Annotated in this window: 112 protein-coding genes and 2 tRNA genes (2 of these 114 cut by a window edge); 62 read left to right on the top strand and 52 right to left on the bottom strand. The window is 58.9% G+C overall.

Annotation, left to right across the window (positions count from 1 at the left end):
* The 3 genes in view from metG to ORD17_RS01425 are tightly spaced (at most 49 nt apart) and all read right to left on the bottom strand, a layout consistent with a single transcriptional unit that may run on beyond the window.
* Positions 1-1,441, bottom strand: the 5' portion of a protein-coding gene (metG, locus tag ORD17_RS01435) for a methionine--tRNA ligase (RefSeq protein WP_308389147.1). 578 nt of this gene lie to the left of the window's left edge; the window shows 1,441 of its 2,019 coding nt (coding positions 1-1,441); the start codon lies at positions 1,439-1,441; the stop codon falls past the left edge of the window.
* A gap of 49 nt (positions 1,442-1,490) precedes the next feature.
* Positions 1,491-2,270, bottom strand: a complete 780-nt coding sequence (locus tag ORD17_RS01430; protein WP_308389146.1) for an HAD family hydrolase — start codon at positions 2,268-2,270, stop codon at positions 1,491-1,493.
* Between the two features lie 3 nt (positions 2,271-2,273).
* Complete coding sequence (locus ORD17_RS01425; RefSeq protein ID WP_308389145.1) at positions 2,274-3,266, bottom strand: aminoglycoside phosphotransferase family protein; 993 nt, start codon at positions 3,264-3,266, stop codon at positions 2,274-2,276.
* A gap of 115 nt (positions 3,267-3,381) precedes the next feature.
* On the opposite strand from ORD17_RS01425, the gene ORD17_RS01420 reads away from it, so the two are divergent.
* Complete coding sequence (locus ORD17_RS01420; RefSeq protein ID WP_308389144.1) at positions 3,382-4,719, top strand: aminopeptidase P N-terminal domain-containing protein; 1,338 nt, start codon at positions 3,382-3,384, stop codon at positions 4,717-4,719.
* Positions 4,720-4,736: 17 nt separating this feature from the next.
* Here the strand turns inward: ORD17_RS01420 and ORD17_RS01415 are convergent, their stop codons facing one another.
* From ORD17_RS01415 to yhbY, 8 genes are all read right to left on the bottom strand, one after another.
* A complete protein-coding gene (locus ORD17_RS01415; protein WP_308389143.1) occupies positions 4,737-5,291 on the bottom strand; it encodes a hypothetical protein in 555 nt (184 codons plus the stop codon).
* A gap of 149 nt (positions 5,292-5,440) precedes the next feature.
* Positions 5,441-6,196, bottom strand: a complete 756-nt coding sequence (locus ORD17_RS01410) for a type III pantothenate kinase (RefSeq protein ID WP_308389142.1) — start codon at positions 6,194-6,196, stop codon at positions 5,441-5,443.
* The gene (locus ORD17_RS01405; RefSeq protein WP_308389141.1) at positions 6,193-7,116 is read right to left on the bottom strand and encodes a biotin--[acetyl-CoA-carboxylase] ligase; all 924 of its coding nucleotides are present in this window, start codon (positions 7,114-7,116) and stop codon (positions 6,193-6,195) included. Before ORD17_RS01405 ends, ORD17_RS01410 begins: the two co-directional genes overlap by 4 nt.
* On the bottom strand, positions 7,085-8,347 hold the full coding sequence (locus tag ORD17_RS01400) for a glutamate-5-semialdehyde dehydrogenase (protein ID WP_308389140.1): 1,263 nt from the start codon (positions 8,345-8,347) through the stop codon (positions 7,085-7,087). Before ORD17_RS01400 ends, ORD17_RS01405 begins: the two co-directional genes overlap by 32 nt.
* An 80-nt stretch (positions 8,348-8,427) precedes the next feature.
* Positions 8,428-9,435 carry a DNA polymerase III subunit delta gene (holA, locus tag ORD17_RS01395; protein ID WP_308389139.1) on the bottom strand — a complete coding sequence of 336 codons (1,008 nt, stop codon included), beginning with the start codon at positions 9,433-9,435 and terminating at the stop codon, positions 8,428-8,430.
* The gene (gene lptE / locus ORD17_RS01390) at positions 9,435-9,926 is read right to left on the bottom strand and encodes an LPS assembly lipoprotein LptE (RefSeq protein WP_308389138.1); all 492 of its coding nucleotides are present in this window, start codon (positions 9,924-9,926) and stop codon (positions 9,435-9,437) included. The genes holA and lptE overlap by 1 nt, the downstream gene beginning before the upstream one ends.
* A complete protein-coding gene (leuS, locus tag ORD17_RS01385; protein WP_308389137.1) occupies positions 9,926-12,391 on the bottom strand; it encodes a leucine--tRNA ligase in 2,466 nt (821 codons plus the stop codon). Before leuS ends, lptE begins: the two co-directional genes overlap by 1 nt.
* The gene (yhbY, locus tag ORD17_RS01380; RefSeq protein ID WP_308389136.1) at positions 12,388-12,690 is read right to left on the bottom strand and encodes a ribosome assembly RNA-binding protein YhbY; all 303 of its coding nucleotides are present in this window, start codon (positions 12,688-12,690) and stop codon (positions 12,388-12,390) included. The genes leuS and yhbY overlap by 4 nt, the downstream gene beginning before the upstream one ends.
* A gap of 72 nt (positions 12,691-12,762) precedes the next feature.
* Here yhbY and ORD17_RS01375 point away from each other — a divergent pair, with 72 nt between their 5' ends.
* The 5 genes from ORD17_RS01375 to ORD17_RS01355 all read left to right on the top strand — a co-directional run bounded on the left by ORD17_RS01375 (position 12,763) and on the right by ORD17_RS01355 (position 16,115).
* Complete coding sequence (locus ORD17_RS01375; RefSeq protein WP_308389135.1) at positions 12,763-13,389, top strand: RlmE family RNA methyltransferase; 627 nt, start codon at positions 12,763-12,765, stop codon at positions 13,387-13,389.
* Between the two features lie 13 nt (positions 13,390-13,402).
* Positions 13,403-13,479, top strand: a tRNA-Arg gene (locus ORD17_RS01370).
* 358 nt (positions 13,480-13,837) lie between these two features.
* Entirely contained in the window at positions 13,838-14,137 is a 300-nt protein-coding gene (locus ORD17_RS01365; RefSeq protein ID WP_308387602.1) for a hypothetical protein, read from the top strand.
* Between the two features lies 1 nt (position 14,138).
* Complete coding sequence (gene tnpB, locus ORD17_RS01360; protein ID WP_308387601.1) at positions 14,139-14,504, top strand: IS66 family insertion sequence element accessory protein TnpB; 366 nt, start codon at positions 14,139-14,141, stop codon at positions 14,502-14,504.
* 15 nt (positions 14,505-14,519) lie between these two features.
* The gene (locus ORD17_RS01355) at positions 14,520-16,115 is read left to right on the top strand and encodes an IS66 family transposase (RefSeq protein ID WP_308387974.1); all 1,596 of its coding nucleotides are present in this window, start codon (positions 14,520-14,522) and stop codon (positions 16,113-16,115) included.
* 124 nt (positions 16,116-16,239) lie between these two features.
* On the opposite strand, the gene ORD17_RS01350 is transcribed toward ORD17_RS01355, so the two are convergent.
* The 5 genes from ORD17_RS01350 to ORD17_RS01330 all read right to left on the bottom strand — a co-directional run bounded on the left by ORD17_RS01350 (position 16,240) and on the right by ORD17_RS01330 (position 21,228).
* Positions 16,240-16,887 carry a phosphoribosyltransferase family protein gene (locus ORD17_RS01350; protein WP_308389134.1) on the bottom strand — a complete coding sequence of 216 codons (648 nt, stop codon included), beginning with the start codon at positions 16,885-16,887 and terminating at the stop codon, positions 16,240-16,242.
* 14 nt (positions 16,888-16,901) lie between these two features.
* Positions 16,902-17,996, bottom strand: a complete 1,095-nt coding sequence (gene amrS, locus ORD17_RS01345; protein WP_308389133.1) for an AmmeMemoRadiSam system radical SAM enzyme — start codon at positions 17,994-17,996, stop codon at positions 16,902-16,904.
* A complete protein-coding gene (gene amrA, locus ORD17_RS01340) occupies positions 17,993-18,607 on the bottom strand; it encodes an AmmeMemoRadiSam system protein A (RefSeq protein ID WP_308389132.1) in 615 nt (204 codons plus the stop codon). The genes amrS and amrA overlap by 4 nt, the downstream gene beginning before the upstream one ends.
* The gene (gene amrB / locus ORD17_RS01335) at positions 18,604-19,422 is read right to left on the bottom strand and encodes an AmmeMemoRadiSam system protein B (RefSeq protein WP_308389131.1); all 819 of its coding nucleotides are present in this window, start codon (positions 19,420-19,422) and stop codon (positions 18,604-18,606) included. Before amrB ends, amrA begins: the two co-directional genes overlap by 4 nt.
* Positions 19,423-19,860: 438 nt before the next feature.
* Positions 19,861-21,228: a PQQ-binding-like beta-propeller repeat protein gene (locus ORD17_RS01330; protein WP_308389130.1), complete on the bottom strand. Its 1,368-nt coding sequence runs from the start codon at positions 21,226-21,228 to the stop codon at positions 19,861-19,863.
* A gap of 425 nt (positions 21,229-21,653) precedes the next feature.
* On the opposite strand from ORD17_RS01330, the gene ORD17_RS01325 reads away from it, so the two are divergent.
* Positions 21,654-22,400: a 2OG-Fe(II) oxygenase gene (locus ORD17_RS01325; protein ID WP_308389129.1), complete on the top strand. Its 747-nt coding sequence runs from the start codon at positions 21,654-21,656 to the stop codon at positions 22,398-22,400.
* A 169-nt stretch (positions 22,401-22,569) separates the two neighbouring features.
* Entirely contained in the window at positions 22,570-22,995 is a 426-nt protein-coding gene (locus tag ORD17_RS01320) for an acyloxyacyl hydrolase (RefSeq protein ID WP_308389128.1), read from the top strand.
* Between the two features lie 63 nt (positions 22,996-23,058).
* Here ORD17_RS01320 and ORD17_RS01315 read toward each other — a convergent pair whose 3' ends face one another.
* The 14 genes from ORD17_RS01315 to ORD17_RS01250 all read right to left on the bottom strand — a co-directional run bounded on the left by ORD17_RS01315 (position 23,059) and on the right by ORD17_RS01250 (position 34,741).
* The gene (locus tag ORD17_RS01315; RefSeq protein WP_308389127.1) at positions 23,059-23,709 is read right to left on the bottom strand and encodes an ABC transporter substrate-binding protein; all 651 of its coding nucleotides are present in this window, start codon (positions 23,707-23,709) and stop codon (positions 23,059-23,061) included.
* A gap of 143 nt (positions 23,710-23,852) precedes the next feature.
* Positions 23,853-24,191: a hypothetical protein gene (locus tag ORD17_RS01310; RefSeq protein ID WP_308389126.1), complete on the bottom strand. Its 339-nt coding sequence runs from the start codon at positions 24,189-24,191 to the stop codon at positions 23,853-23,855.
* Between the two features lie 14 nt (positions 24,192-24,205).
* Entirely contained in the window at positions 24,206-25,312 is a 1,107-nt protein-coding gene (locus ORD17_RS01305; RefSeq protein ID WP_308389125.1) for an ABC transporter permease, read from the bottom strand.
* Positions 25,312-26,427 (bottom strand): ABC transporter permease, encoded by a 1,116-nt coding sequence (locus ORD17_RS01300; RefSeq protein ID WP_308389124.1) that lies wholly within the window; start codon positions 26,425-26,427, stop codon positions 25,312-25,314. The genes ORD17_RS01305 and ORD17_RS01300 overlap by 1 nt, the downstream gene beginning before the upstream one ends.
* Positions 26,424-28,160, bottom strand: a complete 1,737-nt coding sequence (locus tag ORD17_RS01295; RefSeq protein ID WP_308389123.1) for an ATP-binding cassette domain-containing protein — start codon at positions 28,158-28,160, stop codon at positions 26,424-26,426. Before ORD17_RS01295 ends, ORD17_RS01300 begins: the two co-directional genes overlap by 4 nt.
* The gene (locus ORD17_RS01290) at positions 28,147-29,196 is read right to left on the bottom strand and encodes an efflux RND transporter periplasmic adaptor subunit (RefSeq protein ID WP_308389122.1); all 1,050 of its coding nucleotides are present in this window, start codon (positions 29,194-29,196) and stop codon (positions 28,147-28,149) included. The genes ORD17_RS01295 and ORD17_RS01290 overlap by 14 nt, the downstream gene beginning before the upstream one ends.
* Before the next feature lie 45 nt (positions 29,197-29,241).
* Positions 29,242-30,576: a TolC family outer membrane protein gene (locus tag ORD17_RS01285; protein WP_308389121.1), complete on the bottom strand. Its 1,335-nt coding sequence runs from the start codon at positions 30,574-30,576 to the stop codon at positions 29,242-29,244.
* Positions 30,577-30,646: 70 nt separating this feature from the next.
* Positions 30,647-31,225 carry a hypothetical protein gene (locus tag ORD17_RS01280; RefSeq protein ID WP_308389120.1) on the bottom strand — a complete coding sequence of 193 codons (579 nt, stop codon included), beginning with the start codon at positions 31,223-31,225 and terminating at the stop codon, positions 30,647-30,649.
* 44 nt (positions 31,226-31,269) lie between these two features.
* A complete protein-coding gene (locus ORD17_RS01275) occupies positions 31,270-31,650 on the bottom strand; it encodes a carboxymuconolactone decarboxylase (RefSeq protein WP_308389119.1) in 381 nt (126 codons plus the stop codon).
* Between the two features lie 30 nt (positions 31,651-31,680).
* A complete protein-coding gene (locus ORD17_RS01270; RefSeq protein ID WP_308389118.1) occupies positions 31,681-32,649 on the bottom strand; it encodes an antibiotic biosynthesis monooxygenase in 969 nt (322 codons plus the stop codon).
* 110 nt (positions 32,650-32,759) lie between these two features.
* Complete coding sequence (locus tag ORD17_RS01265) at positions 32,760-33,347, bottom strand: sigma-70 family RNA polymerase sigma factor (RefSeq protein WP_308389117.1); 588 nt, start codon at positions 33,345-33,347, stop codon at positions 32,760-32,762.
* 51 nt (positions 33,348-33,398) lie between these two features.
* Complete coding sequence (locus ORD17_RS01260) at positions 33,399-33,866, bottom strand: VOC family protein (protein ID WP_308389116.1); 468 nt, start codon at positions 33,864-33,866, stop codon at positions 33,399-33,401.
* Positions 33,867-33,884: 18 nt separating this feature from the next.
* The gene (locus tag ORD17_RS01255) at positions 33,885-34,376 is read right to left on the bottom strand and encodes an arsenate reductase ArsC (protein ID WP_308389115.1); all 492 of its coding nucleotides are present in this window, start codon (positions 34,374-34,376) and stop codon (positions 33,885-33,887) included.
* Positions 34,373-34,741, bottom strand: a complete 369-nt coding sequence (locus ORD17_RS01250) for a metalloregulator ArsR/SmtB family transcription factor (protein ID WP_308389114.1) — start codon at positions 34,739-34,741, stop codon at positions 34,373-34,375. Before ORD17_RS01250 ends, ORD17_RS01255 begins: the two co-directional genes overlap by 4 nt.
* Positions 34,742-34,835: 94 nt before the next feature.
* Between ORD17_RS01250 and ORD17_RS01245 the strand changes: the two genes are divergently transcribed.
* From ORD17_RS01245 to alkB, 3 genes are all read left to right on the top strand, one after another.
* Complete coding sequence (locus tag ORD17_RS01245) at positions 34,836-36,143, top strand: arsenic transporter (RefSeq protein WP_308389113.1); 1,308 nt, start codon at positions 34,836-34,838, stop codon at positions 36,141-36,143.
* Between the two features lie 130 nt (positions 36,144-36,273).
* Positions 36,274-36,876, top strand: coding sequence for a class I SAM-dependent methyltransferase (locus tag ORD17_RS01240; protein ID WP_308389112.1), 603 nt, complete (start codon positions 36,274-36,276; stop codon positions 36,874-36,876).
* Between the two features lie 89 nt (positions 36,877-36,965).
* Positions 36,966-37,628, top strand: a complete 663-nt coding sequence (gene alkB / locus ORD17_RS01235) for a DNA oxidative demethylase AlkB (protein ID WP_308389111.1) — start codon at positions 36,966-36,968, stop codon at positions 37,626-37,628.
* A 19-nt stretch (positions 37,629-37,647) separates the two neighbouring features.
* On the opposite strand, the gene ORD17_RS01230 is transcribed toward alkB, so the two are convergent.
* The 6 genes from ORD17_RS01230 to ORD17_RS01205 form a co-directional block, all read right to left on the bottom strand.
* Positions 37,648-38,331 (bottom strand): hypothetical protein, encoded by a 684-nt coding sequence (locus tag ORD17_RS01230; RefSeq protein WP_308389110.1) that lies wholly within the window; start codon positions 38,329-38,331, stop codon positions 37,648-37,650.
* Positions 38,332-38,928: 597 nt separating this feature from the next.
* The gene (locus tag ORD17_RS01225; RefSeq protein WP_308389109.1) at positions 38,929-39,537 is read right to left on the bottom strand and encodes a hypothetical protein; all 609 of its coding nucleotides are present in this window, start codon (positions 39,535-39,537) and stop codon (positions 38,929-38,931) included.
* A gap of 2 nt (positions 39,538-39,539) precedes the next feature.
* Positions 39,540-40,145: a hypothetical protein gene (locus tag ORD17_RS01220; RefSeq protein ID WP_308389108.1), complete on the bottom strand. Its 606-nt coding sequence runs from the start codon at positions 40,143-40,145 to the stop codon at positions 39,540-39,542.
* A 433-nt stretch (positions 40,146-40,578) separates the two neighbouring features.
* The gene (locus tag ORD17_RS01215) at positions 40,579-41,313 is read right to left on the bottom strand and encodes a hypothetical protein (protein WP_308389107.1); all 735 of its coding nucleotides are present in this window, start codon (positions 41,311-41,313) and stop codon (positions 40,579-40,581) included.
* A 496-nt stretch (positions 41,314-41,809) separates the two neighbouring features.
* A complete protein-coding gene (locus ORD17_RS01210) occupies positions 41,810-42,901 on the bottom strand; it encodes a cytochrome d ubiquinol oxidase subunit II (protein ID WP_308389106.1) in 1,092 nt (363 codons plus the stop codon).
* Positions 42,902-42,961: 60 nt separating this feature from the next.
* Positions 42,962-44,401: a cytochrome ubiquinol oxidase subunit I gene (locus ORD17_RS01205; protein ID WP_308389105.1), complete on the bottom strand. Its 1,440-nt coding sequence runs from the start codon at positions 44,399-44,401 to the stop codon at positions 42,962-42,964.
* 375 nt (positions 44,402-44,776) lie between these two features.
* On the opposite strand from ORD17_RS01205, the gene ORD17_RS01200 reads away from it, so the two are divergent.
* From ORD17_RS01200 to ORD17_RS01155, 10 genes are read left to right on the top strand one after another with little or no spacing between them, the layout of a single operon-like run.
* Positions 44,777-45,709, top strand: coding sequence for a methyl-accepting chemotaxis protein (locus ORD17_RS01200; protein ID WP_308389104.1), 933 nt, complete (start codon positions 44,777-44,779; stop codon positions 45,707-45,709).
* 18 nt (positions 45,710-45,727) lie between these two features.
* On the top strand, positions 45,728-46,099 hold the full coding sequence (locus tag ORD17_RS01195; protein WP_308389103.1) for a response regulator: 372 nt from the start codon (positions 45,728-45,730) through the stop codon (positions 46,097-46,099).
* A gap of 2 nt (positions 46,100-46,101) precedes the next feature.
* Positions 46,102-46,428 (top strand): STAS domain-containing protein, encoded by a 327-nt coding sequence (locus tag ORD17_RS01190; protein ID WP_308390115.1) that lies wholly within the window; start codon positions 46,102-46,104, stop codon positions 46,426-46,428.
* Complete coding sequence (locus ORD17_RS01185; RefSeq protein WP_308389102.1) at positions 46,425-48,623, top strand: chemotaxis protein CheA; 2,199 nt, start codon at positions 46,425-46,427, stop codon at positions 48,621-48,623. The genes ORD17_RS01190 and ORD17_RS01185 overlap by 4 nt, the downstream gene beginning before the upstream one ends.
* 11 nt (positions 48,624-48,634) lie before the next feature.
* Positions 48,635-50,272: a methyl-accepting chemotaxis protein gene (locus tag ORD17_RS01180; protein ID WP_308389101.1), complete on the top strand. Its 1,638-nt coding sequence runs from the start codon at positions 48,635-48,637 to the stop codon at positions 50,270-50,272.
* 10 nt (positions 50,273-50,282) lie between these two features.
* Positions 50,283-50,822, top strand: a complete 540-nt coding sequence (locus tag ORD17_RS01175) for a chemotaxis protein CheW (RefSeq protein ID WP_308389100.1) — start codon at positions 50,283-50,285, stop codon at positions 50,820-50,822.
* Entirely contained in the window at positions 50,806-51,624 is an 819-nt protein-coding gene (locus ORD17_RS01170; protein ID WP_308389099.1) for a protein-glutamate O-methyltransferase CheR, read from the top strand. The genes ORD17_RS01175 and ORD17_RS01170 overlap by 17 nt, the downstream gene beginning before the upstream one ends.
* Positions 51,621-52,142 carry a chemotaxis protein CheD gene (locus tag ORD17_RS01165; RefSeq protein WP_308389098.1) on the top strand — a complete coding sequence of 174 codons (522 nt, stop codon included), beginning with the start codon at positions 51,621-51,623 and terminating at the stop codon, positions 52,140-52,142. Before ORD17_RS01170 ends, ORD17_RS01165 begins: the two co-directional genes overlap by 4 nt.
* Positions 52,139-53,209, top strand: coding sequence for a chemotaxis response regulator protein-glutamate methylesterase (locus tag ORD17_RS01160; protein WP_308389097.1), 1,071 nt, complete (start codon positions 52,139-52,141; stop codon positions 53,207-53,209). Before ORD17_RS01165 ends, ORD17_RS01160 begins: the two co-directional genes overlap by 4 nt.
* Positions 53,199-55,922 carry a bifunctional diguanylate cyclase/phosphodiesterase gene (locus ORD17_RS01155; protein WP_308389096.1) on the top strand — a complete coding sequence of 908 codons (2,724 nt, stop codon included), beginning with the start codon at positions 53,199-53,201 and terminating at the stop codon, positions 55,920-55,922. Before ORD17_RS01160 ends, ORD17_RS01155 begins: the two co-directional genes overlap by 11 nt.
* Positions 55,923-56,024: 102 nt before the next feature.
* On the opposite strand, the gene htpG is transcribed toward ORD17_RS01155, so the two are convergent.
* Positions 56,025-57,914, bottom strand: coding sequence for a molecular chaperone HtpG (htpG, locus tag ORD17_RS01150; protein ID WP_308389095.1), 1,890 nt, complete (start codon positions 57,912-57,914; stop codon positions 56,025-56,027).
* A gap of 272 nt (positions 57,915-58,186) precedes the next feature.
* Between htpG and ORD17_RS01145 the strand changes: the two genes are divergently transcribed.
* The 6 genes from ORD17_RS01145 (at position 58,187) to ORD17_RS01120 (ending at position 67,693) form a co-directional block, all read left to right on the top strand.
* The gene (locus ORD17_RS01145) at positions 58,187-59,470 is read left to right on the top strand and encodes an ammonium transporter (RefSeq protein ID WP_308389094.1); all 1,284 of its coding nucleotides are present in this window, start codon (positions 58,187-58,189) and stop codon (positions 59,468-59,470) included.
* Between the two features lie 197 nt (positions 59,471-59,667).
* Positions 59,668-60,840: an outer membrane beta-barrel protein gene (locus ORD17_RS01140; protein WP_308389093.1), complete on the top strand. Its 1,173-nt coding sequence runs from the start codon at positions 59,668-59,670 to the stop codon at positions 60,838-60,840.
* A 126-nt stretch (positions 60,841-60,966) separates the two neighbouring features.
* Positions 60,967-61,707, top strand: coding sequence for a peptidase (locus tag ORD17_RS01135; protein ID WP_308389092.1), 741 nt, complete (start codon positions 60,967-60,969; stop codon positions 61,705-61,707).
* Positions 61,708-61,878: 171 nt separating this feature from the next.
* Positions 61,879-63,327, top strand: a complete 1,449-nt coding sequence (locus tag ORD17_RS01130) for a circularly permuted type 2 ATP-grasp protein (RefSeq protein WP_308389091.1) — start codon at positions 61,879-61,881, stop codon at positions 63,325-63,327.
* Positions 63,327-64,319: an alpha-E domain-containing protein gene (locus ORD17_RS01125; protein ID WP_308389090.1), complete on the top strand. Its 993-nt coding sequence runs from the start codon at positions 63,327-63,329 to the stop codon at positions 64,317-64,319. The genes ORD17_RS01130 and ORD17_RS01125 overlap by 1 nt, the downstream gene beginning before the upstream one ends.
* A gap of 11 nt (positions 64,320-64,330) precedes the next feature.
* Entirely contained in the window at positions 64,331-67,693 is a 3,363-nt protein-coding gene (locus ORD17_RS01120) for a transglutaminase family protein (RefSeq protein WP_308389089.1), read from the top strand.
* A 26-nt stretch (positions 67,694-67,719) separates the two neighbouring features.
* Here the strand turns inward: ORD17_RS01120 and ORD17_RS01115 are convergent, their stop codons facing one another.
* A complete protein-coding gene (locus ORD17_RS01115; protein WP_308389088.1) occupies positions 67,720-68,688 on the bottom strand; it encodes a PDC sensor domain-containing protein in 969 nt (322 codons plus the stop codon).
* Positions 68,689-68,974: 286 nt separating this feature from the next.
* On the opposite strand from ORD17_RS01115, the gene glnL reads away from it, so the two are divergent.
* On the top strand, positions 68,975-70,066 hold the full coding sequence (gene glnL / locus ORD17_RS01110; RefSeq protein ID WP_308389087.1) for a nitrogen regulation protein NR(II): 1,092 nt from the start codon (positions 68,975-68,977) through the stop codon (positions 70,064-70,066).
* A complete protein-coding gene (ntrC, locus tag ORD17_RS01105) occupies positions 70,057-71,511 on the top strand; it encodes a nitrogen regulation protein NR(I) (RefSeq protein WP_374693418.1) in 1,455 nt (484 codons plus the stop codon). The genes glnL and ntrC overlap by 10 nt, the downstream gene beginning before the upstream one ends.
* 62 nt (positions 71,512-71,573) lie before the next feature.
* Here the strand turns inward: ntrC and glnA are convergent, their stop codons facing one another.
* Entirely contained in the window at positions 71,574-72,989 is a 1,416-nt protein-coding gene (glnA, locus tag ORD17_RS01100; RefSeq protein ID WP_308389085.1) for a glutamate--ammonia ligase, read from the bottom strand.
* Positions 72,990-73,388: 399 nt separating this feature from the next.
* On the opposite strand from glnA, the gene ORD17_RS01095 reads away from it, so the two are divergent.
* The 5 genes from ORD17_RS01095 to ORD17_RS01075 all read left to right on the top strand — a co-directional run bounded on the left by ORD17_RS01095 (position 73,389) and on the right by ORD17_RS01075 (position 77,287).
* Positions 73,389-74,450 (top strand): outer membrane beta-barrel protein, encoded by a 1,062-nt coding sequence (locus ORD17_RS01095; protein ID WP_308389084.1) that lies wholly within the window; start codon positions 73,389-73,391, stop codon positions 74,448-74,450.
* Entirely contained in the window at positions 74,447-74,785 is a 339-nt protein-coding gene (gene glnK / locus ORD17_RS01090) for a P-II family nitrogen regulator (protein WP_308389083.1), read from the top strand. The genes ORD17_RS01095 and glnK overlap by 4 nt, the downstream gene beginning before the upstream one ends.
* Before the next feature lie 55 nt (positions 74,786-74,840).
* Positions 74,841-76,145 carry an ammonium transporter gene (locus ORD17_RS01085; RefSeq protein ID WP_308389082.1) on the top strand — a complete coding sequence of 435 codons (1,305 nt, stop codon included), beginning with the start codon at positions 74,841-74,843 and terminating at the stop codon, positions 76,143-76,145.
* A gap of 78 nt (positions 76,146-76,223) precedes the next feature.
* Positions 76,224-76,943: a type 1 glutamine amidotransferase gene (locus tag ORD17_RS01080; RefSeq protein WP_308389081.1), complete on the top strand. Its 720-nt coding sequence runs from the start codon at positions 76,224-76,226 to the stop codon at positions 76,941-76,943.
* The gene (locus ORD17_RS01075) at positions 76,943-77,287 is read left to right on the top strand and encodes a P-II family nitrogen regulator (protein WP_308389080.1); all 345 of its coding nucleotides are present in this window, start codon (positions 76,943-76,945) and stop codon (positions 77,285-77,287) included. The genes ORD17_RS01080 and ORD17_RS01075 overlap by 1 nt, the downstream gene beginning before the upstream one ends.
* A gap of 11 nt (positions 77,288-77,298) precedes the next feature.
* On the opposite strand, the gene ORD17_RS01070 is transcribed toward ORD17_RS01075, so the two are convergent.
* Together ORD17_RS01070 and pmbA are read right to left on the bottom strand one after the other, a co-directional pair.
* Positions 77,299-78,666, bottom strand: coding sequence for an APC family permease (locus tag ORD17_RS01070; RefSeq protein ID WP_308389079.1), 1,368 nt, complete (start codon positions 78,664-78,666; stop codon positions 77,299-77,301).
* Between the two features lie 6 nt (positions 78,667-78,672).
* A complete protein-coding gene (gene pmbA / locus ORD17_RS01065) occupies positions 78,673-80,010 on the bottom strand; it encodes a metalloprotease PmbA (protein WP_308389078.1) in 1,338 nt (445 codons plus the stop codon).
* A 158-nt stretch (positions 80,011-80,168) separates the two neighbouring features.
* Between pmbA and leuC the strand changes: the two genes are divergently transcribed.
* From leuC to ORD17_RS01045, 4 genes are read left to right on the top strand one after another with little or no spacing between them, the layout of a single operon-like run.
* Positions 80,169-81,578, top strand: coding sequence for a 3-isopropylmalate dehydratase large subunit (leuC, locus tag ORD17_RS01060; protein WP_308389077.1), 1,410 nt, complete (start codon positions 80,169-80,171; stop codon positions 81,576-81,578).
* A complete protein-coding gene (locus ORD17_RS01055) occupies positions 81,575-81,724 on the top strand; it encodes a hypothetical protein (protein ID WP_308389076.1) in 150 nt (49 codons plus the stop codon). The genes leuC and ORD17_RS01055 overlap by 4 nt, the downstream gene beginning before the upstream one ends.
* A 1-nt stretch (position 81,725) precedes the next feature.
* Entirely contained in the window at positions 81,726-82,355 is a 630-nt protein-coding gene (leuD, locus tag ORD17_RS01050; RefSeq protein WP_308389075.1) for a 3-isopropylmalate dehydratase small subunit, read from the top strand.
* Complete coding sequence (locus ORD17_RS01045; RefSeq protein WP_308389074.1) at positions 82,348-82,650, top strand: hypothetical protein; 303 nt, start codon at positions 82,348-82,350, stop codon at positions 82,648-82,650. Before leuD ends, ORD17_RS01045 begins: the two co-directional genes overlap by 8 nt.
* Positions 82,651-82,658: 8 nt before the next feature.
* On the opposite strand, the gene pdxH is transcribed toward ORD17_RS01045, so the two are convergent.
* From pdxH to ORD17_RS01030, 3 genes are read right to left on the bottom strand one after another with little or no spacing between them, the layout of a single operon-like run.
* Positions 82,659-83,306: a pyridoxamine 5'-phosphate oxidase gene (pdxH, locus tag ORD17_RS01040; RefSeq protein WP_308389073.1), complete on the bottom strand. Its 648-nt coding sequence runs from the start codon at positions 83,304-83,306 to the stop codon at positions 82,659-82,661.
* Positions 83,307-83,320: 14 nt separating this feature from the next.
* Entirely contained in the window at positions 83,321-83,989 is a 669-nt protein-coding gene (gene rpiA / locus ORD17_RS01035) for a ribose-5-phosphate isomerase RpiA (RefSeq protein WP_308389072.1), read from the bottom strand.
* Entirely contained in the window at positions 83,979-84,728 is a 750-nt protein-coding gene (locus ORD17_RS01030; protein WP_308389071.1) for a type 1 glutamine amidotransferase domain-containing protein, read from the bottom strand. The genes rpiA and ORD17_RS01030 overlap by 11 nt, the downstream gene beginning before the upstream one ends.
* Before the next feature lie 494 nt (positions 84,729-85,222).
* Between ORD17_RS01030 and ORD17_RS01025 the strand changes: the two genes are divergently transcribed.
* From ORD17_RS01025 to ORD17_RS00995, 7 genes are read left to right on the top strand one after another with little or no spacing between them, the layout of a single operon-like run.
* Positions 85,223-86,182: a COX aromatic rich motif-containing protein gene (locus ORD17_RS01025; RefSeq protein WP_308389070.1), complete on the top strand. Its 960-nt coding sequence runs from the start codon at positions 85,223-85,225 to the stop codon at positions 86,180-86,182.
* A gap of 21 nt (positions 86,183-86,203) precedes the next feature.
* Positions 86,204-88,342, top strand: a complete 2,139-nt coding sequence (locus ORD17_RS01020) for a cbb3-type cytochrome c oxidase subunit I (protein ID WP_308389069.1) — start codon at positions 86,204-86,206, stop codon at positions 88,340-88,342.
* A gap of 50 nt (positions 88,343-88,392) precedes the next feature.
* On the top strand, positions 88,393-89,025 hold the full coding sequence (locus ORD17_RS01015) for a cytochrome c oxidase subunit 3 (protein ID WP_308389068.1): 633 nt from the start codon (positions 88,393-88,395) through the stop codon (positions 89,023-89,025).
* Positions 89,022-89,378 carry a cytochrome O ubiquinol oxidase gene (locus ORD17_RS01010; RefSeq protein WP_308389067.1) on the top strand — a complete coding sequence of 119 codons (357 nt, stop codon included), beginning with the start codon at positions 89,022-89,024 and terminating at the stop codon, positions 89,376-89,378. The genes ORD17_RS01015 and ORD17_RS01010 overlap by 4 nt, the downstream gene beginning before the upstream one ends.
* A gap of 17 nt (positions 89,379-89,395) precedes the next feature.
* Positions 89,396-90,337, top strand: a complete 942-nt coding sequence (locus ORD17_RS01005) for a cytochrome C oxidase assembly protein (RefSeq protein WP_308389066.1) — start codon at positions 89,396-89,398, stop codon at positions 90,335-90,337.
* Between the two features lie 9 nt (positions 90,338-90,346).
* Positions 90,347-91,288: a heme o synthase gene (locus tag ORD17_RS01000; RefSeq protein WP_308389065.1), complete on the top strand. Its 942-nt coding sequence runs from the start codon at positions 90,347-90,349 to the stop codon at positions 91,286-91,288.
* 37 nt (positions 91,289-91,325) lie between these two features.
* Positions 91,326-92,516, top strand: coding sequence for an MFS transporter (locus ORD17_RS00995; protein ID WP_308390114.1), 1,191 nt, complete (start codon positions 91,326-91,328; stop codon positions 92,514-92,516).
* Between the two features lie 24 nt (positions 92,517-92,540).
* Here the strand turns inward: ORD17_RS00995 and ORD17_RS00990 are convergent, their stop codons facing one another.
* The 4 genes from ORD17_RS00990 to carA are packed head-to-tail and all read right to left on the bottom strand — an operon-like array spanning position 92,541 to position 98,264.
* Positions 92,541-93,380: an undecaprenyl-diphosphate phosphatase gene (locus ORD17_RS00990; RefSeq protein WP_308389064.1), complete on the bottom strand. Its 840-nt coding sequence runs from the start codon at positions 93,378-93,380 to the stop codon at positions 92,541-92,543.
* A 47-nt stretch (positions 93,381-93,427) separates the two neighbouring features.
* The gene (gene greA / locus ORD17_RS00985; RefSeq protein WP_308389063.1) at positions 93,428-93,904 is read right to left on the bottom strand and encodes a transcription elongation factor GreA; all 477 of its coding nucleotides are present in this window, start codon (positions 93,902-93,904) and stop codon (positions 93,428-93,430) included.
* A gap of 6 nt (positions 93,905-93,910) precedes the next feature.
* On the bottom strand, positions 93,911-97,135 hold the full coding sequence (carB, locus tag ORD17_RS00980) for a carbamoyl-phosphate synthase large subunit (RefSeq protein WP_308389062.1): 3,225 nt from the start codon (positions 97,133-97,135) through the stop codon (positions 93,911-93,913).
* Positions 97,122-98,264 (bottom strand): glutamine-hydrolyzing carbamoyl-phosphate synthase small subunit, encoded by a 1,143-nt coding sequence (gene carA, locus ORD17_RS00975; protein ID WP_308389061.1) that lies wholly within the window; start codon positions 98,262-98,264, stop codon positions 97,122-97,124. Before carA ends, carB begins: the two co-directional genes overlap by 14 nt.
* A 185-nt stretch (positions 98,265-98,449) precedes the next feature.
* Here carA and ORD17_RS00970 point away from each other — a divergent pair, with 185 nt between their 5' ends.
* The 14 genes from ORD17_RS00970 (at position 98,450) to ORD17_RS00905 (ending at position 108,387) form a co-directional block, all read left to right on the top strand.
* The gene (locus tag ORD17_RS00970; protein ID WP_308389060.1) at positions 98,450-98,917 is read left to right on the top strand and encodes a YceD family protein; all 468 of its coding nucleotides are present in this window, start codon (positions 98,450-98,452) and stop codon (positions 98,915-98,917) included.
* 23 nt (positions 98,918-98,940) lie between these two features.
* Positions 98,941-99,126 (top strand): 50S ribosomal protein L32, encoded by a 186-nt coding sequence (gene rpmF, locus ORD17_RS00965; RefSeq protein ID WP_308389059.1) that lies wholly within the window; start codon positions 98,941-98,943, stop codon positions 99,124-99,126.
* Between the two features lie 24 nt (positions 99,127-99,150).
* Positions 99,151-100,176, top strand: coding sequence for a phosphate acyltransferase PlsX (plsX, locus tag ORD17_RS00960; protein ID WP_308389058.1), 1,026 nt, complete (start codon positions 99,151-99,153; stop codon positions 100,174-100,176).
* Positions 100,176-101,117 (top strand): beta-ketoacyl-ACP synthase III, encoded by a 942-nt coding sequence (locus ORD17_RS00955; protein ID WP_308389057.1) that lies wholly within the window; start codon positions 100,176-100,178, stop codon positions 101,115-101,117. Before plsX ends, ORD17_RS00955 begins: the two co-directional genes overlap by 1 nt.
* A 36-nt stretch (positions 101,118-101,153) precedes the next feature.
* Positions 101,154-102,089, top strand: coding sequence for an ACP S-malonyltransferase (gene fabD / locus ORD17_RS00950; protein ID WP_308389056.1), 936 nt, complete (start codon positions 101,154-101,156; stop codon positions 102,087-102,089).
* The gene (gene fabG, locus ORD17_RS00945; protein ID WP_308389055.1) at positions 102,089-102,829 is read left to right on the top strand and encodes a 3-oxoacyl-ACP reductase FabG; all 741 of its coding nucleotides are present in this window, start codon (positions 102,089-102,091) and stop codon (positions 102,827-102,829) included. Before fabD ends, fabG begins: the two co-directional genes overlap by 1 nt.
* Before the next feature lie 81 nt (positions 102,830-102,910).
* Positions 102,911-103,159: an acyl carrier protein gene (gene acpP, locus ORD17_RS00940; RefSeq protein WP_215873220.1), complete on the top strand. Its 249-nt coding sequence runs from the start codon at positions 102,911-102,913 to the stop codon at positions 103,157-103,159.
* Between the two features lie 33 nt (positions 103,160-103,192).
* On the top strand, positions 103,193-104,434 hold the full coding sequence (fabF, locus tag ORD17_RS00935; protein ID WP_308389054.1) for a beta-ketoacyl-ACP synthase II: 1,242 nt from the start codon (positions 103,193-103,195) through the stop codon (positions 104,432-104,434).
* 6 nt (positions 104,435-104,440) lie between these two features.
* Positions 104,441-105,304, top strand: a complete 864-nt coding sequence (gene pabC, locus ORD17_RS00930; RefSeq protein WP_308389053.1) for an aminodeoxychorismate lyase — start codon at positions 104,441-104,443, stop codon at positions 105,302-105,304.
* Positions 105,301-106,308 carry an endolytic transglycosylase MltG gene (gene mltG, locus ORD17_RS00925; protein ID WP_308389052.1) on the top strand — a complete coding sequence of 336 codons (1,008 nt, stop codon included), beginning with the start codon at positions 105,301-105,303 and terminating at the stop codon, positions 106,306-106,308. Before pabC ends, mltG begins: the two co-directional genes overlap by 4 nt.
* Positions 106,301-106,945 carry a dTMP kinase gene (gene tmk / locus ORD17_RS00920; protein WP_308389051.1) on the top strand — a complete coding sequence of 215 codons (645 nt, stop codon included), beginning with the start codon at positions 106,301-106,303 and terminating at the stop codon, positions 106,943-106,945. The genes mltG and tmk overlap by 8 nt, the downstream gene beginning before the upstream one ends.
* Complete coding sequence (locus ORD17_RS00915; RefSeq protein WP_308389050.1) at positions 106,938-107,903, top strand: DNA polymerase III subunit delta'; 966 nt, start codon at positions 106,938-106,940, stop codon at positions 107,901-107,903. The genes tmk and ORD17_RS00915 overlap by 8 nt, the downstream gene beginning before the upstream one ends.
* Positions 107,900-108,250: a PilZ domain-containing protein gene (locus ORD17_RS00910; protein ID WP_308389049.1), complete on the top strand. Its 351-nt coding sequence runs from the start codon at positions 107,900-107,902 to the stop codon at positions 108,248-108,250. Before ORD17_RS00915 ends, ORD17_RS00910 begins: the two co-directional genes overlap by 4 nt.
* Positions 108,251-108,296: 46 nt before the next feature.
* Positions 108,297-108,387: transfer RNA gene (locus ORD17_RS00905), tRNA-Ser, on the top strand.
* Between the two features lie 115 nt (positions 108,388-108,502).
* On the opposite strand, the gene ORD17_RS00900 is transcribed toward ORD17_RS00905, so the two are convergent.
* From ORD17_RS00900 to ORD17_RS00890, 3 genes are all read right to left on the bottom strand, one after another.
* The gene (locus ORD17_RS00900; protein ID WP_308389048.1) at positions 108,503-108,712 is read right to left on the bottom strand and encodes a hypothetical protein; all 210 of its coding nucleotides are present in this window, start codon (positions 108,710-108,712) and stop codon (positions 108,503-108,505) included.
* The gene (locus ORD17_RS00895) at positions 108,712-108,990 is read right to left on the bottom strand and encodes a hypothetical protein (RefSeq protein WP_308389047.1); all 279 of its coding nucleotides are present in this window, start codon (positions 108,988-108,990) and stop codon (positions 108,712-108,714) included. Before ORD17_RS00895 ends, ORD17_RS00900 begins: the two co-directional genes overlap by 1 nt.
* A 107-nt stretch (positions 108,991-109,097) precedes the next feature.
* Positions 109,098-109,457: a DUF2237 domain-containing protein gene (locus ORD17_RS00890; protein ID WP_308389046.1), complete on the bottom strand. Its 360-nt coding sequence runs from the start codon at positions 109,455-109,457 to the stop codon at positions 109,098-109,100.
* Positions 109,458-109,599: 142 nt separating this feature from the next.
* On the opposite strand from ORD17_RS00890, the gene ORD17_RS00885 reads away from it, so the two are divergent.
* The 3 genes from ORD17_RS00885 to ORD17_RS00875 all read left to right on the top strand — a co-directional run bounded on the left by ORD17_RS00885 (position 109,600) and on the right by ORD17_RS00875 (position 111,982).
* On the top strand, positions 109,600-110,709 hold the full coding sequence (locus ORD17_RS00885) for a cytochrome-c peroxidase (RefSeq protein WP_308389045.1): 1,110 nt from the start codon (positions 109,600-109,602) through the stop codon (positions 110,707-110,709).
* A 148-nt stretch (positions 110,710-110,857) separates the two neighbouring features.
* Complete coding sequence (locus ORD17_RS00880; RefSeq protein ID WP_308389044.1) at positions 110,858-111,508, top strand: uracil-DNA glycosylase family protein; 651 nt, start codon at positions 110,858-110,860, stop codon at positions 111,506-111,508.
* 63 nt (positions 111,509-111,571) lie between these two features.
* Positions 111,572-111,982 (top strand): group III truncated hemoglobin, encoded by a 411-nt coding sequence (locus tag ORD17_RS00875; RefSeq protein ID WP_308389043.1) that lies wholly within the window; start codon positions 111,572-111,574, stop codon positions 111,980-111,982.
* Here ORD17_RS00875 and ilvA read toward each other — a convergent pair.
* A protein-coding gene (ilvA, locus tag ORD17_RS00870; protein WP_308389042.1) for a threonine ammonia-lyase, biosynthetic crosses the window boundary here: on the bottom strand, positions 111,953-112,159 show its 3' portion. Its footprint extends 1,362 nt past the window's final position; only the last 207 of its 1,569 coding nucleotides appear in the window; its start codon lies off the right edge, out of view — the gene reads right to left on this strand; the stop codon is at positions 111,953-111,955. The two genes, ORD17_RS00875 and ilvA, sit on opposite strands and share 30 nt — an antisense overlap.

Here is a 112,159-nt window from a genome sequence, read left to right as displayed (position 1 = left end):
AACCGTTGAGGATGACAGTGCAGACGCGCTGCAAGACGTCGCGCTGGGCGCCGTCCCTGACGAGCAGCCAGGGAGCGTGCTGATCGACGTAGGCATTGAGTTGATCGGCCACCGCCATGATCTCACGCATGGCGCGGGCGTATTCGCGCGCCTCGTAACTGGCGGCGATGTCGTGCTGTCTGGCGGCCAGTTGCGCGTAAACGGTTTGATCTTCCCCGAGACTGTCCGCGAGACGACCGGCAAAGTGCTTGTGGATGAAGCCCGCGGCGCGCGAGGCGAGGTTGACCACCTTGCCCACCAGATCGCCATTCCCCTTGAGCAGGAAATCTTCGAGATTCAGATCGATGTCTTCGACATGGCTGTTGAGTTTGCAGGCGAAGTAGTAGCGCAGGAACTCGGGATCGAGCCGGTCGAGGTACTGGCGCGCGGTGATGGAGGTGCCGCGCGACTTGCTCATCTTGGCGCCGTTGACGGTCAGGTGCCCGTGGGCGAAGACGCCGGTCGGCAGGCGGTGCCCGGAACCCTGCAGCATGGCGGGCCAGAACAGCGCGTGAAAGTAAATGATGTCCTTGCCGATGAAATGATAGAGCTCGGCGCTGGATTCCCCACCCCAGAATTCGTCGAAGCTACGGCCATGCACGTTACACCAGTGCTGGGTGGCGGCCATGTAGCCGGGCAGAGCGTCGAGCCAAACGTAAAAGAACTTGCCCGGTGCGTCCGGGATGGGAATGCCGAAATAGGGGGCATCCCGGCTGATGTCCCAGTCGCTCAGGCCGTCGACGAACCATTCGTCGAGTTTGTTGGCCATTTCCTCCTGCAGCGTGCCGCTGTGGATCCACTGCTGGAGAAACTCCGTGAAGTCCCCCAGCTCGAAGAAGTAATGCTCGGAACTACGTCGCACCGGGGTGGCGCCGGAGACCGCCGAGCGCGCGTCCAGAAGATCCGTGGGACTGTAGGTGGCGCCGCAGACTTCGCAATTGTCGCCATACTGGTCTGGCGCCTTGCAGCGCGGGCAGGTGCCGCGAATGAAACGATCGGGCAGAAACATCTCTGCAACCGGATCATAAGCCTGCTCGATCTCCCGCACGATGATATGCTCGTTGGCGCGCAGGGCCCGATAGAGATCCTGGGAAATCGCAAAGTTTTCCGGGGAGTGGGTGCTGTGATAGAGATCGAAGCCGATGCCAAAATCGGTAAAGTCGCGCAGATGCTCAGCATGCATACGCTCAATCAGCGCTTCCGGAGTAATGCCTTCACTTTGGGCCCGCAGCATGATTGGCGTGCCATGGGCGTCGTCGGCGCAAAAGTAGAGGCACTCGTGGCCGCGCAGGCGCTGGTAGCGCGCCCAGATGTCGGTTTGCGTGTACTCCACCAGATGACCCAGATGCAGAGGACCGTTGGCGTAGGGCAGGGCGCTGGTGAGCAGGATCTTTCGTTTCATGGGATGCTAAATTACCTGCCTTTCCCTGCCTCGGCAATGGCGCGACGGATCAGTGCCGTTCTGCCAGGAAACGTATGCCTTCCAAAACCTGATAGAGGTCCCGCGCATCGTAGTCGGCGCGGACGTCGCGGTAGTCCTTGCGTCCCTGATCGGACCAGACCATGATGGTTTTCAGGCCCGCCTCGCGCGCACCGAAGACGTCCCGATACATATCGTTGCCCACATAGATGGCCTCACGGGGACCTACCCGCAGCGCATGGCAGGTTTCCGTGAACAGGCGTGGATCGGGTTTGCGGTAGCCGTAGGCAGAGGAAATGGTTTGTACCGGGAAGTATTTGCGGATTTTGGTGATGCGCATTTCCGGCTTGGCAAATTCCACCTGAGCATCGGAAACGATGCCCAGTTGAAATTCACCAACAATGCTTTGTAACAGCTCCTTTGCTCCGGGATACCGCTCGATCATGCGCCGTGACAGTGCTCGATGCAGACGCACCAGCTCTTTGGCCAGCCGCTCCCGACGCTTTTCGACTTGCTGCACACGATGCGCTCCTTCGCTGGCCACGGACTCCGGGCGGAAGCGTTTGGAGCCCGAACGCAAAATCTCCCGCCACACGGCGCGTGCATCCATCTCGGGATAGGTCTCGGCGGAGTTGCGCTTCTGTTGTTTGGCGAGATCGAAGTAGCGCTCACGCAGACTGTCGGGGCTGGTACGTATCCGGTGGTAGCTCAGATAGCGGGACAGCGCCCAGTAGATTTCTCCCTGGGTTTCATCGGTTTCGATATGAATGAGGGTACCATACAGATCGAAGAGAACGGCGCGAATACTCATGAGTTATCTCCCCAGGCAAGCAATGGCCTCGTGGACAAGGGTGTGGGCGTCGTGATCACTGAGATAGCTGTTACGCGCAATGCGCAACAAGGTAAGACCCATGTAAAACGGTAGGCGTTGGGTAATGGCGCGGAAGGCCACCGGCTGATCCGGAAAGTGGCGACTGTATTCCCAGAGAAAATGGCCGATGTAATTTTCCGCCACGCCGCCATCGTTATGCTGGCGTAGCGCCCAGTGTTTGAGTTCGCCTGCAATCATGCCTAGATCATAAGTGCGATCGCCGAAGTGCGAGCGCTCGAAATCGATGGCGGTGAGCTGGTGATGGCCGGTCACCAGGAAGTTCGCCGGGGTAGCATCGCCATGCAGGCGCACGCAGTGGTCTGCGTACATGGCCGGATCGTCCGCCCAGAGTTGACGCAGGGCGTAGAGCCGATCGATGTCGGACTGTCGGGCGCGACTGCGGCGCCAGAGGCGGGCGACGATCTTGTCGAAATAGGGAAACACCTCGCGAAAACGCACGGCATCGCCGCGCACGTTTTGGTTGTGCAGCCGGGCGAGGAAATACGCGAGGTCGGAGAGGCTATGGTACATTTCCTGATCGTCGTGGTCGGGACGCGTGCGCGCCCAGATACGGTGCAGTGGTTCACCCAGCACGTAACACTCAAAGAGGACATCGGCAAAAGCGGGGTTGACGCCAAGCGGCTGGACCACACGATGCTGGCCCTGGCCGAGACCGTTGCCGTGCAGCAGGGACAAGACCTGAAATTCATGCTGCGCTGCAGCGGCATTGTCATGACTTTGATGACGCTGAAAAAATTTCCCGAGCACACGCCGCCGATAGCGCCGGTCTTCGTACAGATACACCGCATTGGAGGCGTTGATAGCGAATACGCGAAAGCCCTTCGTTGGCTCGATGCCTAGCTCGGCAACGAAAATCTGGTGATACAGGTAATCGTAGAGTGGATCGCTACGCTGCAGGTGTCCCAGGTAGTGCACCGTCTGCCTCCCCGTTGCGGATGCTGGTTTCGATCTTAGCACGCTCGGGATCGGGAAGCCCGCTCCGGTCATTTTGTGGCATACTCTCGGTTTCCGCAAAACCAGGCAGGTGCTTATGTTTGATCTCCATCTTCCGCGCCCGGACACCCTCGCCCGCCGGCAGCGCTTGCTGGCACAGATCGGTGAGAGGGGGATTCTGGTTCTACCTACCGCGCGGGAACAGTTGCGTAATCGGGACGTGGCATATGCGTTTCGTCCCGACTCGGATTTTTATTATCTGACCGGTTTTGCCGAGCCCGAGGCATTGCTGGTGCTGATACCGGGCCATGCGGATGGCGAGCAGATCCTCTTTTGCCGCAGCCGAGACCCCGAGCGGGAAACCTGGGATGGTCGCCGCGCGGGCATCGAGGGCGCAAAAGAGCTTTGTCAGGTCGATCAGTGTCATCCCATTCAGGAATTGGACGAAATCCTGCCCAAGCTACTGGAGAATCGTGATGTGCTGCTCTACCCCATGGGGCGGGAGAGTGACTTTGACGCCCGCGTGTTGCGTTGGCGGAATCAGGCGCGCTCGCGCAGTCGGCAGGGGATCGGCTACCCCCTGGAACTGGTCGATGCGGCCCATTTCCTTGATGAGATGCGCCTGCACAAGGATGCCGTCGAGCGGGAGCTGATGCGGGCAGCGGCGGGGGTGAGTGCGGCGGGGCACCGGCATGGCATGCGACAGACGCGGCCGGGGATGACAGAGTATCAGTTGCAGGCAGAGATCGAATATGTGTTTCAACGCCAGGGAGCGCAGCGTTTGGCCTACTCCAGCATCGTTGGTGGTGGCGCCAATGGTTGCATTCTGCATTATGTGGAAAATCGCGATGAATTGCGCGACGGCGATCTGGTTCTCGTCGATGCGGGTGCAGAAATTGCCGGTTACGCTGGCGATATTACGCGAACCTGGCCGGTGAATGGGCGTTTTTCTGGTCCGCAACGGGACATCTACGCCCTTGTTCTGGCGAGTCAGAAGGCAGCGATTGCGGCGGTGCGGATTGGCCGCCCGGTCAGCGATTACCATGATGCTGCGGTCGAAGTATTGGTGGATGGCCTGCGCGAACTGAAAATTTTGCCGGAGAGTCGCGAGGAAATCCTCGAAAAACAGCTATACCGACCGTTTTACATGCACCGCACTGGCCATTGGTTGGGTATGGATGTGCATGATGTTGGTGCGTACCGCCAGGGTGCGGAGCAGAGCTGGCGCCCCCTCGCCGCGGGGATGGTACTGACGGTCGAGCCAGGGCTGTACTTTGCTCCCGGGCAGGAAGGGGTTCCCGAGGCCTATCAGGGTATCGGCATCCGCATCGAGGATGATCTCTTCTTGGATGAGGACGGCCCTGAGATACTGAGTTCCGCGGTTCCCAAGGAAATCGACGAGATCGAGGACCTGATGGCCGGAGGGCTGGGCTAAAGCCAGCCCGTTGCGGATCACGAATCGACCGTCCGGGGTTGCTGCTTGGGCAGGATGCGCAGCTCTGCTCGCTGCACGCCAAAATCGACGGCCTGCTGGATCGTACTCATGAGAATATCGGCCGCCATCTGGTAGCGTGGATTCATCACGTCCCAGACTATACCGTGGACGATCTGCCCAGAACTGAGCAGGATCTCGACGTGCTCGCCGCAGCGGTTACTGCCATTGCTGCGGAAGAACAGGTCCGGCGAAAGCGCTATCTGATTGGGGCGGGTCGGGCCACAGGCCGACATGGCTGGGTCACTGTTGGTCTGCCAGGATACGGCGTTGTAGGCCGATACCCGATGCAAGTAGATCAGCTTGTGACCGAGCATCATGGTGCCGTTGACGGCAATTTTGCTAGTGTTCTGTGCCTGTAATTGCGCTTGCGTGGCTGCCAGCTCTGCGCTTTGCTTGTCCATGGCCTGATGCATCAAAGAAACCGGCAAACCTGGCTGAGCCAAGGAAAGCGCATTCGGGATCACCGCCGCGAGAAGGGCTACGGAAATGCCCGCACCAATTTTTTCCAACAAACCGCTCGTCTCCTTTTACCTCAAGGCCCTTTGCATGGCTGGGGTGCGTGCTGGCACCTTCTCTCAAGATAACTGTTTTCGGGGCAGAGACTATCTCAAAATTGTCAATAAAAATCAATAAAATATAAATTACCATTAAAAACAAATAGTTAACGTATCTTCTTGCTGTGATTACGATTTTCTTGCACGAGATGGACAAATCCTTGCAACAAAAGCAAGGGATCGTGCTGCGCTGCCGAAAGTTGTGGCTGCAGGAGAGCGGCATCGCCGCCGGTCAGAAAGATCCTGCCGTTCGGCCATTGCTGAAGAAAGCCGGTGATGGCCTGGCGAATGGCCGCCAGCGTTCCATACCAGACCCCTGCCTGCATGCCGCTCATGGTGTCGTTTGCTAAAGGCTTGGGGTCTGCCTGCAGTTTGGTCGGCGGCAGCAGGGCGGTGCTCTGCTGCAGGCAATGCAGTTGGCTTTGCAGACCTGGAAGGATCTGCCCACCGAGAAAACGATTGTGCGCCAGGGTATCCATGGTGATGGCAGTACCGGCATCGATGACCAGTGCCACGCCATCTGCGACTTGTCGCCACGCGCCGATGAGGCAACAGCGGCGGTCGAAGCCGAGAGATTCCGGGGGCTGGTAGGCGTTGGGCAGGAGCTGGTGAAAGATTTCCGGATCCCAGGCAGGCAGATGGCAATCCCGGAGTTCTTTCCGCCACGACTCCTGCACCGTGGGCACCACGCCGGCCAGGAAAATTTCTTCCGTTGTCCACCAGCGTGCCCATGCCCGAGGAAGCTCGGCGAGAATGAGCGCCGGGCTGTGCCTGCTGTCAAAGCGCGCAGAGGTGAAGGTCCTGCCACCATCATCGGTACGGGCGAGGAGGGTACGGCTGTTTCCAATACTGATGAGAATCATGGATATAGACGGACTTCGCCCGCATGTAGGGCACGTAGCTGGATGCCATCATCAATGCACAGACGACCATCGTCCTGGATGTCCAGTACACGGCAGGGTTTTCTCTCGTCGGCCTCAGCAAACTCTGCCTGCTTGCCACAGAGACGGTCTGCCTCCCGCCAGCGCTGGCGAAAGGCCGCGAAGCCGCCGCGCTCTAACTGCGCGAAATCGGCTCGCCACTGCTGGATGATGGCCAGTAGCAGTGCTTCTCGGGCCATGCTGCAGCCAGCCTCGCGCAGACTGATTGCCGTGGCGAGCAAGTCAGGGTCGGCCAGGACGTTGAGGCCGAGCCCGAGCACCCAACGCTGACCGTCCCCACCGTGGCGCCCTTCGAGGAGCAGTCCGGCGGCCTTGCGCTGTCCAATCCACAGATCATTGGGCCATTTGAGCCACAGTGCGGGTATCTGCTCGCGCAGAACCTGATAGACTCCGAGGCCGGCAACCACAGGCAATATCTGCGCATGCGCCGCAGAAATTTCCACAGCCAGGCTGCAATAGAGATGATTGCCGAAGCTGGAATGCCAGTGGCGCCCGCGCTGACCATGCCCGGACCACTGTGCTTCCGCAAGTCCAAGGCGGAGGTGACGCTCTTCCAGCAGGCGGGTGTTGCTGGAATCGCAGAGGGGCCAGATGCCGATTTCTTCTTCCTTCAGCCGTAGGGCATCGGCCAAGGCTGCCCGGTTCCAGCTTGCCTCGGGATGCTCTAGTTGCCAGGAGCCATTGCAGGCGGTGAGGGGAATGCCCCAGTGTCGCGCCTCCTGCTCTAGGTGCCAGTCGTCAGGCCGTCGGGCGACAGTGTTTCCCGTGTAGCTCTGCCGCAGGAGCGCGAGAAATTCTGCGCTGGGGGCTTCAGGAGCGGATATGGCCGTCCCCCAGGACAATCCATTTTTGCAGGGTCAGTCCCTCCAGACCCACCGGGCCGCGTACATGCAGCCGGTTGGTGGAAATGCCGATTTCTGCCCCCAAGCCATATTCAAAGCCATCGGCAAAACGGGTCGAGGCGTTCACCATCACCGAACTGGAATCGACCTCGCGCAAGAAACGCCGCGCATTGCTGTAATTCTCGGTGATGATACTCTCGGTATGCTGCGAGCTATAGGTGTTGATATGCTCGATGGCGGCATCCAGATTGTCGACGATTTTGAGGGAGATGATTGCCGCCAGATACTCAGTGCGGTAGTCCTCATCCGTAGCCGCAATGGCCCCGGGAATCAGGGGCAACGACTCCGGGCAGGCGCGGATTTCAACACCTTTCTCCTGTAGGGCGCTGGCAATGGGGGTGAGGAGATCGCCGACTCGGTCACGGTGAATGAGCAGGCTTTCCGCGGTATTACAGGTACCCAGGCGTTGCGTCTTGGCATTGATGACCACCTGCAGGGCCTTTTTGCTGTCGGCGTCCTTGTCGACGTAGACATGACAGTTGCCATCGAGGTGCATGATGACTGGTACCGTGGCTTCGTCGCGGATACGGGCGAGCAGTCCCTTACCACCACGGGGAATCACGACGTCGACGAAGGCATCCATGCGAATCAGAGCGCCGACCGCCTCCCGATCGGCCGTGTGCACGTATTGAACGAGGTCGAGCGGCAGCCCGGCCTTGCCGAGAGCCGCGCGCAGCCGCTCGGCAATAGCCATGTTGCTGTTCAGAGACTCCGAACCCCCGCGCAGGATGACGGCATTCCCAGACTTGACGCAGAGTCCGGCGGCATCGGCGGTGACGTTGGGACGGGATTCGTAGATCATGGCGATGACCCCTAACGGCATGCGCATGTGCCCCACCTGAATGCCGCTGGGCCGCATCTTCAGATCGGTGATTTCGCCCACTGGATCGGGCAGGGCGGCAATCTCCTCCAAACCCTGAGCCATGGCTTCAATCCGGTGCTCATCGAGACGCAGACGATCGATGAATGCTGCATCGCGCCCGGCCTGCTCGGCGTTGCGGAGATCCTTGCGGTTGGCGCGTTGTAGATCATCGGCATCACGGCGCAAAAATTCTGCCATCTGCCGCAAGGCATCATTCTTACGTCCGGGCTCTAGGGCCAGTGCGCGCCGTTGCGCCTGGCGGGCGCGTTGCCCGGTGTTTTTCATCAAGCTTTGCAGGTCTTCGGACATTGTCGCTCCTTTTCTGGGGCGAGATCATGGCGGTGCCCACGGGATGGGCGCGGCGATGATTTCGCGAGTCAACAGACGCTTTATTGTGCCGGGACTTTGTCGGTCTGGCAAAAACCCAGCGCGAGATCCGTCAGGGCGGGCCAGAGGGGACGCGCGTCCTGCCCCTTGATGCGGGCGTCGATTTCCTGGCACTGAAAGAGCGTTTGACGCAGGCGTTGCCGCGGCAGACGGCGGGCAGCAGCGAGCAGTCGCTCGCTACGCGGCGGGAATAGCCGTTCGCGGCGCAGGATCTCGCTGCTATTGCCCTCCTGTAGTTGCAGGAGAAGGACGAGGTCGCGGTGCAGCGTCCACAGTATCAGTATTGGCTCCGCTTCTGCATCCCGCAGGCGCCCGAGACTATGCAACACCGCATGCGGATTGCCCTGGAGGACGGCGTCACTGAGATCGAAGATCGAAAACTGGCTGCTGTCGCCGAGCAGATCGGGTAGGTCGACGGCCTCCAGTCGCTGCTCCGGGTAGAGTTCTGCCCATCGGCGAATGGCCTGATCGGCGGCAGCCAGGTTCCCCAGGCTGCGCTCGCTAAGCAGGGCTTTGGCTTCGCGGCTGGCGTCGATCTTTGCTCGCCGCAGCCGTTCTTCGATCCAGCGTGGCCAGTCGCTAGCCTCCGGCGGATACAGAATTACCAGGCCCAGCGTTTCGCTCTGCTCCAGCGTGCGAAACCATTTCAGCTTTTGGGCGGCGGCGTCCGGACGGGCGCCGGTGAGAAGCAGACGGGTGTCTTGTGGCGGACGGGCCAGCCAAAATTCGAGCGCGGCCAGGGCGTCTTTGCCAAGGCGCAGGTCGGAGAGTCGCAGCAGAAGGACGCGCGGCTCGGCAAAGAGGGATAGGGCATCACGTTCTTCGCGCAAGATCGGCCACGGATCGTCCTGCGGCAAGCGCTGCAAGCGCAGAAACCCTTCCTGCTGCCAACGCCTGCGCAGCTGCGTTTCCGCCTCGGCCAGCAGAAAAGGTTCATCGGAAAACAATGCGTAAGCGTGGGCCTTGCCGCGTGCCAGCGCTACCGGCCAGTCGCGCGCCTTGATACGCATCAGCGGAGGGCTGGCGCGAGCAAGACGCGGCGTAGTACGACTCTTGCTGCCTCGTCGAAGAGTTGCCGCTGGCTTTCGATTTGTTGCTCGTTGGTGGCCAGGGGACTGCCGCTGTTGTAGGTGAAACTCTGCTCTACCAAGAGTGGTTCGGCCGGCAGCAGGATCTTCTTGCCGCGCTGCACCCAGACGTTGCCGCGCAGGGTATTGAGAAACTCCAAGGCGGCACCACTGCTGGGGCTGATGCTGATGGCTCGCTGCGTGTTGTAGACATTGTCGAGTCGCAACACGGGGCCCTGTGCGCTGGCGACATTGCCATCCCGTTCCAAGGCCCTTTCGACCGCCTGCGCGAGCTGACCGCCAGCCGGACCACTGGCTTCGACACGCAAGCCTTGGAGGCTGGTGGGGATGGTACTGCCGCCGGGGAGATGGAAGCCGCAGCCACCGAGCAACGCGGTGCCAGCCATCAGGACGAGAAAGCGCCGGCGCTGCATCAGGCCACCACGATATTGATCAGACGCCCCGGCACCACGATCACCTTCTGGACGCTCTTGCCCTCCAGGTGGCGCGCCATCTCCGGACGGGCGAGCACCGCCGTCTCCAGCTCGGCGGGACTGCTTGCCGCCGGAAAATCGAGGCGTTCGCGCAACTTGCCATTGACTTGAATGACCAGATTGATGGTATCGCTGCGCAAGGCGTCGGGATCGGCCACCGGCCAGGGGTGGGTAGCCAAAGCGAGGCCATCGCCGATGCGCTCCCAGAGGACTTCGGTGAGGTGCGGGGCGAAGGGGCTCAGGAGTAAGAGCAGGGCACGCAAACCCTCGCCCAGAACCGCGTGCAGATCGCTCCCCGCCGCAGCCTCGGTCTTGGCCAATTGATTGCTGAGTTCCATACAGGCAGCAATGGCGACATTGAAATGCTGGCGCTCGGCCATGTTCAGGCTCACCCGCTCGATGCACTGGTGTACGGCACGCCGCAATTCCGCTGCCGGGGCACTCAAAGTCGCAGGCAGAGGCGTCACGGGCAGGGCATAGTCTTGGACCAGGCGCCAGATGCGGCTGAGGAAGCGATAGGCACCCTCGACGGCGCTGTCCGACCACTCCAGGGACTGCTCCGGTGGCGCGGCAAAGAGGATGAACAAGCGCGCCGTGTCGGCACCATAGCGGTCGAGGATCGCCTGGGGATCGACGGTGTTGCCCTTGGATTTGCTCATCTTGCTACCGTCTTTGAGCACCATGCCCTGGGTGAGCAGACGGCGGAAAGGCTCATCGTGCTGCGCATCCTGGGGCAAGAGGCCGACATCGCGTAAGAGGCGATTGAAGAATCGGGCATAGAGCAGGTGCAGGACGGCGTGTTCGACACCGCCGACATACTGGTCCACGGGTAGCCAGGCCGCCGCGCGCTCGTCGAGCATCTTATCGGCATCGGGGCAAGCGAAACGGGCGTAGTACCAGGAGCTCTCCACGAAGGTGTCCATGGTATCGGTCTCCCGCCGCGCTGCCGCACCGCACTGGGGGCAATCGACATGCAGGAAATCCGGATCGTCGAGCAAGGGCGAACGGGGGTCGTGCAGCTGATAGTGGGTGGGCAGGACGACGGGCAGATCCTGCTCCGGCACCGGCACCACTCCGCAGTGGGGGCAGTGGATCATCGGGATGGGCGTGCCCCAATAGCGTTGGCGGGAAATGCCCCAGTCGCGCAGACGATAGGTGATGGTTTTTTTGCCGAGTCCCTTCGCCTCCAGGGCGGCAGTGATGGCGGCCTTGGCAGCCTCACTCTCCAGGCCATCAAAACCCGGAGAATTCTGCACGATGCCAGGAGCAGTCATGGCCGCTTCCAGGCTTTCCGCGCTTTCTACACCGCCGCCGTTGGCGATTACCACCCGTACCGGCAACCCATAGCGCCGGGCGAACTCGAAGTCGCGCTGGTCATGCGCCGGCACGCTCATCACCGCCCCCTCGCCGTAGCCAAGCAGGACGAAATTGGCCGCCCACACTGGCAGAGGAGCACCGGTGAGGGGGTGACGCACCTCGATGCCTAAAGGCACACCCTCCTTCTCCTGGGTCTCGATGCTCGCTTCCGAGACCGCCACATGCTTGCAGCGTTCGATGAAGGCGGCCACTTGTGGGTCTTTCTCGGCAACTTCCAGTGCCAGCGGATGTTCCGGGGCAACGGCCAGATAGGTGGCGCCAAAGAGGGTATCGGGACGGGTACTGAAGACCTTGATGACGCCTTCCCCGCTGGCCAGAGGAAAATGGATCTCCGCCCCTTCGGAGCGGCCAATCCAGTTGCGCTGCATGGCCAGTACCTGATCCGGCCACTGCCCTTGCAGGGTATCGAGTCCGGCCAGGAGTTCATCGGCATAGGCACTAATGCGCAAGAACCACTGGCGGATCTCCCGCCGTTCTACCAAGGCGCCGGAACGCCAGCCGCGTCCGTCCACCACCTGCTCGTTGGCCAGCACCGTCTGGTCCACCGGGTCCCAATTGACCTGACTTTCCTTTTGGTACACCAGCCCCTTTTCCCACAGGCGCAGAAAGAGCCACTGCTCCCAGCGGTAGTAGTCCGGCGTGCAGGTAGCGATTTCCCGCGACCAGTCATAAGAGAGCCCGAGACGTTTGAGCTGCCCGCGCATGTGCTCGATGTTGGAGAAGGTCCAGGCAGCCGGTGCCGAGCCATTCTTCAGGGCCGCATTCTCTGCCGGCAGGCCAAAGGCGTCCCAACCCATGGGGTGCAGGACCGTCTTGCCGCACATGCGCTGGTAGCGGGCAATGGCGTCGACGATGCTGTAGTTACGCACATGACCCATGTGTAGCTGCCCGGAAGGGTAGGGGAACATGGCCAAGGCATAGAATTTTTCGCCGCTCGGTCGATCGGGAGCGCGGAAGATACCACTGCGCTCCCAGCGCTCCTGTACGGCGGCTTCCAGACTCTGCGGATGGTAACTGTGCTCGCTCATGATTGCGCTACGTAAGGGATGAAAATACCGTTGCTGGGCCGGGGGCGATAGAGCATCAGGATGCGCCCGACTCTGCCCACCGCTTCCGCACCGGAGCCCGCCACCAAGCTCTCCACCATGGCGTCGCGATCTTCCTTGTCGAGGGCGGGCAGACGCACCTTCAACAGTTCGTGGTCGAAGAGGGCGCGATCGAGCTCGCGGAGCAGGGTCTCGGTTACCCCGGATGCCCCCACGAGGATGATCGGTTTCAAGTGATGGGCGCGGGCGCGCAGTTCTTGTCGGGCTTTGCTATCCAGCATGCTATGCTCTGGGGCAGTTGCAAAGATCGCAAGTGTACGGTTCGCCGCGTATGGGGTCAAAAGGAGTAAGGATTGGCGCGCAGTAAATCGAGTGGACGTTGGCTCAAGGAGCATTTTCAGGACCCCTACGTGCAGCGTGCAGCAAAGGAAGGGTATCGCTCCCGCGCTAGCTACAAGCTGCTCGAAATTCAGGAAAAGGATCGCATCCTGCGCCGCGGCATGCGCGTCCTCGATCTCGGTGCCGCCCCCGGTGGCTGGACCCAGGTGGCTGCCCCCATCCTCGGCCCCGAGGGGCGCATCGTTGCGGTCGATCGCTTGGCCATGGACCCGGTTGCCGATGCCCTGGTCATCGAGGGGGATATCTACGATGAGGCGGTCATCGCCCAATGTCGCGACGCCTTTCCCGACGGGGTGGACCTGGTGATGAGCGATATGGCCCCAAACATGTCGGGCATTGCCAGCAGCGATCAGGCGCGGGCCATGGGACTCTGCGAGCTCGCCCTGGATCTCGCGCGGGAGTGGCTGGTGCCTGGCGGCACGCTCCTGATGAAGGTCTTCATGGGCGCTGGCGCCGAAGAACTCCGTCGCGAACTGCGTGCGAGCTTTGGCAAAATCGTGGTGCGCAAACCCGACGCCTCCCGCGCCCGCTCGGCGGAGCAATACTGGCTCGCCCTAGACTTCCGCCCGCAGGGCAAATAGAATCACCAAACATGCGCGGTTAGCTCAGCTGGATAGAGCGTTGGCCTCCGAAGCCAAAGGTCACAGGTTCGAATCCTGTATCGCGCGCCAATAAAAAGCAATGTGTTGCATTGATGTGTGACTGCTCTCCCTTCCTTCGTGACCATTCCGTGACCGTCTCGTGACCAAACTGTGACCACCGTTGTCACCCAGGGGAAGCACGCCCTGACGTTTTGAGTATTAGGCCGCGGTGACCATGCAGAGCTTTCGCCGTGCGGCCGGGATTTCGGATAGTAGGCCGCGATCAGATCCACCAGCGCCTGCCACGACACCACCTAGTCCATCTCCCGAAGGAAACGCTCCCGCTTGCTTTCCTTGTGCCGTAAGCGATCGCTCCGCGGCGTTCTTTCGTTGAGGGTATTGTGTTGCCAGCATGATGGCTCCTTGGGACGCTTGGAGAAGTAAGATCATGCGCAGCTCGGAAGAAAAGACGCGGTATTGGCAGGAGATGGTGACGGCACAAGAGACCAGCGGGCTGTCAACGCCGCAGTTTTGCCAAGGGCAGGGTCTGGTTCTTTCGCAATTTTACTACTGGCGGCAGCGGCTGCGGGGTGGGGCCAGCCAAAAGACGGCGGCATCTTCCAGCGTTGCCCCCTTGCCCGAGTTCCTGAAGCTGGGATTGCCAAGCGAGCGGGAGACAGGGATTTCTTCCTTGGAGATTCGTCTGGACTTGGGCGCCGGCTGCACCCTTACCATTCGCCGCGGCTGAGATGTTTTTTCCCGAGGGGCGCATCCGGGTCTTCGTCTGCCGGGTACCGGTAGACATGCGCAAGTCTTTTGACGGGCTGTCGGCTTTGGTGCGGCAGTTCCTGGGGCAGGATCCCTTGTCTGGGCACTGTTTCGTCTTCGTGAACCGCCGCGCCACGCAGATGAAGGTGATCTACTGGGATCGCACAGGGTATTGCCTCTGGGCCAAGCGCCTGGAGCGCGGCCAATTCTGGAGCTGGCAGCGACCTCCAGCGGGGGAGTTGGATTGGACCGGTTTGAAACTCCTGCTCGAGGGCCTCGAAGTGGCCAAAACACGCCGTCGCTATCAGCGCCAAGTCCCCGAAAAACTGGCGGAAACTGGGAGTTAGCGCTATGATTCTGCAATGGAAACAGAGACTTCCTCGCTCCCACGCAACTACCCCGAAGCCCTCGCCGCTTGGCAATTGCAGGTGCTCCTCAACCAGTCCCTGCGGGAAGAATTTCAGGCACAGATCCAAGGTCTTCAAGCCCAGCTGGATTGGTTTCGCCGCCAGCTCTTCGGACCCAAGAGCGAGCGCCGTCTTCCGCCTCCTCCCATAGAGCAGCTCAGTCTCGGCGAGATCTTCGAGGCGCAGGAAAAACAGCCGGTTCCTACCCGTACCGTCGCTGCCCATACCCGCACGGTGGCCAAGCGCCCCGAGGAGAAGGCAGAGAGCCTGCCCTTCTTCGACGAATCGCGCCTGCCGGTCGAAACCATCGTGCTGCCGGCTCCCGAGACCCAGGGGCTGGACCCTTCGGCCTATGAGATCATCGACACCAAGATCAGCTATCGCTTGGCCCAAGAGCCCGCCAGCTATGTAGTTCTCAAATACGAGCGGCCCGTAGTGAAACTGCGCGACTCCGGAAAGATCACCCAGGCCCCGGCGCCTGCCGCGGTCTTGGAGGGTGGTCGGGCTGACGTCAGTCTCCTGGCGGGAATCCTGATCGACAAATTCCTCTACCATCTGCCCTTGTATCGGCAACATCAGCGCATGACCCAGCAGGGGCTGCGGGTGAGCCGCTCCTGGCTCACGGACTTGGTGCAACGCTCCATCTTCCTGCTTGCACCGATTTATGCGGCGCAGTTCGAGAGCATTCGCCAATCGCGGGTGCTGACCATGGATGAAACCCCCATCAAGGCCGGATTGTCAGGGAAGGGCAAGATGCACCGAGGGTATTTCTGGCCCGTCTTTGGCGATGCCCAGGAGATCTGCTTTCCCTATGCCGCCACCCGGGGCACGGTCCACATCGAAGAGCTACTCGGCAAGCTGCCGCCGGGCACCGTACTCCTGAGCGATGGCTATGCCGCCTATGCCCGGTTCCAGAAAGAGAACGAAGGGCTAGTCCATGCCCAGTGCTGGGCGCATAGCCGCAGAGAATTCGTCAAGGCCGAGGCCCATGAGCCCGAGCGGGTGGCCGAAGCCCTCCGGCAGATCCGGGAGTTCTATCGCATCGAGGAAGAAATCCAGGAGAAACAACTCACCGGGCAGGCCAAGCGGGAATACCGCAGACGACATACCCTGCCGCTGGTGACAGCCTTCTTCCACTGGGTAGAGCAACAGCTCCAGGACATCGCCCTGCTACCGAGCAACCTCTTCACCAAGGCCTTGGCCTATGTCCATGGCCGCAAAGGTCCGCTCCAAGTCTTTCTGGAAGATCCCGACGTACCCATAGACAGCAACCACATCGAACGACAGATCCGACCGATTCCCCTGGGCCGGAAGAACTGGCTCTTTTGCTGGACCGAGTTGGGCGCCGAGTATCTCGGGATCATCCAGAGCCTGCTCAGTACCTGCCGGCTTCAGGGGGTGGACCCGTACGACTACCTCGTCGATGTCCTGCAACGGGTGGCCACCCACCCCGCCAAGGACGTGGCGCAGCTCACCCCAAGACTCTGGAAAGAGCACTTCGCCGCCAACCCCCTGCGTTCTCCGCTGTATCACGTCCGCAAGCCCGCATAAAGAACGCCGCGGGGAGACCGGTTACCTTGTGCCGACATTTTCATTGGAGGAAGCGTCTGTTGCCGTTTTTGCCGCGCTGTGCATCGCATTCAAGTTTCAGGCAAACGGACGTCTATGAATTTTCCTAGGATTGGGCCAATGGCTTTGATGAACCTTCCATAATCGCCACTACTTCATCGTCAGTTATTTCGCGAAAATCTTTGTAGTACGTTCCCACTGCGTCAAAATGGCTGGGTGTTTCCAGGCAAAGCACTTCATCGGCCAAGGTGGCCAATTGTGCTACGACATCCTGTGGCGCCACGCCCACGGCTGCAATGAGACGCGCAGGTTGCTGTTTACGCAATAAACGCAAGGCGGCAGAAAGGGTGGCCCCCGTGGCGGCTCCGTCGTCGACGACGATCACTATGCGACCTGCCGTGGGGTAGCGATCGTGCACCAGCGCGTACTGGGCGCGACGCTTCTGTATCAGTGCCAATTGCCGTCCTGCCTCGTTCTGGAGATAGGCGCGACTGATCCCCATGTTTTTGGCATAGGGTTCGATCAGAATCGTTCCGTTCTCATCTACGGCGCCCACGGCGAATTCTGGATTTTCCGGTGCCCCAATCTTGCGGACCAGGACCACATCAAGATCGCCTTCCAAGGCGTCGGCAATGATCCGTCCCATGGGCACTGCTCCTCGCGGGATCGCAAGGACCAGTGGATTGGTTCCTCGATAGGAATCCAGGCGTCGCGACAGCTCTCGGGCTGCTGCCTCACGGTTGGCAAAGGGCATTTGTTCCTCCCGGGTCAGCTATTCATGCGCAAGGGAATACGGCGGCGCCCGAAGCGGCCGACTTGGCCCTCGAAGCGTCCGGCGATGGGGTACTGACAATGAGGGCAATGACCATTGGGGGTGAGATGGTAGCTGAGGATCTCGTACCAGTCCCGTGTGATCAATGCCGCGCCGCAGCCCGGACAGTAGGTAGTATCCCCCGCGACATCATGGACGTTACCGGTGTAGACATAATGGAGCCCCGTCTCCAGGGCGATCTGCCGCGCCCGAGTCAGGGTGGCAGCGGGGGTGGGAGACACATTGGGCATCCGGTAGTCCGGGTGAAAGGCGGAGAAATGCAGCGGCACGTCGGGGCCCAAATGCTCCATGATCCATGCACATTCGGCGCGGATTTCGGCGTCGGAATCATTGTGGCCGGGAATGAGCAAGGTGGTGATCTCCAGCCAGGTGGAAGTCTCCCGGACGATATATTCCAGGGTTTCCAGCACTGGTGCGAGATGGGCACCCGTCAGACGGTAATAGAATTCTTCGGTAAAGGCTTTGAGATCGACATTGGCGGCATCCATTTTGGCAAAGAAATCCCGCCGAGCATCGGCATGCACATAGCCTGCGGTCACCGCCACCGTTTGAATCCCTTGGGCGTGGCAGGCATCGGCCGTATCCAAGGCATACTCGGTAAAGATGATGGGGTCATTGTAGGTGAAGGCGACGCTTTTGCAGCCCAAGGATTGGGCCGTCTGCGCAATGGCCGTTGGACTGGCCTGGTCCTGCAGGCGGTCCATCTCCCGGGACTTGGAGATGTCCCAGTTCTGGCAGAACTTACAGGCGAGATTGCAGCCCGCGGTACCAAAGGACAAAACGCTGCTCCCCGGATAAAAGTGGTTCAGAGGCTTTTTCTCGATGGGGTCCACGCAGAAGCCGGAGGATCGGCCATAGGTGGTGAGCACCATCTCATCGCCCACCCGCTGACGGACGAAGCAGGCACCGCGCTGGCCATCATTGAGACGGCAGTCGCGTGGACAGAGGTCGCACTGGATGCGGCCGTCCTCCAGACGATGCCAGTAGCGAGCGGGATACTGCTGCCCCTTGGGATATTCGGTGTTATTCATCTTGCCTTTCCGGCGAAAGCCTGTGGCTCACGCCATTTTTGGACATGGTAGCGATAGACTTCGAGATCAGGTGACCAGAAATCCGGCGCTAACCCGGCCTTACGCTTCAGTTGCCTCAGAAATTGTCTGGGTTCCGGCAACTCTTCCCATACCTGGGGAAGGAAGGTGCCCTGATAGGCCCCATAACGGAGGAGGAGACCGTGCTTGCCGGGCTGGATCTGGGCGATCAGATCAACTTCGCTGCCGGCAGTCAGTCGTTCCAGTGGAGACAGGACCGACACTTCCACCTGCACGCCATGCCACTCAGCGGCGGAAAGCGGCGGAAAGCGAGGGTCATGAAAGGCCGCTGCCAGGGCATTGGCACGGATGTCTTCGCCGAGGGAGCGATGGGCGATGAGGCTGCCGATGCAGCCGCGCAAGACGCCCTGCTGGTTGAGGGTGACGAAGCTTGCTGCCGGGTCGCGCAGCCAGCTTGCGGCAGGGGCGGGCGCCCCCGCCTGGCCCAGAGCCTCGCTAATAGCCGTCCGGGCCAAGCCGAGCAAAACCGGGCCGGCGTTCTCCGGAAGCTGAGCTGGACGGTGCTCCTGAGATGATTGCCGGATATGCTTCATGACGTTGTGGGCTCCGTGAAAAAGGCAAAGGCCGCGTAGCCGACCACTGCGTCCCGGCTTCCTGCGGTATCGCCGGAATTGCGAAGATCAAGCAAGCGGGGCCACAAGTGATGACGCTGGGCGGCCTGCAAGAGGCCATTGATGGGTGTGGCGCCACAAGCCTGATCATGATGGATGGGCGTGGTGTCCAGGCGCAGGATCTGCTGGACCGTTGCGTTGTCGATGTTGCGCGCTTCGGCATAGGGGTGGTAATGAGAAAGATCCGAACTGATCAAAATGACAGTTTCCGGCCCGTCCCATAGGGCATCGAGTACCTCTGCCACTTCTCTGGGGCTCGCTTTCCCCACCACCAAAGGGAGGATGAATACCTGCCCCAAGACCTCTTGCAGGAAAGGCAGTTGCACTTCCAGGGCGTGTTCCTGCGCATGGGGGATGGGCAATTCCAAGACCTGGGGCAGGTGCTTAATGGCGCCGACCCCGGTGCGATCCACGGGGAGCGCGCCGAGGGGGGTCTGGAAGGCATCCACGCCGGGCAACGCAATGCCTCGAAAGGGGACGCGATGGGCTGGGCCGAGGATGACGACCCGTCGGATCTTTCCCCGGCCCGTCGCCAACAGCTTATATGCGCTAGCCGCTATGATCCCGGAGTAGACATAGCCAGCATGAGGGACAATCAGTGCTTTCGGCCATGAGGACGCTTCCCTCTCACTGTGCAGGCCAGCCTCGCGGAGAAACTTTTGGACATCCTTGTGCAAGATGGCCGTCTGATTGGAATAAAAAGTACCTGCCACGGCGGCTGGTCGTATACGGGTCATGACCGACTCCTCCCTGAATGCTCTCCATGTCGAGGCATAAAGAGTGATTTTCAAGGGCGGCGACGGCGAGTTCCGCGGTTGCCAACTAGAGGCTAGGACTCTGCCGGCGCTGCTAGCGACGACCAGGATGGCAGGCCATATTATGGAGCGGGTAATGGGATGGCAGAAACGTTCCATAACCGTACGACGGACCTACCTTCACGGCTGGAATGAATCCCCCGGGTTTAGTGGAGGCTCTGTAACGTGACAGAATGGAGCCATGGATACGACGCAATCAGCTCCGAAGTTTCCGCAAGAGTTTCGGTCTCGCGCGGTTAAATTGGTGGAGGAGCATCGAGGGGAACACCCTTCGCTTGCGGCGGCGTTGCAATTGATTGCTCTGAAGTTCGGGTGTACTCCCAAGACGCTGCGAGTGTGGGTAAATAAGGCGGAGGATTATCAAAGGAGACGAGAAACCGGAATGGCCAGGAGATATCCGGAGTTGCTGCCTATAATGTATGTCTTCCCAATAATTACGCCATCCTGAGGTCCAAAACCACCATGTGAGTAGTGGAACAGGTGTACAATTTTTCCGTTGGATGCGTTTAGGGAAACAATGTCTCCATTACCAAGTGCTTGTATGATGATGCCGTGATAGTCATCAGGTGCGCCTTTCATCCCCGCGGGCATTTTGCTGGCCCACGACACCTCGCCATTCTTGATGTTGATCTTATACTCCTCGTGGGTGACGGGGCTCCCGGTGTAGACATACGTTCCAGAAATCAATGGAACAGCATCTTTATTACGCGGCGGAACCTTGCCTTGCCCTAACATTCTCGTCCAAATAAGTTTTCCCGTTTGCGCATCGAGCGCAAACTCTTCTGATAGCGATTCCCCTTTTGGCGTATCAGATCTGCGAATTTCAATTTGGCCAACCGCAACCTGATCATCTGCTGCCAGCGTACCGTCGCCGGCGCTGCTGGAGAAAACATTCTTGGGTCTCATAACCCAGAGAAGCTTTCCATTGGAGCTGTCGATTCCGTAGATTTGACTGGGATGTGTTCCTCCCATAACGACAATAGATCCGCCGCTAGCCGGTGTTGCTGAAGACATACTTACAAAGGATCTTATCTCTCGCTTCCACTGTATACTGCCACTCGCGGGGTTTAGTGCTTCGACATACCCAGAGCCATTTCCAAATATTAACGATCCATGTATGAAAGCTGGCGTTGGCATATCCTCCCCTTTTGTGGGATGAAACCAAATCAGCTTTCCAGAAGCTGCGTCGACAGCGGCGATTCCAGAAACCCCATTTCCGCGCACCACTACCGCATTTCCTACACCAAAATTCTTCGCATGGCTATAACTGAAAACAGAGTCTCCGACGCCAATGAAAACCATGTTTGTGCCATCTACTTTGGCAACTATTGGGGTCGTCATTATCTCATTGTAAAAGTTCCTTTGCCAAAGCAGGCGCCCAGAATTTATGTCTAGAGCGTAGAGCATTCCGTTGTCATTGGGAGCATACACCACCCCATTGGCGACACTTACACCGATAGGAAAGCCAACGTAGTTGCGGACCTGAGTACCCGTGCGAAGAACTCGGTGATCCAAATGGGCCGCGCCTGGAACTACAAATGTCCACGAAAGACCAGGGAGAGAGGATTGGTACACGGCTTCATGCTGACTATCGAGCGCATAACTTAGCCATTGTGTAGGCGTAGTCGCGCTCCCTTCAGCATGGGCAAATCCGGATCCCACGCCAAATGCCAGTATGACCGCCGTTGAGAGGGTTGAAAGAAAATGTGTTGTTTTGGTTTTCGACATGGCACTCTCCTCAACTATTTGCCATGAGCCATGGGCAAAAGTCGTGCCAATAAACTGGTTTTGCTTTTCAGCGCGATAGCTCCATAGACCTCATCCCGAGGTCGACCAGCGCCAGCAGGGCGCCTCGAATAACCCCTCGGCCCCTCAAACAGTGTCCGGGGCCTAGATCCAATCGCCAGGGTAGGGCCGATCACGCATGGACGTGCGAAAAGGCTTGAGCACGGTGACTCCCCTTCCTCCGGGAGAATTCTATTCCGCCTCACCAGGAACACAGGCCCAGAGAGAAATATTGAAACCTCCTGCCGAATTCTATGCTATAATAATATAAATTGGTTCGATTTTCAGACCTGCGCGGCATACCTCCCCTCCGAATCGTGAGGGTTCTGCAGCAATCTGTTAATCTTTCAGCTGAGGATGGAGTTGGTGTGAACGTTATAAACGTTGCAACAATGCATGATCTAGTCAGGCAAGCTACGGAATTCCAAGAGAGACGCCCCTATCCTTGGTTACCTATACAAGGTTTTCTGTATCAAGATGCATTTGATCGCCTATGTGGAGAGCTTCCTGATCCGGCTCTATTCGACTCACAAATCGGCTACAAGCGAGCACACGGCCAGCGCAGCCACGACCGTCTCGCTCTTCAATACCGTCCCGCCTTAGGGCCGCAGCTCTCTGAAGCCTGGCGGCGTTTCATCCAAGAACTACACAGCGAGGATTACCTGTCCTTTTGGCGGCAAATGTTGGGACTTAGTACAAAAACCCGCATCGTCCTGACCATGCATTGGCACTATGCTCCCTCGGGAGGCTCGGTTTCACCTCATACCGACGCCCGACGCAAGATCGGCTCCCATATTTTTTACTTCAATACACCCGAGGATTGGGACGAAGCATGGGGCGGACAGACATTGGTTCTGGATGATGATGGAAAGTGGCCACGGCATTCTGCCCCAGATTTTTCGGCGCTTCGAGAGGTTGCAGCTTCCCAAGTGCTCGGAAATCGAAGTTTCCTTTTTGCCCAAACTGATCACTCTTGGCATGCCGTCAAAGCGGTGACCTGTCCACCCGGACGGTTCCGAAAGGTATTTATCGTCGTTGGCAACCGCCTCACGCCCCAAGTTGTCTGGCGGCGAATTCGCGGAAAGGATGCCGACGGCTATCGCCTAGCTGGATAGAGGATACAGAAAGACAATGACAAAGCGAATGGTCGTTGGAATACCACATGAAGAACATGGGCGGGCACGCGTCTCGTGGCTTGCTGCGCAGAGCGCTGTGCTCATCCTTCTTTGCTGCTTTACCCCGGCAGCGAAAGCTATCTCACTACAGCCTAGTGGAGCCCCTTACTTGAGCACGGGTGTAGGCATTTTCAATATGGTCGGTGCAGTCAATGACGATGGATACAATCATACGCCGGCGGAGCTTAATCTTGAGTATCAGTCAGGAACCCGTTTTTATGGGATTGGCTATATGCTGGGGCTTTTGGCCAACACCGATGGCGGCGTCGACGGCTATGGTGGACTCTACGCCAATATTGCACTTTCTCCCCATTGGATACTCACGCCAGAGGCAGGCATCGGCGGGTACCGCCAGGGCCAAAGCAAGAACATGGGAAGTACCTTCCTGTTTCGATTGGAGTTGGGTTTGGCCTATCAACTACCAGGAAAACAAAGGATTGGCATCAAAATAGCCCATCTCTCCAATGCTGATCTCTATCGCCGAAACCCTGGCGAGAATGAGCTTCTAATTACCTATTCATTACCACTCAACTAGAGTGTTTTCCTGATGACTCCCATGTACCATTCCAAAATTCTGTCAATCTGAACAACAAGTTCATCATGAAGAATGCCAGGATTCTTCCTTTTTCTTAAGAGAATCAAGGAATTTAGGAATACCATCTTGTGCTATCATTCGCCCATAGGTATCACGGTATGTCAAATTCATACAGACGCCATCGATGAATACATCGTAAATCTTCCAGCCGCCGGTTTCTTTTACAAATCCATACGTTACCGGGATATTTTGGCGTCCGTCTGTTTGTATGATCTCGGTATCAACTTGCGTGATCGGAGGGTTTGTAGAAATTTGCGTACTTGCCAATATACGCACAGTTTGACCAGAATACCTACTGAAAGCGGTCAAATACACCTGAATTAACTGGGCACGATAGAGCCCTATGAATTCATTCTGTTGTGCTGGGCTCATTTGGTTCCAGTATTGCGCCATGACCAGCTTTGACATAACTTCAAAGTCCACATAGGGCAGTACGATTTTTTTGATTTCTTCCTGCTCTGCCAAGGTTGAAGGTTGTCCCTCGTGCGCCTGCAGGATATGGACTACCCGTTCCGTGATATCACGAATGATCGCTGTGGGGGATTGCAGCTCATCAGCGTAAGAAATCGCCGCAAAAACAAGCAGAAATATGGCACCTACGGTAGCTGAAATTCTTTTTGCCCTACACAAATAGGGAAGACACAATCGATTCATATTTTACCCCTCTCTGCACGCACAGCATCCCAACCCCATTGAGGATGATCTTTTTTCTCAAGATATCTTTCAAATCAGTCATAAAGCCCAATAATCTGCAACGATACTCGGTTCAGGCCACTGTTCTACATACAAATGCAGGCTTATTCATGACGTCCTTCCTCCGCACCTTGCTGGGGACCAAACCCCAAGCTCTCGCGCTTTTTCAGGATGACGTGTACCACTGCTGCTCCCAAGAGATAGGCGATAACCCGAGATAGTTGCACCAGCCATTCTGGCGGTAGGAAAGCTTCCGCTTGCAGGGCGTGTCTAGAGACGGAAAAATCCAGAACACCAGAGATCCCCACCCCCAAAAGAAGAGCGCTAGCCAACGAAACAACCCAGGCACAACAATACTTCTGCAAAAAAGCAAAGGCCAAACGATAGACCACCGCACCCAGGAGTAAACTAATAAAGATCTCTGCTATCCAGATACGCAGCATACCCTCTCCTACTCTCAAATTCGATGCCGGAACAACCAGCTAGCCGCCGCCATGGAGAAAAGCGCGATGATCGCCAGGGGCCAATACTGGTTCCATAGGTTGCTCACTCCATCTCCTTGCAGGAATACCCCGCGCACGATCACCAGGAAATAGCGCATGGGGTTGGCATAGGTGAGGTCTTGCACCAGCTCGGGCATGTTGGCAATGGGGGTGGCAAAACCCGAGAGGATGATGGCCGGCACCAGAAAGAGAAAGGCGCCCAGGAGGCCCTGCTGTTGGGTAACGGCAAGGGAGGAAATCATCAGGCCGATGCCCACGGCAGCCAGGAGAAAGAGCAACATCCCCAACCCCAGGGCAAGGATACTGCCCAGAAACGGCACCTGAAACCAGAACACCGCCACCAGCACGATGAAGGCGCCTTCGAGGCCACCGATGAGGATGCCCGGCAAGGCCTTACCCGCCAGGATCTCTCCTGGTGTCAGGGGCGTGACGAGAAGCTGGTCGAAGGTTCCCTGCTCCCGTTCCCGGGCTACGGAAAGGCCAGTGACCAGCAGCGTGACCACGAGCATGAGCAGGGCGACGATGCCAGGCACGATGAACCAGCGCGAGAGCAGATTGGGATTGAACCAGGAGCGTACCTGCAGTTCTGCCGGCGGGCGCCCCCAGTGATGCTGCGCCGCCCAGCGCTGGTCGAAGCGCAGCAAAATGCTGTTGGCATAATTCATCGCCAGGGTGGCGGTATTGGAGTTGCGACCGTCGATGATCACCTGCACGGGTGCCGGCTGGTGACGCAAGAGGTCTTCGGTAAAGTGCGGCCCAATGTGGACAACCAGGAGCGCCTTTCCGGTGTTGATGAGCGGCGCGATCTGCCCTTGTCGTGTGACGGTGGCCACCTGCTGAAACGCTCGCGAACCCTGGAACTCCCCGAGCAATTCCCGCGCCGCAAAACCGGAGTCCTCATTGTACACCGCGTAGGGAATGTGACTCAGGTCGAAGGTAGCGGCGTAACCAAAGACCAGCAACTGGATCAAGGGCGGTCCGATGAGCACGAAACGGCTCTTCTTGTCACGCAGGATCGCCAAGAACTCCTTGATCATCAATGCCCAGATCCGTGCCAACATCAATCGAGCCTCTTGCGCGAGCGCCGCAGGGTCATCCCCAAGAAGAACAGGGCCATGAGCAGCAATGCCAAGTCATTCCAGAGGAGGATGGGCCAGACGTCGCCAGCCAGAAACAGGGTCTGCAGGATACTCACGAAGTAGCGTGCCGCAACGACATGGGTCATGACGCGGATGGGAGCCGGCATGGACTGGATATCGAAGATGAATCCGGAAAGGATGAAGGCGGGCAGAAAGGTGACGATGATGGCGATTTGCCCGGCAACAAACTGGTTGCGGGCGACGCTGGAAATCAGCAGGCCCATGCCCAGGGCCACCAAGAGAAACAGCGCCGAGGCGAGGAGCAGCAGCCAGAAACTCCCCACCAGAGGCACGGCAAAGAGCCACACCGCCAGGGCCACGGAGAGGAGCATGCCCCCCATACCGAGGAGAAAATAGGGAATGAGCTTGCCGAGGAGAATCTCGAGCATTTGCACCGGGGTAGCCATGAGGGCTTCCATCGTGCCCCGCTCCCACTCCCGGGCCACCACCATGGCCGTCAGCAGCGCGCCGATCAGGGTCATGATCACCGCAATGAGGCCCGGCACCAGATAGTTGCGACTGCGCAGGGCGGGGTTGAACCAGATGCGGTCTTCAGCCCGTACCGGAATCACCAAAGGCCGACCGGCAGCCAGAGCGCGCTGTTGCAGCCAATTCTGCCAGACGCCCTGCAGGTACCCCTCGATGATGCGGGCGTCATTGGCGTCCACACCATTGACGACGACCCCAATGCTGGCCGTATCGCCGCGCAGAACCTGACGGCTGAAGTCCGAGCGCAGCCAGACGATGCCGTTCACCTGCCGCTGCAAGAGGGCGCCGCGCGCCTCCTGGACGCTCGGAAAGATCTCCGGTCGGAAATAGGGTGACTGCTCTAGGCCACCGACGAAGGCGCTGGTCTCGGCAGTGGCTTGATTCACCACCACCGCGAGAGGGATGCGTTTGGCATCGAGGGAGACCCCATAGCCAAACAAAAACAGCAGAAAGACCGGCAGAAAAAAGGCAATGGCGATGGCCGACGGATCGCGCAAGATCTGCAGGAACTCCTTGCGGATCAAGCCGCGCAGGCGGCGACCGTTCACGATGCCCTCCGGATGCTCTGCTCGTGACTTTCGATCAAGTGGATGAAGGCATCTTCCATGCTCGGGTTGGGCTGCTCAGGGCTCTGTGCCTGGCGACGGATCTCTTCGGGACTCCCCTGGGCGAGGATTTCTCCCAGGGACTGCAGGATCAGGCGGTCACAATATTCCGCCTCATCCATGAAATGGGTGGTGATGAGCACCGTCACCCCCGATGCCGCGAGGGCGTTGATTCGCTGCCAGAATTCCCGGCGGGTGAGGGGATCCACCCCCGAAGTCGGCTCATCTAGGAAAAGGATCGGCGGCTGGTGCAGGAGGGCGCAGGCTAGGGCAAGGCGCTGTTTGATGCCGAGGGGCAGGTCGTCGACATTGATGTCGCGATAGTCGTCGAGCTGAAAGTCCCGCCGCGCCCGGGCGATGCCATCGCTGCGCGTCTTCGCGCGCAGACCATAGGCGCTGGCAAAAAATTGCAGGTTCTGATCGACGCTGAGGTTGCCGTAGAGGGCAAATTTCTGCGCGACATAGCCAATGCGCGCCCGTGCCTGGCTGGAAGCGCGGCGCATGTCGACTCCTGCCACTTCCAGGGTACCGCCCGAAGGCGCCAACAGGCCACAGAGCATGCGGAAAGTCGTGGTCTTGCCCGCCCCATTGGCTCCCAGGAGCCCAAAAATCTCGCCGTTGCGAACCTGAAAGCTGCTGCTTTTCACCGCCTCGAAGCTGCCGAAGACCTTGCGCAGTCCTTCCACGCGAATCACAATCTCTTCTGCTCCCGCGCCGGAGGGCTGGGAAACCGTCTCGGCACCCTGGGCGGCTACGGCAGGTGTCGTGGCGCTGCCCAAGAGGGAAACAAAGGCATCTTCGAAGGAAGGCGGGATCGCCTTCCACTCTTCGCCCGCCATGGGAAGCGGGGAGGGCTCGCTGCAGAGCACCCGTACCCCGCCGGCGACCACCCGCGCATCCACGATACCGGCGCGGGCTTGCAGCGCCTGCCGCAAGGCCCGACGGCGCAGCCCCGCTGCCGTTACCAGAAAACAGTGCCCGTCGAAGGGTGCGAGAAAGTCCTGGGGGGTACCCTCACGCAGGAGCTGCCCTTCGTGCAGCAAGAGGATCTCGTCGCAGCGTTCTGCCTCATCGAAGTAGGCAGTGCTCAGTAACACCGTCGTGCCCTGTCCGCGCAGCCCCTGGATGATGCTCCAGAGCTCGCGCCGAGCGATGGGGTCCACCCCCACCGTTGGCTCATCCAGCAGCAGCAGATCCGGCGCCCGGAGCAGGGCACAGGCGAGACCCAGCTTCTGCTTCATGCCACCGGACAATGCCCCGGCGCGGCGCTTGCCAAAGGGCCCCAGAGCGGTGAGCTGGAGCAGTTCTGCTTGCCGCTGCCGCGCCGTTGCCGTATCGATGCCCTGCAGGTCGCTGTACAGATCCAGGTTTTCTTGCACCGTGAGGTCTTCGTAGAGCCCGAAGCGCTGTGGCATGTAGCCGATGCGTTGCTGCTGCGCGCCCGTCTGCCCGCCCAGCTCTTCGCCAAAGCGCAGGATTTTACCCTCACTCGGCTGCAGCAATCCCGTCGCCAGCCGGATGAGGGTAGTCTTGCCGGCCCCGTCAGGGCCCAGCAGACCCGTCACCTTGCCGGCAGCCAGTTCGAGCTCGAGCCCAGCCAGGGCGCGCACCGTGCCCTTCCCGCGTGGGAAGACCTTGGATACGTTGTGGAACTGCAGCGGACTACTGCTCACCATCGGACGCGGCACAGGGGTGTTGCGGCAGATTTTGCGGGGTGTTGTGCTGCAGGTCGATGCGTACTGTTACCGGCATCCCGAGGCGCAGTTCGTGCTGCGGATTACAGGCATAGACGCGTACCCGGTACATCAGTTCGGTGCGTAACTCCGTGGTCTCGACGCTCTTTGGCGTGAACTCCGCAGTGGGAGAAATGAAGCCGATCCAGCCCTTGAAACGCTTGCCTGGAAAAGAGTCGCTGCTGATCTCGGCGCGCATCCCCGGACGCACTTTGCCCAGCGCTTTCTCCGGCAGATAGGCCCGGGCCCAGACGGGATTGTCGAGGGCTAAGGTGAAGATCGGCGTGCTCGGGGAGACCATGTCGCCAGGCTCGACGATGCGATCCTGCACGACACCATTTTCCGGGGCGTAGAGCTTGGTGTCTTGGAGCTGCCGCTCGGCGAGGGCCAGAGCGGCGCGATCGGCGGCGAGTTGCGCCCGTGCCGCCGCAATATCTTCTTTGCGCGGTCCCTTGATGGCCAGAGTCAGAGCCTGTTGGCTGTGCTCCAGATTGGCACGTGCAGTTTTGAGGGAGGCGGCGGCATTGTCGACGTTCTGCTTGGGCACATACTGCTCCGCCGCCAGGGATTCCTGCCGTTTGTAAGTGATCTCGGCATTGGCGAGGCTGGCCTGGGCGGCAGCGACTTGCGCCCGCGCTTCGGCAATCTCCTCAGGGCGGGAACCCGCCAGGAGCCGGGCCAAGATCTGTTCCTGCGCGGCCACCAGGGCTTTGTCGCGAGCGACAGCATCCTGGAAGCGGACCGGGTCGAGTTCTGCCAAGAGCTGGCCCTTATGGACCCGATCGCCTTCCTGCACCAGAAGCGCCTGCACCCGCCCGTCGTCATGGAAGGCGGCTTGTACCTGGCGGATGTCGATGTTGCCATAGATGGTGACGACATTCGTGGCTGCTTTGGGCCGGTGCAGCACCCAGAACAGCACGCCGCCAATCACGAGCAGGGCGAAGAGGACTAGGAAGATCCGTTTCTTTTTACTGGCCATGGGCACATCCTTCGGGCAAAGCCTTTGCGCTGCGAATCCGGAACATCATGACTGCGCCTTGGTACTGGACGGTTGCAAGAGACCATTCAGCGCCTGTAGGTCAGATGCATCGAGTTCGCCCGCGGCAAATTTGAGCTGCACGCGCGCAAGCACTTGGCGATACAGGGCGAGCTGATAATCCTGTTCGGCACGGATATAGTCCGTGGCGGTCTGCAAGAGGTCGATGATGGAACGGGTACCGACTTCGTAGCCCTTGCGTGTCCCTTCCAAGGAGATCTTGGCCGATCGTTTGGCTTCTTTCGCCGCAGTCAATTGGGCAACACTGTCGCGAAGATTCAAAAAGGCCGTTTGGGTATCCAGACGCACCTGATCGCGGACACTGCCAAGGTGTTCTGCTTGTGCCATCCCCTGGGCCTGTGCCTTTTGCACCCCGCTGGAAATCGATCCCCCCTGATAAATGGGCATGCGCAAGTTGAGGCTCACCCCTGCCTGATTCTCGTTGAAGCCGGGAAAAGGGCTGCCGTGCACGTGCTGCGCAATACCCTGCAGATCCAGCTTGGGCCAGCGCGCCCGCTGCGCATATAGCACTTGTTCCTGGGCCACGCGCAGTTGCGCCTCTGCTTCCTGAACCAAGGGTTGAGAGCGCAGTGCCACTTGCACCCACGCATCCATATCGTCTGGCTGTGGCCCGCGCGGCGTCACCTCGCCCAGCTCGCGCAACGATCCAACCGGAGCATGGGTAAGCCGCTCCAATCCTTTTTGGGCCACTAACAGGGCATTTTGTGTCTGGATCAGATCTGACTGCGCCGCATCCAACCGCGCCTTCGCCTCCCGCACGGCAATGATGTCACCCGTGCCAATCCGCAGAGCCGCCTCGGTTTGCCGATAGATACTTTGCAACAAGTCCTGCTGCCGCTGGGCGATGCGCTCCTGCGCTTGTGCCTCTAGCACCGCAAAATAGGCCTTGGCTACCCGTAGCGCCAAGTCCTGCTCGGCGTAGAGCAAGGCAGCCGCCTGCGCCTGAATCTGGCTACTCGCTTGGCGCAGAGCAACCAGACTTTGTCCATCGAATACCGACTGCGTCAAAGTGACACTGTAACTATCGGAGTAGTACCCCTTGTTGATATCCAGCCCGGCAAAGCCAGCGAAACTTCCGGTGTTGTATCCCACACTGGCGCTGGCGCCCAAGTGTGGCAAGAGAGCGGAGCGCGCCAGCGGTCGATCCTGCAAGGCCGCTTGCCATTGCGCCCGCGCCTGCGCCAACGCCGGATCAGTTCGCCATGCTTGCTGGTAGGCGGAGAGCAAGTCCTCGCCAAATCCCGGGGCGGAAGCACCCACGGTAACCCAGATGGTGCAGCAGGCAATAGCAAGTCTCTTCATCTCGTTCCTTGGCGACATGGAAGATATCCACGTCTCTTTGTCGTTAGTATAGCGAATGGAGAGGCCATCTTCACGAGCTGTGCTCTCCTTTCTCTTCCGGATGTCCGCGACGATCCTGATGGGCATAGATCAGCACTGCAAAAAACACCCCGCTTTGCACAAAACCCAAGAGCGCCTCGATGCCCACCGCCAACATGGCGTTGGGGGTGCGTGGGATCCAGTCGCCGATCCCCAAGGTGGTAAAAAACTCCATGGAAACATACAGGGCAAGCCCAAAGTCATGGCCCTGCAGCCGCAACAGATGTTGCGCGAGGTCGGGGCCGGTGTAGGTGAACAGACGATACACCCCAAAAAACTCATAGAGCAGCGCAAAGTAGAACAGGGTCACGGCCGTGACTTCCAGATACAAAAACACGATCTGCAACAGGTCCATGTGCAGAGATCGGCGCGACCGCGACACATAGAAGAGCATAAGGTCGAGGAGAAAGAAGCGCACGGCAACCACAAAGATCAGCAGCGCAAATAGCACATCTTCCCGATATTCCGCAAAGAACGCTGGATCGGCATGCATCCAGAGATCTACCGCAAGCAAGGGCAACAGCAGGCTTGGGATAACGAAAGGCAGCAGCGGTATGATGCGGGCGCGCATCGCCGCTGCTCGTTGGGCACGTTCGCGAAACGACGCCCCCATCGCTAGTCCGTAGCCCGCTCTCCCAGCATCGCAAATACCGGCTCGGCATCGCCGATCACCCGCGTTGCCATCGCATAGCGGGCAATCCGCACCGTCTCAATGACTTTATCGGTAGGGATCTTCTGCTGGGCAATCTTATCCGCCATCGCCTGTACACAGGCATGACTGGAACTGGCCAGGGCTGCAGCCAAATATAGCAGCGTGCGCGTTTCGTCATCCAAAGCCCCGTTCGCCGGCATGGCGAAGGCCCGCGAACGCATATGCTCGTGGATGAGCTCAGAATCGGCTCCTACAGACTTCTCGATGGCGCTCGGCACTCGGCCCATGGCCTGACGCATACCGGCCATGATCTGTTCTGGACTGGGACGTTGTTGTTCCGACATGGTATTTCTCCTCTACGTACAAAAGGTAGTTTAGACGCGATTCTGCAAGTACAAGGTGTGGTAGAAAGGCTCCACCGGGCCGGAGACCACATACGGCGCCACTGCCATAAAGGACTGTTGGAAACGAGGATCCAGGTGGGAGTTTTCGTGATCCCAGACCGATTCCCAGACGCCGTGCATCAGATAACTGCGCAACGCACCGTTGGGCTCGGTATTGACCAGAATCTCGGTGCTCACCGCCTTGCGATAGTCACTGTTGTCCCGACTGCCGGGACGCCCCAGACCATTGGGATCATCCTTGGGCTCGTAGGTGTTTTGCGCCACCTGCAGCAAGGGCGCCACCTTGGCTTCCAGCTCCTCCCGCACGCTGTCGGGTACGGCGACATGATTGATGACGGTCACCCAACTCTTGCTGGGTTGGTCTTCCTGCCGCGCGAGGAATCCGGCGATGGCATCGGTCGTGGAGTAGATGGCCTCGCGATCACCAGCAATCAGCGACGCGTAAATCCCGGTCAAGGGCAGAAACTCTGCAGATTCGGTTGCGCCCGGAGGAGTGAATCGTAGCAACGGAGTAAGCCGATTCTGCACCCAGCCATCCAGTTGCGCCCGCGGCAACAGTTCTTGCTGCGCAAAGCGCAGCAGCAGCACGTTGAAATAGGGCAAGCGACCTGCTTTGCTCGCATCAACGTCAGCCTGCGCCAGCATCCCCTTGAGTACTGGTGGATAATTCTTGACCATGGTGGACTCCCCCTGCATCTGCTTGAGGGTCGCGCCTAAAAAGCCTTTCTGCGCGGAGAGCTCTTGCACGAGATTGGCGACGGCTGCCACCGTAGCTTCCTGTTGCGGCGGTGGCACCCGAAACTCGACCACATAACTCTGCGGAAAAGCCGCGTACTCCCGTACCTGCGCTCCTTGTCCCATCCCGGCAATGCCAAGGGGCGATAAGAGCACCCCCGAGCCCGCAACGGCGCCGGTCAACAAAAATCTTCTCCGATCCATGAAAGTCTCCTCCATGTTTTGGTCGACAGCAGGTAGACGCAGGATATTCGAAAAAGATGCAGGGCGGATCGCTTGCCGCGCGGCGGCTGGGGGATGCGCAGCCCGCGCGCCTAGCCTTTGCCTCGTTTGGCAGTAAAACTGCCGTGGCAACAAACTTGGCCGGTATCGGGATGGAAACGCACACCGCAATGATCCAGCAATTCGGCGCGAAGGCGGGCGCGGGCGCGTTGCAGCCGCGACTTGACGGCAGGCAGAGAGAGGCCGAGGGAGCGGGCGTACTCCGCCTGCCCCAGCCCGGAGAGATCACACTGGGTGATGGCGTCGCGATCCTCATCGGACAAGCCGGCCATGGCCACCGGAAGGCATTCTGCCAATTCGGCCAAAGGTGATGGCTCTTCCGACTCCATCGCAAGATCTTCGCTCAATTCAGAGCTGGGGCGGGCGCGGCGTTGGTAATCCACCAAAAGATTGCGCGCCACCTGAAAGAGCCAGGCGCGGGTGTTTTCCACTGCACAAAAGCGCCCTCCCTGACGGAGAAGGCGCAAAAAGATTTCATGCAAGAGATCATCGGCCTCCCAAGGATCGGCCAAAGCGGAGAGCTCGCGCCGCAAAAAGCTGTGCAGCTCCCGTTCCGTCTGCTGCCAGGCCAGCAAGGCGCAGGGTACAGCGCCTTCCGACAGAGCATCTCCCTCACCCATGACTCTTGCCCTCCTCTCAGAGGGCAAAGCCTACGCCGTTTTCGTGGCCGTTCAAACTTGCGGGGCGGTTCCCGGCACCAAATAGATCGGTTCCTGGTCGGCGGGCATCTGGGCGAGTTCCTCGGGGGTCATGCGGGCGTAGATCTCGAGCAGGTAGCCGGTGGGATCGCGCAGCCAGAGTTCGTGTAGGGGGGTACCGCGCCAGGTACTGCGCGGCGGCTTGACCACTTCCGCACCCGCGGCAACGGCGCGATGGTAGGTCTCGATCACCGCCGCCTTGCTGCCGACCCCCAGGCCCACGTGGTAGAGACTATAGGTATCCAGGGGCTCTTCGCGATCGTTGACCAGAATCACCAGATTGAGGCGCAGATCCGGGACGATGAAGGTGCTGAAGCGCGCCGTCTGCTGTTTGGGCTCCACACCCAAGAATTGCCGATAAAAGGCCGTGCTCTGGGCAAGGTCGCTCACCCGGAAGCTCAGGTGAAACTCCTGGGTATCCGGAACCAAGATAGTATCCATTGCTGACATTTCTTCTCCTCAGGCCTCCAGATGACCGATGCGTTCCAATTCCCGGTGCAGCCCTTTGGGATCCTTCTCGAGAAGCTCGGCAACGGGAAGCGCCAACAGGGCCTCGATACGATGACGCAGGATGCGGTAGGCAGTGTCGAAGGCCGCCTCGATTTCGGCTTCAGTGCCCGTTGCCTTGGCGGGATCCTCCACCCCCCAGTGGGCGCGGATGGCGGGGCCGAGGTAGGCGGGGCAGGTTTCTCCGGCGGCACTGGCGCAGACGGTAATGACGATGTCCGGCGCGCTGGGGAGATCATCCCAAGACTTGCTGGAGAGCCCCTCCGTCGCAAAGCCCTCGCGTTGCAGAAGCGCGATGCTGCGGGGATGGACGTAGCCAGCGGGATGGCTGCCGGCACTGATGGCATGCAACTTTCCTTGCGCCAAGCCATTCAGGGTGACTTCGGCGAGGATGGAGCGGCAGGCATTGCCGGTACAAAGAAAGAGGACTTCTGGGGTCTTCATGGCGCAGATCTCCGTTGGGGGGAAGAAGTTTGCTCAGGGGTATCCTTGCCTTTCACGGTGCAGGACTGGGTTCCCTGGCAGCAGTTTTCCGTGAGGTAGGCGACCAGGGCGCGAACCACGGGCATTTGCGCACGGTAGCGGTGGTGGCGCCCTTCCTGCGCCACCGTCACCAGCTCCGCATGTTGCAAGGTCTTGAGATGGAAGGAAATCCCGTTATGGGCTTGGCCCAGGTGTTCGGCAATCTCTCCAGAGAAGAGCCCAAGGGGTTCCTGCTGCACCAGCAGGCGGAAGATTTTGAGGCGCACCGGCGAGGCGAGGGCCTCGAGCTGGGCGACGATGCGAGAGGACTGCAGTGACTCGTTCATGATTCAATCCGCGAATGTTTCTTGTAGTATTGACAAGAAAGCAGGCTTCGTCAAGACTACTGCATCGCTTGCATCCACAGGAAAAGGTACCGAAATGCTTGCCCTTGCCATCTTCCTCGTCACCCTGATCTTGGTCATCTGGCAGCCGCGCGGCTTGCAAATCGGCTGGAGCGCAACGGGGGGCGCACTGCTCGCCCTGGCTACCGGGGTCATCACCTGGCAGGACATCCCTGTGGTCTGGCATATCGTCTGGGATGCAACCTTCACCTTCGTCGCTTTGATCATCATTTCCCTCCTTCTCGACGAGGCGGGGTTCTTTCATTGGGCGGCGCTGCACGTAGCGCGTTGGGGCGGCGGCAAGGGTCGCTTGCTGTTTCCCTTGATCATCCTACTCGGGGCGGCAATTGCTGCCGTCTTCGCCAATGATGGCGCCGCGCTTCTGCTCACCCCCATCGTCATGGCCATTTTGCTGCGCCTGGATTTCTCCCCCACCGCCACCTTTGCCTTCGTCATTGCCACCGGCTTCGTTGCCGACACCACCAGCCTGCCGCTGATGATCTCCAATCTGGTGAACATCGTCAGCGCCAATTACTTCAACATCTCTTTCGACCGCTACGCCTGGGTCATGGTCCCCGTCGATCTCGTCTCCCTGGCTGCGACCTTGCTCGTGCTCTGGCTTGCTTTTCGGCGCGCGCTTCCTGCCCGCTATCCGACGGAGCATCTGCCCGCGGCACATACGGCCATCAAGGACCCCCTGGTGTTCCGCGCTGCTTTCCCGGTCTTGGGGCTACTGCTGTTGGCCTACTTCGTAACGGCGCAATGGCAGGTGCCAGTATCGGCAGTGACCGGGACCGGGGCGCTGCTCCTACTGGCCTTGGCGGGCCGCTGGTGGCAAGGGGGGCGCGGCGCCCAGATTCCCGTGCGCAAAGTTCTGCACGAAGCGCCCTGGCAGATCGTCATCTTCAGCCTGGGGATGTACCTGGTGGTCTACGGGCTGCGCAATGCCGGGCTCACGGATTACGTCAGTCAGGCCCTCGCCTTCTTTGCCAGCCATGGGGCGGTGGCAAGCGCCGTCGGCACCGGTTTCCTGGCCGCCCTTCTCTCCTCCGTCATGAACAATATGCCCGCCGTGCTCGTAGGGGCGCTGGCCATTCACCATTTGCCCGCAGCCACCGACCCAGCCCTGCGGGAAATCATGATCTACGCCAATATCATCGGCTGCGATCTCGGGCCCAAGTTTACCCCCATCGGTAGCCTTGCTACCCTTCTCTGGCTGCACGTGCTGGCGCGCAAAGGCACTACCGTCACCTGGGGGCAGTACATGAAAACTGGCCTCCTGATCACCCCGCCGGTGCTGCTGCTGACGCTACTAGCCCTGGCCGGCTGGCTGGCACTCGCTTGATCCAAGAGCTAGAGTCGGCATGGGTACTTTTCGCCGGACGGAAATGGGGTAAAGATTGTTGCGCGCTTCCGCTCATCCTTAGAGTGAGCGGTACCAAAATTCGCAATAAAACCTGCGCACGGGAGTGGAGATGACAGAGCAAGCGAATTTCTTCCCGGCCACCGGGATGCCAGACCCTGACTGGTGGCAGGCTTTATGGCCTGATCCCCGAGGGGTCATCAGGGAGTTGGGTGTCGAGGCTGGGATGTCGGTGCTGGACCTCTGCTGTGGCAATGGATATTTCACTCTGCCCCTCGCGCAGCAGGTCGCGACCGGCAAGGTTATTGGTTTTGATCTCGATGAAGAGTTGTTGCAGCAAACACGCAATCGCTGTTTAGAAACAGGGAATTGCAGCTTTCTCCACGGCGACGCCATGCATCTTGGGCAACTACTTAGCGAGCCCGTGGACTATTGTCTACTGGCAAATACCTTCCATGGCGTACCGCAGCAGACGGCACTCGCCCGAGAAGTAGCGGCTGTGCTGAAGCCTGGTGGGCTATTTGCCATCGTCAACTGGCATGCCCGCCCACGAGAAGAAACGACGGTTCTCGGGCAGCCTCGTGGGCCACGTACAGAGCTGCGAATGACGCCAGAGCAAGTGCGCTCCCTCGTCGAAGCTGCGGGCTTGCGCTTGCTCCGCGTCGTCGAACTACCCCCGTTCCACTACGGGGCCATCTTCCAACGTCCCGAGTAACGAGAACGGCAGGGTATTATTGCTAATGCGGTACCCAGGTCAGTCTTTCCGCTAACATACTGCATCGGTACTGACTCGGCGGAGCGACGATGCGCGGAACAGCGGATTTATTCGATGAACTTTTGCCGCCACCCTCAGAAAAGGAACTGCTGGAACCCAGCGCAGTGATTTTGCGTCACTGGGCCAGGGAAGAGGCTCCGCTGTTGCTGGAACTGATCCAGGGAATCTTTCTGCAGGCACCACTGCGGCAGATGCAAACCCCCGGCGGCAAGAAGATTTCCGCACAGATGAGCAACTGCGGTACCTGGGGTTGGGTTTCCGACCGCAAGGGGTACCGCTACGTGAGGGAAGACCCGGAAACGGGGCAAAGTTGGCCCCCGATGCCAGAACATATTTGCGAGCTGGCGCAGAAAGCTGTGCGCCTTGCCGGATATCCCACCTTCGCGCCCGATACCTGCCTGATCAATGTCTACGCTCCTGGCGCGCGCATGGGCTTGCACCAGGATCGCGACGAAAAAGACTTACAAGCGCCGATCGTGTCCTTTTCTCTGGGCCTGCCCGCGACTTTTCTCTGGGGCGGCAACCGGCGCACGGACCCGGTGCGGAGGATCCCCCTCAAACACGGCGACGTGGTCGTCTGGGGCGCTTCGACTCGCCTCTACTATCACGGCATCGCCCCGGTAAAGGTCGGCGAGCATCCCCTGCTGGGTGCCCGGCGCATCAACCTCACTTTGCGCAAGGCGGGAGCGTGAAGCGTATCGACAGCCCTCGCTAGGGGGTATTGATCTTGGTCACTGGAATGAATTTTCCGCCATTGCGTGCCCGTTCCAGCTCACGCAGCGCCGCTGCGCCTGCGGGAGTGGCCCATTTCTGCATTACCGAGAAGGGTACCCGTATCGGCGTTCTCCAAACTCCACAGGGAAAACTTTCCCCGCTATAAATTGGCCCAGTGATAACAATAAAATTGGTGCTATTAAGGCCAAACCGATAAATGGTATCTTTCAGCGAAGGAAACACCTCTCCATAACATTCTTTCAGATCCTCTCTCGCTAGCTGTGGTACAAAGTAGCTCGGCAGAATACGCTTGAGTTCACCATGGACTTTTTCTGTGGGCGAATCATCCGGCCTTTCGCTGGGATCAATTGTCAGGGCAGTACGTGCAAACCATTGTTGAAGGTCGACCGGAGTGTCAGTTCGCAGATCCTGCAAAATCTCCTCATATTCTTCGAGGGGATTCTCCTCCGGACCGTAATCGTGCGTCCAAGTAACCATCCCCAACCAGCGTCCAGCCAAGAGTGTTGGGACTAGAATTCGGTAACCGAAACCGTCATCACCCCACGCTGCGAGTTCCTCGGATAGATTTTTGGATTGGTCGCGGAATGTATTTCGAATGACGCGGTTCGCACGCTGGATTTCTGCACTGTTTCCGACAAAGTACCAACCTTCCAATAACATTGCGCGAGGATCCACCCGTGGGCGCGGATCAAGGCGCACAAAACGAGTCTCCGGGGTGCTGGCTTGATTGAGGTGGATCCGCGGCGCTAGCGCCGGCCGCGCGGCGAGAAAGGCCTGATTCGTACAGGGCGACTCCCCCGATGCCAACGCTACACGGTTGAGCCGCAGATCGGAGCGCCGTTGGGCGCTATCCCTCCGACTCCCGAGCAGTTGCCCGTTTGCCAGACGCAGCTCCCAACGCGGCGCGGTACGGTCAAAGGGGCGCTTGGTGTATAAGGGATTCTCGTACCAAGTCGCCGATCGGGAACTCAGTCGCGAGAGGTGGATGAGCTCTGATTGGCCGTCGTGGTAATAGGCAGCCTGGTCGCCAGCGGGCAGGACACAGAGATGAATTGCCGCGTTACCGAGTTGGCCCCGCCAGACCCCGGATAGGGCATCCGTCCGAGCGGCCTGCGCCCAGTTAGAAAAGACCAGGCTCCACAAGCCGATCCACCCCAACCACGGCAGTATTTTCCTGGGCCATGACACCAAAGCCCGCTCGTGCCGGTCGCGGCAAAGCACGGTGTCTCGCCTGCTGTTGCGCATCATTACCTCCTCCTAATCGGCTTTCGCGAAGTCCTCTGCCGGGCGGGCTTGCCGCAACTCGCGCAGCATCTGTAGCACTTCTGGTCGGAGAATTTCTTCTAGGAATAAGTACGGAACGCGGTAGAAATAGCCGAAATAATCGTATTCCGATGAACCCGATCCGACGTAAAAATCTAGGCCATCTACCGAGATCAGCACTTGGTACTCTTTTGGGTCCTCTTCATCCCCCCGGCAGTAAACTTCCGGGTGTGCGCAGATAATTCGCTGCAACGGCGGGGCCGCGGAGACGTACTCTGGCCCCTTTCTTGGGGCAGCCGAGCCGCTGCCTTTTTGCAGCGTAGAAAGAATTGCAGCCGGCTGAAACCAATCCGCCATCCGTACTTGTTTACCGGTGCGCAGGTCCCAGTTCTCGATGATTTCTTCATCCAGCGGCGATTTACGAAAGTCGAACCAGCCGGCGCGGGTACCGTGGATGACCAGCCATCGCCGTCCGAGAAGTTGTGGATGGAGTTTTTCCCGTACGGTTCCGTCGCGAGCACCGGTTTGCAGGGCAAGACGCTGCATGGCAGGAAATTCCCGTGCCGCCCGTTGCGCTTTTTTTAATAGAATGCGATTGGCCATCTTTATTTCCGGAGTATTACCAATAAATAGGACACTCTCGTGGTGATAGGCGCCGGGGGCCCCGGTGTGCCATAATCCACGTAGAGGTCTTGCCGAGCTGGCTGTGTCCAAATCGAAGCGACAACGGCTGACGCTCCATCCCCCTTGAACTGTGGTGAGTCGCAAGAATCCTCTTTGTATAAGGCGATCACTTGCAGTGCAATCGGCAGCGTCTTGCCGCTTGGATCTTTCCAGGTACCGACTAAGCGATCTTTTTCGGAATGCACTTGCCACTGGGGTTGCCTGCCGGGTAGCTCCCAATCCTGCACTTCGTCAAGCCCAACAGTTCTCTCAAAATATTCTTGAGGTTCTTGTCGTTTGCTGCCCTCTTTGAGGGCAACCAGCCGAATGGGATATCGATATTTCTGATAATAAAAACGCTCCAGGTTTTTCTCTTTGCCACAGACACGAACTTCCGAATCGCCGATTTTTCCCGCCCAGACATATTCTTTCTCGTCGGGTTCCGCAAAGACGGTAGCGGGGTACAGTCCCAAAAGGATGACAGGCGACAGCGCCAGCAGTCTGCTCCACATAATCCTTGCTCCCTCTATCTTTTCATACTTCAGCATGCTATCGCGACCAGATACGCTGTCAATCTGTCCTGGATACCATGAGAAATACCCATAAATTCAGAAGAGTAAAATTGGCGCTCCGATGCATGGATCTCTCCAGGACAGCCGCCGCCGCACGGAGCCCGTCTCACCGGCTCTGCTAGAACACCGCGATGTGGTCGTTTTGGGACGCTTCGACCCGTCTCCGCTATCACGGCATCGCGCCGGTAAAGGCTGGGGAACATCCCTCGCTTGGCGTCCGGCGCATCAACCTCACTTTGCGCAAGGCGAGAGCGTGAAGCGTATCGACAGCCCTCGCTAGGGGGTATTGATCTTGGTCAGTGGAATGAATTTTCCGCCGTTGCGCGCGCGTTCCAGCTCACGCAGCGCCGCCGCGCCCGAGGGAGTGGCCCATTTCTGCATTACCGAGAAGGGTACTCGTAGGTGAATCCTAGGCGGGCGGCGAGAGATGAATTTTGGCGCCCCAGTTCTCGTAGTTTATGACTTCTGTCAACGTATATTGATAGCCGCCCTTCGCAACCGTTTCCTGCAAAACGGCCCGCAGTGGATAGTAAGGCGCAGTGGTGGACAGATAGATCGTGCCGCTGGCCGCGCTTATCGATCCGATCGGCAACGACGCACCTGCTTCGTTGAGATCAAGCAGCCCCTTTCCATTGACGGTGAAATGAAAAGCTGTCGTTGGAGCACCGAGTATGGATTGGCCTGGTAGCTCGACGACATCTGTCAGGTAGGGCTGGATTTTCTGCCAGGGAATGGACTGCGGGATTTGTACTGGGATAACCCCTTTCCGGTAGCCACCGCCGGGAGGGGAGCTTCGATACCATACCTGATCTCCGATGGTCAGGCTGCTCGCCGTTGCCGAAATACCGGCAAAAAATTCGGTGGTTGCAGTCGCTTCACTTTCTTTGTTGAGCGGATCCACAGCCCCCCAGCCGGTGATTTCTGCGGGTAATATCGTGCTCGTGACGCGAATCCGAAAATGGAAAGGGGTTTTCAGGAAATTTGCAATTCCGGCCCGCAATCTTTCTGGGAGCACCGCTGGCGCTTCGCTTGATGGGGGCGTACCCAGCCCCTGTGTTGGAGACAGTTCCTGAGCCCGAAGTGGGATACTCAAAAGTGAGCCGTACAAACTCAGTGCTGTTGCACTCCGAAGGAGGGCTTGCATGCGTCGATTCCGATGCAGGATCATGTCGTAAAATCTCTCAAAAGATGGCTCTATCTGAAGTTATGGGCTTCGGACTTCCCGTCAACTCAGGCCCGGTAAAACTCTGTGTCGAGGCAGATCACAACCGTTTGCCTCTTCGAACGGAGAGTGCTGGACGCGCGACTTGCCGTGATCGGGGTCAATACACAAAGCGTGCCAGCATGGATGGGCCGCATTACAGCGGCTGCGATACCGGGGACTGTTTCAGATCGGCTACAGCTCATTGCCACCCAGATATGCAATTTACAGAACTCAATTGCCTGCCATGGACTAATCCATGTTGCCTATCTGTCGTCAAACGGAAACAACCGGGGATCTGTCTTGGATTGGCTCTGCATCGACCTGCGGCTTGTTTCTTTGCAGGCTCATTCCCGGAACGAGCCGCCGCCGTGGAATGGTGAGGAAGAATGCATTTCCCTGGGTATTGCTCGGAATACCCAGGGTTGGGTTTTGCGGGTCAGTGACTCTCGTAGCCCGCTAGATGGGTAATCCGATGGCGGAAGACCCAAATCTGGTAGGCGTTATACATGATCATGACGGGCACGAAACCGGTCATGAACAGGGTTAGGATGGCCAGATCGTTGGCCGGATTTCCGCCTGCGGTGATGGTCCAGGTGTTGGGGACAATATACGGGAAGTTGGTCGCCCACATCCCGCCCCACATCAAGACCACGATGGCGCCGCACCAGAGCAGGGCCGGGAAATCCCGATGAGCGGCATGCGCCGTCATCATCTTGTAGGCCGAGACCAGGATGGCCAGCAACAGGACCAGCCAGCCGAACCAACCACCGCCCGTCCATTTAGCGGCATCCGGCATGATGGCATAGGACCAGATCAGGGTGATGACGACCGCCGCCAGGGCCAGAAACGAGAAGATCGTCGCCCAGTGGTGGGCCTTCTTATAGATCGGATCGTCTTGCTTGAACCGGGCGCAGAGGAACAGGGTTCCTGCCAGGCCCCCGGCAATGACTGCAGCAATGCCCGTCCAGATGCTGAAGGGACTCAGAAAGCTCAGCGCATTGCCAGCAAAATGCGGTACCGTGTTGACAAAAGGGTCATTGGCCGCCTGGATGCCTTGCGCATTCTCTTTGGCCATGGGAAAGCCCAGCAAGGTCGCGCCCAGGGCCACGCCGGCAAAGAACGCAGCCACCAGACTGCCGAGGCCGAAGAGGGTTCCCCAAAATTTTTTCGAGCCTTTGGCATGGACATGAAACTCGAAGGCCACCGCGCGCGAGATGATGCCCCACAGAGCAAACATCAGGGGAATCATCAGGTAGTTGAAGGTAGAGCCGTAAACCAGAGGGAAGGCGCCGAAGATGACCCCACCGGCCACCACCAGCCAGGTTTCATTGGCATCCCAGGTTCCCGCCATGGAGGACATGATCGCCGCGCGATCATTTTCGTCCCGCAGAAACAGAAGAGAGAAGACGCCGGCACCCAGATCGGCACCGTCCAGTACGATATAAATGATGAAAAACAGTCCCAGAAGAATCCACCAAAAGGTGCTTAGCGCACTGTGGATGCGCAGAATATCGCTTAGATAATCCATGATCGTTGTCCTTTCGCAAAAGCGAGGCAGTCCATCAGGGTCTGCCTCCTACAGGCTGGTTCAGAGCTTGTTCAGGGTGGGCTTGGCAAAACTTGCCTGGGCCATGCCGCCGCCGGAGGATTCCGAGGGCTCGGAGCCCACCACCGGGCTGTGCAAGTCCGGTCCCTTCTGGATGATGCGGCTGAAGAAGTACCAGGCTCCGCCCCAGACCATGAATTCAAAGACAATATAGCCAATGAACCAAAGGGCCTCGGCAGATACTCCCATATGACTCACGCCTTGCCAGGTCCGCATCAGGCCATAGACCACCCAGGGTTGACGGCCAATTTCCCGCGTCCACCAACCCGTCCATACCGCCAGGTAAGGCAGAAAACCGCTAAAGACCAGCAAGCGCAGGAAACGGGGATGCCGGCGGAGTCGGTCTGCCGTCAGTTCCCCACGGATGCGTAGCCAGTTGCCCCACAAGGCCATGAAAAACAGAAAGAAGCCAATTGCGACCATGATCCGGAAGGCATAGAACGGCACCCAGACATCCGGCCGATCATTGGGCGCGAACTGATCCATTCCCGCTACTTTGCCGTTCAAGGTGTGGGTTTCCAGCAGACTCAAAACATGTGGGATGGTGATGGCAAAAACGTTGCCATCGTTTTCTGCATTGGGAAAGGCAATGATATGCCAGCCCGAGTTCACCCGCCCGTCCGGCAGATAAGTATGGTAATGCCCTTCCATCGCGGCCAGAGAGGTAGGCTGATCCGCAGCTACTTCCCGCCCCAATTCATCGCCAATGAAGATCTGCAGGGGAGTAATTACCACCAGCGCCAGGAGCGTTGGCTTGAGCAGAGTGGTGAAAAGATCTGCATGCCGGTTCTTGAGGATGAACCAAGCAGAAACCGCAGCAAAGAAGAAGAGCGACAGCTCCACAGTAGCAATCCACATGTGCGGAAAGCCAATATCGAAGTTGGGATTGAAGATCGCATGCCACCAGTTGGTCACCTGAAAAAGACCATCTTTTAGCACGATCCCTCTGGGTGATTGCATCCAGCCGTTGGCGACCAGGATCCACATCGCCGAGAGACTGGAAGACAGCGCCACATTGAAGGTGGAAAACAGGTGCATCCCCTTGCCGATCTTACCCCAGCCAAAGATCATCAGGCCAATGAAGCCCGCCTCGTACATGAAGGCGGTAATGGTTTCAAAGCCCAGGATGTTGCCAAAGAACGGACCGACGGCCTGGGAGAAGGGCCCGTAGAGAATGCCGAAAGCCATCTCCATGGTGACCCCGGTAGCCACCCCGGCGCCAAAGTTGACGATGAAAAGCTTTTCGAAGAAGCGTTGCAAGCGGTACCACTTTTCGTTCCCTGAGCGCAGCCAAGCCACTTCCAGAAAGAAGAGCAACCAAGACATACCGATGGTCACCGGCGTCCACAGGATGTGCATGGACGTGATGAAGGCAAAGTCCAAGCGGCTGAGCATGATCGGGAGTGTATTCTCGATAATCATGAAAACCCCTTATGTTGTAAGCGATAGAAATCGCGGCAAGCCTGATTGGCTGTGGGTCTATAAGCATTGTCTGTACCTGACAAAAAAACTAAACTATCTTCTAATAAAAATATATAGTTATATGTAATAATCCCAGGGGGCTACCTTCGCGCTGGTTAAAATCACCCATTCCCCTTGGTTTATATCAACCTTTCTGGTGCATTTGCACCGTAGATGTCGAAGACCTTGCCCCCGTCCGTAGGAAGATTGGCATCTTGCAATTTCCTGAAATTCTACTACCTCCCTTTTGCGGATCGTGGGGGCGGAGTGGCCACTCAAGTTTTCGTGTGCTGTGCCGTTACTCGGTCATAGATAGACTTGATCAGCAGGATGGTTATGCACGAGGCAATGGAAAGCAGCGATGAAGTGCTCGGGACGGTGACCAGCATCCTGGCCCGGCAGCTCGCCCTCAGCCGGGAACAGTTGGAGCAAGCCGTCACCGATATCGTCGGTCGTTTCACGAGCCTCCACCGTCGCTTGAGTGAGGCGGTTCTTTCTTCGCAGAGTACATCCGGCAAAGAGGGCGCCGCGGAAGCGACACAGCGCTTTCGCGAAACCGAAACCGAATTGCAGATGATCCTGCGCCATATCGAAGCCTCGGTGCAGCAACACGAGTCTAATCAGGCGACCATCTCTGCGCTCATGCAGCAGGTCAATGTCCTGGAACAAATGGCGCGAGAGGTGGGGGAGATTGCTGCACAGACCACGCTCCTGGCCCTCAATGCGGCCATCGAGGCGGCCCGCGCGGGTGAGCAGGGGCGCGGCTTTGCGGTGGTGGCCGACGAGGTACGCAAGCTTTCCTCTCGTTCCAAGGAAAGCAGTGTGGCGATGGCCGAAAATGTCAAAGAAGTCGTCAAGGTCATCCGCCAGGTCGTCGCGGCGGCGGGAAAATCCATCGAGGCGGAAAGGAGTTTTCTGAAAAACGCGCGGGAATCTACGCGCAATGCTCTGGGTCGCGTCGAGCAAATGACCGAAGAGCTCTGCGCCTCCCAGGCCAGGCTGCAACTGGAGGGAGAGCAAATCGCTGAGGATATGGATCAGCTCCTGGTCACTCTGCAATTCCATGATCGCGTCAATCAGATTCTGCAACACGTTGAAGAAGGACTGGCAGAATTGCCGCGGCATCTGCACCCCCGAGAAAACCTACAGAGCGTCCAGGGCTGGTTGCGATCCATGGAGGACCGCTACAGCACGGCCGAAGAGCGGGCTGCCCACCGCAACGAGGGGGTGGCGACCGCTGGCAGTGGCGAAGATATCACCTTTTTTTGAACCCACAGGGATAGCGCAATGGCAAAAACGATTTTGATAGTGGACGACTCGGCCTCTTTGCGACAGGTGGTGCGTATCGCTCTGGAAGGGGCGGGATACGAGGTGCTGGAGGCTGGTGATGGTGTGCAGGGTCTCGCCCAGCTGCAGGCCGCCGCTCGCGTTCATCTGATCATCAGCGACGTCAATATGCCCAACATGGATGGGATTACGTTTCTGAAAAATATCAAACAATTACCCAACTACAAGTTTACGCCGGTCATCATGCTGACCACGGAAAGCGGCGACGAGATGAAGCAGGAGGGCCGCGCCGCAGGTGCCAAGGCCTGGGTGGTGAAACCTTTTCAGCCACAGCAGTTGCTGGCGGCCGTCGCCAAGCTGGTGTTGCCTTGAGCATGGAAATCCGCGAACAACGGCAAGGCGAAAAACTGCAGCTTGAGCTGCAGGGGAATCTAGATATCTACGCCGTTGCCGAGTTGCGTGGGCGTCTGCTCTCCTGTTTGGCGTCTGCTCACACCCTGGAGATTGATCTGCGCCAGGTCGAGGAAATCGATGGTGCCGGTTTGCAATTGCTCCTTGCCCTGAAGCGGAGTGCCAGCGAACAAGGTTGCCAATTATCCCTGAGTAACCACTCTCCTGCAGTCGTCGAGGCCATGGAACTTTGTCGGCTTTCGACCTTTTTTGGCGACCCGATTCTATTGCAGCGTGAGCAGGCAAGATGATGGATATCGATCCCGCGCTCCAGGGCGCCATGGAGACCTTTTTTGAGGAAAGTCGCGACCTGCTCCAGGAGATGGAGCAGATCCTGCTCGGTGTGGAAACCCATGGCCTGGAGGCTGAGCAACTGAATGCCCTGTTTCGGGCCGCGCATACCATCAAAGGCTCTGCCGGACTCTTTGGGCTGGATCCATTGGTGCGTTTCACCCATCGCCTGGAAAACTTGCTGGACCGTATTCGTGCCGGGCAGCAGGCCTTCGATGCCGAACAGATGGTGCCTTTGCTGCTCGCCTGCGCTGATCATCTCGGGGCGTATCTTGTCATGCTGCAGGGCGCAGACGCCTTTCAGCCCGATTTTCTCGCCGAGGACGTGCGTCTTCTCGAGGCCCTGGAGGCAGTGCAGCGACGCCAAGCAGAGGGCATATTGCCAGGACTGGCAAGCGATCACCCTGCGCCACCCGTGGTGCAACGGGCATATAAGCCTGCTGCGCCGGATCAGCCGCGCAAGCCCCACCGTGCCGGCTGGCACATTTCTCTGCGCTTTGGCGTTGATACCTTTCGTGACGGCATGGACCCGTTGTCCTTTCTGCAGTACTTGCGGCAGATGGGAGAGATTTTGGGCCTGGTCACCTTGACCGATCAGCTACCAAAGCTTTCTGCGCTGGATCCCGAAAGTTGCTATCTGGGTTTTGAGATCGCATTTGCCAGTGCCGCCAGCAAAGCGGAAATTGTCGCCGTCTTCGACTTTGTCAAAGACAGTTGCACGCTCCACATCTTGCCCAGCCATGATCAACTTCCGGACTATTTGCGGATGATCGAGTCCTTGCCGGAAGCGGATCAGCGCATTGGTGAAATCCTGGTTGCTATCGGCTCATTAACTCCAGAGGAGCTGCAGCAGGCCCTCGGGCAGCAACAGGAAGAGGAAAAACATAGCGGCGAGCATCATCCCCTGGGTGAAATCCTAGTGGCTGCGCAGATGGTCCCGGAACCTTTGGTGCAAGGCGCCCTCGCCAAACAACAGCAGCAACGCGGCCAGCGTCAGATGCTGCGCATCCACGCCGAGGAGCTCGATCAATTGGTTGATCTGGTGGGCGAACTGGTCATTGCCAGTGCCAGTAATCGTCTGCGTGCCCAGGAAGAAGATCGTGAACTCAGGGTGGAGGCGGCGGTGCAAGTCGCACGCCTGGTCGAAGAAATCCGCGATCGTGCCCTGCATTTGCGCATGATTGAAGTGAATGAAATCTTCCAGCGCTTTCCCCGCGTGGTGCGCGATACCGCCAAGCAGCTGAGTAAGGATATTCGTTTGGAGATTCGTGGGGAGCAGACGGAGCTCGACAAGAGCATGGCGGAGAAAATCGTCGATCCGCTGATGCATCTGGTACGCAACGCCATGGATCATGGCATTGAGTCTGCGGCAATCCGGCAGGCGTCGGGCAAGGATCCGCAGGGACGCATCCTGCTGCAGGCGCGCCACGATGCCAGCGGCATCCTTATCGAGGTCCAGGATGATGGCGCTGGCCTGCAACGCGACAAAATCCTGCGCAAAGCGATCGAGAAGGGGCTGGTGCAGGAAGACCAGAAACTAAGCGATACCGAGGTATTTTCTCTGATCTTCGCGCCGGGATTTTCCACTGCCGAGAAAATCAGCGATATCTCCGGACGGGGCGTGGGTATGGACGTAGTCAAGCAGAACATCGAGTCCATCCGCGGAGGCATCGACATCGAGAGCCAGCCCGGCCAGGGTACCACCATCCGCATTCGCCTGCCGCTCACCCTGTCCATCATCGATGGCTTTGTGGTGCGGATTGGCAAGGGGCTCTTCGTGATCCCCTCGGATGCCGTCGAGGAATGTGTCGAGTACCCGCAAGTCGAAGCGACTGGATATCTGCAATTACGCGGTCAGCCCCTGCCACTGCTCGATCTTGCCGCGATGTTCCAGGTAGAACGATCTGTTTCGAGCCGACGCAACGTCATTGTCGTCGGGCAGGGATCCGAGCGCATCGGGGTGCTGGTCGGGGCCATCCTCGGCAACCAGCAAACGGTGATCAAACCCCTCGGACGCCTCTTCGAATCCTTGCCCGGCATTTCGGCAGCTACCATTCTGGGTAACGGTGAGCTCGCTCCGATCCTTGATATTGCCCATTTACTTCAACACCACACCCGGTCCAGCCGCACGGCCCAGCCGACCAGTTCTTCATAGGAGATCCAACGATGTTTGCAAATCTGCGTATTGGTGTGCGGCTCAGCCTTGCCTTCGCACTCTTGATCATTTTTCTGATAGCTGTCGGTGCTACCGGATGGTGGGGTGCACAGCGGCTCAAGGGCGATCTGAACACCGTTACCGGAACCGTCGCCACCAACGTGGACAAAATCAATTCTATCATGCTGCATGTGGGGCGGATGAGGGCCGACTTCAATCTGGCCTATGGCTTGCCCTCGCAGGCGGCGCAGGCATCTGCCCAGATCGCCCAGATCGACAAGCAGATCCAACCATTTTACCCGGATCTGGAAAAGAATCTGATCAGTCCGGAGGCACGCGCGAGCCTGCGCGAATCTCAGGCCACCTACGATACCTTTTACCATGCGGAGCAGCAGTACCTGCAATTGCTCCTCGCCGCCGCCAAGAATCCCAAGACGGAAAACCAGGCGATCAGTACAGCCAATGATTTCTTCAACACCCAGGTCAGTCCCGTAGAGCGGCATCTATACACCGTCAATCATGAGCTACGCAGCCATGCAGCGAGCACCCTGGAGGCCAAGCGAAAAGCGGGAGAAGCTGACGCCGAGATGGTCAGTACCGTTACCGTGGTCATCGCCGTGCTGGCCATCATCGCCAGCATTCTGATTGCCTGGGGGCTGTCGCGCTCCATCACCCGTCCGCTGCTGGAAGCAGTAAACGTTTCGGAGCGTGTGGCCGAGGGGGATCTGAGCGTGCAGGTAGAGGTGCGGGGCAAGGACGAAACGGGACGCCTGATGAGCGCCATGCAGGCCATGGTGCAAAACCTGACTCAGATCATTGGTGAGGTGCGCGGCGCTGCCGACAATCTATCGAGTGCCTCGGAAGAAGTCAGCGCCACTTCTCAGTCTTTGTCTCAGGCAGCCTCTGAACAGGCCGCCAGTGTCGAAGAAACCTCTGCCACCCTGGAGCAGGCTGCCGCCTCCATCAAACAGAATGCCGAGAATGCGCGGATCACCGATGATATCGCCACCGGCGCGGCAAGAGAGGCGCAAAGAGGCGGCGAGGCGGTCAGTCAGACCCTGCAGGCGATGAAGGACATCGCCGAGCGGATTGGTATCGTTGACGACATCGCCTATCAGACCAATATGCTAGCGCTCAATGCCGCCATCGAAGCGGCGCGGGCAGGGGAACACGGCAAGGGCTTTGCCGTGGTCGCCGCCGAGGTGCGCAAGCTGGCGGAACGTAGTCAGGTCGCAGCCCAGGAAATTGGATCTCTGGCCAGCGGCAGCCTCAAGGTTGCTGAAAATGCCGGCCAGGCCCTGGAAGCTCTGGTACCCGCCATTGCCAAAACCTCCGATCTGGTACAGGAAATCAACGCGGCGTCCAGTGAGCAGGCCGCTGGCATCGATCAGATCAATGTGGCCGTCGGGCAGTTGAATCAGGTGACGCAGCAAAACGCCTCGGCTTCCGAGGAGTTGGCGGCGACTGCCGAAGAGATGAGCGGGCAGGCAGGACAATTGCAAGAACTCATGGCGCGGTTCCGTCTGGGAAACGAGGCGCAGCGCCAGGGTCGCAAGTCCACCAAAGGGGCAGCGACCGAGCACAGCGTCGCTCATATGCCCAAGGGTACGCCAAGCATGGCAGCGTCCGAAGAATTCGTGCGCTTCTGAGGAGGGCAAGATGGCACAGATCCCCGCTACCACCAGCGAGTCAGCGACAAGCAGCAGCGCCGGACAGTTTTTGATTGTGCAGCTGCAAGAAGAGGCCTTCGGTCTGGACATTACGGTAGTGCGCGAAATCATTGCCTACGTGGCGCCAACGCCGGTCCCGATGATGCCGAATTTCGTGCTTGGCGTCATCAATTTGCGTGGGCAGGTGGTGCCAGTCATCGATATGGCACGCCGTTTCGGTCGCAAGCCAACCACCATTTATAAGCGCAGCTGCATCATTATTCTGGATTTTGTAGAAGATGAGCAACGCCAGCGTCTCGGTGTGGTTGTTGACGCGGTCAATGAAGTCATCGAGTTCTCTGCCCAGCAAATTGAGGTACCTCCACAATTCGGCACGGGACTGCGCACCGATTTTTTGCATGGAATGGGAAAAATAGAGGGTCGATTCATTGTGCTGTTAGAAATAAAAAAAGTGCTATCCATCGAAGAAATGGCGCAATTGGTAGCCCTTCGTGGCACGGAAATCGAAACGGATGACCAAACCGGCTAATTCTTCGGGTGTCACTCCCACCCTCCAGGAATATCAAAGATTGCAGCAGTTTCTGTTTTCTCAGGCCGGTATCACTTTGGGGCCGGGAAAGCAGGCCATGCTGGCCGGGCGTCTGGGAAAGCGGCTTCGGGCACTCAACCTGCCCAGTTTTTCTGCCTACCTGCAGCATCTCTCCCGGGATACCGCAGAGCGCCAGCTGGCCGTCGATCTTCTCACCACCAACGAAACCTATTTTTTTCGCGAACCCAAGCATTTTGCCTTTTTGAGCGAGGTAGCGATCCCAGAATTTCACTCCCAACAGAAAGTACGTATCTGGAGCGCTGCCTGCTCCTCGGGGGAAGAGCCTTACAGTATTGCCATGGTACTGGCGGAAAGGCGCGGCCAGCGGCCTTGGGAGGTTCTCGGCTCAGATATCAGTCAGAGCATCCTACAGAGTGCCCGTAGTGGCCAATATCCCCTCGCCCGGGCCGAGAAAATCCCGCGTCCCTATCTGCAACGCTTCTGTCTCAAAGGCATCGGCGCGCGGGAGGGAACTCTACAAATTGATGCAGCTCTACGGCAGCGCGTGCAATTTCAGCAAATCAATCTAATTACCGCGCTGGGCGGCGGGGACGATTTCGATATGATCTGGTTGCGGAACGTTCTTATTTACTTTGATACCGAGACAAAGGTAGCGGTTTGTCAAAAGTTGTTACAAAAACTTCGACCGGGCGGCTATTTTCTGGTGGGGCATTCGGAAAGCCTGCAAGGCATGATCGGTGGGCTGGACATGGTGCAGGCTGCCATCTATCGCAAGCGATGAATGCACACCGAGAGATCTTTCTGCAGCCTGGGGATTGGTACTTCGGCGGCCCAGATCTGGTGCTGCGCACTTTGTTGGGCTCCTGTATCGCCGTGACACTATGGCACCCACAGACGCACATGGGAGGCATGTGCCATTTTCTTCTGCCGCGCCGTTTTGGTACCTCGGACGGTCGCCTGGATGGCCGTTATGGGGAAGAGGCCATTGCTGCCCTGCTGCACGCGTTGCAGCAGCAGGGAAGGCGGGCAGGCGACTTTCACTGCAAGATTTTTGGTGGCGGCAACATGCTCGGCAGGTATTCGAACAAGGACTCAATGGCTGGCGACGACCCATGCACCGATGTCCCCTGTCGCAATATCCGCGCCGCCAGCACGCTTGTGCGCGATGCCGGTTTCGATCTGCAGGGCGTGCATGTTGGTGGCGAGGGTCATCGCAACCTCTCTTTTCATCTCCATTCGGGGGAGGTGCAGTTGCGTTTTGTCGGCAATGGTGCCCAGATCTGGCGGAAATCCTCGTGAATCCCATCCGCGTTTTTATTGTGGATGACTCCGCCGTGGTCCGGCAGATACTGCAGGCGGCCCTTGCCAAAGATCCCAACATTGAGGTGCAGGGAACGGCTCAGGATCCTCTCTTTGCCTGGCAGCGCATTCAGGGCCAGTGGCCTGATGTCCTGATCGTCGATATCGAGATGCCGCGCATGGACGGCATCAGCTTTCTACGCAAGATCATGGCCGAGCATCCTCTCCCGGTACTCATCTGTTCGAGTCTGGCCGAGTCGGGCAGCCAATTCGCCGTTGATGCTCTAGCCGCCGGCGCCGTGCAGATCATTACCAAGCCGCAGTCCGGCGTGCGGGAATTTTTGCAGAAGGACGCGCCGGCGATCATTCAGGCGGTCAAAACCGCGGCACGGGCGCGGGTGCGAGCACTGCCGCAAGCTGGCGCGCCAGCCACCCCCGCCAAAGCCGCGCTAAGTTCTGGCTTGCAACTGCTTGCCCAGCGCAGCACGGAAAAAGTCATCGCTATGGGTACCAGTACCGGCGGCACCCAGGCTTTGGAATTTGTCTTGCAGCGACTCCCCGCCACGCTGCCGGGCCTGGTGATCGTCCAGCATATGCCAGAAAAATTCACTGCCGCCTTTGCTGCGCGGCTGAACTCGATCAGCACCCTCGAGGTACGCGAGGCAATGGATGGCGACCGGGTGCTGAGCGGCAGGGCACTCATCGCTCCGGGTGGGAAACATATGCGTTTGGCCCGTTCTGGTGCTCAATTTATCGTACAGGTCTTCGACGCTCCGCTGGTGAAGCACCACCGGCCTTCGGTAGATGTTCTTTTTCGCTCGGTGGCCGAGGTGGCCGGGCGTAACGCCTGGGGCGTGATCATGACCGGTATGGGCGACGACGGTGCGCAAGGGCTTGCGGCCATGCATCAGGCGGGCGCGCGAACCCTGGCGCAGGACGAGGAGAGCTGCGTGGTGTTCGGTATGCCCAAGGAGGCGATTCGCCTCGGCGGCGTCGATGAAATCCTTCCCCTGGAGCGAATCCCCCACCGTTTGCAGGAGCTGACCGGAGGGGCCCATGCGCGATGACCCTGAACCTCGTTCGCTCGAGTTGGATATCAGTAGTCACGGCGATCCATTCTTGCGGCGTAGCCTGCTGGTATACGGCGCCGCGATGGCTCTCTCGCTGCTCCTCGTCATTACCACGATACTGTTTGCTTGGCAGTGGCAATCCACCATACGCCGAGAGACCGCCGCCCACATCGAGCAGCGCGCCAAGGACAATCTCAACCGCATGAGCGATCTGTTGGGAGTGATGCTCCAGGTCCATGCCCGTGCGTTGATCACCCCCAGTAGCCTGGACCCAGCAGCCCAAGTGGCGGCCTTACGCCTGCAACAACATGCAAGCCCCTACCTGCATGACTCCGCGTGCGCAGGTCTGGGCAAGCCGCTCCATGCCACCCTGAAGGATTGCGTGCCGCGAGGCTCTGGCCTGCGCCCCGACGTGGTCTGCGAGCTCGACCAGCCATTCCCGCGCGGCGATGGCTTCCTGGGGATCCCACTCCGGGTGCAGAATCTCCAGAACGCCCGGGCCTGTAGCGCTCAGTTACTCTTTCGTGGTCCGCCCTCGTCCAACGATTTCGTCTTCTCCCTCTACGACGGCGGGACAGCGCTGGCTACCTGGCGGCGTGGCTTCTGGGGACCGGCACAGTCCCTACCCGGATGGCGAAGCTCTGCCTTGGCAGTGAGCGACACCCCGTGGACCCTGCGTGTCTTCTGGAACAGTGCCATTCCCGCTACGACCCAGGCCACCCTACGCCGCATTTGGTGGAGCGCCGGTACCCTTGTCGTCCTCGAACTCGTCGGTGCTCTCTTGCTCTTATTCTGGCTTTACCGGCGCGACATGAGCCTGCGTTTCCGCTGGGTGCAGGAACAGTTGCGCAGCCAGATGCTCGCCGAGGCAGCCCCGCCAGAACTCTTCCGACGCCTGGTGGAGCTGAGTGTGCATGCGACCCATGCCCACCTGGCCTACGTGGCCTTGGCCGATGAGGAGCAGCGCGCCCTGCGCCTAATCGCCGTCTGCGGGGCCAACGCCTCGTTGCGCGACGCCATCCGCCAACTGCCCCTGCCCCTGGACGAGAGCATCGCGCCCTGGGGACGGGTTTTCCCGGTTCTGGCCTTTTTGCGCCGGCAACGCGTGGATCGCCACAGCCCCCACATCTCCGGCGTCTGGGCCCAGGTCTGCGAGCAGTATCCCGCCCTGCGCGGACTGCGCGAGGTGATCGTCTGGCCGCTATTACAAGGACCAAAACGACCGCCGCTTGGCGTTTTCGTTCTGGAAATCCCGCGCTTGCAACAACGACTTTTCGGGAAGGAACTGGTGGAGCGTTGGGATCAGATTGCCAATGATCTGGAGCGCTTTGCTCGCTCCAAGCTCGAAGCGGAAGAGCAGTACCGTCTCCTACACTTCGATTCACTGACCAATCTGCCCAATCGTCAGCACTTCCTGCGGCTTGCCGAGCAGGCGTTAGCCAATAGGAAAACGGGCTGGTTAGCCGTTCTTGATCTTGATTATTTCAACGAGCTAAACACCGTTCACGGGGATACCGAGACCGATCGCTGCCTCGAGGAAATCGCCAGGGAAATCCGGCAGGCCCTGCCTGCGGAAGCTCTTCTCGGCCGCATTGGTGGAGATGAATTTGCCATACTGCTCGACGCCGCCCAGACGCCTGCCGCTGCCAGCCGTCAAATCGCCGCAGCTATCACCAGGGCAGGACAACAGGTTCTGGGCAGCCACCTGACCGCTTCTCTGGGTTGGGCGCAAAGTTCTGAGAATGTCGCGCCGGTTTCAGAGCTCTTCCATCAAGCCAGCGAGGCTCTCGCGCAAGCGAAACTGGATGGGCGCAACACTTGGCGGGAGTATGAAGGTTTCGTCCGTAATCGTGCCGCCCGTCGTTTGCACGTGCATCGTTACTTCGAGGGCGCCATCGAGGGTGGCGAGCTGGCCTTCTTCCTGCAACCCAAGGGTGATCTTCTGCAGCATCGCGTTAACGGTTGCGAAATGCTGGTCCGCTGGCGCAAACCCGAGGGCGGCTGGCTTGGGCCGGGGAAGTTTATGCCCTATGTGGAGGAGAACCCGCGCCTGATCCGTATCTTGGGTCGCCATGCCCTGAGCGAGGCCTGTCGGCTGCGCCAGGAAGTGGACCGCTACGGTTTGCGGGATTGGTCCATCTCTCTGAACATCGGTGCGCGCCACTTTCTGGCTCCGGAATTCATTGATGATCTTCGGGAAATTTGTCCCGACGGCGAGGGACTGGTCCTAGAGCTGACCGAGACCAGTGGCATTTTGGGACGAGGTCCCATTCGTCCGGTCATGGAGCGTTGCCGGGAACTGGGCTATCAATTGTCCATGGACGATTTCGGGACCGGATATTCTTCTCTGCTTTCTGTCGCTCAGCTCCCCTTCGACGAGCTCAAGCTGGACCAGAGGTTCATTCGCCAATTTCGCCATGAGCTTGCAAACTTCAGTGTCGCTGGTGCCGCCCAGTTGCTCAGTCGCCTGACCGGCATACGTCTGGTGGCTGAGGGCATTGCCGCCCCCGAAGAGTTGCGCCTCTGGCATGCCATGGGTGGGCGCTATCTCCAGGGCTATCTCCTCGCGCCACCCTTGCCAGAATCGGCCTTCTTCACCTGGTACCACTGGCTGATGCCGACCCTGCTCCACGGCAGCCCGCCAGTCGCGCTGCGCGATCTGGACATTCTTTGGGAGCAACAGCGACTGTTATCCCCACGGAAGGTGTGACAACGCAAGACAGTCCTGGCCGCCTCTGGCTGTGGCGCGAATGCGGGCCGCAAAATGACAACGGCCCCACCCGGGGCCGCTACGAGGCGCATTGGGGATGCTTCAGTCTGCCAAGGCGAGCATGAGCTGGTTCAGGCGTGCGACAAAGCTCGCGGGATCCTCCAGCTGTCCGCCTTCCGCCAGAATCGCCTGATCGAGGAGGAGCGCAGACCATTCGCCAAAGCGGGTTTCATCCGTCTCCTTTTCGATGCGCGCCAGCATGGGGTGCTGAGGATTGATCTCCAGGGTCGGCTTACTGCTGGGTAGCTCGTGCCCGGCCTGCTTGAGTAGTTGTTGCATGTAGAGCGCCATGTCGCGCTCGCCGAGGACGATGCAGGAGGGAGAGCTGGTAAGACGATGAGAAACCCGCACCGCCTCGACGCGGTCCCCCAGGGCGGTCTTGATCCGCTCGACCAATCCCTCGGCGGCCTTCTCGCTTTCTTCCTGCGCTTTCTTTTCCTCTTCGCTTTCGATGGCGCCGAGATCCAGGTCACCCTTGGCGGCAGAAACTAGGGATTTGCCCTCGAATTCGTGCAGGTGGCTGGTGAGCCACTCATCTACTCGGTCGCTGAGGAGCAGAACTTCGATGCCTTTCTTACGTAGGACTTCGAGTTGTGGGCTATTCTTGGCGGCGAGGAAGGAATCGGCAGTGATGTAGTAGATCTTGTCCTGCCCTTCCTTCATCCGTCCGACATACTCGGCCAGAGAGACGTTTTGCGCCTCGGTATCGCTATGAGTGCTGGCAAAGCGCAGGAGTTTGGCGATCTGCTCGCGGTTGCTGAAGTCCTCGCCTGGGCCCTCTTTCAATACTCGCCCGAATTCGTTCCAGAACTTCTGATATTTTTCTGGATCTTTTTCGGCGATCTCCTCCAGCAGCCCCAAAATGCGTTTGGTGGCCCCGGAGCGCATCTGTTCGATGCTGCGATTACCCTGCAGAATTTCCCGGGAAACGTTCAGGGGCAAATCGCTGGAGTCGATCACGCCGCGCACGAAGCGCAGGTAACGCGGCAGGAGCTGCTCGGCGTCGTCCATGATGAAGACGCGCTGCACATAGAGTTTGATGCCATGCGTTTGCTTCTGGTCCCAGAGATCGAAGGGCGCCTTGCTCGGGATGTATAAGAGGGAAGTGTATTCCAGCCTACCCTCGACGCGATTGTGCACCCAAGCTAGGGGCTCGCCAAAATCGTGGCTGACGTGTTGGTAGAATTCCTTGTACTCCTCCTCGCTGATCTCGGACTTGGGGCGCTGCCAGAGGGCCGAAGCCTTGTTGACGGTTTCCCATTCTTCGCTCGGCTTGCCGTCCTCGCCGAGCTTGCGCATACGGATGGGTAGGGGAATGTGGTCCGAGTATTTGCTAATGATGGAGCGCAGGCGCCAGGAGTTGAGTAGGTCCGTGCGCTCGTCTTCGCGGATGTGGAGAATGATTTCCGTACCGCGGGCCGGCAGCTCGACCGTTTCCAGAGTGTAGACGCCGGTACCATCGGATTCCCAGCGTACCCCATGCTGGGGCTCCATGCCGGCGCGGCGGGTATTCAGGGTGACGCGCTCGGCGACGATGAAAGCGGAATAGAAGCCGACGCCAAACTGCCCGATGAGTTGCGCATCCTTTGCCTGATCGCCGCTGAGGCGCTGGAAGAACTCCCGGGTACCAGACTTGGCGATGGTACCGATGTTGGCGATGACTTCGTCGCGACTCATGCCGATGCCATTGTCGCGGATGGTGATGGTGTGGGCTTCTGGATCGAAGTCTACGTCTACCCGCAGGTCGCCGCTCCCTTCCAGTAGTGCCGGATCGGACAAGGCCTCAAAGCGGAGCTTGTCACAGGCGTCGGAGGCATTGGAGAGCAACTCGCGGAGGAAGATCTCCTTATTGGAATAGAGCGAGTGAATCATCAGTTGTAGAAGCTGATTGACTTCGGTCTGGAACTGCATCGTTTCTTTTGGTGCTGCCATGTCTTCTCCTGAAATTTCACCCTACGCCATACTGGCCTTCGCCGGCGAAGATTGGGATGCCTTGCGAAAAAATCAAGGGTAAGGGTGCAGGGCTGCTGATGCACTGTCTTGGTGCAAGCAGGAAGAAGGAAGTTTCTAACCCTTTGTTTTTCCGTCTTGGATAATATGGCCCGCTTTTTGCTCAAGGGAAATCGTCCATTTTGGGGACGATTTGACCTTACAATCAAATAGATAGTCTAAGGAGCGTATATGATACGAAAGGGAGCCTTGGGGTGGCGTCACTTGCTGCCTCAGTCAGTTTTCTCGCCAGTCCCTGGGCCATGGCCGATACGGCCACCCCCTTCAAGGGAGGCGATACCGCCTGGATGCTGACCTCGACCGCCTTGGTGTTGTTGATGACGATTCCCGGTCTGGCGCTGTTTTACGGTGGCATGGTGCGACGCAAAAACATTCTTGCCACTGCGGCGCAAAGCTTTGCGGTGACCGCGCTCGTTTCCGTACTGTGGATGTTCTTCGGGTATTCTCTGGCCTTCACGCCCGGCAATGCCTTTATTGGTGGCACCAGCCGCTTTTTCCTGCACGGCCTCGGCCTGGATAGCGTGAATGCGCTGGCACCGACCATCCCGGAATCGGTCTATATGACCTTTCAGATGACCTTCGCCATCATCACCCCCGCGCTCATTGTTGGTGCCTTTGCCGAGCGCATGAAATTCTCGGCGCTGCTGTGCTTTACCGGCCTGTGGTCGCTGCTGGTCTACGCGCCCATCGCCCACATGGTTTGGGGGCCTGGCGGTTGGTTGGGGAGCGACGGCGTGCTCGATTATGCCGGTGGCACCGTGGTGCACATCAACGCCGGTATCGCTGGCCTGGTGGCCGCCCTGATGATTGGCAAGCGCGTGGGTTACAAACACGACAACATGCACCCCGCCAACCTGCTCTTCACCCTGATGGGCGCGGCGATGCTTTGGGTTGGCTGGTTTGGCTTCAACGCCGGCTCGGCAGTAGCTGCCAGTGACCGTGCGGGTATGGCCATGGCGGTAACGCAGATTGCGACAGCTGCTGCTGCTCTGGCCTGGATGTTTGTGGAGTGGTGGGCGCGCGGCAAGCCGACGGTACTGGGCATGAGCTCCGGTGCGGTCGCCGGCTTGGTGGCGATCACCCCGGCCTCCGGCTTTGTCGGCCCCATGGGTTCGCTGTGGATTGGCATTGCCGCGGGTGTGGGTTGCTTCTGGGCCTCGGTCTACGTCAAGAACTGGCTCAACTACGATGATTCGCTGGATGCCTTTGGTGTCCATGCGGTGGGCGGGATCATCGGCGCCCTATTGACTGGAGTCTTCGCGGTCGCAGCCATTGGTGGCACGGCGGGCGTTCTCGAAGGCAATCTCCACCAGTTGTGGACGCAGGCAACTGGCGTGGGCATCACCATAGGCTACGATGCGGTGGTCAGTTGGATTCTCCTGAAGATCATCGACTGGGTCGTTGGCCTGCGGGTAAGTGAAGAAGCTGAGCGCGAAGGTTTAGACGTCACCCAGCACGGCGAGCAAATCTACATGTGACAATCGTCGACTGATCTAAGCATGGCCTCGGCGTCGATCGCGAGGCCATCGCCCAAACTGGTGCGCGTTATTGGGCTTTATGCCCTAAAAAGGTGCAAATAGCCTACGGCAAATGCCAAATTTCGTCAGAATTTTCGGGCACGATTTCTGCCTAGACTCTTGCGCAACACCACAATCTCGTATTTGGAGCGTATACAATGAACAGCAAGAATTTTTCTGTGAAAAAACCCCTTCCCCTCTTCGCGTTGGCGCTGAGTGGTATCCTCGCTGGCGAGGAAGCCCAGGCAGCGCCACTGAGCCTGCCGGCTCCCCTGCATTTTTCGGCAGGGCCATTGGGGACGCTCAACGCGCAAGGCGTGGCGAGTGCCTATGGTATGTGGCAGGACAATGCCTTCGCTGGGTCCGGAACACCCGCGAACAAGAACGCTTCGGCGGATATCAGCAATGGCATGGTCATCGTGTCTAAAAATAGCGGACTAATTCAATTTTTGGTACAAGCTGGAGCGTATAATATTATCACGCTTGGTAGTCCTTTTGCTTCAACAGGAAGTTATGTGAATGGCAGCTTTGGGGCCTTGCCGATAGCCTATCTTCAGTTTTCTCCCAGCGACGAATTCAACATCCAGATCGGCAAATTGTATACCCTAACGGGCGATGAATACACCTTCAGCTACCAAAACTGGAATATCCAGAGAGGACTTTTGTGGGGGCAGGAAAACGCCATTGTCAAGGGTGTTCAGTTGAATTACAAGAGTGGGCCGATCACGGCCGCCGTCTCTTGGAATGATGGGTTTTACTCCAACCGGTTCAATTGGTTGAGCGGTCTTCTTGCTTTTGCCATCAATGCGAAAAACAGTGTGTTCGTTCAGGCGGATGGAAATTTGGGTCATACCTACTACGTTCATGAACCATTGGCAACTGCACCATTACAGAATAATCAGAAAATTTACGACCTCGGTTATACTTATGCTGGTGACAAGCTTGGTCTGACTGGCTACGTGCAGTTCTCGCAAGTGCCGGGTTCTGCCATTGCGGCCCTGCATGCCGGTTCAAAAACCACCAGCACCATCGGCGCTGCGGTACTGGCCGACTATAGCTTTACGGACACCGTGTCCCTGGCAGGACGGGTGGAGTACATCAGCAACTCGGGCACAGCGACCGATGGATCCGCCAACCTGACGGGCTTTGGGCCTGGCTCCCACGCCTGGTCGCTCACCGTCACGCCCACCTATCAGCAGGGGGGCTTCTTTGCCCGTGCTGAGCTCGCTTACGTAAATGCCAGTATGGCGGCAGACACGGGGATTTTTGGCAAAAGTGGTCTGAATCAGAGTCAGGTGCGCGGGATGCTCGAAACCGGGTTCATGTTCTAGAGATCGGCCCACCCCTCGGGCGCGGAGAGAGGATCCCGCGCCCTTTCCTTTTTTCGGGCTTCCCTAGCGGCGCCAACTACGCGAGAATCAGGCCAGATATACCGCATGACAGAAGAGGACTGCTCGATGACCTATTGCTTGGCCATCCATGTCGAAGCCGGCTTGGTGTTTTGCTCCGATTCCCGGACCAATGCCGGCACCGATCATGTCAATACCTATTCCAAGATGCACGAGTTCGTGCTGCCTGGGCAACGCTTCTTCTGTTTGCTCTCGTCCGGGAATCTGGCCACCACCCAAGTGGTAGTGCAGCGGCTGCGACAGGATCTGGAGACGCCTTCGGCGCAGAACCTCTGGTCGGTACCCAGTTTGGCGGCTGCCGCGGATTACGTCGGTTGGCTCAGCGCTGATGTGCAGCGGGTGCAGGCGGGTCGGGATACCGCCAACACGGTCTTCGAGGCGAGTTTTATTCTTGGCGGGCAGATTGCTGGCGACGCCCCCGGCATCTATCTGATCTACCCCCAGGGCAATTACATCCACGAGTCGGCCGACCACCCTTTCTTGCAGATCGGCGAGATCAAATACGGCAAGCCGATCCTGGACCGTGTCGTGCAACCCGCCCTGTCCCTTGAAGCGGCGGCCCGTTGCGCCCTGGTGTCCATGAATTCGACCATTCGCAGTAATCTGACCGTTGGTCCGCCCATTGAACTGGGGATCTACCGGACGGACAGCCTGCAGCTTGGGGAGTGTTTGAGCTTGCTCGACGACGACCCCTTTTACAAAGCCATTGCCGATGGCTGGAGTGCCGGCTTGGCGCGTGCTCTGGAGGAATTGCCCCGTTTTCCCTGGGAGGATGGTGCATCATCATAGTGCAGCGACCGCAGGCCGCGGCGGCGTGATTGCGCTAGTTTGGTGCATTCCGGCAGATGCACAGGTCAGCAGCTTGTGAAAGTAAGCGGCACGCCCCTTGCTAGATGATTTCGAGGGGTATCCAAAGGTGGTATCCCCACGACGGAGCAGGGCCCGCAAGGGAGTCAGGCGATGCAAAAGATACTGTATGCGTACCCGGAAGGAAGTTCGTACGATGAGCTGTTGACCGCCGCGGGAAGGCCGCGTGCCGTCGCCAAGGCGTTGCTCGAGCACTTTGAAAGGCTTGGGTCTGAGGCGCTGCGGCAACGTCAGGAGACCGCAGATGCGGCCATTCGTGCGATGGGTATCACTTTTACCGTCTACAGTGAGGCGGGCAATATCGATCGCTCCTGGCCTTTCGACATCGTGCCGCGAACCCTGTCGGCGCGTGAGTGGACGCAGATTGAAGCTGGACTGCGGCAGCGTGTCCGGGCCCTCAACCACTTCATCGATGACATCTACAACGAACAGCGGGTGCTCGACGACAAGATTTTCCCACGCGAAGTTCTCGAAGGCTCGCGCAATTTCCGCACTGCCTGCCAAGGTGTGCACCCGCGCTTTGGCGCCTGGGCCAATATCTGTGGCTCGGATCTGGTGCGTGACGCGGACGGCACGGTGTATGTGCTGGAAGACAACCTGCGCGTGCCCTCGGGGGTTTCCTACATGCTGGAAAACCGCGCGATCATGAAACGGCTCTTCCCCGAGATTTTCGCGATGTGTTCGATCCTGCCCGTAGATGACTACCCGGCGCAGTTGGCGAGCATGCTTGCCGATCTCAGCCCCCGGCCGAGCGACAAGCCGGTGATCGCGGTACTGACTCCCGGGATTTACAACTCTGCCTACTTCGAGCACAGCTACCTCGCCCAGCAAATGGGCGCCTATCTGGCCGAGGGGTCGGACTTTCTGGTCGATGGCGAAGATCGGGTATTTCTGCGCACCATTTCAGGTCTATTGCAGGTGGATGTGATCTACCGTCGCGTGGACGATGATTTTCTCGATCCCGAGGTGTTTCGCGATGATTCCGTCATTGGCATTCCAGGACTGATGCGCGCCTGGAAGCGCGGTACCGTAGCGATCGCCAACGCCCCCGGAACCGGGGTTGCTGATGACAAGGTGGTCTATGCCTTTGTGCCCGATTTCATTCGCTATTACCTGAAAGAAGAGCCGATCTTGCCCAATGTCCCGACGTACCTATGCATGCGGGAGGCGGATCGGGAATATGTGCTCGCGCATCTCGACGAATTGGTGGTCAAGCCCGCCAACGAGTCGGGTGGCTATGGCATGCTCATTGGCCCGCGTGCTTCTGAGGAGGAGCGGCAGCGTTTTGCCGAACGAATTCGCGAAGATCCTCGCAATTATATCGCCCAACCCACCCTGTCTCTGTCCACTGCACCCACCCTGATTGGCGATCATCTGGAACCGCGCCATCTGGATTTGCGGCCCTTCATTTTGCAGGCCAAGGACAGCTATGTGACTACCGGGGGGCTGACCCGCGTGGCCATGAATGCCGGATCCCTGGTCGTAAACAGCTCCCAGGGAGGCGGCAGTAAGGATACTTGGATTGTCGAGGAGGATGCCTGATGCTCTCGCGTGTAGCTGAAAACCTGTACTGGATGGCCCGTTATCTGGAACGCGCCGAGGACCTGGGGCGCTTCATCAACTCTGCGACCCTGCTGCTGCTCGATTTACCTTTGGGGACTCGCTTTGGCTGGGACATCCTCCTGCAAATCACCGGCGAAGCACGGCGCTTTCAACAGCACTATGGCCAGCCGAGCGAAAAGGCGATCATGCGTTTTCTGATCGCCGACAGTCGCAATCCCAGCTCCCTGCTATCCTGTGTGCATCAGGCGCGGGAGAATTGTCGTACCTTTCGCGATCTCTTGCCCGGGGAATTCTGGGAGCGAATCAATTCCATCTTCCTCTATGTGCAGGACGGATTGGAGAAGGAGAATATTGCCGAAGACCGGCGGGCACGCCTCGAATTCCTCGAGAACGTCATCGCTCGTCGGCATGCCCTGGTGGGCCTGCTGGTAGGCAGCATGAGTCAGAATGCGGCGTACCAGTTTATCAAGCTTGGGCGCAATATCGAGCGTGCCGATATGGGATCGCGCATCGTCGATGTCGTCAGTGCGGTGATTCCCCCGGAGGATCAGGGGGTGCGTCGGACGGTCTATCAGAGCCTTTGGGTGGGCGTGCTGCGTGCCATGAGCGCACTGGAAATGTATCGGCAGCACGTTGGGGTGCAGGTGCGTTCGACCCGCGCGGTCGAGTTCCTCTTGCGCGACAGCAAATGCCCGCGTAGTTTACGCAGCTGCTTGGCGGATATGGAATTGGCACTGGCCTATCTCCCCAATGCTGGCGTGCCCGCAGAGGCCTTGCGCCGCACCCGCCGCCGCCTCGATCAACTGCAAATCAAAGAGTTGACGCCGGCGGTCTTGCATGAGTACCTCGATCAGGTACAGAAGGATCTGGGGGTATTGCATAACAGCATCGAGAATGCCTACTTCCGGGTGCGCGAAGCGAACGATCCTTATCCCCATCCCTCATCGCAACGCATCGCACTGCAAGCCTAGCGGGGACCACCATGGCCATACAGGTAGCTCTGTCGCACGTCACCGAGTACCGTTTCGACCGTCGGGTGGCCATGGCTCCGCACATCGTCCGCCTGCGTCCGGCGCCACACTGTCGTACCCCCATTCTCGCCTATTCCCTGCAGATCGAGCCGAAGTCCCATTTTCTCCACTGGCAGCAAGACCCGTTTGGCAATTATCTCGCCCGCCTGACCTTTCCCGATCCTGCAAGCCACCTCCGGGTAGCGGTGGAACTCATTGCCGAGATGGTCGCCATCAATCCCTTTGACTTCTTCTTGGAAGAGGCGGCGGAGAAATACCCGTTCCAATATGACGCCGAGACCCTGGGCTCCCTGCGTCCGTACCTGGAATGCGAGAGTGCCGGTCCTCGGCTGCAGGAATGGCTGGCAGAAGTCCCGCGTGCACCGCAACCGACGGTCAATTTTTTGGTGGAGCTCAACCAGCGCCTGCAGCGGGATATTGGCTATCGTATCCGCATGGAACCCGGAATACAGGACTGCGATGAGACCCTGAGTCTCGCCTCGGGCTCGTGTCGCGACAGTGCCTGGTTATTGGTGCAGATTCTGCGGCATCTCGGTCTTGCGGCACGCTTTGTGTCGGGGTATCTGGTGCAGCTGGTTGCCGATGAGAAGCCCATCGAGGGGCCGGCGGGGCCGAGCGCCGACTTTACCGACCTGCATGCCTGGGCCGAGGTCTATCTGCCGGGCGCGGGTTGGGTTGGGCTCGATCCCACCTCCGGACTCTTTGCTGGAGAAGGGCACATTCCCTTGGCCTGTACCCCGAAACCCAGCGATGCCGCGCCCATCACGGGTGCCATCGATCCTTGCGAAGTCGAATTTTCGTTTCGCAATGAAGTGCGACGTATCCATGAGGATCCGCGCGTCACCCTGCCTTACGATGAACCGACATGGGCGGATATCAATGCCTTGGGCCACAAGGTGGACGCCGATTTGCGGCGGCTGGACGTACGCCTGACGCAAGGTGGAGAGCCCACCTTTGTGGCGGTGGATGACATGGATGCGCCAGAGTGGAATACCGCCGCCCTCGGACGCGTCAAACGCGAACGGGCGGAGCAATTGTTGCGGCGCCTGGCGACCCAGTTTGCTCCCGGCGCTCTTTTTCACACCGGACAGGGCAAATGGTATCCTGGCGAACCGCTGCCGCGCTGGGCGCTGAGCTGTTATTGGCGCAGCGATGGCGTTGCGATCTGGCGCCAGGCGCGGTATCAGTGGCAGCCGGGGGCGCCGTCCGCTGCCTTGCCGGCGGATGCCGAGCGCTTTGCTACGAAGCTTACCCAGCGTCTGGGACTGGCGGAAGACTGCTTGAGTCCGGCCTACGAAGACCCTCTCTACCAGCTCTGGCGTGAGGCGCAGCAGCCCAACGATGTCGACTGGTTACAGGTGGAAGGGCTCGACGATCCGGCCGCGCGCAGCGAACTGGCCATTGCCCTGTCACGGGGTCTGCGCGTCCCGGTGGGCTTCGTTCTGCCACTTTCCTGGGATTGGCGCAAGGGCATCTGGCACAGTGCCCCCTGGGAGTTTCGTCGGGGCGCGTTGTTCCTGTTGCCCGGAAACTCTCCCCTGGGCTTGCGCCTGCCGTTGTCCGGACTGCCCTGGACGGCCGAGCGTGAGATTCAGCCCGAACTCGACCCCTTTGCCGAGCGACCAACGTTATCCGCCGATATACATGGAGAAGTCGAGGCCCGTTATTCCACCTGGACCCAGAGACAGGCACGACAACCGGCGCCTGCGGATCTGGACTCGCCCAACAAAGTATGGGTGGAGGTGCCGCACACCGCTCTCGCCGTCGAATGGCGCGAGGGTGGCCTGAATGTCTTCTTGCCGCCCTTGGCGGTGCTGGAACATTATCTCGATCTGATCGCTGCGATCGAGGGTACGGCGGCCGAGCTCGATGTGCCGGTACGCATCGAGGGATATCCACCGCCCAAAGATGCACGGTTGCGCAGTTTTGCGGTAACCCCGGATCCCGGCGTCATCGAGGTCAACATCCATCCTTCGACGAGCTGGGAGGAGTTGCGGGACAAGACCGAGCGCTTGTATGCCGAGGCCAGGATGTGCCGTCTGGGCGCAGAAAAATTCATGCTCGATGGGCGGCATACCGGCACGGGTGGCGGCAATCACATGACCCTCGGCGCCGCTTGGCCGGAAGACAGCCCATTCCTGCGCCGCCCCGATCTCCTGGGCTCCATGCTGCGCTATTGGCAGAATCATCCGACCCTGTCCTATTTTTTTAGTGGCCTCTTCATTGGCCCCACTTCGCAGGCGCCGCGGGTGGATGAAGGGCGCGACACCGCGCTCTATGAACTGGAGATTGCCCTGTCGCAACTGCCGCAGGGAGAAAATCTGGCGCCTTGGCGGGTGGATCGACTGCTGCGCAATTTTCTCGTGGACCTCACCGGCAATACACACCGCGCCGAGTTTTGCATCGACAAGTTGTATTCCCCGGATTCCGCCAGCGGGCGCCTGGGGCTCTTGGAGTTGCGCGCCTTTGAAATGCCCCCGCATCCACGCATGGCGCTCTTGCAGAGTCTCTTGGTGCGGGCGCTGGTGGCGCGTTTCTGGCAAACTCCGTATCGTGGTCACCTGCAGCGCTGGGGCACCAGCCTGTACGACCGCTGGATGCTTCCCCACTACCTCTGGGAAGACCTGCGCGAGATCTGCACGGAGTTGCAGGAATCTTCCTACCCCCTGGCCCTGGAGTGGTTTGCGCCTTTTCTCGAATTCCGTTTTCCGGTGTTGGGGAGGGTGCGCATTCGCGCTGTGGAAATCGAGTTGCGGATGGCCCTGGAGCCTTGGCCGGTGCTGGGCGAGGAGGCGACGGGGCAGGGCACGGCGCGCTTCGTCGATGCCTCGGTGGAGCGTCTGCAGGTGCGCGTGACTGGAATGGCCAGCGCACGCTATGTGCTGGTCTGCAACGGCTGTCGAGTGCCGCTGCGCGCCACCGGTACCCAAGGCGAGGCAGTGGCGGGGGTACGCTACCGCGCCTGGCAGCCGGTTTCGGCATTGCATCCCGAGCTTCCTACGGATGTACCCCTGGTCTTCGACTTGATCGATACTTGGAATGGCCGGTCCATCGGCGGCTGTACCTACCGGGTCTCGCACCCGGGCGGACGCAACCATGAACGTTTCCCAGTCAACAGCTATGAGGCTGAAGGACGCCGAATCGTACGTTTCGAGCCGATGGGCTTTACCCATGGGCCCCTCCAGCCGCCGCCGGAACGTGGCGGCCTGCGGGAATTCTATCCTCATGGTAACCCTCCAGGTCCCCTACAACCCCCAGCGGAAAACCCTAACCCCGACTATCCCTGCACTCTCGACTTGCGCCGCACACGCTAGGTATTAGGTAACACATGGGTTGTTGTTCATTTTGTTTGCGTGGATGGCGAGCCAGACCGGGAAAGGTTTTGCCGACGTTGTTCGGTGAGGATGCGCTCTGCTTTCGCACCGAAATAGACATAGACCGCCAAGGCAGCCAGTAGCATTGCGGTGGCGAGCAGTAGTAGAACGGCCAGCCAGAGCTCCTCGGGGTGATCAAGGGCAAATTTGAAGACCAGCATCAGCCCCTCGATGGAAACCGCGATGGCAATGGCAGCGATGAAGCGCGTCAGGGTACGGCGAGTGCTGCTGTGGCGACGCACATCTTTGCGCAACAGCACCTCTTCCTCGAGTATGGTTTTGGCGAGGTCAAAGACGGCCAGCGCCAAGGTGAAGAGGATGGTAGCCTGGAATGGCGTGGTGAAGTCGCTCAGAGGACTTTGCCAGTGCCAGAGACCGCGGAGCGCGACGAAGCCATGCAGGCCCAACGATGCACTCACCAATAGCAGGCCGCACGAAAAGAGTGCATAAAATGCCTTGAAAAAGGGCTCGAAGCTGCGCCTGGTATCGTCTTCCTGGAGTAGTGAGAGGGCGCGATCGAGTTCGCTGTCACCTACCAACACGCCCAACAACTCGCCCGTGTTGCTGTAAATGGGGATAGCCACGGTGACACAGAAACGGCTGGTGGCCAGGGACAGATAAGGCTCTGTGACGATGGGACCGTTTGCGCTGCGTGCCAGCCGAAAGTAGGGACGATGGCTGCGATCGACGCCGTCGCCGCCGCGGGCTCCGCGCAGCCGTCGACAGACGACATTGTCACCGAGCTGAACCCCCTGCGCATCAAGAAGATAGAGAAGATCGAGAAAACCATGACGGTGCATGACATGCGCCAGGATCCGCCTTCGTGTGGCGGCAGAGTGCTGAAACAGATGGGGGCTGGCAATGCTCTCGACTGCGCCAACCATGAGCATGTGAAGCTCCCGCTGTGACTCGTGGAATTGCTCAAAGCGATTCATGGCCCGGATCTCCCTGGGAGGGTACCGGTAGGCCAAGCAAGCTCCGCGCCGAAATCTGGCACGCTAACTGCTAAGTGAATAGTGATCATAGTCATGGTCACTCCTCCTCGAATGTCTCGGCGGCCTTGGCCGCCTTTTTTATTGGCGAAATGGCATAGGCAGCTATGCCTTCCGTTTGCGTGTTGCACTATACTGGTGCGATGCCGCCCAGAGACTGCGCAAAAATGGAGAAACTCCTTGGCATAGGCTTTGCACTATTCCGGCAAAGACAACATGGGATATTCACGTGATTCCGATCAAACGTTCGAAGAAGAAGGCGGTAGTCCCAGATCCGCTGGCCATCTTGGATGGTCTCGATGCCGCAGTGTTGCTGTTGTCTGCCGGGAATGAGATTGAGTACCTAAACTCTAGCGCGGAAAATTTGCTACGGGTGAGCGCAACTGTTTGTCAGGGAAAGGACCTGGAGTCTTTCTGCAGTACGCTAGAAGCGGAAAGCCTGCAAAGTATCTTGAGTGACGCTCGCCGGGCTGGCACCATGGTCAGCCGTCATGCCGTGCCGTTGCGCGTGGCCGACGGCAGTCGGGCAGTCGTCGACCTGCTGTGCAGTGGTCTGAGCACGGGCAGCTCGTGGGTACTGGAGCTGCGCCTGGTGGAGGCCTCGCTGCGGCGGGCGGAAGAAGAAATGCAGGACAAGGTCTTCGAAGCCGCGCAGGAGATGCTCGCTGGTCTGGCTCACGAAATCAAGAATCCGTTGGGCGGATTGCGCGGTGCCGCGCAGCTTCTCGAGCGCGAACTGCCTACCCCCGAGCTGCAGGAGTACACCCGCATCATCCTCCATGAAGTGGATCGCCTGCGGCGTCTGGTCGACCGACTGCGCGGGGACAAAAGCCAACCGCAAAGGCGCATGGTCAACATCCACGAGGTTCTCGAACATGTGCGGCGGCTGCTGCAGGTCAATTTGCCCACCGGCGTCGCCTTGCGCTTCGATTATGATCTCTCCATTCCCGAATTTGAGGCGGACCCCGAACAGCTGGTGCAGGTGTTTCTGAATCTGTTACGCAATGCCCGCCAGGCCCTTGCCGGACAGGGAACGATCCTGATCCGTACGCGGGTGGAGCGCTTCGTGAATCTGCAGCAGCATCTCTATCGCTTGGTACTACGTGTGGATGTCAGCGATGATGGCCCCGGAATTCCGGAAGACCTGATGCCGCGCATTTTTCTGCCGTTGGTGACCAGTCGGGCGGAAGGAATGGGCATGGGTCTGGCCATCGTGCAGAACCTCGTGCGCGCCCACGGGGGGACGGTACATTGTCGTTCGCAACCGGGAGAGACGATATTTTCGGTACGCCTGCCACTGCCTGATGGGAGATTTGCATGAATTCCGCTGTGTGGGTGATCGATGATGATCCTTCGATTCGCTGGGTCCTGGAGAAGGCGCTGCAAAAAGCCGAAATTCCTGTCCGCAGCTTTGCCGATGCGGATCTCGCCTTACGCGCCATGGGACGCGAACGTCCGGGGGCGGTGGTCAGCGACCTGCGCATGCCAGGCCTGGATGGATTGGGCTTTTTGCGAGAAATTCAGCAGCGCCATCCGCAGCTTCCCGTCATCATCATTACCGCCCACTCCGATCTGGAAAACGCGGTAGCGGCCTTCCAGGGCGGCGCCTTCGAGTACCTGGCCAAGCCTTTCGACATCGATGATGCCGTGTCTTTGGTGCAACGCGCCCTCACGGTGGAGGGTCAGCAGGCGGTAAAAGAGGAAGCAGGCTTTGATCGCCGGGATTCAGAAATCATAGGTGAGTCGCCAGCCATGCAGGAGGTCTACCGCGCTATCGGTCGGCTCTCCCGTTCCAGCATCAATGTGCTGATTCTGGGTGAATCCGGCTCGGGCAAAGAACTCGTGGCCCGGGCATTGCACCGACATAGCCCTCGGGCCGACGGCCCGTTCGTCGCCATCAATACGGCAGCTATCCCCGCCGAGTTGCTAGAGTCCGAACTGTTCGGCCATGAAAAGGGCGCTTTTACCGGGGCGTTAGCGGCGCGGAAAGGCCGTTTTGAACAGGCAGCCGGTGGCACCCTGTTTCTGGACGAGATCGGTGACATGCCTGCAGCCTTGCAGACCCGACTGTTGCGGGTACTTTCCGATGGCACCTTCTATCGCGTGGGCGGCCATGCCCCCATCCGTGCCGACGTGCGGATTCTAGCGGCAACTCATCAGGATCTGCAGGCGAAAGTGCGCGATGGCAGTTTCCGCGAAGATCTCTATCATCGCCTCAACGTGATCTCCGTTCATATCCCGCCACTGCGGGAGCGACGCTCTGACATTCCGCGTCTGGCGCGTTACTTTTTGCATCGGGCGGCGGAGAGTCTGGGGGTGGAAGGCAAGACACTCAGCCCGGAGGCCGAAGCGCGTATGGCTGGCTGGTCCTGGCCGGGCAATGTGCGCCAGCTCGAAAACAGCTGCCGCTGGATCACCGTGATGGCACCCAGCCAGCGGGTCGAATTGGGAGATTTGCCACCCGAATTGTTGCCTGCGGGTGCTGCGGAGGATGAGGATGTTGGCATGCCTTCCAGTTCCCCGACAGCGGATGAAGGAGAAAGGAAGGCTTCCGGCGATTGGCGCAGTTTGCTGCGCCAAGAGGCTGCAGCGCGCCTACAGGATGGCGACAATGCCGTGCTCGACGCGCTATTGCCGGATTTCGAGCGGGTACTGCTGCAGGCGGCGTTGGATGCCAGCCATGGCCACAAGCAGTTGGCAGCGGAGCGCCTGGGTTGGGGCCGCAATACCATCGCCCGCAAGATGCGCTCTCTCGGTATGGAATAACGTCGTTTACGAAAAAAGCCCGGGCGAACCCGGGCCAATGACGACGGAGGTTGAAACGCAAATCAAAGGCTGTAGTACATCTGATATTCGACGGGGTGGGTGGTGACGCGCAGGGCCTGGACTTCGGCCCACTTGACCTCGAGGTAGCCTTGCAACCAGTCGGGGGTGAAGACCCCGCCTTTCATCAGGAACTCATGGTCGGCCTCGAGGGCACGCAGGGCCTCTTCCAGGGACGCTGCTACACCGGGAATCTTCTCCTGCTCTTCGGCGGGCAGGTCGTAAAGGTTCTTGTCCATGGCATCGCCGGGATGGATCTTGTTCTGAATCCCATCCAGGCCCGCCATCATCATCGCACTGAAGGCGAGATACGGATTGGCCGTGGAGTCCGGGAACCGCACTTCGATCCGCCGCGCCTTCGGATTGCTCACATAGGGGATGCGAATCGAGGCAGAACGGTTCTTCGCCGAGTAGGCCAGCAAGACCGGGGCCTCGAAGTGGGGCACCAGACGCTTGTAGCTGTTGGTGCTAGGGTTGGTAAGGGCGTTCAGAGCCTTGGCGTGCTTGATGATGCCGCCAATGTAGTAGAGCGCCAGCTCCGACAGGCCGCCGTAAAGGTCGCCGGTGAAGAGGTTCTTGCCGTCCTTGGCCAGGGACTGGTGCACGTGCATGCCGCTACCGTTGTCCCCCACGATGGGCTTGGGCATGAAGGTCGCCGTCTGCCCGTAGGCCGCCGCGACGTTCTGCACCACATACTTGAGGATTTGCACCTCGTCGGCCTTGCGGGTGAGGGAATTGAAGCCGACACCGATCTCATGCTGCCCGGCGGTGGCGACTTCGTGGTGATGCACCTCAACCTTCAATCCCATTTCCTCAAGGGCTAGACACATGGCCGAGCGCAGGTCCTGGGCGGAATCCACCGGTGGCACCGGGAAGTAACCGCCCTTGACGCCAGGACGATGGCCCATGTTGCCGGACTCGTATTCCTTGCCGGAATTCCACGCTGCCTCTTCGGCATCGACCTTGTAGCTGCAGCCGCTCATGTCGATGTGCCAGGTGACGGAGTCGAAGACGAAGAATTCGTTCTCAGGGCCGAAGTAGGCGGTGTCGGCAATGCCGGTACTCTTCAGGTAGGCCTCGGCGCGCTTGGCCACGGAGCGGGGATCGCGCTCGTAGCCCTGGCCGGTGGCCGGCTCGACCACGTCGCAGCGAATATTGAGGGTGACTTCGTCGGTAAAGGGATCGAGTACCGCCGAGTCCGACTCGGGCATCAGGATCATGTCGGACTCGTTGATGCCTTTCCAACCGGTGATGGAGGAACCATCAAACATCTTGCCTTCGATGAAGGTCTTTTCTTCGAGGGTATGGGCCGGCACCGAAACGTGCTGCTCCTTGCCCTTGGTGTCGGTAAAACGAAAATCAATGAACTTGACATCTTTTTCGGTGATTAGTTGTAGAACATCCGTTGGGGTCATACCCATGTGCTGCACTCCTCGCTTTTGCTGAAAACGCTAGCAACGGGAATGCAGGTTACGTGCCACGATGATTCCAGCCAAAACGCGGAACATGAGCACTGAAAGTGCACTAATATGGTGCGACGCGCATTCATCCTGCATCATAGTAGTGCATTAGACCCGGGTGGCATCCCGCTTGCCCCGGTCAATATTTTGTAATCAACAGAAATATAAAGATATTTGTCTGTGGCACGGATTCTGCAACACGGCATTCGCTTTTTTACCACCTACGAGGACAACCGCCATGAAAAAAACTTGGATACTCTCCGCCGCCGTAGTTACGGTCCTGGTCGCGCCCATGGCTGAGGCTTCATTGAATCTACCGAGTCCGACGAAGTCCGTGCCGGACCGCTGGGCAAAATTGGCGTGCAGGGTGTAGCTGGTGCCATGGGCTTCTGGCAGGACAATCCGCGGGACGTGGCTGGCACTTTCGGGGCCAAGTATGCAGGTGCTACCATCACCAATGGTTCCGTAATTGTGCAGAAAAGCTCGGGCCTTCTGCAATTCTATGCCCAGGCCGGTGTCTACAGCTTCCCTGCTGTAGCGGCTTCGCTCACTGGCGCTAATCCCACGAGCACCATAAACGATTTCGGTGCTCTGCCCATCGCCTATGTGAAAATCGCACCCAGTAGTGATTTTTCCATGGAGATCGGCAAACTTCCTACCCTGATTGGCGCCGAGAGTGGCTTCACTTATCAAAACATCAATATTGAACGCGGCCTGCTCTGGGATATGGAGCCAATCATCAGCCGCGGCATTCAATTCAACGCCAGCGCTGGACCGCTGAGCGCCTCCCTGTCCTGGAACGATGGTTGTTATTCCAATCGCTGTAACGTTCTAAGCGGATTGCTGACCTATACCATCAACAGTGCCAACACCTTGGCATTTTATGCCGATGGTCCTCTCGGAAAAGTGCGAGAATCAGCGCCTAATATTGCTGCCTATAGCGCTTACGGTACGGCCAGCCAAATCTACGGTCTAATGTACACGTACAGTTCCGGACCGTGGACCATCGAACCCTATTTTCACTACATGATCACGTCTAAATCGACTCGTCTGGGAATCAACAAGAGCTTTGATAACTATGGCGGGTCTTTGTTGGTCAATTACGCCGTCGACTCCGATATCTCTCTTGCTGGCCGGGTAGAATACCTGGCCGTCGGTGGGGTACCGGGAGAAGGTCTGGAGAGCATTGCTTCCTCTCTGACTGACCTTCCCGATGACTCCCATGCGTGGTCATTGACGGTTATACCCACTAACAATCTGGCGACTTCTTTGCCCGTGCGGAACTCTCTTACGTTACCGCCTCAACACCTACGGGCACCGGATTTGCGGGCCAGAGTGGTCTGGCCACCAGTCAGGTGCGCGGCGGGATGGTCGAGACCGGCTTTCTTTTCTGATGGCAATCACAAGGGGGTAGAGGTATGAAACTGGTCACGGCGATTATCAAGCCGTTCAAACTGGATGATGTACGGGAGGCGCTCTCGGAAGTCGGTATTCAGGGCTTGACGGTGACGGAAGTCAAAGGGTTCGGGCGGCAAAAGGGTCACACGGAACTGTATCGTGGCGCCGAATATGTGGTCGATTTTCTGCCCAAGGTAAAAATCGAGACAGTGATCAAGGACGAATTCGTCGACATTGCCATCGAAGCGATCTCCAAGGGTGCGAAGACCGGAAAAATCGGCGACGGAAAGATTTTTGTCTCCGAAGTAACCCAGGCAATCCGCATCCGCACCGGAGAGAGCGGTGATGAGGCCCTGTAGTCCAGCTCACTGATAAAGGTATCGTTTCAAAACACCGTTACAAAGGAGATTTTTTATGTCTGTGTCCTGGCTGAATACCGGCGACAATGCATGGCAGTTAACTGCAGCAACGATTGTTGGCTTGCAAAGCGTCCCCGGTCTCGTCGTCCTCTATGGCGGCATCGTCAAAAAGAAATGGGCCATCAACTCTGCCTTTATGGCCTTTTACGCCTTCGCTGCGGTACTCATCGCCTGGGTACTCTGGGCTTACAACATGGGTTTCGGCCACGAGTGGTTTCCTTTCGTGGGCTTGCCCCATCCCATCATCAGCATGCAGGATGAGTTGACCCAGGCATTACTGCCCACGTCCAACACTACTGCTAATTTCCCCATGTCTACCATGGTCTATTTCCAGTTTGTTTTTGCGGCAATTACGCTGGTGATCATGGCAGGTGCCTTCCTCGGGCGGATGAGCTTCAAGGCCTGGATGATTTTTGTACCGTTGTGGCTGACTTTTTCCTATACCGTCGGTGCCTTCAGCCTGTGGGGCGGCGGTTTTCTCTCCACCCTGGGGGTCATCGACTACTCTGGTGGCTATGTGATCCATCTGTCGGCGGGTATTGCGGGCTTTGTCGGTGCAGCAGTCATCGGACCCCGTTTGGCGCGGGATCGGGAAAATTTTCAACCCAACAATGTGCTGCTGATGCTGGTGGGTGCGGGCATCCTCTGGCTGGGCTGGAACGGTTTCAACGGCGGCGACCCGTACGCCGCCAGCCGTGATGCCGGCGCTGCGGTACTCAACACCAACCTGACCACGGCGGTGAGCGTCATTGTGTGGACCATCATGGATATCTTTTACTTCAAAAAACCGTCGGTGATTGGTGCGGTTCAAGGTATGATCACTGGCCTCGTGGCCATCACGCCGGCAGCCGGTGTGGTTGACGGCTGGGGTGCCATTGCCATCGGTATCGCCTCGGGTATTATTCCGTGGATCAGCATGAACATCCTTGGTAAAACGGCATTGTTCCGCAAGGTGGACGACACCTTGGGTGTTTTTCACACGCATGCGGTGGCAGGTGTACTCGGGGGCGTGATGGTGGGTATCTTCGCGACCAAGGCGGGCTGTGCCGCCTACGGTTTGACTACCCCGGGTGGCGCGATCGACGGCAACTGGCATCAGGTCTGGTTGCAGGTGATTGGTGCCGCCTTCATCATTGGCCTCAATGTTGTCGTTACCTTCATTCTGCTCAAGCTGATCAGCCTAGTAACGCCGTTGCGCATGAGCGAAGAGGAACTGTTGATCGGTGATGATGCGGTGCATGGAGAAGAAGCCTACGCGTTCTACGGCGAAGGCGAGCGGCATCCGGTCTTGGGTGACTGACGACCTGGTGATGCGGTAGTTGCTAAAAACAACGGCGGCTTTTGAGCCGCCGTTTCTATTTGGCCGGGAGGGTTTTCGATGGCAACGATATTGGTATTGCAACACCATCCAGACGAAGGTTTGGGTAGTTTGGCTTGGCAATTGGCGGAATATGACCATGATTTCGACGTGCGCGAACTGGATCAGGGCGAATCGGTGCCAAGCAGTCTAGATCCTTATGCTGCACTGATTGTCATGGGTGGACCCATGAGTGTGCACGACGAAGCGGAGTACCCGTGGTTGCAAGCGGAAAAGAATCTGATTCGCATGGCTGCGGCGGAAAATGTTCCAACCCTGGGGCATTGCTTGGGCGCGCAGCTCATTGCCGTATCCCTGGGAGGAAGCGTCGAACGCAATCCATCCGGGCAAGAGCTTGGCTGGTGGCCGGTGCGCTTGACGGAAGCCGGTCGTGCTCTGTGGCCCGAGCTTCCCGCTGAATTTCCCCTATTTCATTGGCACGGGGAGCAGTGTACGGCGCTTCCGCCAGAAGCGCAGGTGCTGGCGTACAACACCGCAACCACAGTACAGGCATTTACACTGGGTGATCGGATTCTCGCGCTGCAGGCGCATCCCGAAGTGACAGCGGCGCAGGTACGTCAGTGGCTACAGGATGGCACCGCTGCACTGGCGGAGAAGGGAAGATTCGTCCAACCCGCCACGGATATGCTCCGAGATCTCGATGCCGAAGCAGACAGGCTTGCGGCCACCGCTGCAGCGTTGTACCGTCCCTGGTTGGAGCAGATCGAGAGACATGGGTGATGACCAGCGAAGCATCCTGGATACGAGTGACTGCAATCGTCCGCCCGCAGCGCATGGATCAGGTCTGCGACGGTCTCGCGGAGCTCGGTGTGGGTGGGGTAACCGTGAGCGATGTGGAAGGTGTTGGGCAGCAGCGTGGATACTCCACCCTGCGCAGTGGCGCCTGGTACCAATCTGCCAGTCATCCCAAGGTGCAGATCGAGACCATCATCGCGGTAGAGGATGCCGATCAGGTACTGGCCTTGATTACCTCCAACGCTGCCACTGGTGAAATGGGCGATGGCAAGATCTGGCTGGAGCCAATCCTGCGGGTTGTATCAATTCGTGCAGAAGAAGGTGGGTGACTCGCGAGTCCTCATAACTGCCTGTCGATAATGGCTTGCAGCCGTTCTGGCTGAAAACGTGCCCAATACAATCCCAAGCCGCTGGTCGCCAGAAGCATCAGAAAAAATACGATCACCGTGGCGCCGATGCTGCCGCCCGGGAAAGGCACTACCGTTCCGTAAAAAACCGCTCCGAGCAGAGGGAGGCTGATCAGGGTGATCAGTAGGCTGACCCAGCGCATCCCGGCGCGGCTGCGAAACAGATAGCGCAGCGCCGCCAGATTGCTCAACGCATACAGCAACACGAATCCGAGCGCCGTAAAGGTGCCAAAGATGTCGATCAAGTCGAGCACCGAGCTATGGGTCAACCAGAACATCAGTATGCTGGTCAGGACCAAGATGCCAAGGATCTGCAGCGCACGAATCGGAGTGCCATGCGTAGGATGTCGCTGCGCCAGTATCTGCGGTAACACCTTGTGTTCAGCCATGCTCAGCAGGATGCGCGAGATGCTGTTGAAGGTGGCGATGCTCGCCGAAAACGCGGCGCTGGCCATGGCCAGATCGACGACTACACCGAGCCAGGATTGCCCCATCGCGGTGGCGATGGCGTTCAACGGGGTCGAAGCATTGCCCAAGGATTGTCCCAGCGCGTGAAAGGCCAGCGTTTCCGTATACGCCAGAAACACGAAAAAAATGGCCACCAGGATCACCGCCCAGCGCATGATGCCGGGGATGGCGCGGGGATGCTCGGCTTCCGCTGCCAGATTGCCAGCGGTTTCGAAGCCGCCGTAGGCGAGCAGGGACAGCACCAGGGCGCTGAGCAGGGAGGGGATGTGCAGTTGAGAAAAGTGCCACTGCTGCGAATCGCTGATGCCAAAATGGTGCAGGGTGAGAATAGCGATGAGCAGGATGCCGGCGAGGGAAAACCACTCTACCCAGAGCCCCCAGCGGGCCGAGATTTCCACCCCGCGGCGGGCTAGAGAAAAGGCGATCGCCAAGGTTGCAAGGGCGAAGGGATCGAGAAGATTGGGTGCCGCTGGCCAAACGGTATGTAGAGCGGTGTTGGCGAACAGGCCACAGAGCAGCGGCGCGCCGAGCAAGGCTCCACCATATCCGAAGATCATGGTAATACCGGCGACCAAGCCCGCAACGGGATGTAGAGCCTGCGCCAGGTAAAAAAACAGCGACCCCGGCGAGGGAAAGTGGCGCGCCAGAATGCCGAGTTGAATCGCCACCAGCCACATGACGATACCTACCAGGGCGTAGGCGAGCCAGGTAAAGGCTCCACCATGGGCGGCGACCAGGGCAATGGTCACCGCTGGCATGGCCGAAGGGGTGATGTTGGCTACCGCATGCCCCCAGACTTCGCGGGTACTGACCCGCTGAGATGGCGCTACCACGCAGGATTAGTTACCGGCGACGGTCATCTTGTCGATGAGAATGGAAGGGCTGCCCGTGCCGCCATGAATCAGCAGATCACTACCCACGGCGACGAAGCCGGCAAACATCTCACGCAGATGGCCGGCGATGGTGATTTCCTCGACGGGATACTGGATTTCCCCATTTTCCACCCAAAAGCCGGCAGCGCCGCGGGAATAGTCGCCCGTCACTCCATTGACGCCAAAGCCGATTAGCTCCGTTACCAGCAGCCCGCGCCCCATCCGCCGCAAAAGCGCCGGCAAATCCTCGCTTCCGGGGGCGAGGGTGAGGTTGTGGGCGCCACCCGCATTGCCGGTACTCTGTAATCCCAGCTTGCGGGCGCTATATACGTCGAGCAGATAGGACTGCAAGATGCCGTCGTGGATCAGGTCTCGATTCTGTGTCGCGACCCCATCGCCATCGAAGCTAACACTGGCCAGTCCACGAAGACGCAGGGGCTCCTCGTAAATCCGCACCTGCGGGGGAAAGATCGTCTGACCGAGACTGTCCTGCAGAAAACTGGCCTTGCGATAGAGGCTGCCACCGCTGATGGCCTGCGCGAAGTGTCCAAGCAGACTCGCTGCCACCTGGTTTTCGAAAAGCACAGGCACCGTGCAGGTGCCAATTTTTCGCGCCCCGAGACGGCGCAGCGTGCGTTCGGCACAGATTCGGCCAATCTCCTCGGCGCTAGCGAGATCTTCGTGGCGCCGAGCCACATCGTACCAATAGTCGCGCTGCATGCCCTGGCCATCCTCGGCAATCACCGAGCAGGAAAGGCTGTGGCGAGATCCCTGGCTGACACCTAAAAAGCCAAGACTGTTGGCATAGACACTCATTCCTTCGCCGGTGCTGATGCTGCCGCCCTCGGAATTGCGGATGCGTGAGTCGGCGCTGCGCGCGGCCTCTTCGCACTGGCGAGCGATTTCCGCCGCCGCATCGGGATCGATGTCCCAGGGGTGATAAAGGTCCAGATCGGGAAATTCCTTGGCCAGGAGTTCGGCATCCGCGAGGCCAGAAAACGGGTCGGGTGCCGTGTGACGGGCAATGTTGAGAGCCGCCTCCACCGTCTCCGTCAACGCCTGCTTCGAGAAATCGGAGCTCGAAGCAGAACCCTTGCATTCGCCGAGATACACGGTCACGCCCACACTTTTGTCGCGGTGGTACTCGACGGACTCCACCTCACCGAGACGGACGGTAAGCGATAGGCCTTTGCCGGAACTCGCGCCCACCTCGGCAGCAGTGGCACCCCGCGCCTTCGCAAGCTCCAGGCATTGCTGGGTTACCCGGGTCAGTTCCTGATCTTCGCGCGATTTTCCTGAGCTCATGCTGTGCTACCTTTACTTGCCAAGCGGACATAGTACCCGCTCCTTGCCCTAGGGGGGAAGGCAGATGTCTATCCTCGGGGGCTATTGTCTCGAACGACGTTTCCCCGCTGTCGTTAAAAGGGTAGGATAATGGCGTTTTTCACACGGGTGCAGAATTCATGACCGCACAGACCCTGTACGACAAGCTCTGGGAGCAGCATCGCATTCTCAGTGAGGCGGATGGCCGCACGCTGCTCTATATCGACCGTCATCTGTTGCATGAGGTGACCAGCCCGCAAGCCTTCTCCGGTCTGCGTGCGGCGGGACGCAAGCTATGGCGGGTAGACGCGAATATCGCCACGGCGGACCACAATGTCCCTACTACGGATCGCGCTGCGGGCATCACTGACGCTACCTCGCGCCTGCAGGTCGAGACCCTTGATCGCAATTGTGTCGAATTCGGCGTGGAAGAGTACGGCATGCTCGATCGGCGGCAAGGAATTGTCCACGTGATCGCGCCGGAGCAGGGGCTGACCTTGCCGGGGATGACCGTGGTGTGTGGAGATTCTCACACTGCCACCCACGGCGCCCTGGGGGCGCTCGCCTTCGGCATCGGAACTACCGAAGTCGAGCATGTTCTCGCGACGCAGTGCCTGTGGGCGCGCAAGTCCAAAAATATGCGGGTCTGGGTCGAAGGCATCTTGCCCCAGGGAGTGACGGCCAAGGATCTTGTCCTTGCCATCATCGGGCAGATCGGCACTGCCGGCGGTACCGGCCATGCCATCGAGTTTGCCGGGCCAGGGATCGAGGCACTGAGCATCGAAGGACGGATGACGGTCTGCAACATGGCCATCGAGGCTGGTGCCCGCTCAGGTATGGTGGCCCCCGATGCCAAGACGTTTGCCTATCTGCAGGGACGCCCGTACGCCCCGCAGGGCGCCGACTGGGAGCGGGCGGTCGCGTTTTGGCAGACCCTGCACAGTGATGACGACGCCCAGTTCGACCGAGAGATTCGCATCGACGCCAGCCAATTGTTGCCGCAGGTGACCTGGGGTACGAGCCCAGAGATGGTTCTGTCCATCGATGCGCAGATCCCCGATCTGGCCGCTGCGCCCGATCCCGTGCGGAGGGAGGCGTGGTCGCGTGCCCTGGAATACATGGGGCTGCAGGCAGGCACCCCGATCAGCGAGATCGCCGTCGACAAGGTCTTCATCGGATCTTGTACCAATGCCCGGATCGAGGATCTGCGTGCGGCGGCGGAAGTGGTGCGCGGCAAACACAAGGCGAATAGCGTAAAAGCGGTCCTGGTCGTGCCTGGCTCGGGTCTGGTCAAGGCGCAGGCGGAGGCCGAGGGACTCGACGAAATCTTCCGCCAAGCCGGTTTCGAATGGCGGGAGCCGGGTTGCTCGATGTGTCTGGCGATGAATGCCGATCGCCTCGAGCCGGGCGAGCGTTGTGCGGCTACGTCCAACCGTAATTTCGAGGGACGTCAAGGTGCCGGCGGGCGTACCCACCTGGTCAGCCCGGCTATGGCTGCAGCAGCGGCCATAGCCGGCCATTTTGTCGACGTGCGGCGGTGGCACGGGTGAGCGCTCGTCTCTTGCTCCTACGGATGGCGTTTCTCTTGTTCAGCTGCGGTCTGACTGAGCTCGGCGCGCTTGCCGCCAGTCGTGCTGCAGCGAATGAAATGGCAGCCATCGAATATGTCGTTCTCAAGCGTTTGGAGAAATCCTGAGATGCAAGCTTTTACCACAGTTGATTCAGCGGTGATCCCTCTGGATCGCGCCAATGTCGATACCGACGCCATCATCCCCAAGCAGTTTCTCAAAACCATCGAGCGGCAGGGCTTAGGAAAATTCCTGTTTTTTGATTGGCGCTATCGCGATGGCGATCCAGCCGCCCCTAACCTTGATTTCGTGCTCAACCGTGCCGATTTGCGGGGGGCACAGGTCCTCCTGGCGCAGCAGAATTTTGGTTGTGGATCGAGTCGCGAGCATGCCCCCTGGGCACTTGCCGACTACGGCATCCGTGCGGTCATTGCTCCTAGTTTTGCCGATATCTTCGCCAATAACTGTGTGCAGAATGGTATTTTGCTGATCACTCTGCCGCAGGAAGTCATCGATGCGCTTTTTCGGGTAGCAGAGGACGCGCCGTTGCAGGTGCACATCGATCTCGCTGCCCAGGAACTGCGCAGCGCCGATGGCCAGCGTTATTCCTTCGATATTGCTCCGGGAGCCAAGCACAAGCTGCTCAATGGTCTCGATGACATCCAGATGACCTTGGCCCACGCCGACGCCATCCGCGACTACGAGACGGAGCGTCGTCGCCAGATGCCTTGGCTCTTTCGGGAGCCGCAAAATGGCTGAGCAGCGAGACTCCGCTTTGCCACCTCTGACGCCGCACGCCCGCGTGGTCGAGGGGCAGACACGGCGCGGCAAGCCCTGCCGCATCGTAGATAATACGGGTACGGTAGCTGAGGCGGAGCTGCGCACACTGCTGGAGGAACTCATCGAACAGGATCATTTTCAGCCCCTCGGCCTGAGCATGGCGGGAGGGAATTCCATCCAGATTGGTGCCCCGCAGACCGCTCACGTGCAGCTGGGTGATGACCTTTATCGCCTGATCGTGCTCGACTACGAGGCGCGCATCGAAGGCTTTTGATACCCCGCTCAGGGCATCAGGCGGCTGATCCGCCAACCCTTTTCGTCACGGATGTAGACAAAGCGGTCATGCAGTCGGTTGCTGCGCCCTTGCCAGAATTCGAAGCGATGCGGTGCCAGGCGATAGCCGCGCCAAGCAGGATTGCGTGGTACGTCGCCGTCGGGATAGCGGGCCGCAAGCTCCGCCACCCGCGCTTCCAGGTGGGCACGATCGACGATCTCCCGACTCTGTTCCGATGCGGCGGCGGCCAAGCGGCTACCGACGGGCCGCTGCTGGAAATAACTTTCTGCATCGCTCTCGGGAAGCAGAGATACCGCACCCTGCAGTCGTAGCTGTCGATCGAGCTCCGGCCAATAGAAGGCCAGAGCCGCGCGGGCGTTGGCGGCCAATTCCTGGCCTTTCTGGCTGCGGCTATCGGTGTACCAGCAGACGCCGCGTGCATCGAAGTGCTTGAGGAGCACGTAGCGCACATTAGGGAATCCGTCGCCATCGGCGGTCGCCAGGGCCATGGCGGTCGGGTCGAAGTTTCCGGCGCTTTCTGCTTCCTGCAGCCAGCATTGCATCTGCATCCAGGGGTCGGGATCGAGATCCGCCCGCGCCAGCGTGCCAGCGCGAAAATCCCGCCGCGTGGCGCGATGGTCGACTTCGCCTTCCATTTCCGACCAGATCCTTACTGTGGCGCGCTACTGCGGCGAATGACACCTTCCGGGCTGCCGAGCAGGACCACGTCGGCGCGACGCAGGGCAAAAATGCCATTGTCGAGTACTCCAGGGATGCTGTTGATCTTGCTCTCCATTGCCGCCGGGTCGCTCAGATCGAGGCCCACCACGTCGAGGATGACATTGCCATTGTCGCTGGTAAAACCGCTGCGTAGACTGGGGTTGCCGCCTAATTTCACCAACTGGCGGGCAACAAAACTGCGGGCGAAAGGCAGAACCTCCACAGGTAACGGGAAACTACCGAGCCTCGCATGGTCCTTGGAGTGATCGGCGATACAGACAAAGCGGCGCGCCGCCGAGGCAACGATCTTTTCGCGGGTCAGTGCGCCACCTCCTCCTTTGATGAGGCGAAAGTGCGGATCAATCTCATCAGCGCCGTCGACATACACCGGGATATCGCCGGTGTCGTTCAGATCCAGAACGCGCAGACCCAGCGACTGGAGTCGTTCGGCGGTGCCGAGGCTGGAGGGTACGTAGCCATCAACGGAGATTTTTGCCCGGCCGAGGGCGTCGATGAAGTGATTGCTGGTGGAACCGGTGCCAACGCCGACGACCATTCCCGGCTGAATGTAATCCAGCGCCGCCTCAGCAGCCATACGCTTCAGTGCATCAGTATCCATGTTTGCTTCCCCTATGACGACGATTTTCCTCGAGGCGTGCCAAAAGCGCCTGCGCCAGAGGGAGAGCAGAGGCCGGATTCTGGCCGCTGAACAGATCACGGTCTTGGACGACCTGCGCTTGCCACGGAGCTCCCGATATCACCTGAAATCCGCAACCGCGCAACTCTTCCTCCAGGTGAAACGGCCAACGTCCCGCGAGACTGGTCTGCTCTTCCTCGAGCTTCTGGAAACAGCTTACCTGAAAGCCGGAAAAAGGGCGATCCTCGCCAGGATCAGGGCGGGCGAGAAGGGCGGCGCTACCATGGCAGAGGGTGGCAACGGGAAGCTTTCTCCGTCGGCATTCGTGCAGGAGTCTGCCGACCTCGGACGAGTCGGGGAGGTCCATCAAAGGACCATTGCCGCCCGGAATGAAAACCCCGCGCATGGCCGACAGTATGGGAAGAACGCTGGCGATGGAGAGGGTATCCATGAGCGGTAGCCGGGCGGATTCGTGCGCCAGACTCGATTGTTTGTCCTGGTCGCCAGCAAGATTTTCGAGTAACAGACTCTGCGGATCGATTTGTGCCGGCTTGCCATCCGGGCTCAGAAATACAATAGGCCAACCCGCCGTGCGAAACTCTTGCCAGGGAAGAAGCAGTTCTTCCGCCCAGACGCCCGTCGCAATGGTGTCGCCATTCCGCAGGCGGAGAAGCTGTGCGCTGCTGAGCAGGAAAGCGAGGAAAGGTTGGCTCGGTAACATAGCCTGATGATAGCAGGAATGCTCGCATCAATAAAAAAATAAAATTGTATTTTATTATTGGAGAAACAGTAAACATAAATGTAATGATAGAGTTTGTCTTGCAGTCGTTACAGCGACAAAGCCCTTTTGATTGTCAAGGAAAAGTGAATATAAGAAAAATATAACATAATTATATGATGTTTTTTATGAATTTAGTGTGCTAATCGATCTTGCTCGTGCCCAAAAATATTTGAAGGCCTTTTCTATTGCTTCGGGGTTTTTAGTGGAATAACGTAATGCCCGAAAAGAAGATTTCTGTAAAAATATAATGTTGTATGAATATGGTGCTGACTTGCTGCGGAGGCCACGCTCCCTGTCGGTCTGCACTGTGTTTTCTGGTTTGGTTCAGCGGGTAGGGCAGAAAAGGGAGTGCCTTGACCCGCGGATGGGTCGCCGCAGGGCACCGCGGCGGCAAAACGATACGGAACTAGGAATCCGTCAGGGAGAAAGTGGTTATGTTTAGAAAGCAAGCAAAACGACTGGCATTATGGGGAGGTGGCACGCTGGCAGCCGCATGGGCTGGCCTTGCCAATGCCAGTATTTTCTGGATCTTTGATCCGAAAGGTACGATGGCCGACACCAACCTGCATTACATGATCATCGATGTCGTCATCATGGGTGCCATCGTTGGCATTACGGCGCTGCTGGTGATCTGGTTCATGTGGAAATATTCCAAGGGCAAGAATCGTGGCAAGTACGATGCCCATTGGTCTCATTCCAACACGCTTGAGGTTCTGGTTTGGGGAATTCCGATCATTGCTGTGGGTTTCCTGGCCTACTTTGCCGTCAAAGGTACCTTCGAAATCAATCCGTATAACCCCACCGTCATTACCAAGCACATGGCACCCAAGGGTGACCCGGTAAACGTGGACGTCATCGCCACGGACTGGCAGTGGTTGTTCATCTATCCGCAATATCACATGGCAGTGGCCAATGAATTGGTGCTGCCGGTGCATACACCGGTCTTTTTCCGTCTCACTTCTACCGCGGTTACCTCTGGCTTCTTCATTCCGCAGCTGGTTGGCATGATCGACGTGATGCCCGGCATGCGTACCAAGAATGCGCTGGAAAGTGATCGCGTCGGCGTCTATCAGGGGATTGCCTCGGACTATGCGGGTGCGGGCACCTCCTGGATGACCTTTCCGACCAAGATGGTCAGCAAGGAGGACTTCCAGAATTGGGTCAGCAAGGTACAGGCTTCGCCGAAGACCATGACCTACGCCAGCTTCAATCGCTTTGCCGAGCCCTACATCAACGTCAATCATCGCGTGGTCTATTTCTCGAACGTGGAGAGTGGAATCTTTGACCATTTGATGATGGAAGTGATGAATGGCAAGACTTGGCCGTTGCCGCCGGCAATGACCGAAAACATGGTGGCTTATATGCAAAAGCAAGCCGCTGAGCATCGCGACTAGGAAAAAGGAGAGGTGACGCAAATGCTCGTTCAAGTACCGGGAGGGTGGAACCCTCTATTAGGGAGGCTGGCAATCGACCAGATCCCCTATACCAACCCGATTCTCGCGCCACTCTTCGTGGCGGTGGTCATCGGCGGAATCATCCTATTGGGCCTCATCACGTACTATCAAAAATGGGGCTATCTCTGGAAAGAATGGCTGACCACCGTCGACCATAAGAAACTGGGGGTGATGTACATCATCCTCGGCCTGGTCATGCTCTTCCGCGGTTTCATCGATGGTTTGATGATCCGCACCCAACAGGTCTGGGCCAACGGTCCCGACTCTTCCGGGGTCTTCGGCGCCGTGCATGGGTACCTGACCCCCTTCCATTTTGGGCAGGTATACAGCGCCCACGGCCTGATCATGATCCTCTTGGCTGCGACTCCGCTGCTGGTGGGATTCATGAACATCATCGTGCCCATTCAGATTGGCGCGCGCGATATGGCCTACCCATATCTCAACGCCCTCGGCCTGTGGATTACGGCGGCCGCCGTCGTCTTGATCATGATCTCCCTTTTCGTGGGCGATTTTGCGCACAACGGCTGGTTTGGCTACGCACCGATCTTTGAGCTGCAGTACAGCCCTGGCGTGGGTGTGGACTACTGGATCTGGACCCTGGAGCTGACGGCGCTCGGTACCACCCTCGGTGGTATCAACCTGATTGCCACCATCGTCAAGATGCGCGCGCCGGGTATGACCTGGTTTCGCCTACCCATCTTCACTTGGGCGAGCCTGTCGGCCAACATTATTGCCTTGACCTCTTTCCCGGCTCTGCAGGTAGCGCTCTTTCTGGTTGCCTGTGACCGGTATTTTGGTTCGCATTTCTTTACGGCGGGCTTCGGCGGCAACTTGATGTTGTACACCAACCTGTTCTGGCTTTGGGGACATCCAGAGGTGTACTTCGTCATTCTGCCGGCCTTCGGCATGATGTCGGAAATCTTCCCGACCTTCTCCGAGAAGCCACTCTTTGGCTACATCACCATGGTGGCAGCGAGTTTTGCCATTGCCGGTGTTTCCTGGCTGGTGTGGTTGCACCACTTCTTCACCATGGGCGCCGGACCGGAGGTGAACAGTGCCTTTAGCGTGGCAACCATGCTGGTCGGTATTCCCACCGGGGTGAAGGTGTTCAACTGGGCCTTCACCATGTATCGCGGGCGCATTACCTACACTGCCGCGATGTTGTGGGCGATCGGCGCGTTGTTCCTGCTCTTGGTGGGCGGTCTGACCGGCATGATGTTGGCGATCCCGGCAATCAACTACATGGTGCATAACAGCGTCTTCGTGATTGCCCATTTCCATTCCATGTTGCTGGTGATCGTTTACGCAATTTTTGGCTCGGTGCTCTTTTGGTTCCCCAAGGTTTTTGGTTTCAAGCTCGATGAGTTCTGGGCCAAGACCATGTTCTGGCTCTTCACTGCCGGAACGGTGCTGGTCTTCGTGCCGATGTACATGCTTGGCTTCATGGGCGAGACCCGGCGTCTGGATTACGTCTTCAATACTGCCTGGCATCCTTATCTGGTAGTCGAGGAAATCGGCATCGCGGTGTACTGCCTATCGGTGGCGGCTTTCTTTGTGCTGCTCTACGTCAGTATTCGTGATCGGGTGAAGAACCGCGTTGGCCAGGATGCCTGGGGAACCTCGCGCTCCTTGGAGTGGCTGACCCACTCGCCCGTGCCGTTCTACAACTTTGCGGTCACCCCGCATGTCAACGCCCGTGATGAGCTGGCGTGGCGCCGTCATAACGGCATCAACGAGGCACAACCGACCCAATATGTCGACATCCACATGCCGAACAATACCGGTGTGGCGGTCTATATTGGTGCGCTGACCTTCGTCTTGGGCTTTGCCCTGACCTGGCGGATCTGGTGGCTCTGCCTGCTCAGCCTGGCGGCAATCATCGTGTTGATGATCGTGCGTTCCTGGCGCGGTGATCCGGGCTACATCATCACGGCTGCCGAGCTGGAGAAGATGGAGCGCGAGGCGATGCAGCGTCAACAGCAGGTGGAAGAAAGCTTGCCGCATCATGGTGGGCACGCCGTTCCCGGCGGGGCAATGGCCTACGAAGGCCAGAAGCTCAGCCCATTGGGTACGCCGCCAAGCGCTGGTGACCAACACTGAAGGATTGCGGGCGCGGCTGCTGCCGCGCCCCTCACAAGAGGATTAGATTGATGAGTACACATGATTCACCCGATCCAAGCAAGGCGGTGTTGTGGGACACCCACTACCACGGTCATGATGTGATCTCGACACGTAGTTTTGGGTATTTTCTCTACTTGCTCAGTGACGGCATGCTCTTCGCCACGCTCTTCGCGGCCTATGGCGTGCTGAGTTATTCCCACAGCTACTTCAATGGCCCGACTCCGGCCGATTTCGTTCACCCCTGGTACACGTTCACCCAAACCGTGGCGCTGTTTTTGAGCGTATTGGCCTATGGCATGGGCATGAGTGCGGTGAAAAAGGGTAACAAGGCGGGTCTGATGAATGGTCTGATCGCAGCTTTTGTCCTGGGAGTGATTTTTCTTGGCCTGGACATTCACGACATGATGGATCTGGCTGCCCATGGTGTCACAGTGCAGACCAGCGGCGGAGCTTCGGCCTTCATCGTTCTAACCCAGGTCCACGCAGCGCACATCTTCTTCGGCTTGATCTGGATTCTGGTGATGATAGCGCAAGTCGCGGGAAAGGGCTTCACCACCGATACCGTGGGGCGCTTGCTGAGTCTGCGGATGTTTTGGCATTTGCAGGCGATCATCTGGGTCTTTGTCTTCGTCTTTGTCTATCTCTGGGGGTATATGTCATGAGTCATGGACACGACAACCCGATTCTGCATCCGGAAGTACAGATGTCGAGTACCCGGGGTTACTTCACTGGGTTTCTGATCTCCTTGGTCCTTATGGCGGCGGCCACGGCAATGGTTTCGTCACATGCCTTTCCGCCTTTTGGGTTACTGATGGTGATCACGATTTGTGCCGCCATCGCCATCATTGCGCAGATCTATTTTCTGCTGCATATCGATGTCTCGGAGCACAATATCTGGAATACCGTTTCCCTTGTCCTCTTCATTCCGTTGTTCATTATCACGATCGGTCTAACCTGGTGGATGTTCTCGCAGTTATACCTGCGCACCATGCCGATCATGCCAGGGATGCACTGAGCATCCAGGAGTAATACATGTCTAGCGTACTCGAGAATGGGTCAGCAGTCAGCGGGCGGGAGGGGATCCCGCACGCTGTTGAGCCGGAAATGACCCCTTTCGTCCGTGCCATCGGCAAGTTTGTCGGCCTCGCGCTGATTGCTGCTGTGCTGGCCGGCGTGGTCGAAGGACTGCGTAGCAACGGAGGTATCGTTGATGCCCTGGTGCATGCGCTGTCCGCCACTGAAGTGGGTTTTGCCATGGTGCTGATCCTGCTTGGCAGCTTGGTGGAAGGTTTCGGCTATGGCCTGTCCCTGGGGACCAAGTGGCCCTATACCCGCAACATTGTGGTCTTGATGTTGCGTAGTGACCCCGAAGCGGCCCACCGCGTAGTGGCGACCTTGGTGGGATTGGTCGCGCTTGCCCTTGCCATTCTCGCGCCGGACGTCAACACCCTTTCCGGACTGGGACTGATCGTGGTCACCGCGCTCTTCGGCATGGGGACTCTCTATGTCCTGGCCGGAAAGGCCCCCTCTCTGGTCCATGGGATCCATGGACTGCTTGCCTATGGGGTCTTTTTGATCTTTTTGGTCAATCTGGCCTACCCAGGCATGAATTTCTGGACTTATCTCGGCTCCATGGGCGCCTTGCATGCGCTCTTGCTGGCCGTTTTGCTGGGTGGGATGACCACCGGACAACGGGGATTCGGCAAGGCGATCGGCGCCTTCGTAAAGCCGCAAAAGGCCTCGCAATGGACGGTGGCGGCGCACGTGAGCGCCGCCCTGCTGCTGGTTGCCACCTTGGGCTGGATGATGCCGGCCTTCCCAGTGGCGTTCTATTTGGCGGTGATCCAGGTTGCCGTCGGCTTTCTCCTGTTTCATTCGGTCAATCTCAAACCCAAGGACCCCGGAATCATGGTGGCCTTTCATCAGGGCATGGTGCTCTCCATGAGCCTCGCCATTGTCCTCGTCTGGCGCTAAGGAAAACAAATGCCTAAGTCTATCGGTACTTCGTCACCCCTCCTTTTGCCGAGCCCGAGCGCAGGCGTCCAGTTGCTGCGCGATCTCTGGGTCTTGGCCAAGGCACGAGTGGTTTCCCTGCTGGTGTTCACTGCTGCGGTCGGCGAGTTGCTGGCGCCCAGCGGCATTACGCACTGGCCCGCGGCATTGGCCGGATTGCTGGGCATTGCCCTGGCTGGTGGTGCCGGTGGAGTGCTCAACCAGATCGTCGAGCCAGAGCTTGACCAGCACATGCGGCGTACCCACCGCCGACCCCTCGCGGAGGGCCGCATCGGCCGCAAGGGCGCCGCAGTGTATGCCGCGATCCTGCTGAGCAGCAGTATTGCGGTACTCTTGATTTGGACCAATCCGTTGACCCTGGCTCTGACCTTGCTCGGTACCGTGGGCTATGGGGTGGTGTACACCTTGTACCTCAAGCCCAGCACGCCTTGGAACATTGTCTGGGGGGGGCTGGCAGGGGCGCTTCCCCCGTTGATTGGGTGGACCGCAGTCATGGGCTCGGTAAATCTCTTGCCGCTGCTTCTCGTCGCGCTGATCTTTGTTTGGACGCCAGCCCATTTTTGGCCGTTGGCCATCTACTGCCGGCGGGACTATGCCAAGGCCTGCATCCCTATGTTGCCGGTGACCCACGGAGTAGATCGTACCCGCAAGGAAGTCCTGGTCTACGCGGTGGCCACCTGGTTGGTGAGTTTGGTACCGGCCTTCCTCAATCATGATTGGGTCTATGGCGGGATTGCCTGGATCGCAGGTGCCTGGTTTGTGGGCATGGCCTTGCGCTTGCGCAAACTGCCAGAGGGTGCGGAGATGGACCTCTACGCGCGCAAGATGTTCGCATTTTCGATCAGCTATCTGTTTCTCCTGTTCACCGCGCTCCTCGTGGGCAAGGCGTTGTTGAGTTATGGCTTTCTCTAAAGGAAAGGGGCGGCGCCAGCGGCATGCGGGTCCGCCCATGACCGGGCAAGAAAAGAAAGCGGTTTTTGGTCTCAGTTTCATCTATATGACCCGTATGCTTGGGCTTTTCATGCTGATGCCCGTGCTTGCCCTGGACAGTCATTCGATGCGCGACAGCACGCCTTTTTTGCTCGGGCTCGCTGTGGGTGTCTATGGACTTGCCCAGGCGCTGCTCCAGTTTCCTTTCGGTAGCGCCTCGGATCGCCTTGGGCGCAAGCCGGTTTTGGTGTTTGGATTGCTGCTCTTCATTGCCGGCTCGGTACTCGGTGCGGTTACCGACAGCATCTGGGGAGTTATCCTCGCTCGTGTTCTGCAAGGGGCGGGCGCAGTCTCCTCGGTCCTGCTCGCAACTGCTGGCGATCTTACTGATGATGCCCATCGCACCAAGGCGATGGCTGCCATCGGCGGTAGTATCTCCATTGCCTACGTCCTCGGCATGGCCCTAGGGCCCCTCATTTATGGCTTCTCCGGCTTGTCCGGTGTCTTCTGGGGGGCTGCCGTGCTGGGAGTCCTCGCCTTCATACCTTTATACGGAGTCATTCCCACTATTCCCGAAGGGCGGCAGCGGCGCATGGGTTCGTTTCGTGATGCCCTGCGCATTTTCTCCCATCCCGCGGTACAGGCCGCGAGTGTCGGCATCTTCATTTTGCAGATGGTCTTGGGTGCCAGTTTCGTCGTTCTGTCACCGGAGTTGTTGCGGGCCACGCAATTGACGCAGGGGGCAATCTGGGAGGTCTACCTGCCTGTCATGTTCGGCGGGATCGTCTTTATGTTGTATCCGGTGATTTATGCCGAAAAAAACAAAGAGCACCGGCGAGTTTTGACCGTTAGCGGGATCGTCATTGCCATCGGCGCATTGCTCATGGGGATATTTGCGGGCAATTTCTGGGCGGTAGGCATTGCTGCCATCATTTTCTTCGCCGGCTATAACATCGCTTCCGCTATTTTGCCTTCGATGATGAGTCGCTCTACCACCCCGGAACAGCGTGGTGCTGCCAGTGGTGTGTATTCCCTCATGCAGTTTTTGGGCATTTTTACCGGCGGTGTGGTCGGTGGTTGGGGCTTGGGCTGGATTGGTGTTCAGGGTGTTTTTTACATTCTCACTGCCGTGGGCCTCGCTTTGGCGTTGCAGAGCGCATATGCTGCGGGGGCGATGAACAAATTGATGGCCGCTGAAGAACGCCCTTGATGGTGCTCTGGTTCTGGACGCTATTTACAAGCCGCCATTGCCAATGATCAGGGCAATTGCGCCAAAGAGAATGCAATAGATACCAAATGGCCGTAGCGCCTTGACCTCGTGTTGATGAAAATAGCGCATCAAAAACCAAACGGAAAGCCAGGCGAATACCGCGGAAATCACCCCGGACACAATAATCACACCATAAAGCCCGTGACTGAGATGCTGATGGACGAGTTTGGGCACTTCGAGCAAGCCAGCTGCGCCGATGATGGGGGTGGCCAAAAGAAAGGAGAAACGGGCGGAATTGGCATAGTCCAGGCCCACGCCAATCCCGGCTACCAGTGTTGCGCCCGAGCGGGAAAAACCAGGGATCAGGGCTAGCGACTGGGCAAAGCCAATGATCAGGGCGCGTGGCCAACTGAGCTTCTCCAGGGTATGGCTGGGCTCCCGGGCACGTAGTCGATCTCCCCAGATCAGTAGGACGCCATTCACCATTAGAGCGACTGCGGCAAAACTGTAACCGCCAAAAAGGTCTTTGATCCGATGGGCAAGGGCAAGGCCGAGCAGACCCGCGGGTATACTCGCCAGGATCAAGAGCCAGAGAAGTCGGGTGTCGGCACTGCGCGGACGCCCCCGGTCACGCAGAAAGGCGCCGATCAGTTCGAGCCAATCACGCCAGAAAAAGCTCAGCAGGGCCGCCAGTGTGCCCAAGTGCAATACAACGATGAAGGGCAAAAACCACGAAGCATCACGGTTGATGGGCCAGTGGAACAGGGCGGGGACGAGGATGCTGTGACCGAGGCTGGAGATCGGGAAAAGCTCGGTCACCCCTTGCAAGGCGGCCAGCAGAAACAGATAGAAATAATGGAGCATGGACTCGCTTCCCGTGGGTGGCCAGCAGAGCGTTTCCGCACTACTGATTAGATATACCGGACCGAGAGGATGCTATACTCGCGGGTACCGCCGGGAGCGTTGACCTCGATACTGTCTCCCTCGTGTTTACCGATCAGGGCGCGAGCGACGGGAGAGCTGATGGAGATTTTGTTCTCCTTGATATCGGCCTCGGCATCGCCGACGATCTGGTAAGTGATGGCTTGACCATCCTGATCCTCGAGCTCGACCGTTGCACCAAATACGATGCGGTCGCCAGCATTGAGCGATTTGGGATCGATGATTTGCGCACGCGCGATGAAGTCCTCGATTTCACGAATGCGCCCTTCGATGAAGCCCTGCTGTTCTTTGGCTGCATCGTATTCGGCGTTTTCCGAGAGATCTCCTTTGGCGCGTGCCTCGGCAATGGCCTCGATCACCGCCGGGCGATCCTTGCTTTTGAGTCTCTGCAACTCTTCGCGCAAGCGCTCGGCGCCGACGACGGTCATCGGAATCTTGTCACTCATGATAGCTTACCTCCGGGAAGGGGACTGGCTGGCCAGATCCTGTAAACAAATGACGCTGCGCTCCTGGCTGAGCAGGACAGCAAGAGCGGCGGTACCGGCTGTGGCGCCAGCCAGAGTGGTGTAGTAGGTGAGGCCCATCTGCAGGGCAGCGCGGCGAATGCTGAAGGAATCGCGCACCGATTGACGCTCATCGACCGTATTGATGATGATCTGCACCTTACCGTTTTTGATCGCATCGACGATGTGTGGACGCCCCTCGGTCACCTTGTTGACCGCAGCGACACTAAGACCAGCGCGTTGCAAATGTTGGGCAGTACCCCGGGTGGCGAGCAGAAAGAAGCCGAGGCGGTGTAATTCGCGGGCGACGGGAATGATGCCCTCCTTATCGGCGTCGCGCACGCTCAAAAACACCGTACCCTGCCGCGGGAGGTGTTCGCCGGCGGCGATTTGCGCCTTGAGAAAGGCCTCACCAAAGCTGCTCCCAATCCCCATCACCTCGCCGGTGGACTTCATCTCCGGGCCGAGAAGTACGTCTACGCCGGGGAATTTGAGGAAGGGAAAGACCGCTTCCTTGACACTGAAGTGCTGCCCAAGGGTGATTTCTTCCACTCCCTGCTGAGCCAGGGTGCGGCCGGCCATGCAGCGCGCCGCAATCTTGGCCAAAGGGATACCCGCCGCTTTGGAAACGAAGGGTACCGTGCGCGAGGCACGGGGATTGACCTCCAGCACGTAGATATCCGATCCCTGTACGGCAAATTGGCAGTTCATCAGACCGACCACACCCAGGGCCTTGCCCAGTGCTTCGGTCTGCTGCCGTAATTGGCTTTGTATGGTATTTGCCAGCGAGTAGGGCGGCAGGCAACAGGCAGAGTCGCCGCTATGCACGCCCGCCTGCTCGATATGCTCCATGATGCCGGCCACCAGTACGCGTTCCCCATCGGCAACGGCATCGATGTCGACTTCCAGGGCATTGTTGAGAAAGCGATCGAGCAGCACCGGCTGATCCTCGGATACACGCACGGCCTCTTGCATGTAGCGTTCCAGATCGTCCTCGGCATAGACGATGCGCATGGCGCGACCGCCGAGCACATACGAAGGCCGTACGACCAAGGGATAACCGAGAGCGCGCGCATGGGTAAGGGCCTCGCTGCTGCTGCGGGCAATGGCATTTTCCGGCTGACGGAGCCGTAAACGCTGCAACAGTTGCTGAAAGCGTTCGCGGTCCTCTGCAAGATCGATGGAATCGGGGCTGGTACCAATGATCGGCACGCCGGCCGCCGAGAGATCATTGGCGAGCTTGAGTGGGGTCTGGCCGCCAAACTGGACGATGACCCCTTCAGGTTTTTCGATCTGCACGATCTCCAGCACATCTTCCAGGGTGAGCGGCTCGAAGTAGAGGCGATCAGAGGTATCGTAATCGGTGGAGACAGTCTCGGGGTTGCAGTTGACCATGATTGTTTCATAGCCATCCTCGCGCATGGCCATGGCTGCATGCACGCAACAGTAGTCGAACTCGATCCCTTGGCCGATGCGATTGGGTCCCCCTCCCAGGATCATGATCTTCTTGCGCTCGGTCGGCTGCGCCTCGCACTCGTCCTCATAGGTGGAGTAGAGATAGGGGGTGGGCGAATGAAACTCGGCCGCACAGGTATCCACCCGTTTGTACACGGGACGGATGCCCAGCTTGTGACGATGTTCGCGCAGGGCCGCTTCGCGGCAGCCAAGGAGCTGCGCCAGTCGTCGATCGGAAAAGCCCAGTCGCTTCAGATGCCGTAGCTCTGCTTTGTCCAGGCTTGCCAGGGCACGCCCGCGCAGACCATTTTCCATGCTCACCAGCTCGGCGATCTGCTCGAGGAACCAGGGATCGATCTGCGTCAGTTCCTGAACCCGCGAGAGCTTCCAGCCGAGGCGGAAGGCGTCTGCCACCTGCCAGAGGCGTTCGGCCCCCGGGTTGCGCAGGGCTTGCTCGATCTGTGCCGTGCTCCAGTGCTTGGTATCCAGCTCATTCAGCCCGTCCATCCCGGTTTCCAGGCCGCGCAAAGCCTTTTGCAGCGACTCCTGGAAACTGCGTCCCATAGCCATGACTTCCCCGACCGACTTCATCTGGGTGGTCAAGTGAGGATCGGCCTCGGGGAATTTCTCGAAGGCAAAGCGGGGGATCTTGGTCACCACATAGTCGATGCTGGGCTCGAAGCTGGCCGGCGTAGCCTGGGTGATGTCGTTGCGCAATTCGTCGAGGGTGTACCCGAGGGCCAGTTTGGCAGCCACCTTGGCAATCGGAAAGCCGGTTGCCTTCGATGCCAGGGCGGAAGAACGCGAAACCCGGGGGTTCATTTCGATAACCAGCATCCGACCATTGTGCGGATTGACGGCAAACTGCACGTTGGAGCCGCCGGTATCGACGCCAATGCGCCGCAGCACGGCAATCGAGGCGTCGCGCATGGTCTGGTATTCGCGATCGGTAAGGGTCTGCGCTGGGGCTACGGTGATCGAATCGCCGGTGTGTACGCCCATCGGGTCGATGTTTTCGATGGAACAGATGATGATGCAGTTGTCGGCGCGATCGCGCACCACCTCCATCTCGAACTCTTTCCAACCGATCACCGATTCTTCGATGAGAATTTCATGTGTGGGACTGGCTTCGAGGCCGCGCACTGCGATTTCCTCAAACTCCTCGCGGTTGTAGGCTACACCGCCGCCGGTGCCGCCAAGGGTGAAGGATGGACGAATGATGACCGGGTAGCCAATGCCGTCGGCGATCTCCCGGGCCTCATCCAGCTGATGCGCAAAGGCGGAGCGCGCAACCTCCAGGCCGATTTCCTCCATGGCCTTTTTGAAAAGGCCGCGATCCTCGGCCTCGCGAATGGCGGAGATGCTGGCGCCGATCAACTGTACGCCAAAGCGATCGAGGACCCCTTCGCGGTGTAAATCGAGGGCACAATTGAGCGCCGTCTGTCCACCCATGGTCGGCAGTAGAGCGTCGGGGCGTTCGCGCTCGATGATGCGCGCCACCGTCTCCCATTCCACCGGCTCGATGTAGACGGCATCCGCCGTTTGCGGGTCGGTCATGATGGTGGCTGGGTTGGAATTGACCAGAATCACCCGGCAGCCTTCTTCGCGCAGGGCCTTGCAGGCCTGGACGCCGGAATAATCGAATTCGCAGGCCTGACCAATGACAATGGGGCCAGCGCCGATGATCAGTACGCTTTGCAGATCCTCACGCCGGGGCATGACTTTTCCTTACGGCAAAACTGGCAACAAACTCATCGAAGATGATGCTGGCATCGTGGGGACCGGGGCCGGCTTCCGGATGCCCCTGGAAAGAGAAGGCCGGAAGCTGGCGGTGACGCATCCCTTGCAGACTGCCATCAAAAAGAGATACGTGCGTGATCTCGACGCTATCGGGCAACGTCTCTGCCGCCACCGCAAAGCCATGGTTCTGGCTGGTGATCAGGACGCGACCACTGCGCAGATCGCGGACCGGATGGTTGGCGCCATGGTGCCCAAATTTCATCTTCTGCGTCTTGCCCCCCAGGGCGAGCCCGAGCAACTGATGGCCGAGACACAGACCGAAGGTGGGGACGCCCGCCTCTACGACCGCCAACATCGTGCGCTGCGCCTGGGAAAGGGCTGCAGGATCGCCGGGACCATTACTGAACAGGACGCCATCAGCACCGACGTCAAGGATTTCGGCACTACTGCTCTGCGGCGGCAACAAGGTCACGCGGCAGCCGCGATCGGCGAGGAGGCGCAAAATATTCCGTTTGGCACCAAAATCGACCACCGCTACATGGTGGCTCGTCTGCGCTGCATCCTGGCTGACATAATCGTTCTTGGGACTAGGGCTTTGACGTGTCCACTCCTGCCGCTCGCCCGTGGTCACCTCGGCAATCAGATCGGCCCCTTCGAGGCCCGGGAAGGCGCGCGCCGCCGCCAAGACGGCCTCGACGTCCAAATCGATCCCGACGGCAAGGGCCCCATTCTGAGCGCCGTGTTCGCGCAAATGACGGGTCAGGGCGCGGGTATCGAATTCCGCCATGCCGGGAATGCCATGACGACGCAGATAGGTGTCGAGTTCTTCTTGCGCCCGCCAGTTGCTCGCCGCCCGCGGCAAGGTGCGCAGCAGGAGGCCGGCGCAAAAGATCTCCCGGCCTTCGGCGTCCTCCGCATTGATGCCGACATTGCCGATATGAGGATAGGTCAGCGTGATGATCTGCCCGCGATAAGACGGATCGGTCAGGATCTCCTGATATCCGGTCATCGCCGTATTGAAGCAGACCTCGCCCGCGCGCAAGCCAGTAGCGCCGAATCCCGCGCCATGAAAGATACGCCCATCGGCCAATGCCAGGACTGCGTCCAAATCCCACCCCAGGTTGCCAGAATTGAAGATGCAAAAAATGGGAGGGCGGATGCCTCCCATGTACCCAAAGCATTCTAAATAACCCTGCCCGATCGGGTCAAACCCTGGGAAAGCCCCAACACAATTGAGTCGTGGGTGGAAAACTGCTTTACTCCAGCGTTGAGCCTCGGTAATATGCCGCCCTCATGATTGCGGCGCACGTTTCTACCTTGCTGATTTCCCGAATTTCCGAGGCGGGGGATCAGTTGTTTGGAGAGCCGGATTTTGCCCGTTGGGAGCGCTTGCTGCAAGCAGTGCAGCAGCTCGATTCGGTGCGCGTGGATCTGCGTTTGCAACGGCGCGGTCGGGTGCTGCTGGTCGACGGAGAGCTGCGATTGCAGGGGCGCTTGCGCTGTGAGCGCTGCTTGGGTGGCATGTCTTGCGACATCCGCCAGCACGTGCGAGTGGGTGTGGCAGACACGGAAGCGGCCCTGGCAGCCATTGATGCTGAGCGCGAGCTGGTGATGGCTGCGGAGGGAAAGTTGGCGGTACAGGATTGGCTGGAGGAGGAGGCGTTATTGGCGCTGCCACTCCTGCCGCGTTGTATGGAATGGTCATCCGGCATTTGTCCGGTGTCTGGAATCGAGGTGCCAAGCCTCGATGCGAATCAGTAGTTTGTTGATGGAGAATCGAGATCATGGCAGTTCCCCAGAGTAAAACCTCCAAGTCCAAGCGCGACATGCGCCGCGCCCACGATTTCTTGACGGCAAGCAACCGGTCGACCTGCGATCACTGCGGAGCGAGCAAGTTGCCCCACCACGTCTGCCCAGAGTGTGGTCACTACAAAGGGCGCGAGATGGTGCGCAAGTCCGTAGACGCCTGAACGAATTCTCCGGTCTTAACTCAATTGCCGCAGATTGCCGTTGATGCCATGAGTGGCGACTCAGGACCGCGCACGGTTCTGCTCGCCCTTGCCGGCCTGGTGAAGGACTATCCGGACGTGCAGTTTCATCTGGTTGGCGATGAAACGACTCTCCGCCGGGAACTGCAGCGCAGTCGTCTCAGGGACACGGCACAGGTGCAGATTCGGCATGCCAGCCAGGTCGTCGGGATGGACGACGCGCCCTCCCAGGCATTACGCAGCAAGCGTGATTCATCCATGCATGTGGCGATCGGTCTGCTGCGCGAGGGGCAGGTCGATGCCGTCGTCAGCGCGGGTAACACCGGTGCGCTCATGGCGATGGGCAAGGTCTTCCTGCGCACCATCCCTGGAATTGACCGTCCGGCAATTGCTGCCTTTCTGCCCACCCGGAAGGGTCGGGTGCTGGTTCTCGATCTGGGAGCAAATGTGGACTGCCACCCGGAGCATCTGCTGCAGTTTGCGGTGATGGGATCCATTCTTTTCGCGCAGGTGACGGGAACGCAAAGGCCCCGGGTCGGGCTGCTCAACATCGGCTCGGAAGAAATCAAGGGGAACGAGCTGGTGAAGGCCGCCAGTGCTTTGCTGCGGCAGAGTCATCTGCACTTCATTGGTAACGTGGAAGGATCCCAGGTATACCAAGACGGTTGTGATGTTCTGGTTTGCGATGGTTTCGTCGGTAATGTCTTCCTCAAGACCTCGGAAGGCTTGGCAGCCATGGTGCGGCAAGAACTCCGCGCCAGTTACACGCAGGGACTCTATGGGCGCATGGCCTACCTCATCAATCGACCCATCCTGCAAAAATTGCGACGCCGGCTCGATTCGCGGCAATACAACGGTGCGACTTTGCTTGGTCTGAATGGCATCATCATCAAGAGTCATGGCAACGCCGATCGTCTGGCCTTTGCCCGAGCCGTGGAAGTGGCTATCGCCGAGGCCCGCCACCGCCTCACCCTAGAGATCGCCAAAGTGGTGCAAGACGATTTGGCGCAAGTGATTCGCAACAGCGCCTGATGTCTAATTACAGCCAGTTGATTGCCACCGGTTCTTATCTGCCGGAAAGGGTGCTCGACAACCACGAGCTCAGCACTTGGGTGGACACGAGTGATGAATGGATTGTCGCGCGCACCGGGATTCATTCGCGACATCTGGCAGCGGAAGGGCAGGGCAGTACGGACATGGCCACCCGTGCCGCCGAGCGTGCCCTTGCTGCTGCCGGGTTGCAGGCCACGGACATCGACCTGATCATCGTCGCCACGACCACGCCGGACCAGATCTTTCCGAGCACCGCCTGTCTGGTGCAGGCCCGCCTGGGCAACCAAGGGGCGGCTGCTTTCGACGTCCAGGCGGTCTGTACGGGTTTCATTTATGCCTTGGCCACCGCCGACCAGTTTCTGCGCAGCGGTGCCGCGAAAACGGCGCTGGTCATTGGCGTGGAAACCATGTCGCGCATCGTCGACTGGCAGGATCGCAGCACCTGCATCCTTTTTGGTGATGGGGCGGGTGCCGTGATTCTCAGTGTGGCGCAACAGCCCGGCATTCTTTCCACCCACCTGCATGCCGATGGGCGCTATGCCGAGCTTTTACAGGTCCCGCAAGCGGAGACCCACTTGACCATGCAGGGCAATGCGGTATTTCGCATGGCCGTGCGCACGCTGGGCGAAATTGTGCAGGAAACCTTGGCAGCCAATGGCTTGCAGGGGAGCGATATTGACTGGCTGGTACCGCACCAAGCCAATATCCGTATCATCCAAGCCACCGCAGAAAAACTGGCCTTGCCCATGGAGCGGGTGGTGATAACGGTGGGCGAGCACGGCAATGTGTCGGCGGCCTCGGTACCTCTGGCCCTGGACTATGCAGTGCAGCGCAATTGTTTCCGCCGAGGGCAGCTACTGCTGCTGGAGGCTTTTGGCGGAGGTTTTACCTGGGGCTCGGCGCTGCTACGCTGGACCTGAGCGTACGGCCACCACATTCGTAGCAAGGAGAGTACAGTGCAGGGTTCGATTGCCTTTGTTTTTCCGGGTCAAGGATCGCAATCCATCGGCATGCTCGCCGCTATCAGTGCCGGGCGCCCGGTGCTGCGAGAGATTTTTGCCGAGGCCTCTGATCTGTTGCATCGCGATCTTTGGCAGTTGGCGCAGGAAGGTCCGCTCGAGGAGCTGAACCAGACCCGCTGGACGCAACCGCTGATGCTCACCGCGGGCTATGCCATGTTCCGTGCTTGGGAGGAGGAGGGCGGGTCCAGTCCCGACTTCGTTGCCGGCCACTCCTTGGGCGAATATACCGCGTTGGTGGTCGCCGGCAGCTTGGATTTTGCCAGCGCCCTTCGGCTGGTTGCACGCCGCGGAGAACTCATGCAAAACGCCGTGCCTGAGGGCGAAGGGGCGATGGCCGCGGTTCTCGGCATCAGCGAAGAGGATCTGCGCGCCCTTTGTCAGCGGGAGGCGCAGGGTCAGGTCCTGGAGCTTGCAAACCTCAATGCGCCGGGGCAGATCGTTGTGGCAGGACAACGCGCTGCCGTCGAGCGGCTCAGCGAGCGGGCCAAGGATGCCGGGGCCAAAAAAGTCGTGCTCTTGCCCGTGAGTGTCCCCAGCCACTGTTCTCTGATGACCGAGGCGGCCGAGGAATTTGCGCTTGACCTTGCCAACGTGGAATTCCGTAGTCCCAATGCGCTGCTAGTGCACAATGTGGACGCGCAAACGCATCGCGAGCCGGCGGCCATTCGTGAGGCCTTGCGCCGGCAGATCTTTTCCCCGGTGCGCTGGACCGAAAGTATTCGCTTCCTGGCCCGACAAGGGGCCACTACTTTCGTCGAGATGGGCCCGGGTAAAGTCCTGTCCGGGTTGGGCAAGCGCATTGAGCCCAGTCTGCGCATGTTGTCTCTCGATGACGAAAAGAGTTTCGTCACGGCGCTGGAGGATCTCTGATGAGCAACGCATTGGCCGGGCAATTGGTGCTGATTACCGGTGGCAGTCGCGGTATTGGTGCTGCGTTGGTCGAAGAATTCCGCAACCTTGGTGCCCGGGTGGCTGCTACCGCGACCAGTGCAGCCGGGGCAGCGGCTCTCAGCGATACGTTGGGGGAGCAGGGACGAGGCTACGTTCTCGATGTGACTGACGACGCTGCCATGGATGCCACGTTGGCGCAGATCCGGGCCGAGCTGGGAAGCCCCAGCGTCCTCGTGAACAATGCGGGAATCACCCGCGATCAGTTGTTGTTGCGTATGAAGGACGAGGACTGGGACCGGGTGCTGCAAACCAATCTGCGCGCCGTCTATCGCCTCAGTCGCCTCTGTGTGCGCGACATGATCAAGGCGCAGTACGGGCGCATCATCAGCATCACTTCGGTGGTGGGGATGATGGGCAACGCTGGACAGAGCAATTATGCTGCCGCCAAGGCCGGCGTCATGGGTTTCAGCCGCGCCCTGGCGCGCGAGGTCGCTGCGCGCGGGGTCACCGTCAATTGTGTCGCCCCGGGGTTCATCGCCACCGATATGACCGCCGCCTTGAACGAGGCACAGCGTGAACATCTGTTACAGCAGATTCCCGCTGGCCGCCTGGGTAGCGGGGCGGATGTGGCGGCTGCCGTCGCCTTCCTCGCCTCTGCACAAGCTGCCTATATCACCGGCGAAACCCTGCAGGTGAATGGCGGATTGTGGATGGGATGATGCCTTTTTCCTTTACAGGACGGCGCCAGCTGTGGTCCAATTCTGCCGAAAATAATTTTTACCAACTGAGGAGTCTCTCCCATGGATGATATCGCAGCACGTGTAAAGAAAGTGGTCGTCGAGCAACTGGGTGTGAATGAGGATGAGGTCACCAACGAAGCGTCGTTTGCTGACGATTTGGGCGCCGATTCCCTCGACAACGTCGAGTTGGTGATGGCTCTCGAGGAAGAATTCGACTGCGAAATTCCCGACGAAGAAGCCGAAAAAATTTCCACGGTGCAGCAGGCTATCGACTACGTCAGTGCGCATTTGCCCAAGCAGGATGCCTGAGATCATTTCTCCGTACCTTTTGGAGTGCCTGCGTTGAAAAGACGTGTCGTGGTTACCGGTCTGGGGATCGTCTCTCCGGTCGGGATCGGTGTCGCCGCCTCTTGGGATAGCATCGTCCGCGGCCGCAGTGGTATTGCCCGGGTTACGCGCATTGATCCGGAGTCCTACGCCTCACAGATCGCCGGCGAAGTGAAAGGCTTCGATGTCGGCCAGTATTTGCCCGTCAAAGAAGCGCGCAAGATGGAGTTGTTCATCCATTACGGTCTCGCCGCCAGCATGGAGGCAATGGAAGACTCGGGGCTCAAGATTACCCCGGAAATTGCTGAGCGCGTAGGTGTTTCCATTGGCAGTGGTATTGGTGGCCTACCAGGCATTGAGTCCGAGCATTCCGTCGTGACTGAGAGCGGGCCGCGGCGCATTTCCCCGTTCTTCATTCCGCGTTGTATCGTCAATATGGTGTCTGGTCATGTATCGATACTGTATGGGGCGAAGGGCCCAAACATTGCCATGGCGACTGCCTGCTCGACGGCAACGCACTCTATCGGCGATGCGGCGCGGCTCATTGAATACGGCGATGCCGATGTAATGATCGCCGGTGGTGCGGAGGCTGCCATCAGCCCCTTGGGATTGGGAGGATTTTCTGCTGCCCGGGCGTTGTCGACCCGAAATGAAGACCCGGAGAAGGCGAGTCGCCCCTGGGACGAGGGGCGCGATGGTTTTGTCCTCGCCGAGGGTGCCGGTATCCTGGTTCTGGAAGAACTTGAATTCGCGCAACGGCGCGGTGCAAAGATCTATGCAGAACTTGTTGGCTACGGCATGAGCGCCGATGCCTATCACATGACGCAACCCGCCAGCGGCGGAGAGGGTGCCGCGCGCTGCATGCAGGTAGCCTTGCGGAATGCCGGTTTGCCGGTGGATGCCGTGGACTACATCAACGCCCACGGTACTTCGACGCCGTTGGGTGATTTGGCCGAAACCGAAGCGGTCAAAGCGGTATTTGGCGAGCACGCGAAGAGGCTCGCAATGAGTTCGACCAAGTCCATGACCGGACACCTTCTCGGCGCTGCCGGCGGGGTCGAAGCGGTCTTCACTACGCTGGCGATCCACGACGGCATCCTGCCGCCCACCATCAATCTGGAACAGCCGGGGGAGGGTTGTGATCTGGATTATGTGGCCAACGTGGCCCGGCGGCAGTCTATCGAGGTCGCGTTGAGTAATTCCTTCGGTTTTGGTGGTACCAACAGCACTCTCGTATTCCGCAAGTTCCACGACTGAGGACCTGTGACGGTCCTCGCCTGCAGTGTCGATGGCGTCTTTCAGGACCCCGTAACCTCGTTCCCGTTCGCACGTGCCGCACAGTATGGCGATGGACTCTTCGAAACCATTGCGGTAATTTCCTCCGAGCCCTTATTTTGGCAGGAGCACCTGCATCGGCTGCGCCACGGCGCCGCCGTTTTGGGAATTGCCGTTCCGGACGCTGCCATACTGCTGGCCCATTGGCAGGACCTGCAGAAGAGATACCCCGATATTGCGACCTCTCGGCGTTTGGTGCTGAAGATCCTGTTGTTTCGTCGGGATGGTCAAGGCTATGTCACTCCCAAGGAAAGTGCGGGGCAGATCGTCTTCCTCGTGCAGGACTGGCCCGCACGCCCGACAGCGTATTGGCGCGATGGCGTCCGCGCGGGTTTATCCACGGTCCCTCTGCAATGCGGTGCGTCCTATTTGGCGCTGAAATCCTTGAACCGCCTCAATCAGATTATGGCACGTCGCGCCTTGCCCGAAGGTTGGCAGGAGGCAGTGCTCTGCGACCAGCAGGGATGCCTGCGCGAGGGTATTCAGAGCAACGTCCTCTGGCGTCGCGGGGAGACGCTTTATACCCCGGATCTGCATGATGGCGGAATCCGCGGAGTTCAGCTTGGTGCAATTCTGCGCCAGGCGGAGGGCTGGGGACTCACGGTGCAGATCGTACGGACAACGCCGAGCGCGCTGGCAGAGGCAGAAGAGATCCTCTTTTGTAATAGTCTGATTGGGTTCTGGCCGGTTCAACGATGGCAAGACCGCAGCCTTCCCGGCGCCGCGGGTAGCTTGGCGCAGCGTCTAGCTACTTGGCATCGTGGTTTGGGATTGTTCCCGGAGGAAGCGTGAGATCCTGGTTGCTACGCCTGACGTTGCTGCTGCTCGGCGCGATTGCTGCGCTGCTCGGCTGGGCGCTATGGGACCTCTACCGCCCCATCGTGTTGCCAGCACAGGGGACGGAGGTACCCATCCGGCTCGGGGCGAGCGTCGATGCCAGCATCCAGGAGCTGCATAACATGGGTTTGTTGCCGAGCCCAATTTTGTTTCGACTCCTCTGGCAAGTGGATGGACGCCCGCCCCTACACGCCGGCCTCTATGTATTTCGGGGCCGGGTGAGTATGGCCGAGGTGCTCGAGACCTTGCGAGCAGGGCGGTCGCAACCCCTGGATTTTACCATTGTACCAGGGATGACTCTGGCGCAGGTTCTGCAACAACTTCAGCACGCGCCCTATCTGGGCCCGAAGGGAATTCCCACGGCAGGGCAATTGCCCAGATTGCTGGGGCCGATGGCCGCCGCACGAGAGAATGCCGAGGGGTGTCTGCTGCCACAGAGTTATCGCTACGTCCCTGGTGAAGCGCCAGTGATGCTGCTTCGTCAAGCCGCTCAGGCCATGCAGCAGACCTTGCAAAAGTTGTGGATGCAGCGCGCGCCCAAGCTGCCGTTGAACAGTCCTTATGAAGCGCTGATTCTCGCCTCCATCGTGCAGCGCGAAGGCGCTCCGTTAGCTCAGCAAAAACGTATCGCTGCGGTCTTTATCAATCGATTGCGGATAGGGATGCCTCTGCAATCCGACCCCACGGTGATCTATGCTCTGGGCAAGGCCTACGATGGTCATCTCCAGCCAGCGCAGATGCAGGTGCAAAGCCCGTACAATACCTATCTGCACAGCGGCCTGCCGCCGGGCCCTATCGCCATGCCGTCGCAGCAGGCCCTGGAGGCGGTTTTGCATCCGGCAGCGGGTGATGATCTTTACTTCATCGCCAAGGGCAACGAATATCACTATTCTGCAGGGTTTGCGGAACATCAGCGGCAGATCCAGCGCTACCTTCAAGCGGGTATCAAGAATGGCTGACGAATCGGGTTTTTTCATCACCCTGGAGGGGATAGAAGGGGCTGGCAAGAGTACCGTCCTACCTTTCCTTGCCGAGCAGATCGAGGCACTCGGCTATACCGTGGAGCGCAGTCGCGAACCGGGTGGTGGGCCACTGGGAGAAGCCCTGCGGGCCATCTTTCTCAATTCTGACCTGCAACTGGATGCGGAGGAGGAGCTGCTGCTGCTCTATGCCGGACGGCGCAATCACCTACGTGGCCGTATTCTGCCAGCGTTGGCAGCGGGCAGGGTTTTGCTGTGCGATCGCTACGAGGACTCCACCATCGCCTATCAGGGAGGCGGGCGTGGCGTGGCTCTCGAGCGTATCGAAGAGCTCTCGCGCTGGGCCGGAATCACGCGCCAGCCTGACCTGACCTTTTGGCTCGACATCGACCCACAGATGGCGGCCGAGCGTATTCGTGATCGTCGCCCTGACCGCATGGAACGAGAAAACATCGATTTCTTCCGCCGGGCGCAAGCCGCTTTTGCGCGGCGGGCCACGGAGGTGCCAGAGCGTTTTTGCCGCATCGACGCCAGTCAGCCCCTGCCACAGGTCCAAGAGCAGCTGCGGCAGGCCTTGTTGGCGAGGATACCCGTGCGCAGTCTGCGAGATGAATGACGTTTTACTTTCCGATTGTACTCCACCAGCTTGGCTGGCTGCGGATCGTGCCCGGGCGCTTCCGCAATCCCTGCTGCTCGAGGCGGCGTCGGATAGCCTCGCAGCTGCCTGGTCAGAACGACTGGTGCGTCTCTGGCTTTGTCACCGGCCTGGTGCGGAGGCTTGCGGTACTTGCCCTTCCTGTCGGTTGCTGGATGCGGGAAATCATCCAGACTACCTGAATCTGCAAGCAAGTCATGGTAAGACGCTGGGGATCGAGCCGATTCGTGAAGGCCTGGAGATTCTTGCCTACACTCCTCAGTCTGGGTCCTTGCGCGTGCTCCGGATCGTGGATGCGGAAAAGATGAGTGTGGCAGCTGCCAACGCCCTGCTCAAAGGCCTAGAGGAACCCCCGCAACGGGCTCGTATACTGCTGCTGAGCGCCGCACCGGTGCGTCTCTTGCCGACCATTCGTTCACGCTGCCAGCGCCTCGAGTCACCTCCATGCGAAGCTTACGCCTGTGCTCGTTATCTTCGTGCACAAGGGGTGGATGGTGCTGATGTGGACACCCTTGCCCAGCGCTATGCCGATCGTCCAGCGTGGGCCCTGGAGCTCGTCAATAGCGGCTTGTGGCCCGAGCTGCAAGCGGCACAGGCGCAATTGCTCAGCGATACACCGCGACTCGAGTTGTTATGGGCACTGGTGGAGCAGTGGAGCAAGGATGAAGAACGGGTCTTATTGCTGCGAGACTTGATGTTGGGATTGTATGCGCAAATTTTTCGACTACAACTAGGTCTGGAAGCCCCTTTGGGGGCGCGAGCGCTGTCGACGCGGGCGGCAAGTTGGTCGCCAGCACAGTTGTGGCAAGAGTGTCAGGCTTGGTTGCGTCTCGTCGTCGATCTGCGCCAGAATCTGCAGATGCCAATGCGTCTTGAGCGCCTGCTCTGGCGCTGGTTTTGGGGAGAAAGAGAAGAATGAGTACCTTGGATTCCAATGCCCGTGCGCTTTCGGTGGTGCTGCGCGACGCCGAGTCAGTCCAGCGCTATTTTTTGCCGCAGGTACGGGGTGGAGGGATATTGGTTGAGACCCAAAACCTGCTGCCCATGGGGACTGACGTGCTACTGATGATCACGTTGCCCGATAATGGCCAGCGTACCCCACTGCAAGGCAAGGTGATCTGGGTCATGCCGAAGGAAAATCGTGAAGGTCACCCGCCGGCCATCGGCATTCGTTTCACCAACGACCGTTCTGGAATCCTGACACGCATTCAAAGCATCATTGGCAGTCTGCCCAAGGGCCAGAAGCGCGAGATCCTGGCTTTCTGACCTTGATTGCTTGTACCTGGCAACTAGGCTACACTCCTGCCCCTACGGAGAGGTGACCGAGCGGCCGAAGGTGCAGCACTGGAAATGCTGTGTACTCCAAAAGGGTACCGTGGGTTCGAATCCCACCCTCTCCGCCAAACCCACTTGGTACCTGCCCGGGACATTCTTTCGATTTTTTGCATGGCCCGTATCCTTCGGTCTGACATAGGGTTGCCGACATCCCCGAAAGAAGGCTCCGTTTTGGCGACCTTATCACTCCTCGTGTTTCAGACGGGATACGCTGCGGGGGCGCGACGGGTTCGATAAGGCGATTGCCAAGGCCGTTTCCAGGCGAATAACCCGTTCGGTGAGATTCTCGATTTTTTCCTGTTGCTTTTTGACCGTGCCAGCCAAACTCTCCACCCGGTCATTCATCTTGATGACGGTGCTCAGGGCATCCCACATCTTGTCGGCAATCGCCATCAGCGGACTCGTTCGGATTCCATGGCGGCGATCCGCTGTTCGGAGGCCTCGACAAAGGCTAATGCCTCATCGACGGCGGCGTTGGCCTGGGCAGTGGTCTTCCGTATCTGGCCAATCATCCCCTCCAAAATCTCATCCTCTTCGTGCGGACGGAAAGAGGCGGCGGCCCGGCGGAGGAGCTCTCCCATCGACATGTGGGCATCGTGGGCCATCTTGGAAATCAGAGCCTTTTCCTGCGGGGTAACCAGGACCGGGATACGTTCGCTTGCAGTTGCCATGGTCTACTCCTGTCTGTTCATGACCAGCACATGAACATTGTAGAAGGAAAGGAAGGAGAATCAAGTGGGCAGATTGCTGGCGTGCCTGCGGCTGGCCGGGAGCAGACTTACTGGAACGCGTGGGCGAAAAGATCCTCGCGGTGAATGACTTCCAGACAGAGCTTGTCACAGGCGGCAAGAATGACCGGCGGCGCCACGCCTGCCTGGCGCGCCTCCTCCCAGCGCGCAGCACAGAGGCACCAGCGATCTCCGGGACGCAGGCCGGGAAAGTCCCACTCCGGATGCGGGGTGATGAGGTCGTTGCCGCGTTCCAAGGTATAGCGTAGAAAGGCTTCAGTCATGACCGCACAAACCGTATGCGAGCCCAGATCATTTGGGCCACCGCTGCAAAAGCCGTCGCGACGGAAACCGGTGCGGGGATTTTCGCTGCAGGACGCCAAGTCCTCTCCCAGAACATTGCTGCGCATTTTTTCTCCGACTCAGCCGATTACCCTAAGGGTAGCACCATCGTTCCAAAGATGCCCAGTGAGGTAAGGCGGAACTGCCGCTTGTGGGTGATGTCACGAATTTCTATACTGAAGTCCTAAAATCTCAAAAGGGAGCGTTTTTATGGATACCTATTTCTTTATCCGGACTTCATGGCGAAGCTGGCAGACGTTACTTTTCGCTGGTGCCGGTCTTTTGGCTGCGCCCCTAGCGATCGCCGACGGGGCGTTTCCCGCCACGGTGCCAGTCCCTGCCAACAACCCCATGACTCCTGCCAAAATAGAGCTTGGCAAGCAGCTGTATTTCGATCCCCGAATTTCTCTTTCTGGAACCGTGTCCTGCAACAGCTGCCACATGGTGCAAAGTAACGGCAGCGATAATCTTCCTTTGTCCTTTGGCGTATTCGGACGTGTCGATGTCCCGCGTAACACGCCTACGGTATATAACGCCGCCTTCAATACGGTCCAGTTTTGGGATGGGCGGGCCAGCAGTTTGGAGGAGCAGGCGAAAGGACCCATTCTCAATCCGGTGGAGATGGGTATGCCAAACGCGCAAGCGGTGGTCGACGTCTTGCGCAAGATTCCGGGGTATCATGCGCAATTCGCGCAGGTTTTTGGTGGCAAGGAACCGATCACCTTTGACCATGCGGCCGAGGCGATCGCCAGTTTTGAGCGTACACTCGTGACTCCGGATAGCCCCTATGATCGCTTTGTGAACGGCGACAAAAAGGCGCTACACGTGACGGCTCAAGAGGGACTGAAGTTATTCAACTCGGTGGGCTGCGGCACCTGCCACGCAGGACCTATGTTCGACAACCCGGGGCTTCCCATGGGACAGGGTTTCTACCAAAAGTTTCCGGCTCAGCCGCAGAATGCCGCCTGTGCGAAATATGTGCAGAAATATCACCTGCATGGTGATCTGGGACGGTACAACGTGACACATAAGGACGCCGATAAGGAACGGTTCCGAGTGCCGGGCTTGCGTAACGTTGCCCTTACTGCACCCTATTTCAACTACGGCACGGTCCCCAGTCTGCAAGAAGCTGTCCGAGTCATGGCCGCCTGCGAATTGGGCAAAACTCTGACGGATACCCAGACCAAGCAGATCGTGGCCTTCTTGAACGGTTTGACCGGCAAATTTCCGCAAGTGACACTCCCACATTTGCCCCAAACCCCGGATTCCACCTTGCTCATGAAGGTGGCCGATATGGCGAAGGAGATGCAGAAAAAATAGCGTATGGGGCGGCGTGTCGGCCCCGTTCTGAGCGAACGCCGACCTACGCCGCGCCGAGGGGATTGGACTGGAGGGTTCGCTGCTGGCGATTGCCCTGGGAATGCCAATGTAGGATTATGATCGGCTGATCAACAAAGGCGTGTTCCCGATGCAGAACCCTCTTTTTTCCGCCCAAGACCAATATTTGCAGGATGAGGCATTCAGCGATCTGTTGCAGGAATACGGCATCACGATCCTGCAGGATTTTTTGGAGTATCGACCCTATGCCGAGCAGTTTATCCACCAGTACCTTCCCGAGCCCTTACCCCAGACGGTGATCCTGGGCCTCAATCCCGGGCGTTTGGGGGCCGGGTTGACGGGTATCCCTTTCCTTGATTTCCGCAGTCTGGCAAATTTGTTGCCAGATACGCCTTTGCCGCGCAACGATACCGAGCCCTCGGCCAACTTCTTCCATCGGGTGGTACAGAACATAGGCGTTGGGAAGTTCTACCGTGCGTTCTATGTCAGCAATGTTGCCGCGGTGGGCTTTCTGCGCGACGGAAAAAACTGCAATTATCCAGAGCTTCCAGTAGCCGCGCAGCGGGTGGTTGAGGCGCGATTTTTGGCCGAGATGGCGCAGATTCAGCCGAAACGTATCATTGCCTTGGGGCGAGAGGTGGAGGCCGCGGTGCAACGGCTTTTTCCAGATGGGAGCGTGCGGGTCTCTCACCTGCCGCATCCGTCCTGGATCATGACCTACCGCTTGCGGGAGGCGCAGTCGTGGGTACGGCGCTATACGCAAATGCTGCTACAGGGATAGGAGTTGGTTGCCGTTCTTCGGCGGCGTATCATGGCACCCTTCGGATACAGAGAGGAGGCCGCTATGGCTGACGAATTGCCGGTTCTGCCTGCTAAGCGCAAGCTCGAACCGCTCTGCCAAAAAATCGGTCTGCCGACCATTCGCGCCGTGGTGGACGATTTCTACAACCGTATTCAGCACCATCCCACTCTGGCGGAGCCCTTCGCCATTGTTGGCGACTGGACCCTGCATAAGGAACGTCTCACGCATTACTGGTGGACGGTGATGGGGGGCTTGCCCTACCAGGATTTTCGCTATGCCCTGGGCGATAAGCACGCTCCTGTCGGGGTGACCAATGCCTTGGTAGACGACTGGTTACAGCTCTTTCAGGAGACGATGCTCGACCATCTTGATCCGGACCTCGCCAAGCGTTGGTTGGGCCTGGCTAGTGGAATTGGCGAGTCGCTACGGCTGATGTTCGCCCGCGAGGCGTAGACGCGGGGTCTGTTCTCCGCCCTGTCCGAGAAAGAATCGATAGGCGGGATTGTTGGTCTCTTCGGCGTAGGGCAGGCCGAGACGATCGAGCATTTCCCGGAAGGCTGCGGAATCTTCGATCGGCACTTCAAATCCTGCCAGTACGCGGTCGAAATCGACGCCATTGTTGCGGTAATG

This window comes from Acidithiobacillus sp. AMEEHan, from assembly GCF_030996345.1.
GTDB lineage: Bacteria > Pseudomonadota > Gammaproteobacteria > Acidithiobacillales > Acidithiobacillaceae > Igneacidithiobacillus.
The sequence above is the reverse complement of the archived record's forward strand: the minus strand, read 5'-3'. Positions and strand labels throughout refer to the sequence as shown.

What these genes read in the sequence shown, in the direction of transcription:
- ORD17_RS01430 (WP_308389146.1), bottom strand. Translation starts at nt 2,270, where the DNA reads ATGAGTATTCGCGCCGTTCTCTTCGATCTGTATGGTACCCTCATTCAT.
- ORD17_RS01420 (WP_308389144.1), top strand. Translation starts at nt 3,382, where the DNA reads ATGTTTGATCTCCATCTTCCGCGCCCGGACACCCTCGCCCGCCGGCAG.
- ORD17_RS01410 (WP_308389142.1), bottom strand. Translation starts at nt 6,196, where the DNA reads ATGATTCTCATCAGTATTGGAAACAGCCGTACCCTCCTCGCCCGTACC.
- ORD17_RS01400 (WP_308389140.1), bottom strand. Translation starts at nt 8,347, where the DNA reads ATGTCCGAAGACCTGCAAAGCTTGATGAAAAACACCGGGCAACGCGCC.
- holA (WP_308389139.1), bottom strand. Translation starts at nt 9,435, where the DNA reads ATGCGTATCAAGGCGCGCGACTGGCCGGTAGCGCTGGCACGCGGCAAG.
- lptE (WP_308389138.1), bottom strand. Translation starts at nt 9,926, where the DNA reads ATGCAGCGCCGGCGCTTTCTCGTCCTGATGGCTGGCACCGCGTTGCTC.
- leuS (WP_308389137.1), bottom strand. Translation starts at nt 12,391, where the DNA reads ATGAGCGAGCACAGTTACCATCCGCAGAGTCTGGAAGCCGCCGTACAG.
- yhbY (WP_308389136.1), bottom strand. Translation starts at nt 12,690, where the DNA reads ATGCTGGATAGCAAAGCCCGACAAGAACTGCGCGCCCGCGCCCATCAC.
- ORD17_RS01365 (WP_308387602.1), top strand. Translation starts at nt 13,838, where the DNA reads ATGCGCAGCTCGGAAGAAAAGACGCGGTATTGGCAGGAGATGGTGACG.
- tnpB (WP_308387601.1), top strand. Translation starts at nt 14,139, where the DNA reads ATGTTTTTTCCCGAGGGGCGCATCCGGGTCTTCGTCTGCCGGGTACCG.
- ORD17_RS01355 (WP_308387974.1), top strand. Translation starts at nt 14,520, where the DNA reads ATGGAAACAGAGACTTCCTCGCTCCCACGCAACTACCCCGAAGCCCTC.
- ORD17_RS01350 (WP_308389134.1), bottom strand. Translation starts at nt 16,887, where the DNA reads ATGCCCTTTGCCAACCGTGAGGCAGCAGCCCGAGAGCTGTCGCGACGC.
- amrS (WP_308389133.1), bottom strand. Translation starts at nt 17,996, where the DNA reads ATGAATAACACCGAATATCCCAAGGGGCAGCAGTATCCCGCTCGCTAC.
- amrA (WP_308389132.1), bottom strand. Translation starts at nt 18,607, where the DNA reads ATGAAGCATATCCGGCAATCATCTCAGGAGCACCGTCCAGCTCAGCTT.
- amrB (WP_308389131.1), bottom strand. Translation starts at nt 19,422, where the DNA reads ATGACCCGTATACGACCAGCCGCCGTGGCAGGTACTTTTTATTCCAAT.
- ORD17_RS01330 (WP_308389130.1), bottom strand. Translation starts at nt 21,228, where the DNA reads ATGTCGAAAACCAAAACAACACATTTTCTTTCAACCCTCTCAACGGCG.
- ORD17_RS01315 (WP_308389127.1), bottom strand. Translation starts at nt 23,709, where the DNA reads ATGAATCGATTGTGTCTTCCCTATTTGTGTAGGGCAAAAAGAATTTCA.
- ORD17_RS01310 (WP_308389126.1), bottom strand. Translation starts at nt 24,191, where the DNA reads ATGCTGCGTATCTGGATAGCAGAGATCTTTATTAGTTTACTCCTGGGT.
- ORD17_RS01305 (WP_308389125.1), bottom strand. Translation starts at nt 25,312, where the DNA reads ATGTTGGCACGGATCTGGGCATTGATGATCAAGGAGTTCTTGGCGATC.
- ORD17_RS01295 (WP_308389123.1), bottom strand. Translation starts at nt 28,160, where the DNA reads ATGGTGAGCAGTAGTCCGCTGCAGTTCCACAACGTATCCAAGGTCTTC.
- ORD17_RS01290 (WP_308389122.1), bottom strand. Translation starts at nt 29,196, where the DNA reads ATGGCCAGTAAAAAGAAACGGATCTTCCTAGTCCTCTTCGCCCTGCTC.
- ORD17_RS01285 (WP_308389121.1), bottom strand. Translation starts at nt 30,576, where the DNA reads ATGAAGAGACTTGCTATTGCCTGCTGCACCATCTGGGTTACCGTGGGT.
- ORD17_RS01280 (WP_308389120.1), bottom strand. Translation starts at nt 31,225, where the DNA reads ATGCGCGCCCGCATCATACCGCTGCTGCCTTTCGTTATCCCAAGCCTG.
- ORD17_RS01275 (WP_308389119.1), bottom strand. Translation starts at nt 31,650, where the DNA reads ATGTCGGAACAACAACGTCCCAGTCCAGAACAGATCATGGCCGGTATG.
- ORD17_RS01270 (WP_308389118.1), bottom strand. Translation starts at nt 32,649, where the DNA reads ATGGATCGGAGAAGATTTTTGTTGACCGGCGCCGTTGCGGGCTCGGGG.
- ORD17_RS01265 (WP_308389117.1), bottom strand. Translation starts at nt 33,347, where the DNA reads ATGGGTGAGGGAGATGCTCTGTCGGAAGGCGCTGTACCCTGCGCCTTG.
- ORD17_RS01260 (WP_308389116.1), bottom strand. Translation starts at nt 33,866, where the DNA reads ATGGATACTATCTTGGTTCCGGATACCCAGGAGTTTCACCTGAGCTTC.
- ORD17_RS01255 (WP_308389115.1), bottom strand. Translation starts at nt 34,376, where the DNA reads ATGAAGACCCCAGAAGTCCTCTTTCTTTGTACCGGCAATGCCTGCCGC.
- ORD17_RS01250 (WP_308389114.1), bottom strand. Translation starts at nt 34,741, where the DNA reads ATGAACGAGTCACTGCAGTCCTCTCGCATCGTCGCCCAGCTCGAGGCC.
- ORD17_RS01245 (WP_308389113.1), top strand. Translation starts at nt 34,836, where the DNA reads ATGCTTGCCCTTGCCATCTTCCTCGTCACCCTGATCTTGGTCATCTGG.
- ORD17_RS01240 (WP_308389112.1), top strand. Translation starts at nt 36,274, where the DNA reads ATGACAGAGCAAGCGAATTTCTTCCCGGCCACCGGGATGCCAGACCCT.
- alkB (WP_308389111.1), top strand. Translation starts at nt 36,966, where the DNA reads ATGCGCGGAACAGCGGATTTATTCGATGAACTTTTGCCGCCACCCTCA.
- ORD17_RS01230 (WP_308389110.1), bottom strand. Translation starts at nt 38,331, where the DNA reads ATGTTATTGGAAGGTTGGTACTTTGTCGGAAACAGTGCAGAAATCCAG.
- ORD17_RS01225 (WP_308389109.1), bottom strand. Translation starts at nt 39,537, where the DNA reads ATGGCCAATCGCATTCTATTAAAAAAAGCGCAACGGGCGGCACGGGAA.
- ORD17_RS01220 (WP_308389108.1), bottom strand. Translation starts at nt 40,145, where the DNA reads ATGCTGAAGTATGAAAAGATAGAGGGAGCAAGGATTATGTGGAGCAGA.
- ORD17_RS01215 (WP_308389107.1), bottom strand. Translation starts at nt 41,313, where the DNA reads ATGCAAGCCCTCCTTCGGAGTGCAACAGCACTGAGTTTGTACGGCTCA.
- ORD17_RS01210 (WP_308389106.1), bottom strand. Translation starts at nt 42,901, where the DNA reads ATGGATTATCTAAGCGATATTCTGCGCATCCACAGTGCGCTAAGCACC.
- ORD17_RS01205 (WP_308389105.1), bottom strand. Translation starts at nt 44,401, where the DNA reads ATGATTATCGAGAATACACTCCCGATCATGCTCAGCCGCTTGGACTTT.
- ORD17_RS01200 (WP_308389104.1), top strand. Translation starts at nt 44,777, where the DNA reads ATGCACGAGGCAATGGAAAGCAGCGATGAAGTGCTCGGGACGGTGACC.
- ORD17_RS01195 (WP_308389103.1), top strand. Translation starts at nt 45,728, where the DNA reads ATGGCAAAAACGATTTTGATAGTGGACGACTCGGCCTCTTTGCGACAG.
- ORD17_RS01190 (WP_308390115.1), top strand. Translation starts at nt 46,102, where the DNA reads ATGGAAATCCGCGAACAACGGCAAGGCGAAAAACTGCAGCTTGAGCTG.
- ORD17_RS01185 (WP_308389102.1), top strand. Translation starts at nt 46,425, where the DNA reads ATGATGGATATCGATCCCGCGCTCCAGGGCGCCATGGAGACCTTTTTT.
- ORD17_RS01180 (WP_308389101.1), top strand. Translation starts at nt 48,635, where the DNA reads ATGTTTGCAAATCTGCGTATTGGTGTGCGGCTCAGCCTTGCCTTCGCA.
- ORD17_RS01175 (WP_308389100.1), top strand. Translation starts at nt 50,283, where the DNA reads ATGGCACAGATCCCCGCTACCACCAGCGAGTCAGCGACAAGCAGCAGC.
- ORD17_RS01170 (WP_308389099.1), top strand. Translation starts at nt 50,806, where the DNA reads ATGACCAAACCGGCTAATTCTTCGGGTGTCACTCCCACCCTCCAGGAA.
- ORD17_RS01165 (WP_308389098.1), top strand. Translation starts at nt 51,621, where the DNA reads ATGAATGCACACCGAGAGATCTTTCTGCAGCCTGGGGATTGGTACTTC.
- ORD17_RS01155 (WP_308389096.1), top strand. Translation starts at nt 53,199, where the DNA reads ATGCGCGATGACCCTGAACCTCGTTCGCTCGAGTTGGATATCAGTAGT.
- htpG (WP_308389095.1), bottom strand. Translation starts at nt 57,914, where the DNA reads ATGGCAGCACCAAAAGAAACGATGCAGTTCCAGACCGAAGTCAATCAG.
- ORD17_RS01140 (WP_308389093.1), top strand. Translation starts at nt 59,668, where the DNA reads ATGAACAGCAAGAATTTTTCTGTGAAAAAACCCCTTCCCCTCTTCGCG.
- ORD17_RS01135 (WP_308389092.1), top strand. Translation starts at nt 60,967, where the DNA reads ATGACCTATTGCTTGGCCATCCATGTCGAAGCCGGCTTGGTGTTTTGC.
- ORD17_RS01130 (WP_308389091.1), top strand. Translation starts at nt 61,879, where the DNA reads ATGCAAAAGATACTGTATGCGTACCCGGAAGGAAGTTCGTACGATGAG.
- ORD17_RS01125 (WP_308389090.1), top strand. Translation starts at nt 63,327, where the DNA reads ATGCTCTCGCGTGTAGCTGAAAACCTGTACTGGATGGCCCGTTATCTG.
- ORD17_RS01120 (WP_308389089.1), top strand. Translation starts at nt 64,331, where the DNA reads ATGGCCATACAGGTAGCTCTGTCGCACGTCACCGAGTACCGTTTCGAC.
- ORD17_RS01115 (WP_308389088.1), bottom strand. Translation starts at nt 68,688, where the DNA reads ATGAATCGCTTTGAGCAATTCCACGAGTCACAGCGGGAGCTTCACATG.
- glnA (WP_308389085.1), bottom strand. Translation starts at nt 72,989, where the DNA reads ATGGGTATGACCCCAACGGATGTTCTACAACTAATCACCGAAAAAGAT.
- glnK (WP_308389083.1), top strand. Translation starts at nt 74,447, where the DNA reads ATGAAACTGGTCACGGCGATTATCAAGCCGTTCAAACTGGATGATGTA.
- ORD17_RS01085 (WP_308389082.1), top strand. Translation starts at nt 74,841, where the DNA reads ATGTCTGTGTCCTGGCTGAATACCGGCGACAATGCATGGCAGTTAACT.
- ORD17_RS01080 (WP_308389081.1), top strand. Translation starts at nt 76,224, where the DNA reads ATGGCAACGATATTGGTATTGCAACACCATCCAGACGAAGGTTTGGGT.
- ORD17_RS01075 (WP_308389080.1), top strand. Translation starts at nt 76,943, where the DNA reads ATGACCAGCGAAGCATCCTGGATACGAGTGACTGCAATCGTCCGCCCG.
- pmbA (WP_308389078.1), bottom strand. Translation starts at nt 80,010, where the DNA reads ATGAGCTCAGGAAAATCGCGCGAAGATCAGGAACTGACCCGGGTAACC.
- leuC (WP_308389077.1), top strand. Translation starts at nt 80,169, where the DNA reads ATGACCGCACAGACCCTGTACGACAAGCTCTGGGAGCAGCATCGCATT.
- leuD (WP_308389075.1), top strand. Translation starts at nt 81,726, where the DNA reads ATGCAAGCTTTTACCACAGTTGATTCAGCGGTGATCCCTCTGGATCGC.
- ORD17_RS01045 (WP_308389074.1), top strand. Translation starts at nt 82,348, where the DNA reads ATGGCTGAGCAGCGAGACTCCGCTTTGCCACCTCTGACGCCGCACGCC.
- pdxH (WP_308389073.1), bottom strand. Translation starts at nt 83,306, where the DNA reads ATGGAAGGCGAAGTCGACCATCGCGCCACGCGGCGGGATTTTCGCGCT.
- rpiA (WP_308389072.1), bottom strand. Translation starts at nt 83,989, where the DNA reads ATGGATACTGATGCACTGAAGCGTATGGCTGCTGAGGCGGCGCTGGAT.
- ORD17_RS01030 (WP_308389071.1), bottom strand. Translation starts at nt 84,728, where the DNA reads ATGTTACCGAGCCAACCTTTCCTCGCTTTCCTGCTCAGCAGCGCACAG.
- ORD17_RS01025 (WP_308389070.1), top strand. Translation starts at nt 85,223, where the DNA reads ATGTTTAGAAAGCAAGCAAAACGACTGGCATTATGGGGAGGTGGCACG.
- ORD17_RS01020 (WP_308389069.1), top strand. Translation starts at nt 86,204, where the DNA reads ATGCTCGTTCAAGTACCGGGAGGGTGGAACCCTCTATTAGGGAGGCTG.
- ORD17_RS01015 (WP_308389068.1), top strand. Translation starts at nt 88,393, where the DNA reads ATGAGTACACATGATTCACCCGATCCAAGCAAGGCGGTGTTGTGGGAC.
- ORD17_RS01010 (WP_308389067.1), top strand. Translation starts at nt 89,022, where the DNA reads ATGAGTCATGGACACGACAACCCGATTCTGCATCCGGAAGTACAGATG.
- ORD17_RS01005 (WP_308389066.1), top strand. Translation starts at nt 89,396, where the DNA reads ATGTCTAGCGTACTCGAGAATGGGTCAGCAGTCAGCGGGCGGGAGGGG.
- ORD17_RS01000 (WP_308389065.1), top strand. Translation starts at nt 90,347, where the DNA reads ATGCCTAAGTCTATCGGTACTTCGTCACCCCTCCTTTTGCCGAGCCCG.
- ORD17_RS00995 (WP_308390114.1), top strand. Translation starts at nt 91,326, where the DNA reads ATGACCGGGCAAGAAAAGAAAGCGGTTTTTGGTCTCAGTTTCATCTAT.
- ORD17_RS00990 (WP_308389064.1), bottom strand. Translation starts at nt 93,380, where the DNA reads ATGCTCCATTATTTCTATCTGTTTCTGCTGGCCGCCTTGCAAGGGGTG.
- greA (WP_308389063.1), bottom strand. Translation starts at nt 93,904, where the DNA reads ATGAGTGACAAGATTCCGATGACCGTCGTCGGCGCCGAGCGCTTGCGC.
- carB (WP_308389062.1), bottom strand. Translation starts at nt 97,135, where the DNA reads ATGCCCCGGCGTGAGGATCTGCAAAGCGTACTGATCATCGGCGCTGGC.
- ORD17_RS00970 (WP_308389060.1), top strand. Translation starts at nt 98,450, where the DNA reads ATGATTGCGGCGCACGTTTCTACCTTGCTGATTTCCCGAATTTCCGAG.
- rpmF (WP_308389059.1), top strand. Translation starts at nt 98,941, where the DNA reads ATGGCAGTTCCCCAGAGTAAAACCTCCAAGTCCAAGCGCGACATGCGC.
- ORD17_RS00955 (WP_308389057.1), top strand. Translation starts at nt 100,176, where the DNA reads ATGTCTAATTACAGCCAGTTGATTGCCACCGGTTCTTATCTGCCGGAA.
- fabG (WP_308389055.1), top strand. Translation starts at nt 102,089, where the DNA reads ATGAGCAACGCATTGGCCGGGCAATTGGTGCTGATTACCGGTGGCAGT.
- acpP (WP_215873220.1), top strand. Translation starts at nt 102,911, where the DNA reads ATGGATGATATCGCAGCACGTGTAAAGAAAGTGGTCGTCGAGCAACTG.
- tmk (WP_308389051.1), top strand. Translation starts at nt 106,301, where the DNA reads ATGGCTGACGAATCGGGTTTTTTCATCACCCTGGAGGGGATAGAAGGG.
- ORD17_RS00915 (WP_308389050.1), top strand. Translation starts at nt 106,938, where the DNA reads ATGAATGACGTTTTACTTTCCGATTGTACTCCACCAGCTTGGCTGGCT.
- ORD17_RS00910 (WP_308389049.1), top strand. Translation starts at nt 107,900, where the DNA reads ATGAGTACCTTGGATTCCAATGCCCGTGCGCTTTCGGTGGTGCTGCGC.
- ORD17_RS00900 (WP_308389048.1), bottom strand. Translation starts at nt 108,712, where the DNA reads ATGGCGATTGCCGACAAGATGTGGGATGCCCTGAGCACCGTCATCAAG.
- ORD17_RS00895 (WP_308389047.1), bottom strand. Translation starts at nt 108,990, where the DNA reads ATGGCAACTGCAAGCGAACGTATCCCGGTCCTGGTTACCCCGCAGGAA.
- ORD17_RS00890 (WP_308389046.1), bottom strand. Translation starts at nt 109,457, where the DNA reads ATGCGCAGCAATGTTCTGGGAGAGGACTTGGCGTCCTGCAGCGAAAAT.
- ORD17_RS00885 (WP_308389045.1), top strand. Translation starts at nt 109,600, where the DNA reads ATGGATACCTATTTCTTTATCCGGACTTCATGGCGAAGCTGGCAGACG.
- ORD17_RS00880 (WP_308389044.1), top strand. Translation starts at nt 110,858, where the DNA reads ATGCAGAACCCTCTTTTTTCCGCCCAAGACCAATATTTGCAGGATGAG.
- ORD17_RS00875 (WP_308389043.1), top strand. Translation starts at nt 111,572, where the DNA reads ATGGCTGACGAATTGCCGGTTCTGCCTGCTAAGCGCAAGCTCGAACCG.